Raw genomic sequence first — 111,409 nt, forward strand, 5'->3', positions numbered from 1 at the left:
AGGGCGAGGCGGGCGTCGGCGTCGGTCACGGATTCGGCGATGGCGTTGAAGCGCTGGGCGCCGGTCGAGATGAGTTCGCGGATGAGGGCTTCGCGGTCGTCGAAGTGGCCGTAGAGGGTGCGGCGCGAGAGGCCGGCGCTGCGGGCGATCACGTCGACCGAGGCGTAGGGGTCGACGGAGAGCGCGGAACGGGCGGCGTCGAGGATGCCGGCGCGGTTCTCGACGGCGTCGCGGCGGGGTGCGCGGGTGGTCATGGATTCGAGTGTACTTAATGTGCACAGTTGTGTGCAAGATAACTCGACGGACTCACAGCATCCGCTCGTGCCACGCACTCCGCGGGACCGCACGGAAAAGGGGGCGGATGCCGCAGCATCCGCCCCCTGATCGAAACCCGTGAGGGTCAGTCGGTGCCGGAGTCGAAGGCCGCGCCCTCGGAAGCCGTGTCGACCGCGTCGGCGAGGTTCTCGTCGACCTCTTCGACCGCACCCGTGATCTCGCCCGACTCGCCCGCGGTCACGCGACCGACGAGCTCGCCCGTGGCGCCGCCGACGAGGCCGAGGCCCGCGTACTGCTCGAGGCGGGCACGCGAGTCGGCGATGTCGAGGTTGCGCATGGTGAGTTGGCCGATGCGGTCGACCGGGCCGAAGGCCGCATCGCCGACGCGCTCCATCGACAGCTTCTCGGGGCCGTACGACAGGTTCGGCGAGACGGTGTCGAGGATGGTCCAGTCGTCACCGCGGCGCAGACGGATCGTCACCGATCCGGAGATCGTGAGGCCGACCCAGCGCTGGATCGACTCGCGCAGCATGAGCGACTGCGGCTCGAGCCAGCGACCCTCGTACATGAGGCGACCGAGGCGTCGGCCCTGCTCGTGGTACGTCGCGAGGGTGTCTTCGTTCAGGATGCCGTTGACCAGGCGCTCGTAGGCGATGAACAGCAGGGCCATGCCGGGGGCCTCGTAGATGCCGCGCGACTTCGCCTCGATGATGCGGTTCTCGATCTGGTCGCTCATGCCGAGGCCGTGGCGTCCGCCGATCGTGTTCGCCTCGCGCACGAGCGCGACCGGGTCGGAGAACTCGACGCCGTTGAGGGCGACCGGGCGGCCGGCCTCGAACGTGACGGTGACGTCTTCGCTGTCGATCGCGACCGACGGGTCCCAGAACTTCACACCCATGATCGGGTCGACGGTCTCGAGTGAGACGTTCAGGTGCTCGAGGGTCTTGGCCTCGTGCGTCGCGCCCCAGATATTGGCGTCGGTCGAGTAGGCCTTCTCGGCCGAGTCGCGGTACGGGAAGTCGCGGGCGACGAGCCAGTCGCTCATCTCCTTGCGCCCGCCGAGCTCGGTCACGAAGTCGGCGTCGAGCCACGGCTTGTAGACGCGCAGACGCGGGTTGGCGAGCAGGCCGTAGCGGTAGAACCGCTCGATGTCGTTGCCCTTGTAGGTGGAGCCGTCGCCCCAGATGTCGACGCCGTCCTCCTTCATGGCGCGCACCAGCATCGTGCCGGTCACCGCGCGCCCGAGGGGAGTGGTGTTGAAGTAGGTCTTGCCGCCCGAGCGGATGTGGAACGCACCGCACGAGAGCGCCACGAAGCCCTCTTCGACCAGCGCGGTCTTGGCGTCGACCAGGCGCGATGCCTCGGCGCCGTACTCGAGCGCACGGCCCGGGATCGAGTCGATGTCGTCTTCGTCGTACTGGCCGAGGTCGCCGGTGTACGTGTAGGGCACGGCGCCCTTCTCGCGCATCCACGCGACGGCGACGGAGGTGTCGAGTCCTCCGGAGAAGGCGATGCCGACGCGCTCGCCGACGGGCAGGGACTGGAGGACCTTGGACATACCCTCCAGTCTACGGCGGGCGGCGTGTCGCTCCCGAATGCGTGACGGCATCCGGATGCGGTCCATTCCGGCCTGCTGCCGGCTCCGGCTGCCGGCACCCGGCTGGCGGCTCCGGCGCACGCAGCGGAGGAGATCGCACGCAACGGAGGAGCGAATCCTCGAATCCGTCCTGCGGAGCGAGAGATCTCCTCCGCACGGGAGAGGCGGATGCCGTCGGCGCGCTGTCGTGCCAGAGTGGGCCACGGAGGTGCTCATGGGCGCAGCAGTGCTGTGGGGCGTGGTCGCGGCGGCGCCGCTGTTCATCGGTGCCGTGCTCGCGATGCTGCGGAAATGGCCGCCGCGCTGGCTGGGCTTCGTGCTCGGCTTCGGTGCGGGCGCGCTCATGGCCTCGATCGCCTTCGAGCTCTGGGAGGAGGGCCTCGATCGCGGGGGTCCGTTCCCCCTGGTCATCGGCGTCGCCCTCGGCGCGATCAGTTACTACGTCGCCGCACGCATCCTCGACGCGCGCGCCGCGAAGAAGAAGGGCGACGCGGGCGGCGGACAACTCGCCGTCGGTGCACTGCTCGACGGCATCCCCGAGCAGCTCGTGCTCGGCATCGGCCTCGCGTCCGGCGAACCGGTGAGCATCGCGCTCGTCGTCGCCATCCTCGTCTCCAACCTGCCCGAGTCGATCGGCTCGGCCGCCGACCTGCTCGACGGCGGCATGAAGCGCTCGCGCGTACTGCTGCTGTGGGCCGGCGTCGCCGTGATCTGCGCCGCCGCGACCGTCGCGGGCTTCGGCCTCGCGAGCATCACCGGCGACGCGTTCCGCACCGCGGCCAGCGGTTTCGCGGCCGGGGCGCTGCTCGTGATGCTCGTCGATTCGATGGTGCCCGAGGCCCAGTCCAAGGCCAAGGAGTCGACCGGTCTCGCGACCGTTCTGGGCTTCGCGCTCGCCGCGGGTCTCGCGCTCGCGAGCTGAGCGCCTCGGCGGGCAGCGACCCAGGGAGGCGAGGCTCAGCGACCCAGCGAGGGGCAGCGGCCCCGGGCCTCAGAACCCGGGGTACTCCTGGATCTTCTTCTCGAACTCGTCGCGGTCGTCGTCACTGAGCACGGCGCTCGCGATCACGAACAGCTGCAGTCCCTCGACCGGCTCGCCGGTGCGCGCGTTCTGCGCCTCGCGCTCGGTTCTGAATCCGCCGTCCGCGTCGTTCGACAGGTCGTAGATCGTCGCGTAGAAGCGCAGCGGATCGGGGTAGTTCTCGGTGTACGACTCCCACGTGTGCTGGGTGCGCGGGTCGTCGCTGCCGTAGAGCTTCTCGATCATCGTCGGGTCGATGCCCGATCCGGTCGGGTCGTTGAAGGCATACAGGCCGTACATCCCGTGCTCCTGCACGACCTGATCGATCACGGCCATGACCTGCTGCTTGCGCGCGTAGTCCTGGATCGGTTCGTTGGTCGCCCAGCCCGCCGAGCCGTACTCGTAGAGCATCGACTCCCCGCCGTAGCCGTTGCGCTCGGGCCGCAGGTCTTCGTCGGTGAACTGCGTCCAGGTGTAGCCGAACTCGTCACTGAGGCGCTGGCGCACGTCGGCGAAGAGGCTGTCGGCCTCGGCGCGCACCTCCTCGAGCGACTGCTGGTTCAGCACGTCCTGGTTGTCGGTGCCCTTGATGCCGGGGTAGGCCTCGGCGTGCTTCTGCTCGTCGGACTTCGATCCGTCGTAGTTGCCGCTGGCCGACGATTGCAGGGCGCTGAGCCCGCCGACGGTGGCGACGTTGAACAGCACCGCGATGACGAGGGCGATCGCGCCGAGCATCCGCCCCCGTCTCGTGGCGATCGCCGCGATGATGACCGCGACGAGCACGAGCTGCAGGGCGAGCATCGTGACGCCGTAGAGCAGGTCGGTGCCGCCGGCGAGCATCGTACCCAGCAGCACGATGGCGAACAGGATGCTGGCGAGCAGGGCGATCCATCCGATCGCGTTCGCCGACCGGCGCTCGTCGTCGCCGTCGGCCACCGACACGAACGTCGGGAACGCCGGTGCCTCCTGCGGTCCGGTGCCGCGGCGCGCACCCCGGTAGCCGCCGGGCGGCGGAACGGGTGGCGCACCTTCGGCGCCCGCGAGGTAGCGGGCGCGCTGGCTCTCGTGATCCATCACCATGGCCTGTCCGTTCCCGAGCCGGGCTCGTCGCCGCCCTGCTGCTGGTCGCGCTCCTGCGTGCCCTGGTCGAGCTTGTCCTTGAGGTCGTCGAGCTTCTGCTCGTCGGGCTGCTGCGGCTGCTCCTGCTCCTCCTCGCCCTCCTGCGGGTCGGGCTGCTGCTCCTGCTCCTGCTCCTGCTGCTGCTTCTCCTTCAGCCGCTCCTCGGAGTCGTCGAGGCTCTCGCCCATGTCGCGATCCGGATCGGACGACTGGTTCTCGGCCTCTTCGCTGTTGCACTCCTCGGGCGTCTCGACGACGATCGTCAGCGCCTCGGCGTACAGCTGGGCCGCACCGGCGCCGTCGCCGCCCTCGCGGGCCGCATCGCCCATCCGCTCGATCACGAGCGAGAGGTTGACGCGCACGGCGCAGACCTCCAGGCCCGTCGCCAGGTCGAGGGCCTCTTCGAGCTTCGTGCGTGCCTCGGGCAGTTCCTCGGCGCCCGCGAGCGCGGTGCCGATGTTGAAGGGGGCCTTGTACGGCTCGAACCAGTTGAGGAACTCCTGGCCCTCGGCCGCCGCCTCGGAGCCCGCGTAGTCGTCGACGACGTAGGCGCTGATCGCCTGGTGCGCGAACGCGTACATGCTGAGGATCTTGCCCACGAAGAACAGCGACACCAGCACGAGGGGCAGCGAACCGATCGCGATCCATCGACGGATGCTGCGGCGCCGACGGTTCGAGGCGAGCAGGTGCGCGGCCGCAGCCTGCGGGTCACTCATCGGGCTCCCCCTTTCTGCGGGAAGGGCGCTTCGACAGGCTCAGCGACCCGGTTTCCGAGCCGGCGGAGTCGATCTTCGGGGTGCGGAGGCCGCGCAGGCGGGCGATCAGCATGGCCGCGCGCGCCAATTCGATCCCGAGCAGCACGATGAGCACGAGCGCCGCAATCCAGTAGAGCTCGGTCACGTTGCCGACCTCGCCCGATTCGGCGTAGTTCGTGGTGGTCGTCGGCGCCTCGGGCAGCTGCGGCTCGGTGTCGGCCGTGCGGTGCTCGTACTCGACGCCGAGTTCGGCGGCCAGCGCCTGCAGGTTCTGCTCGTCGACGACCGACAGTGCATCGGAGCCCTGGTACTGGATGTACCCGGCATCCGTTCCGTCGACGCCGCCGCTGGTGATGCGCATGGGCCCGCCCTCGGCGGTGCCGTACCCGAACACCGCGCCGGCGTCGGTGTAGGGCGCGCTCGCGGCGAACGACTCGGGGTCCGACGACACGGTCTGCTCGCCGTCGCCGAAGTAGAACACCATGCGCGAGCGATCGGGCGACGACTCGGCCGCCGACGCGAGCGTCTGCTCGAGCAGGGTCGCGGCGATGCCGATCGAGCTTCCGCGCGACTGGCTCGTGACCTCGGGGCGCAGCACGTCGAGAGACCCGACCAGCGCCGTGGTGTCGGTGGTCAACGGCATCCGCAGTTCGGCGGCGGCATCGAAGGTGAGCAGCGCGAAGCGCGCGCCCGGGTACTCGGCGATGATCGTGCGCACGTCGGCGCGCACGCCGTCGAGGCGTGGCTCTCCGTCGGCCCAGTCCTCGGCGACGATGCTCGCGGTCGTGTCGACCACCAGCACGATGTCGGTGTCGGTCGCCAGGGTCTGCGTGGCGCCGCCGGGGATGCCGGGGCGCAGCAGCATCACGAAGCAGGCGAGCACCGCGGCCAAGCGCAGCGCCCAGAGCAGACGGTGGTTGCGCGTCTGGGCGGTCGAGCGCCCCGCGTCCTTCGGCGCGCGCACGAGCACCCACACCACGAGCGCGGCGATCGGGGCGAACAGCAGCAGGAGCAGGAAGACGTTGATGGCGGGTTGGAAGATCACAGTCGCACCCTCCACAGCAGCACCACGAACGACAGCAGCGCGATCGAGACGACCACGATCCACAGATCGGGGGCGTCGGTCCACACCACCTGCGCCTCGCCGCGGAGCTCGGTCGCGTCCTGCTCGCGCACCTGCTCGACGATGTCGCCGACCGTGGTCGTGTCGCGCAGTCCGTAGGCCTGGCCGCCGGTCGCTTCGGCCGCAGCGGCCAGTTCGGCGCTCACATCCGCGTCCTTGCCCTCGACGGGGTTCAGCGCGAACACGCGCACGCCGTTCGACGCGGCGTAGTTCGCGGCCTCTTCGAGCGTCACGATCGACGCGCCGTTGATCTCGTTGTCGGTCGCGAAGATCACCGAGCGCGAGCGCTCGTCGTCGGGGTGGTCGAAGCCCATCGCGCAGGCGGCGAGCCCGTCGCCGATCAGCGAGGCGCCGTTGCCGTTGAGCGTGCCGACCCAGTGCTCGGGGATCTGATCGACGTAGTCGAAGCTCTCGCGCATGCTCTCGAGGTGCGTGCGGATGAAGTCGTAGTCGTCGGTGAGCGGGAAGATCTGCACCGGCGAGCTGTTGAAGATCGTCAGCCCGATGCGCTCCCCCTCGAAGCCGTCGAGCAGCTCTTCGAACACCGTCAGCACCTCGACGTCGACCTCCGACATCGATCCCGAGACGTCGAGGCAGAGCATGATGTCGCGGCTCGTGTTGACGGGCTGGATCGTCTGGGAGGACATCGGCCGGGCGGCCACGACACCGGCCGTGATGACCGTGAGCGCACCCAGGAGCAGGATGCCGCTCAGGGCGATGATCCGTCGGGAGAGCGCTTCGCGGAACGCGGGCAGCGCGCGCAGACGCTCCGCGCGGGCGATGCGTGCGCGGTCGGTTCCCGTGGACTGCCCGCGGCGGCGCAGTCCGAGCGCGAGACCGATGCCGAGGGCGGCGATCACGACCGCGGCCGCGACGATGATGAGCCAGCCGTTCGCTAGTGCCATGAGCGCACCACCGTCCGCGCCGCCTCGGCGCCGGCGAGAGGATCGATCGGCGGGCCCTGGCGGAAGATGCTCGGATAGTAGTGTCGGCGCATCGCGTCGATCAGGGCGGGGTGCACTCCACGGGAGACGAGGTCATCGAGGGCGAGTACCGGGGCCTCGAGGCCGCTGTACTCGTTGACGAAGGTGCGCACCACGCGGCTCAGTTCGAGGTTGGCGTTGCGGGGCGAGAGCCGCTTCTCGCGGTAGTCGGTCTCGATCTGCTGCACGCGGTCGAGGTACTCCACGCGCAACTGGCTGAGCACGTCGCCCGTGAGCAGCTGCGGCTGCTCGATGCCGAGACGGTCGGCGGAGCGGCGCTGCTTCGTGAGCGCGATCACGAGCCATGCGCCCACGATCAGCAGGGCGAGGATGCCGAACGCGAGCAGCACCCAGCCCCAGCCGTACTGCGCCGGCGGGTAGAGCTCATCAGACCCGGGCATTCGACCTCCCGCCGGATCGGCTGAGCGCCCCGTGGAGCAGGCGCAGCAGCTGGGGGACGGCCGACTCCTGAGCCTCGAGCACGGCGTGGCCGATCTCGAGGCGCTTCAGGGTCTCGGCGAGGTGCGCCTCCTCGGCCTGCGCCTGCGCGGTGAGCTGGCGCACGATCGCCGCGTCACCCTGCACGAAGTCCGGCACGTCCCAACTGCTGTCGACATCGCTGCGGATGCGCCCCGTCGCGTGATCGAGCACCGGATCCGCGTCGCGGAGGGTGAGCCACAGCACGTCGTGCTGCACGCGCAGACGGCGCAGCATCCGCTCGGTCTCGCTCGTGATCGGCGCCTCGTCGGTGATGACGACGACGATCATGCGCCGCGACACCGTGCGGGTGACGTACGAGAGCAGGCCGTCGCGGTCGTTGGGAACCGTGCTCTCGTCGGTCGCCCGGCTGATCGTGCGCAGGGCGTGCTCGAGCGCGCCCTCGCTGCGACCGGGGGGCAGACGACGCGCGCGCGAAGCATCGCCGTACACCGTGGTGAAGTCGTCGCCGTGGCGCAGCGTCAGGATGCCGAGAGCACCGGCCGCCATGATCGCGAGGTCCTTCTTCGGGCGTTCGTCGGCCGCGAGGGCCGTCATCGAGCGCCCGGTGTCGACGACGAACAGCACCGTTTGCATGCGCATCGCCCGCGATCGCTTGACCAGCGGCGTGCCTAGGCGGGCGGTCGCGCGCCAGTCGATGTCGCGCACCTGGTCGCCGTACTCGTACTTGCGCAGGTCTTCGAAGTCCAGGCTGCGCCCGCGCAGCAGCGACGCGTGCGCACCGTCGAGCGCGTGCATCGACTTGCGCGACGAGTGCAGGAAGAGCTTGCTCTTCACCTGCGTGATCAGACTGGGCATGGGCTTCTGTTCCGGTGCGGGGGCGACTGTTCCGGGCTCGGCGACCGGGTCAGGGAGTGGGGACGGCGGCGAAGATCTGGTCGATGATCTCCTCGCTGCGGATGCCCTCGGCGTCGGCCTCGAACGTCAGCAGCACGCGGTGGCGCAGCACGAGGTGGCGCAGCTCGCGGATGTCTTCGGGCAGCACGTGCGAGCGACCCTTGAGCAGGGCGAGGGCGCGCGACGCCTGCAGGAAAGCGATGCTCGCGCGGGGGCTCGCGCCGTACTTGATGAACCGGGCGCGGTCGTCGCCGATGTACGGTGCGGGGTTGCGCGTGACGTACGCGATCGACACGATGTAGTTGCGGATCGCGGGGTCGACGTAGATGCGGCTCGCGACGTCCTGCAGCATGTGGACGTCGTCGAGCGAGATCGCGCTCGAGACGTGCCGGTCGGGGTCGAGCACACCGGAGTCGATGCGGCCGAGGATCTCGAACTCCTCGGCGGGGCTCGGGTACTCGACGATCTCCTTGAGCAGGAAGCGGTCCATCTGCGCCTCGGGCAGCTCATAGGTGCCCTCCTGCTCGATCGGGTTCTGCGTCGCGATCACGAGGAAGGGCTTCGGCAGGTGGTGCACCTCACCGCCGATCGTGGTCTGGTGCTCCTGCATCGCCTCGAGCATGGCGCTCTGGGTCTTGGCGCTCGAGCGGTTGATCTCGTCGAGCAGCACGAAGTTGGCGTGCACGGGGCCGAGCACGGTGCGGAACGAGCCGGTCGCCGCGTCGTAGATCTGGTTGCCCGTGATGTCGCTCGGCAACAGATCGGGCGTGCACTGGATGCGCTTGAACTGCGCCTTGACCGTGTCGGCGAGGGTGCTCGCGGCGGTCGTCTTGGCGAGGCCGGGCACGCTCTCGAGCAGGATGTGGCCGCCGGCGATGAGGGAGATGAGCAGGCTCATGCGCAGGCGCTCCTGGCCCACCATCTTCGCGGAGTAGGCGTCGGAGACGACCTTCAGCACGTCGCTCGCCCGCGAGATCTCCGCGTCGGACGGGGCCGTCCTGGGCGCGGCATCCGCTTTCGGAGCCGGGGCGGATGCCGGGGCCTGTGCAGGTGCGGCGGGGGCGGATGCCGGGAACGTCGGGGGCGCGTCACGCAGTTCGCTGCGCAGTGCCGGCGCCGGTGCGGGAGGCGCGGGCGGGGGCGGAGGGGCCGAATTCGTCGACGGGTCCGGCGCGTAGGGCTCGTTCATCTGCAGTCTCCTCGATCACGCGGGGAAACATCGCGTCCTTCCCCCGCACCAGGGTAACCGCATCCACCGACGCGCCGGCTCGGAGCCGATGGGGAGGAGTCCCCATCGGCCGAGCGACCGTCGGATCAGGGAACGCGGATGCCGCGGCGACGACCCACCCAGACCACACCGGCGGCGACGGCGACGATGCCGATCGCGATCCCGATGATGTAAAAGACGACCGAGCCCCATCCGCCGGGACCGTGCGGGTCGAGGAACGGATAGGGGTACCACCACGGGTTCCCGGTGATCGGGCCCGTGATGAAGTTCGCGCGCACCATCGTGTAGACGGTCCACACCAGCGGGAAGATCACGGCGACGAGGGCCGCGCTCCACGGCAGTGCGCGCCGACGCGGAGCGAAGAGCACATCGAGGAGCATGACGAGCGGCACGATCACGTGCAGCGTCTCGTTGGTCCACACCTCCGAGACGCCGTCGAGGTTGATGTACCGGAGGAGCAGGTTGTAGACGATGCCCGTGACGATCATGTAGGTGCTGGTGCAGACGAGCAGCGTGGCCAACCAGCGGGGTTCGGGGGTGTCGTCGCGTCGCGTGCGGATCATCCAGATCGCGGCGATCGTCAGGGAGACCACTGCGCCGATGTTCGACAGGACGGTGAAGAAGCTGAAGAAGTTCGCCACGACGGTCGGCACGTGCGAACCCCACTCGGTGGTCGACGAATGCGCGTTCGTGATCGACACCGTGATCTGCCGAACGAGCGCCGCCGCGCCGAGAAGGGCTGCGGCGATCCGCAGGTAGGGCCACCAAGTCGTCATCATGCCTCCGCCGCCAATGTATCGGGAGAAGCCCGATGACATCAGTGTGGAGTAGGCGCGAGCTCAGGCGCCACGGTCGGCTCGGGCCCGTACCGTCGTGGAGCGGCCTGATGCAGGCGAACGGCGCGACCTAGTGACGCTTCCGCGCGCCGCGGAGGCGCCCGATCCCGACGACGATGAGCGAGATGACGACGATCGCGGCCGCGATGGCGGCGACGTACAGGCCCACCGAGGCCCAGCTCGAGGTGTTCGGGTTGAGGAACGGGTACGGGTACCAGTAGGGCGTGGCGGTGAACGGGTCGGTGATGAACGGCCCGCGAACCAGTGTGTAACCGCCCCACGCGAGCGGGAAGACCACGGCGAGGAGCGCGGTGCCCCAACCGAGTGAGCGGCGGCGCGGTGCGAAGAGAACGTCGAGCAGCATCACGATCGGGAGCACGACGTGCAGCGTCTCGCTCGTCCACGCCTCGGTCGCGCTGTGCGAGGGGATGTTGCGCAGCAGCAGGTTGTAGACGATGCCGGTCGTGATCATGTAGGTGCTCGCGTAGGCGAGCAGCACGGCGAGCCAGCGGGGTTCCGTGTCGTCGCTGCGGCGGGTGCGCAGCATCCACCCGGCGGCGATCAGCAGGACGATGGCCGCGATGAGACCGGAGAGCGTGGTGAAGAAACTGAAGAAGTTCGAGACTGCGGTGGGGATGTCGCGTCCCCATTCGGTCGTCGCCGCCTGGGCGGTCGCGATCTCGCGTGTGAGCTGCCGCGCGAGTGCCGCGAGCGCGAGTAGGGCGGCGACGATCCGCACGTAGGGCCACACAGTTTTCATCGTTCCTCCGACGTTCCGTGCTCGACACTCTGGCGGTCGAACCGTCGGACACCGTAGCCGTGAAACGGGCGAACTTCGGCATCTCAGGGCGGTTTCCCACTCTGGACGCGGGCTTGTCGGAATATCGCTAAGTGGGGCGCCGGATTCGGGCGAATTCGCTATGGCGATCGGTATATCGATACGCCTGGGTCAGCCCCGCCGCCCCCACCTCAACCGCGTCACGAGCACACCCAGCAGGCAGAGCGCGCCGCCGAGGAACATCAGCGGGGTCGGCACCTCGCCGAGGATCGCCCACGACATCAGGATCGCGACCGCGGGCACGACGTAGGTCGTGGCGGAGGTCTGCCCCGCGGTGCTGCGCTGCAGCACGTAGGCCCAGGTCGTGAAGGCGATCGCCGTGGGGAAGATGCCGAGGTAGACGACCCAGAGGGTCGAGCCGAGGGGAGCGCTCTGCAGCGCGCCGATGAGGCTGCCCGTCCACGGCAGCAGTGCGACGGTGCCCGCCATCGCGCCGAGCCAGGTGAGCGTCGTCGCATCGGACCCGGCGCTCAGCAGATGCTTCTGCAGCAGCGTGCACCCCGCGTACATGACCGCGGCGAGCAGGGCCAGCAGCAGCCCCGTGAGGTCGGGGCCCTCGCCCTCGGCCGCCTGTGAGTTCATGCCGATCAGCACGACGCCGAGGAACGCGATCGGCGCGCCGATGATCAGCGGCTTCGGGAACCCCTCGCGCAGGAAGAGTCCGCTGAACACCACGACCATCAGCGGTGCGAGGTTCACCACCATGGCCGCCGTGCCCGCGTCGAGCGTACGCTCGGCGGCGTTGAGCGCCAGGTTGTAGACGCAGAACCACCCGACGCCCCACACCGCGACCAGCCACCAGTGCCGCCGCGCGGGCAGACGGATGCCGTGGCGCACCGCGATGACCGCGAGAACAAGACTGCCGACCGCCATGCGCAGTAGCGCGAGCGCACCCGGGTCGAAGTGCGGACCCGCACCGCGGATGCCGATGAACGCCGACGCCCAGAGCACGACCGTCACGAGGGCGGCGATCAGCACGAGCGGTCCCTGCCGGGGCTTCGTGCCCTGTAGGTCGCCGGTGAGGGGAGCGGTCTTCGACATCCTCCGATGGTGTCAGGGGTCTCCGACATCCGCGATGCGCGGGAGCGACAGCATCCGCACGTTTCCCGCCAGGACCTCGCCGAAGGCGATGTCGGCCCCTTCGATAGGATGGGGGAGCCCGACAAGGGCCAGCTCATCAGCCGGTGCAAACCCGGCGAAAGCAAGGGGGACACCCATGCCAGGAATCGTTATCGTCGGCGTGCAGTGGGGCGACGAAGGAAAGGGCAAGGCCACCGATCTGCTCGGTGACCGCACCGACTGGGTCGTGAAGTTCAACGGCGGCAACAACGCCGGGCACACCGTCGTGGTGGGCAACGAGAAGTACGCCCTGCACCTGCTGCCCTCCGGCATCCTCTCCCCCGGCGTCACGCCGGTCATCGGCAACGGCGTCGTCGTCGACCTCGAGGTGCTCTTCCACGAGCTCGAGGCGCTCGGCGCCCGCGGCATCGACGTGTCGCGCCTGAAGGTGAGCGCCAACGCGCACATCATCACCCAGTACCACCGCACGCTCGACAAGGTCACCGAGCGTTTCCTCGGCAAGCGCATGATCGGCACCACCGGCCGCGGCATCGGACCGGCCTACGCCGACAAGATCAACCGCGTCGGCATCCGCGTGCAAGACCTGTTCGACGAGAACATCCTGCGCCAGAAGGTCGAGGGTGCGCTCGATCAGAAGAACCACCTGCTGGTGAAGATCTTCAACCGCCGCGCCATCACGGTCGACGAGATCGTCGAAGACCTGCTCTCGTACGCCGAGCGGCTGCGCCCGCTGGTCGCTGACACCGGCTACCTGCTGGCCGAGGCGCTCGACCGCGGCGAGGTCGTCGTGTTCGAGGGCGGCCAGGCCACCATGCTCGACGTCGACCACGGCACCTACCCGTTCGTCACGTCGTCGTCGGCGACCGCGGGTGGCGCGGCCACCGGTTCGGGCGTCGGTCCCGGTGCACTCGACCGCATCGTCGGCATCGTCAAGGCGTACACGACCCGCGTCGGATCGGGTCCGTTCCCGACCGAGCTCTTCGACGAGCAGGGCGAATGGCTGCGCTCGCGCGGCTTCGAGTTCGGCACCACCACCGGCCGTCCGCGCCGCGTCGGCTGGTACGACGCCCCGATCACCCGCTACGCCACGCGCGTCAACGGCATCACCGACCTCGTGCTCACCAAGCTCGACATCCTCACCGGACTCGAGCAGATCCCCGTGTGCGTCGCCTACGACGTCGACGGCGAGCGCTTCGACGAGGTGCCGGTCAACCAGACCGACTTCCACCACGCGACGCCGATCCTCGAGTACTTCCCCGGCTGGAGCGAAGACATCTCGGTGGCCCGCACCTTCGACGACCTGCCCAAGAACGCGCAGGACTACGTGCTCGCGCTCGAGAAGATGAGCAACACGCGCATCTCGGTCATCGGCGTGGGCCCGGAGCGCGACCAGGTGGTCGTGCGCCACGACCTCGTCGACTGACCCCGTGACCCGTTTCTGGCTCGGGGGCTACGGCCCCGAGATGGACGGTTCCGCCGAGGGGATCGGATTCCTCGCCGGAGACGACGGCCGCGAAGCCACGACGCTCGGCTACCGCGACCTCGCGGCGACGGCATCCTCACCGTCGTGGTTGGCGCAGCATCCGTCGCTCGACGTCGTCTACGCGGCGCTCGAGCACGAGGGCGCGGTGCAGGCCTTCGTGCGCTCGGGCGAGGGATCGCTCGCGCCGCTCGGCGGCCCGGTGCCGGCAGGAGAGGCCGTGTGCCACCTGGCCGTCTCGCGCGACGGGGCCACGCTGATCGCCAGTTGCTACGGCGACGGTCGGGTGGTGCGATTCGGCCTCGCGACCGACGGGCGCATCGTGCCGGCGAAGGCGGATGCCGCGGCGGCGCTGCGCGCGGCACTGTTCGGCGAGGACGAAGACCCCGACGCGGTGCGCGAGGAACCGGGCGTGGGTGCGGCGGCATCCGATCCCTACGGTCTGCCCGACCGCGCCTCGCACGCACACTCGGCGGCGTTCCTGCCCGATGGGCGCATCGTCACGACCGACCTCGGCTTCGACCTCGTGCGCTTCTGGCGGCTGTCGGGAACCGGGCTGCGCCTCGACCACGAGGTGATCCTGCCGCTCGGCGTCGGTCCGCGTCACATGGTGGTGCACCCGAGCGGGCACCTGCACATCGTCACGGAGTACTCGTGCGAGGTGTTCACCCTCGCCGAGACCCCGAGCGGGTCGTGGGCCGTCGTGTCGTCGACCCTGTCGAGTCCCATCGCCGAGGTCGGCGTCGACTTCCCCGCCGAGCTCGCCCGCACCCGCGACGGCGCCTTCCTGTACACGGCCCTGCGCGGCAGCAACACGATCGCGGCGCTGCGCGTGCTCGGCGGGGGTGAGCGCCTCGAATCCATCGCGCTCGCCGACTCCGGCGTCGACTGGCCGCGCCATCACCTGGTGTTCGAGGGCAAGCTCGTGGTCGCCGGGCAGCGGTCCGACTCGATCAGTCTGATCGACCTCGACGAGCGCACGGGCGCGCCCCTCGGCATCCGCCACCAGGCCCCCGCCGCGACGCCGACGCACATCCTGCCGGTGCGCTGACCCCTGCCCGCCGGGCTTCGGTCAGGCTCGGCGTGTGTACCCAACTCAGGAAGAACGCTCGGATTTCGCCGGATCCGGCTTGTTTCGGGCGGTTCTGGTTCGGTCCTTCCTGAGTTGGGTACGCCCTCGGCCGGAGAAGCGGTGCACAACTCCGGAGAATCGGTCCCGATCTGGCGGGTTTCGCACCCCAGCGCCGGCGCGGCCCGGTTTCTCCGGAGTTGTGAACCCCACGCGGCGCATACCGTACCCGGCGCGTCGGGGAACAACCACCCCGTGACACGACGTTGCTGTTCAGCGAGACTGTTGCGCGGAGAGGTGCGAAGCGATGACTGCAGACAAGACGAACGAGTACGACCTGATCGTGCTGGGCGGAGGACCGGTCGGCGAGAACGTCGCGGACCGCGCGGTGCAGGGAGGTCTCACGGCGATCATCGTCGAGAGCGAGCTGGTCGGCGGGGAGTGCTCGTACTGGGCGTGCATGCCGTCGAAGGCGCTGTTGCGCTCGGCCCAGGCGCTGCGCGCGGCCCAGCACGTCGCCGGCGCGAAAGAGGCGGTGACCGGTGCTCTCGACGTGCGTGCGGTCTTCGCGCGCCGCGACTCCTTCACGAGCAACTGGTCGGACGACGGCCAGGTGAAGTGGCTCGAGTCGGCGCACATCGATCTGGCCCGCGGGCACGGGCGCCTGACGGGCGAGCGCGAGGTCACGGTGACCGATGCCGACGGCGGCACGCGCGTGCTGCATGCCCGCCACGCGGTCGCGATCAGCACGGGTTCGGATGCCGTCGTGCCGCCGATCCCCGGCCTGCGCGAGGCTTCTCCGTGGACGAGCCGCGAGGCCACGAGCGCCGAGGAGCTTCCGGATTCGCTGGCCGTGATCGGCGGCGGTGTGGTCGCGGTCGAGATGGCGACGGCCTACGCCGCGCTCGGATCGACGGTCACCCTCATCGCACGCAGCGACCTGCTGGGCGGCATGGAGCCGTTCGCGGGCGAGCGCGTCGCGGCGGGGCTGCGCGAGCTCGGCGTCGACGTGCGGCTGAACACGGGCACGTCGGCCGTGCGGCGCGATGACGCCGGCGTCACGATCACCCTCGACGACGACAGCGAGATCACCGCGAGCGAGGTGCTCGTGGCGACGGGGCGTTCGCCGCGCAGCGGCGACATCGGCCTCGAGACGGCGGGTCTCGAGTCCGGCACGTGGATCGAGGTCGACGACACCCTGCGGGTGCCCGGTTCGGACTGGCTGTACGCGGTGGGCGACGTCAACGGCCGGGTGCTGCTCACGCACCAGGGCAAGTACCAGGCGCGCGCGGCGGGCGATGTGATCGCCGCCCGGGCGAAGGACGAGCCGGTGGATGCCGACGAGTGGGGTCGCCACGCCGCGACCGCAGACCACGCCGCGGTTCCGCAGGTGACCTTCTCGATCCCCGAGGTGGGATCGGTCGGGCTCACCGAGAAGGCCGCACGCGATGCGGGCCACGAGGTGAAGGTCGTCGACTACGACCTGGGCTGGGTGGCCGGGGCGAGCCTCTACGAGGACGGGTTCGAGGGGCAGGCCCGGCTCGTCGTCGACACCGCGCGCGACGTCGTGCTCGGTGCGACGTTCGTCGGCCCGGAGGTCGCCGAACTGGTGCAGGCCGCGACGATCGCGGTCGTCGGCGAGGTGCCGATCAAGCGCCTGTGGCACGCCGTGCCCTCGTATCCGACGGTGAGCGAGGTCTGGCTGCGGCTGCTCGAGGGCTGCGGGCGGGCCTCGGCGTGAGCCGCCGGGCCGGGGCGTCGACGGAGGCGCTGCGGCATCCGATCCGAATCGGCCGACGCTCCGAACAGGGAGTGACGGCGGATGCTTCGCTGCGCGCTTTATTTCTCACATTGACGGCCGCGCGCACAACCCCCGCCGCAATGTCGGCGACCTCTTATACGCTCTAACCCACATCCCAGGAGGCAGAACCATGAAGGCTGTACTCGCAGGAACCGTGATCGCCGAGGCCGACGAAGCCGACCTCTTCCGCATCGAGGGCAACTGGTACTTCCCGCCGGCGTCGATCACGCCGGGCGCGCTCGTCGAGAGCCCGACGCCGTACACGTGCCCCTGGAAGGGTGCGGCGCAGTACTTCTCCGTCGAGGTCGACGGAAAGCTGCACAAAGACCTCGCGTGGTCGTACCCGACGCCGTACCCGACCGCTTTCGAGCGCGTCGGCGGCGACTTCTCGGGCTACGTCGCGTTCGACCCGAGCGTCGCGGTCTCGGCCTGATCGGCGACGGCATCCGCTCGTCGTCGTAGAACCCGCCGCACACATGCCCGCCATCGTCGCGCCCTGCATCGATCCCCCGACGGGAGACCACCCATGATCGAATTCCGCAACGTCACCAAGCAGTTCCCCGACGGCACCGTGGCCGTGAACGACTTCAGCCTGGTGCTGCCGTCGCGCAAGACGACGGTGTTCGTGGGCTCGTCGGGCTGCGGCAAGACGACGCTGCTGCGCATGATCAACCGCATGGTCGAGCCGACCTCGGGCGACGTCGAGATCGACGGCGAGAGCGTGCTCGGCGGCGACCCGGTGCAGCTGCGCCGTCGCATCGGCTACGTCATGCAGAACTCGGGACTGATGCCCCACTTCACGGTGATCGACAACGTCTCGACCGTGCTGCGTCTGAACGGCGTGAAGAAGTCCGACGCGTACGCGCGCTCCCGTGAGCTGCTCGACACGGTCGGTCTCGACCAGAAGCTCGCCGAGCGCTACCCCAGCCAGCTCTCGGGCGGTCAGCAGCAGCGCGTGGGTGTGGCCCGCGGTCTCGCCGCCGACCCGAACATCCTGCTCATGGACGAACCGTTCGGCGCCGTCGACCCGATCGTGCGCGCCGATCTGCAGCAGGAGACCCTGCGGCTGCAGCACGAGCTCGACAAGACGGTCGTGTTCGTCACGCACGACATCGACGAGGCGTTCCTGCTCGGCGACCAGGTCGTCATCCTCGACAAGGGCGCGCGGGTCGTGCAGGTGGGCTCGCCGAGCGAGATCATCGAGAACCCGGCCGACGACTTCGTCGCCTCGTTCATCGGCGCGGACCGCGGGCGCCGCGCGCTGCACCTCAAGCAGACGCCGCAGGGCACCGTGGTCGTCGACTCCGAGGGGCGCACCCAGGGGGCGCTCGTCGCCGAGACCGAGCACGTCGACGGTCCGCTGGCGGGGCCGGATGCCGCTGCCCTCGGCGCCGTGCAGGGCGGTCAGCCGTGAACTGGGTCGTCAACAACTTCGGGCTGATCCTCGAGCTCACCGCAGTGCACCTGCGGCAGAGCATCGTGCCGATCGTGCTCGGGTTCGTCCTCTCGCTGCCCCTCGGCTGGGTGGCCTGGCGTTACCGACTCGTACGCGGCCCGATCATCGTCCTGACGGGTCTGCTGTACACGATCCCCTCCCTCGCGCTGCTGATCCTGCTGCCCGCCACGCTCGGCTACTCGGCGATCAGCGAGACGAACCTCGTGATCGCCCTGACGATCTACGCGATCGCGATCCTCGTGCGCGCCGTGTCCGACGGCCTCGACTCGGTCGACGACGATGTGCGCCAGGCGGCGACGGCCACCGGGTTCGCGCCCTTCCGCCGTTTCTGGGCGGTCGAGTTCCCGCTCGCCGGCCCCGTGATCCTCGCCGGACTCCGGGTGACCGCTGTCAGCACGATCTCGCTCGCCACCGTAGGCATCCTGATCGGCGTCACGAACCTCGGCTACCTCTTCACGAACGGCCTCGAACGGCGCATCATCGCCGAGGTCTTCGCCGGGGTGATCGCGGTCGTCGTCATCGCACTCGTGATAGACCTGATACTGCTGCTGGTCGGCCGCGCGCTCATGCCGTGGACCCGGGCGGCCTCGAAGGCCACCGCGAGCCGCGCGATCGCCGTGGGGGCTCCCGCATGAACCTCTTCGTCGAAGCCTTCGCCTGGATCCTCGCCCCCGCCCAGTGGACCGGCACCTACGCGCTGCCCAAACTCCTGGGCGAGCACCTCGCCCTCACCGCGATCTCGGTACTGATCGCCGCGGCGATCGCGATCCCGATCGGGTGGCTGATCGGGCACACGGGCCGCGGCCGCGAGGTGGCGGTCGCCGTCTCGGGTGCCGCCCGCGCCATCCCCTCGTTCGGACTCATGGTGCTGCTCGTGCTCCTGCTCGGAGTGCTCCGCATCCCCGAGGCCGCGATCATCACCTTCGTGCTCCTCGCGATCCCCTCGCTGCTCGCCGGCGCCTACACCGGCCTCGAAGCGATCGATCGGCGCACGCTCGACGCCGCCAAGGCGATGGGTATGACCGGCTGGCAGGTGTTCTGGAAGGTCGAGGTGCCTCTCGGTCTGCCGCTGCTGGTCGGCGGCATCCGCTCGGCGCTCCTGCAGGTCATCGCGACCGTCACGATCGCCGCCTATGTGAACCTCGGCGGTCTCGGTTGGCCGATCATCCAGGGCATCCCGCTGCGCCGGTTCGACCAGGTGCTCGCGGGCGCGATCATCGTCGCGGTGCTCGCCCTGATCGTCGATCTGCTTCTCGCCACCGCCCAGCGCGCCGCTGTTCCCGCCGGGCTCCGTGGCGGTGGGCCGCGCGCCGACGGCAAGCGATCGAGTCGGAACGCGGCTTCCCGCTCCGCCTCGGCCACGGCATCCGCCACCGCCACCGCCTCCGAACCCGCACCCGCCACCGCCTGAGCATCCGCCCGGCGCCATCCACCTGAATCCACAGCACTCGAAGTCCCAGCAGTTTCCAGAGAAGAGGAAATCCATGTTCACAGCACGAGGCAAGCGCTCCGTCCTCGCCGTCGGCCTTGTCGCCGCGGCCGCGCTCACCCTGTCGGCCTGCGGCGGAAGCAACCCGCTCGACGAGCCGTCCGACAGCGCCGGTTCCGGCAGCGGCGACACGATCGTCGTCGGCTCGCAGGCGTACTACTCGAACGAGATCATCGCCGAGATCTACGCCCAGGCCCTCTCGAACGCCGGTTTCGACGTCGAGACGCAGCTCAACATCGGTCAGCGCGACGCGTACATGCCCGAGGTCGAGTCCGGCGCGATCAACGTCTTCCCCGAGTACACGGGCAGCCTGCTCGAGTACCTGTCGAAGGACGGGGTCGACGTCACCAGCCCCGACGACGTCTACGCCGCCCTGCAGGACGCCCTGCCCGACAGCCTGACGGCTCTCGACTTCGCCGAGGCATCCGACCAGGACACGTACACGGTGCTCAAGAGCTTCGCCGACGAGTACGGCATCACCTCGATCGCCGACCTGTCGAAGGCTCCGTCGCCCGTCACCATCGGTGCGGCTCCCGAGTTCGAGCAGCGCCCGTACAGCCCGTCTGCGGCCAAGGACGTCTACGGCGTCGACCTGCAGTTCTCGGCCACCGGCCCGAGCACGCTCGAGTCGCTGCTCGCCGGCGAGATCCAGGTCGCCGACATCTACACCGCCGACCCCGCCTTCGAGACCGAAGACATCGTGGCCCTCGAGGACCCCGAGAACCTGATCATCTCGTCGAACGTCGTGCCGATCGTGTCGAGCGACATCGCCGATGAGGTCTCCGACGTGCTCAACGAGGTCAGCGCCAAGCTCACCGCCGAGGAGCTCGTGTCGCTGAACGTGCTCAGCACGGTCGACCAGCAGTCGTCGAAGGACATCGCCAAGAAGTGGCTCGAGGAGCAGGGTCTGATCTGACCTCCTGACCGCATCACGAGAAGTGCCCGGGCCCGATGGGTCCGGGCACTTCTGCGTGTGCCCGGCATCCCTCTCCGGCATCCATCCCCGGCATCCGGGGACCCGTCGAAACCATCGCCCCCGTCGAGACCCATCGTCACCGACGTGGCTCGTGGTGGGTTTCGACGCGACTCTGAGAGGGGATCTGCGAGAGACGGGCTCCGACGGAGGATCCGCCTCCGTTACACCCGGGCGTCCTGCCTCGGGACCCAGACCTGCTTGATGATGATGAGGATGGATGCCGCCACCGGCACCGCCACGAGAGCCCCGAGCAGACCGAGCAGCGTGCCACCCGCGAGGGCGCCGATCACCACGAGCGAGCCGGGGATCGCGATCGCCTTGTTCATGACGCGCGGAGTGATGACGTACGCCTCGATCTGCATGTAGACGAGGTAGATCGCCGCGAAGATCAGCGCACCGAGCGGGTCGGTGAAGAGCGCGAGGCCCGTGCCGATGATCCAGAACATCACCGATCCGACGAGGGGGATCAGCGTGATGCAGAACGCGACGGTCGCCATGAGCGGCGGGAACGGCAGCCCCAGGAACGTGTAGAGCAACAGTGCGAGGATCGCATTGAAGAACGCGAGCACCACCATGCCCATCACGTATCCACCGACCGAATCGGTGATCTGGTCGGTGATGTCGCCGGCGCGGTCGCGGTCACGGGCGGGGATCAGGCGCAGCATGCTCTGCTTCATTCCGGGCAGAGTCGCCACGAAGTACAGGGTGAGCACGAGCACCACGATCACACCCGAGATCCCGGAGGCGATGGATGCTCCGACCTGCAATGCGCCGCCGCCGATGCTGGCGATGTTGCCGGGATCGGTGAGGAATTTCTGCACGTCGGCCACGAGGCCCTGGAACTGGTCGCCGAACTGGTCGTCGAGCGTGGCGTAGAGATCGCTGCGCTGGAAGTCGGCGATCATCCCGGGGACCGATCGCACGAAGCTCGCGATTTGCTCGATCACGATCGGCAGCACCATCCAGAGGATCAGCGCCACTACGACGATCAGCGACAGGATCACGATCACGACCGAGATCGCCCGGGAGAGCCCGCGGCGCTCGAGGAAGCGCACCGACGGATCGAGTCCGAGAGCGGCGAAGAGGGCGAGAGCGATGTAGATGAGCACGGTCGACAGGCTCGTGACCGCGAGCCCGAGCACGAGTGCGCCGAGACCGCCGAGAGTCACCAGGAAGCCGAAGACGAAGGGGCGGTCGATGCGGGTCCAGAACGAGCGGCTCGGCGTCATCGGCTCGATCACGACGGCCCGCTGCGGGTGCGACGCAGCCGGCCCGCTCGACGCGGTCGCCGGTGCTGCAACCGGTGCCGCGGCCGGCGAGTGCTCGTCCGCCGACGCGTCGTCGTCGGAGGGCCCGGATGCCGGCGGCTTCTCGTTGCTCATGTGCTCACGATAGCGGTGCCCGGCATCCGATCACCGGCGTTGGCTCGCGCTCTAGAGTGGAGGCATGACCGCGCCACAGGATCCGAAGGCCGAACTGCTGCGCCTGCGTGCCAGCATCGACAACATCGACGCCGCGCTGATCTTCATGCTCGCCGAGCGCTTCCGGGCGACTCAGCAGGTCGGTCACCTCAAGGCCGAGTACGACATGCCCGCCTCCGACCCCGGCCGCGAGGAGCAGCAGGTCGCCCGCCTGCGCGCGCTCGCCGAGGAGGCGCACCTCGACCCCGAGTTCGCCGAGAAGTGGTTCAACTTCGTGGTGGCCGAGGTCATCCGTCACCACACCGCGGCAGCCGAGTCACGCTGACCGAGCCAGCCGGCTCGACCGCCCGCCAGGCCGTCGCCCAACCCGTTGGTCAGACCGTGATCGTCCGACCCGTCTCGAGGCCCTCCACCGCGAGGGTGTAGGCGCGACCGATCTCGTCGTCGCCGACCGGGCGGTGACCGGCGAACAGCCGGTGATAGCCGGGGGAGTTCTCGAGCACGTCGGGCGAGACCGCGTTGATGCGGATGCCGCGGGGCGCCTCGGCGGCCGCCGTGATCACGAACGACTCGAGCGCACCGTTGGCCATCGCGGCCGCGGCGCCGGTGGCGATCGGGTCGCGCGACAGCACACCGCTGGTGAGCGTGACCGACCCACCGTCGCGCAGGTGCGTGATCGCCTGACGCACGACCTCGATCTGCGGAAGCGTCTTGCCGAGGAACGCCGCCGTGTAGTCGTCGCGGTCGAGTTCGGTGAGGTGCTTGAACGGCACGGAGCCCGCCGCCACGACCACGGCATCGATGTCGTTCACCTCGACGAACAGGGCGGCGATCGACGCGGCATCCGCCAGATCGACGCGCACCTCGCCGGTGCGCGACGCGCGGATCACCTCGTGCCCGCGGGATTCGAGCGTGTCCGAGACGACGCGGCCGATGCTTCCGGATGCTCCGATGACGACGATCTTCATGACCCCAGTCTTTCACCGGTTTCTCGTGGCCGGACCCTTCGACAGGCTCAGGGACCCAACGGCAAGAACCGCAGACGGACGAAGGGCCCGGCGTTCCCCGTCCGCCGGACCCTTCCGAGGCCATCACGGAGCCGAGCCGCGGTGATCTCTGAGCAGTCGGTGCCGGTCGTCGCCCTCCCGCACTCCCCAGTGCACGGATGAACCCCCCTCGACCGCGTCCTCCCGACTCCGGTGCTCGGAGCCTCCCGCGTTCGACACCTTCCGAAGAACAGGAGCGCCTCGCGCCCCTCGTGATACATCGCGTCGAGAAAAAGTTCGGAGAAAGGTCAGAACCCGGCGCCGTGGCACTGGAACGGCGCCCGATGCCCGGTCTCCTGCGCGGCGACGGCGAGGGCGGGCGCGGGGTCCATGCCGTCGGCGAGGTGCCCGTGCACCGTGGCGAGCAACTCGCACGCGACGTCGTCGGGCACCGTGACGGGGGCGGCGATCACGCAGCGGGTGCCGGCGTGCAGCCACACCCGTGTCATACCGAGCGCCTCCTCGCCCCAGCGCACCGCCGAACGGCCCAGCTCGCACGCCGAGAGGATGACCGTCTCGGGCGCCGTGGGGATCAGGTCGACGTCGTAGCCGAACAGCGTGCCGTCGGCGAGCTCGAAGCCCGAGAACAGGGGGTTGTCGGCGGAGTGCCGCCCGTGCGCGGCGATGTGCAGCAGATCGGATGCCCCGGCCAGCTCGGTCACGGCCGACACCGTCGCCTCGCCTCCGAGGAGCGTTGTGGTCGCGGCATCCGTCGTCGCCCAGGCCGCGCGTGCCCGTTGCACCTCTTCCCCGGCGCGGGGCACGCGCGGACCGGTGGCGAAGCCGATGCGTTCCGGGCGACGACCCGTCGCTCGGCGGGTGCGCACCTCGGCCCAGCGCGACGCCGAGGTCGCGACAGTGAAGGGCACGCCGTGCATGCCGGGCAGCATCGCCCAGGGCACACCGGCCAGTACGCCGGGCAGGGTGATCACGACGCGCTGCGCATCCGCCGGGTTCACCGCGGCGCGCACGGGGGTGAGGAGCTCGTCGTCGAGGGTCTGCAGGCGCACGGCCAGCGAGCGCTCGATCAGCGCGGACAGGGGGCCGCCCCGGGTGAGGGCGGCGACGTCGAGGTCGGCACGGAGCCCGTCCATCGCGGCGCGCACGCGCGGCCACGACAGTTCGACGACCGACGCTCCGGATGCCGTCGTCGCCACGCACAGCAGTTCATCGCCCGTGTAGAGGTACGCGAGCAGCGCCGTGCCGGGGTCGAGGCGCGCGCGGGCGCCGGGGAGATCGAGGCGCCCGCGGGTCTCGCCGGCACCGGTCGCCGCCCACTGCCGCTCGCGCACCCGGTCGCGCAGCACGCGCACGCGGGCGTCGGTCGTCCAGTCGGCACCGGCGAGGTCGGCGCGCAGCATCCGCAGCTCGGCGAGATCGGATGCCTGTGCGTCGTCGACCGGCGGGCGCACCGGCGCGACCTGGTGGCTGAGGTGACGGGCGCGCTCCGCCCACTCGAACAGCACGGCGGGGTCGCGCGTCCTCGCCGCCGCCCGAAGCCCCGCGAACATCAGATCCGTGCCGTGCATCGCGACGGACGCCTGCAGGTCGAGCGCGCCGAACGACTGCTGCCACGAAGTGAGCAGGTCGAGTCCCTCGGTCGCCGCGCGCAGAGCCGCCGTGTGGCGACCGCCCGCCGCCGCCCGGGCTGCTCGCACCTCGTGCGCCCTCAGCCGCAGCGGGGTGGGAGCGCTCGCATCGACGCGCGGCATCCGTCCGCTGCCGTCGCGGCGTGCGTCGAGGCGCAGGGCGGTCGCCTCGGTGCGGAAGCCGCCGTGCGCGAGAGCGGATGCCGTGCGCTCGATGTCATCGTCGATGCGCGCACTGCGGCTCGAGGGCCGTGTGCGCAGCCGCGACTCGAGGCGCACGGCGTCGGCGCGCGCCGCCCAGCCCGCGCTGCCGAGGGCGGCGAAGCGGCGGGCCGCGGTGCGTGCCATGCGCTCGGCCGCCACCGGATCGTGCCGCATCAGGGAACGCGACAGGTGGAACTCCGCCTCGCCCCGGGCCTGCGGCATCCGCTGCGCCCCGAACTGCCCCGCCACCCGGGCGAGGAGGGTCTCGGCCTCGGTCGTCAGCCCGGCATCGCGCAGCACCTCGGCGCGGTCGAGGTCGCTGATCGCCGTCGCGAGGTCGCTGGTCGCCGCGAACACCGGGCGCGAGGCGGTCATGAGCGACAGCGCGGTCACCAGGTCGCCACCGAGCAGCGCCGCATAGCCGAGGTTGTGGCGGGCCTCGGCGAGAGGCTCCTCGTCGCCGTTCTGCTCGTAGACCGCGACGGCCCGGTGCAGGTCGTCGGTCGATGCCGCGAGCTCGTGCCGCTGCATCCGCACCATCGAACGGTTCATGAGGCAGTTCGCGAGCTCGGTGCTCTCGTCGCCGGTCGCCCCGAGTGCGTCGATCGCGCGGCTGAGCATGACCTCGGCCTCGGCGAGGGTGCCGCCGTGCATGAGCAGCGTGCCGAGCTGCCCGCTCAGCAGTGCGACGGTCGCGTCGCTGAGCCCCGCGCGATCGAGCGCCTCGCGGCACAGCTGCTCGGCCTCGGACGGATGCCCGGTCTGCGCCTGCACGTACGCCCGGGTGCCGTCGATCCGTGCCCGCAGGTCGGCGTCGTCGGTGCGGGCCGCGGCGTCGTCGAGGGCGCGACGGGCCGCCGCGAACCGTCGGGCGTTGGCCGCTTCGACCCCGCGCCGGTGCAGTTCGCTCGCGGACAGGGGCATCCCCCCAGAATGCCGGGTCGCGGCACCCGGGGGGAAGTCCTGTCGCCGGCTGGCTGGGACCCGTCGACAGGCTCAGGGCCCCAGCCGATGCTCCAGGGGGCGGCCTAGTCGACGGGTGAGGGGAGGTCGGCGACCACCGAGGTCACGGCGGCGTCGACGGCATCCGCGTCGGCATCCGCCACCGAGACCTCGCCCAGGAGCGCGGCGATCCGGCCCGCGACGTACGGTGCCGCGAACGACGTGCCGCTCCACACCGCGAAGCCGCCGCGGTAGTCGTCGGGATCGATCGTCTCGCGCCGCAGCCCGTCGATGTCGGCCCGCGTCATCGCCTGCTGACCGCCCACGAACGCCGGCGACGTGCTGACGACCGCGGCCCCCGGGGCGTACAGCCGCACCCACGGTCCGACGTTCGAGAACAGCGCCACCGACCGGGCCGAGGGGTTGAGCGCCCCGACCGAGACGAGCGGCGCCCAGCGGTCGCGGGCGATGCCGTTGTCGGCCCCCGGCCACGCCCACAGCGACGCGGGGAACGACGGGCGGTCGATCGCATCGTTGCCGGCCGAGCACACCACCACGCAGCCGAGCTCCCGCGCCTTGGCGAGCAGCGCGTAGAGGGTGCGGCTGTAGAGACCGTCCTCCGGGGTCTCGTGGTAGTACCCGAGCGACAGGTTGAGCACGTCGATCGGATGCCCGGTCTTCGGGTCCTCGCGATACCTCCGCAGCAGCTCGATCACCTGCGCGAGCGTCGTCAGCAGGTCGCTCTCGTCGACCACTCCGAGCGCCCCGGCGACGCGCACCGAGAGGATGTCGGCATCCGGAGCGGTCTGGCGCACGATGCCCGCGATGAACGTGCCGTGCCCCGCGACCGCGTCGATCTCACCGTCGAGCTGCCCGTAGAGGTCGGGGTAGCGCTCGGGATCCGCGTCGTCGGTCAGGCCGATCGGCACCCCGTCGAGCTCGACGTGCCGGGTGACGATGTCATCGGGCAGCCAGTCGTGCACCCCGCAGCCGGTGTCGAGCACCGCCACCACGGGGCGCCGGCCCGTCGTCGGGTCGGGTCCGCGCCGGGGCGCAGGGCCCAGCCAGCTCACCGGCTGCCGCGCGCCGCGACCCGGCTCGAGGTAGTCGTCGCTGCCTCCCGCGCCGGCCCCGCGCACGGGATTCGTGCGGCTGAACGGGTTGGTACGGCTGAAGGGATTTGTGCGGCTGAACGGATTGAGGCCGACCGGATCGATCGACAGCACGTGCTCGAGGCTCGTGCGCGGCATGGTCGAGCGCGACATGCGGCGGGCGCGCTGCAGCACGCGCCAGGCATCCGGAGCGACCGGGGATTCGCCGCCGGTCGGCTCTTCGGGGGTGGTCAGGCGCGCGCGGAGGAAGCCGGGAACGCCGGGCAGCAGCTCGCCGGCGTTCTCACGATCGGATGCCTCGATCTCGAGCGTCCATCCGAAGGAGTCGGCCGCATCGCGCAACGTGCGCAACTCGCGGTCGTACTCCTCCCCGTTCTCGAGGTCCTGCGTGATCAGCAGGCGCGTGGGCAGGTACGCGGTGGGGAACGCGCGGATGCCGTCGACCGGCTCCACACTCGGATCGAGCGCCGTGCCGCGCCTGATCGATCCCTCCGCCCGGTCCTGCCAACTCCACCCTCTCGGCTGCTCCATGCGTCATCCCTTCCTGCGCGGGTCCTTCCCCGCGTTCCATCCCCGGTGCCCGTCGGGTCGGCGGGCACCGCCACAGCTCACAGCGGTTACAGCGATCTACAGCGGTACAGCGGTTACGGCGATACAGCGATTACGGCGATACAGCGGTCACGGCGTCACGGCGTCACGGCGGTCAGAGTTCGAAGCGCGGCGTCGCGAGAGTGCGCGCCTCACCGCCGACCGTGGTGGTCAGGCGCACCGTGGTCATGCCCGCGGGGACCTCGTCGAACACGAAGCGTCCGGTCTCGGCGGGTGCGGTCGTGCGGATCGTCTCGCCCGCCGAGCCCTCCTCGCCCTGTGCGAGCACGATCTCGGCGGCCGCCGTGTCGACCCACCCGTCGACGCGGCGCAGGCCGCCCGCGCTCGCCGTGACGTGCAACAGGATGCTCGTCGTGCCGTCGCTGAACTGCAACGTCAGGGCATCCGTGTCTCCGCGCACCGCACCGAGGTGATCCTCGATGAGCGTGAGCAGCGCGTACTCCTGGTTCAGTCCGTCCGCGGCGACGGCCGCGATCATCCGATCGACGAGGGTGTCGGGCACGGGGTCGGCATCGCGCCACATCGCCCGCAGCTCGGCGAACAGGGCGTCATCGTGGGTGCTCATGCGATCCCCTCCGTCCGCGGGGCGGTGTCGAGAAGCGAGCGCAGTTTCGCCAGGCACCGCTGCCGGGTCGGGCCGATGCTCCCCACCGGCATCGCGAGATCCTGGGCGAGGCGGGCGTAGTCCGGGCGGTCCTCGAATGCGACCACCCGCAGCAGGCGCTGGCACCGTTCGGCCAGTCGACGCACGGCGTTCCAGAGTTGCCGCCGCTCATCCGCGATCGCCGCCCGCTCCTCGGCCGAGTCCTGCACCGGCAGAAGGGCGTCGAGGTCGTCGGCATCCGTCGTGTCGACGCGTCCGTGGGCCTTGCCCACGCGCCAGGCCTCGCGACGGGCGGTCGTCGTGAGCCAGGCCGAGACCGCCTGCGCATCGGAGATCGCCGCGTGACCGCGCACCAAACGCATCCATGTGGTCTGCACCACGTCTTCGGCGAGTGAGCGCTCGAGTCCATACGCCCGGACGACATGCCACAGCACGGGCGTCATCAAGCGGACGAGCCCGTCCATCGCGCGACCGTCGCCCTCGCGCCATGCGTCGAACAGGTTCGCCGCATGCTGCCAGCGAGGGGGACCGTCGTCCGACGCAGGATCGAGCGCGGTGCCGGGAGCACCGTCGATCATGAAAGACATTGTGAGCACACCTACCAGGAGCACGGCAAGAGGTTTCTGATACATGACGTGATTGGTCGGAGTCCAGGAATCCGGGGAGCGGATGCCGTCATGCCGGGCCGATACGGTGGACGGGTGACCCTTCTCGCCGTCATCCTGTTCCTCAACGCCGCCTTCAATGCGATCGCGTGGCCGCAGTTCCTCCGCCGGGTCGCGAAGGACCCCCGTGCCAAGGACGCGAACGGCAAGGCCACGAAGTTCCTGATCGTGCACATCGTGCTGATCTCGATCGCGCTGACCCTCGCCCTGCTCTCACTGCTCGCCGGCATCGCCGCGCTCACGGGCGCGCTGTAACTCGGGCGCCGAGGAATTCGGGCATCCGTTCGTCGAGACCCATCGATCGCGCCGAGACCCATCGTCCGCGACGTCGATAGGGGTGGGTCTCGACGTTTCCGGTGGGTTTCGAGGCGCAGGCGGATGCCGAGGGCTCAGGCCTCGTAGCGGCGGGCGTGCTCGGCCCACCGCGCCTCGACCGGTAGGGCGCGCAGTGCGCGGTTGCCGATCGCCAGCGCGACCGCGACCGCGCAGAGCGCCGCGCACACCAGGATCGTGTTCTGACGGCCGATCCAGGCGAGTCCGAACCCGGCGATCAGCGGTCCGAGCGGCATCGCCCCCATGCCCAGCACCCCGGCGGCGCTGTTCGCGCGCCCGAGCAGGCGGCTCGGGGTCGCGACCATGAAGTAGCCCATCATCCCGGCGTTGAGGGCGGGCACGAGCAGCACCGCCGCGCCGAGCACGGCGATGATCGCCCACGGTTCGACCATCCATGACAGCGCGACGGTGGCGACCGCGACCACCGACAGGGCGGTGATGGTCAGGATGCCGGCGCCGATGCGCGGAACCAGCAGCGGGGCGATCACGGCTCCGACCAGCATCACGGCCCCGACGCCGGCGCTCAGGGCGCCGATCAGCAGTTCGGAGTGCCCGGCCTGCTGCAGCGCGTAGATGGTCGTGGTGATCGCGGCGTTGAACCCGAGGTTCACGATCGTGGTGATCGCGAGCACTCCGCCGAGATCCGGGCGGGAGAACAACCAGCGGAACGCCTCGCCCATTTCACGGACTCCGCTGCGAAAACCCGGACCGCCCGCGGCATCCGCGGCGTGTCCGAGTGCGACGTGCCGAGCATCCGTCCGTTCGTCTCCGTTCTCGCGCGTCGTGCGCGAGCCGCCCCGCACGAGCACCCACGCGGTGCCCGCGGCGATCAGATGGCAGAGCGTCATGACGAGGCCGACCAGCCACCCTCCGACGCCGAGCAGCACACCGCCGAGCGGTCCGCCCGCGAGCTGCAGCGCGGCATCCCGCCCCTGGTTGGCGGCCTGCGCGCGGCCCATGGCGTCATCGGGGACGATCTCTTTCAGCGCGCTCTCGCCGGCCACGTCGAAGAGCCCGCTGCGTGCCGCGAGCAGCAGGTTGATCGCGAACAGTGCGGTGAAGGTGAGCGCCTCGCTCGCCGCGAGCAGGGTGAACGCCGTGGCGAGTGCAATGCCGAACAGCGAGCCGATGAGCATCAGCACGACGCGGCGGTGGCGGTCGGCGAGCACCCCGCCGACCAGGGTCGTGAGCAGGCGGGCGACGAGTCCGGCCCCGGCGATGATGCCGGCCTGCGCGGGGTCGTCGGTGACGATGAGGGCGAGGAGCGGGATCGCGAAGCCCGTCAGTGCGGCGGCGAGGCCCTTGCTCGTGTCGCTCACGAGCCAGGTGAGATAGCGGGTGTTCCGCCACAGGCGGTGCGGGGCGGTCGCGGTGGTCATGGCTCGATGGTAGATCCGCAAGAACAGTTGCGCAACTACTATTGCGCAAATTCGGGTGCGGATAGACTCGACGCATGGCTGACGACGAGACCGCGGCGGATGCCGAGTGGATGACCTCGGCGATGCTCAAGGCGTTCGCGAACCCGCTGCGCCGCCGCATCCTGCGCCTGTTCTCGCGTCATGAGCACCTGCGCGCCGCCGACATCGCCGCCGAGCTCGAGGTGCCGGCCAACAGCGTCAGCTTCCACCTGCGGGCGCTGGCGGATGCCGGGCTCATCGTCGAAGCGCCCGAGCACGCGCGCGACCGCCGCGACCGCGTGTGGACGAGCCGCAAGGGGGCGCTCAACGTCGGCGGCCCCGAGAACCCCGTCGTCGACGAGGCTCTCGGAACCGCCGTGATCTCGGCCATCGCCGAAGAGCATCAGGACCTGTTCCGCCGCGTGATCGCGTGGACTCCCGAGTACGTCGCCGGGCGCACGGCCGAGGTGCACGCGACCTTCTCGCAGCGCACGATCCGGCTCACCGAGGCCGAGTTCGAGAAGGCCATGATCCGTGTGAACGACGTGCTCGATGACGCGCAGAAGGCGCACGACGACGCCGACCCCGCCGGTCGCCACTGGCAGATCGACGTGATCGGCGCCGACGACACGATCTGATCGAAGTTGTGCGGGGTGGGACCCTTCGACAGGCTCAGGGACCCAGTGCGTGTGCGGGGCTACTGGGTTGCTGAGCCTGTCGAAGGATCCCCCAGGCGGGAGGCCCGGCGCTACGGCTTCGCGCGGCGGAAGGCGAGGAACGAGATCGCGGCGAGGATCGCGGCCGCGAGCAGTCCCCACAGTGCGATGCCGAGCGCGCCGGCGTCGAGGAACGCGGCGCCGACCTCCCCCCAGAGCTCGAGCCGAGTGGCCAGGAAGGCCAGGCCGATGAGCACGAGCGCGAGGCCCACGCCCACCACGGTGAGCACCGTCGGTCCCCAGCTCTTGTAGATCGTCGCTCCGGTGAAGCCGATCACGAAGAGGAGCAGGGCCAACGCGAAGTAGACCGTGAACGCTCCGAGCGGGCCGGCCTCCCAGAGCCACGGAAGGTAGAACACGTAGCCGTTGATGCCGTAGCCGTCGGTGAGGGTCTCGATCGCACCACCGATGAGGAAGATGATGCCGAGGAAGGTGCTGCCGAGAACCGCGGTGAGGAGAGTTCCGACGAAGAACTCCCGGCGCGTGACGCTCATCGCCTGGGAGAACGGGAACGTGAGCGTCATGGACGACAGGCCGAGCGCGAAGAAGTACCAGAGCGGAGCCTGCCCGCCTCCGCCGTACTTGGGGCCCGAGGTCGGGATCATCGCGTAGATGAGCACCGAGATCACGACGGCCGATCCGAGGATGATCAGCGGCACCCAGACGAAGGTCTGCCGGTTGATGAGCTGCAGGCGGACGACGTTGAGCGTGCGTCGCATCAGAGTGCCCCTTCCTTCACGGCCGAGGGGTTCTCGGCCTTCTGGGTGAGTCGGACGATCAACTGCTGGAGAGAGACGGGCGCGAGGTCGAGCCCGAGTCCGGAGACCTCGGCGCGCTCTGCGGGAGAGAGGGCGCCGAGCACGGTGACGGACGCCACGCGCCCGAGCGACTCGCGGTGGAGGACTTCCCGGTCGCCGACCCAGGAGTCGACGGCCGCGGCGTCGCCGACGACGGTCACGGCACGGTCGCGCACGGCATCCGTGTCGTCGTTGAGGAGGATGCGTCCCTGGTCGATCACGATGACCTTCTCGATGAGGTTCGACACCTCGTCGATCAGGTGCGACGACAGGATGATGGTGCGCGGGTGTTCGGCGTAGTCCTCGATGAGACGGTCGTAGAAGATCTGCCGGGCGACGGCGTCGAGCCCCAGGTAGGGCTCGTCGAAGAACGTAAGCTCGGCGCGCGAGGCGAGCCCGATGATGACTCCGACCGCCGAGAGCTGGCCGCGCGAGAGCTTCTTGATCGTCTGCTTCATGGGCAGCTGGAACTCGGCGATGAGTTCGTCGGCGAGGGCCTGGTCCCAGTTCGGGAAGAACAGGCGGGCGGCCGTGAAGGCGTGCCGCGGGTACGCGTCGTCGGGGTACTTCTGGCTCTCGCGCACGAAGCAGATGCGACTGAGCACGCGGGAGTTCTCGTACGGGTGCTCGCCGAACACCCGCACCGAGCCCGAGGTCTCGAAGTTCTGGGCGGTGAGGATCGACATGAGCGTCGTCTTGCCGGCGCCGTTGCGACCGAGGAGGCCGTAGATGTGGCCGCCCTCGAGCGTGAGCGACACGTCGTCGAGCGCCCGGGTGTCCTTGTAGCGCTTGGTGAGGTTCTGCACCTCGATGACGGTGGTCATGCGGTGGTCTTCCCTTCTCGTGCGGTGGGGGTTCGTGCCGCGCGCTCGGCGAGCAGCGCGGCGAGGTCGTCGGCGTCGAGACCCAGGGTGCGGGCCTCGGTGATCAGCGGGTCGATGTACCGGTCGGCGAAGGCGGCGCGGCGCTCGCCGAGGAGGCGCTCCCGGGCGCCGTCGGCGACGAACATGCCGATCCCGCGACGCTTGTAGATGACGCCCTTGTCGGTGAGCATCGCGACTCCTTTCGCTGCGGTGGCGGGGTTGATGCGGTAGAACGCGGCGAGCTCGTTGGTCGAGGGTGCCTGGGCTTCCTCGGCGAGCGAACCGTCGACGATCGAGTCCTCGATCTGCTCGGCGATCTGGAGGAAGAGGGGCTTGCCTTCTTCGATCACGCGTCCTCCACGGGTTAGGGGGTTACTTACATGACTAACTAACCCCTTAACCGGGAGTGTTGTCAACCCCTCGGTCGCGTAGATTCGTAAGGACCCCCGACGAACCCCACGCGAAGGACACCCCATGGCACGGCTTCAGGACGGGTGGGGCGACGAGCGCCTCACCGCACGCGACAAGGGAATCCCCGAGCGAGCGATCGGGCTGACCGTCGACGAATTCCTCGCGACCGGGCCCCGGCTGTCGGAGTTCTGGACGCCGATCATCGCGCTCGACGACGCCGCGATGCGCCACAACCTCTCGGTGATGGCCGAGTGGACCTCCGCCCGGGGCCTGCAGCTCATGCCCCACGGCAAGACGACCATGGCCCCCGCGCTCTGGCAGCGTCAGCTCGACATCGGATGCCCCGGCATCACCCTCGCGACCATGGGCCAGGTGCGCACCGCCCGCACCTTCGGCCTCGACAGCGTCATGCTCGCGAACGCCGTCGTCGACGCGCGCTCGCTGCGGTGGCTCGCGGGCGAGCTCGCCGACCCCGACTTCCGCTTCGTGAGCTGGGCCGACTCCCTCGAGACCGTCGACGCGATGGAGCGCACCCTGCGTGAGACGGGTGTGCCGCGCCGGGTCGACGTCTGCGTCGAACTGGGAGCCGAGGGCGGGCGCACCGGCGCCCGGAGCGTCGAGGCGGCGATCGAGATCGGGCGTCGGATCGCGGCATCCGATGTGCTCCGCCTCGCCGGCGTCGGCGGCTACGAGGGTGCCCTCGGGCACGACCGATCGGATGCCGCGCTCGCCGCCGTTCGCGCCTACCTGGCCGACCAGCTCGTCGTGCACGAGGCCCTCGGCGACCTCTATGACGAGGGCGACGTGTTCGTCACGGCAGGCGGCAGTGCGTATTTCGACCTGGTCGCCGAGGTCTACGCGCCCGCGATCGCCCGCGACTCCCGCACGCGGTTCACGCTGCGTTCGGGCGCGTACATCGTGCACGACGACGGCTTCTACCGCGGCATCTCGCCTCTCGACGAGACGTTCCCCGGCACGGAGGCGGGCGGGGTGTTCCGCTCGGCGATGCGCGGCTATGCGCGGGTCGTCTCGCACCCCGAGCCCGCGCTCGCCCTGCTCGACGGCGGCAAGCGCGACTTCCCCTTCGACGAGGGGCTGCCCGTCGTGCACGGGGTCGCCGGAGATCTCGGTGAGGCGCTCGCGCCGCTCGCCGGGGCATCCGTCACCGCGATGAACGACCAGCACACGTTCCTGCGCGGGGCGGACGTCGCGATCGGCGACGTCGTCGCCCTCGGCCTCTCGCACCCGTGCACGGCGTTCGACAAGTGGCACTTCCTGCCCGTCGTCGAGTCGGCCGAGTCGGACCGCGTCGTGGAGCTCGTGCGCACGTTCTTCTGAGGGCTCTCTCGTGGTGGGCCCTTCGACAAGCTCAGGGACCCAGCTGCTGAACCCTGGGGTCGCTGAGCCTGTCGAAGCGTCCCGGACCCCGGTTCCTGAGCGAGGATCCCTTCGTCTCGCTTCGCTCGCTCAGGAACCGCGCAGCGACGAGACGGAGGGCCCCGCGTACAGTGAACAGGTGCCGGAGTTCCCCTACAGCCGCCTGCGTCGCTGGCCCGATGTCGAGGCCGAGAACCTGCAGGCGCACGACGCGACCGACCTGCTCCTCACCGAGCGTGCGCTCGCGCTCGCCGCGGAGCGCGGTGTCGCGGGCCTGGAGATCGCGGTCATCGGCGACGAGTACGGGGCGATCACGCTCGCCTTGACGGATGCCGGGCTGCGCGGCATCCGCGTGCACCAGGATCTGGCGACCGGTCGCCGTGCGCTCGACCGCAACGCCGCCGACCTCGGGATCGACGGCTTCGTCACGCACGAACTCGACAGGTCGCTGCTCGACGGCGCGCGACTCGTGCTGCTACAGCTGCCGAAGGCGCTCGCGGAGCTCGAGGAGATCGCGGATGCCGTGGCCCGCTGGGCCGCCCCCGATGCGGTGCTCGTCGCCGGCGGGCGCGTGAAGCACATGACCATCGCGCAGAACGAGGTGCTCGGGCGCAGCTTCGGCATCGTGCAGGCGCAGCGCGCCGAGCGGAAGTCGCGACTCATCATCGCGTCGGATCCGAAGGAAGTGCCGGTCGCGACGCCTTTCCCGGTGGCGGCCACGCATGACGGGCTGACGCTGGTCGCGCACGGCGGGGCGTTCGCCGGAGCGAAGCTCGACATCGGGACGCGGGTGCTACTCGATGTGCTGCGGCTGTCGCGGGGCAGGGCCCTTCGACAAGCTCAGGGACCCAGTGCGGCTCAGGGGCCCAGTGCCGCTCAGGGACCCAGTAGCGCTCAGGGACCGGGTACCGCTCAGGGACCCAGTGCAGAGAGCTGGGTCGCTGAGCTTGTCGAAGCGTCCCCCACGGGGAACCGCATCCTCGACCTGGGCTGCGGCACCGGAGCCCTCGCCGTCTCGTACGCCCTGGCGCACCCGGATGCCCGCGTGATCGCGACCGATCGCTCGGCCGCCGCCGTCGCCTCCGCCCGTGCGACCGTCGTCGCGAACGGCGTCGCCGACCGGGTCACGGTGACCCACGACGATGCGGCCTCCGAGGTGCCGACGGCATCCGTCGACGTCGTGCTGCTCAACCCGCCGTTCCACCTCGGGGCGAGCGTGCACACGGGTGCGGCGACGCGCCTGTTCGAGGCATCCGCTCGTGTGCTCCGACCCGGCGGAGAGCTCTTCACGGTGTTCAATTCGTCACTCGGATACCGGGCCGAGCTGACCCGTCTGGTCGGCCCGACCGAGCAGCTGCACCGCACGCCGAAGTTCACGGTGACGCGCAGCATCCGTCGCCCGCGCTGAGGGGTCAAAACACGCCGCGATCGGATGCCGCCGCACGGCGTGTCTCGACCCCTCAGCGGGCACGAGAAACGCTTGCGGCACGCCCGCTCGAGATTCGCTAGATGCCCGAGCAATTCCCCGGTCAGCACGCGATTCTATGAGTATGCCGATAGACCGGATTTGCCCCTGACCGGCCATTTCGTTACGTTGGTCTGTGGGCCTGACGGCCCGAAGACCAGTCCGCGACCACGTCCTTCTTTCGATGAGCTGTGCTGCGAAGAGGCGTGGACGTACGGTCGTTGCTCTATCGCGGTGGATCCGAAATCCGCCGTCCGTGCCGCCACAGCAGACATGTCGAACGGCCTCGAGAGCATCACCCGGGCGTAACCGAAGCAGGCTCAGCCACCCGAAGGCGAGCCGCAGGGGAAACGTGTCCGAAACCGTTCTAGAAGCGCGCAATCTTTTCAAGGTGTTCGGGAAGAATCCGAACCAGGCCGTCCGCCGGCTGAAGGCGGGCGAGAGCCGAACACAGGTCGCCGAGGCGGGAACCGCCGCCGTCATCGACGCCAGCTTCACCGTCAACCGCGGTGAGATCTTCGTCATCATGGGGCTCTCCGGCTCCGGCAAGTCCACCATCATCCGCATGCTCAACGGCCTGCACCCCGCCACCGACGGATCCGTCACGGTGAACGGCGATCCGATCACCGGCATCCCGGCGTCGCGTCTGCGCGAGATCCGCCGCGACCGCGTGTCGATGGTCTTCCAGCACTTCGCCCTGCTGCCGCACCGCACGGTCGCCGCGAACGTCGCCTACCCGCTCGAGCTCAAGGGCGTCGCCAAGGCCGAGCGCCTCGCGAAGGCCGAGGAGATCCTGTCGCTCGTGGGCCTCGAGGGCCAGGGCGAGAAGCTGCCCTCCGAGCTCTCGGGCGGAATGCAGCAGCGCGTCGGCATCGCCCGCGCGCTCGCCGCCGACAGCGACATCCTGTTGATGGACGAGGCGTTCAGCGCCCTCGACCCGCTCATCCGCCGCGAGATGCAGGAGCAGCTGCTCGAACTGCAGCAGAAGCTGCACAAGACGATCGTGTTCATCACGCACGACCTCAACGAGGCGATGTTCCTCGGCGACCGGATCGCGGTCATGCGCGACGGACGCATCGTGCAGATCGGCACGCCGGAAGACATCCTCACCGACCCGGCCAACGACTACGTCGAGCAGTTCGTGCAGGACGTCGACCGTGCCCGCGTGCTCACCGCCGGCAATGTGATGGAGCGTCCGCGCCCCGTCGTCGCCGAGGGAGCCGGCCCGCGCACCGCGCTGCGCCAGATGCGCGACGCCTACATGTCGGCGACCTATGTCGTCGGCCGCGACCGTCAGCTCGTCGGCATCGTGACCGACCGGGATGCCGTCAAGCTCGTGCGCAAGGGCACCTCGACCCTGCGCGACATCATCAAGCCCGTGCCGCAGAGCGTGAGCGAGGACGAGGTCCTCATGAATCTGTTCGTGCCCGCGGTCGAGTCGCCGCTGCCCCTCGCGGTGACGGATGCCGCTGGCCGCCTCGCCGGTGTCATCCCGCGCGTGACCCTGCTCGCGGCCCTCGGCCCCGGCCCCGGTGCGACGGGTGAGCTCACGCTGCCCCTGCTGCCGATGCCGCAGGCCGAGATCGACGCCGTGCTCGACGACGGCTGGACGGCGGACCCTTCGACAGGCTCCGGGACCCAGGTCTACGGGGACGCCCCCACGAGTGAGGAGGTGCGCTGATGGACTTCCGCATTCCCCTCGGTGCGTGGGTCGCTGCCGGTGTCGACTGGATCAAGGACAACCTCGACGGTTTCCTCGGTGCGATCTCGTTCGTCGTCTCGTTCCTCGTCGACGGTCTGACGCGCGCGCTGCTCAGCCCGCACTTCATCGTCATCATCGTGATCGCCGCGCTCATCGCGTGGCTGGTGCGTTCGTGGCAGCTCGCGATCGGCACGGTCGTGTCGTTCGGTCTGATCGTCGCGATGAACCTCTGGGTGCCCGCGATGCAGACGCTCGCGCTGGTGCTCGTCGCCGCCGTGATCGCCGTCGTCATCGCGATCCCGCTCGGCATCTGGTCGGCCCGCAACGCCACCGTGCGTGCGATCCTCAAGCCGGTGCTCGACTTCATGCAGACGATGCCCGCCTTCGTCTACCTGATCCCCGCGATCGTGTTCTTCAGCATCGGCGTCGTGCCGGGCCTCGTCGCGACCGTGATCTTCGCACTGCCTCCGGGTGTGCGACTGACCGAGCTCGGCATCCGCGGTGTCGACTCCGAGACGGTCGAGGCCGGGCAGGCGTTCGGCGCCAAGCCGGGGCAGATCCTGCGCGGCATCCAGCTGCCGCTCGCGATGCCGACCATCCTCGCCGGCGTCAACCAGGTCATCATGCTCGCCCTGTCGATGGCGGTCATCGCCGGTATGGCGGGCGCCGACGGCCTCGGAAAGCTCGTCGTCGAAGCGATCTCGACCATCACCATCGCCAAGGGCGTCGAGGCCGGCCTGGGCGTCGTGCTCATCGCCGTCTTCCTCGACCGCGTGACCGCGGCCCTGGGCACGCTGGGGGAGAACCCGTCGTCGCTGCTCGGCATGCTCGCGCGTCGCAAGGCGAAGCAGCGGGGTGCCACGGCATCCGCTTCGTCGTCCGGGTCGACGGATGCGACGGATGCCGCCGACGAGGCCGAGCGCCACGTCGCGTCGCCGCACCGCGCCCCGGTCACCACCGCCTGACGCCTTCCCTTCCGAAGCACCACTGCAGTACCCGCAACACAGCACACATCCATACGTGACGAGAGAGATACACATGAAGAAGAAGCTCCTGACCATCGCGGCGATCGGCGCCGCAGCATCTCTGACCCTCGCCGGTTGCAGCGGCGACGGCATGGGCGGCACCGGAGGCGGCTCCGACAGCGGCGACGCCGGCTCGGGCGACAAGGGCACGATCACGCTCGGCTACCTGCCGTCGTGGACCGACGGCCTGAGCACCGCGTACCTGCTGCAGGACCAGCTCGAGAAGATCGGCTACACGGTCGAGATGAAGACGCTCACCGAGGCCGGCCCGCTGTACACCGGCCTCGCGCAGGGCGACGTCGACATCTACCCGTCGGCCTGGCCCGAGCTCACCCACAAGTCCTACATGGACACCTACGGCGACGACATCGAAGACCTCGGCGCGTACTACGACAACGCCAAGCTCACGATCGCGGTTCCGGAGTACTCCGAGCTGAACTCGATCGAGGACCTCGTCGGCAAGGGCGCGGAGCTCGATGGCAAGATCTACGGCATCGAGCCGGGTGCCGGTCTCACCGCGCAGACCCAGTCGATGCTGCCCGAGTACGGCCTCGACAGCGAGTACGAGCTCGTCACCTCGTCGACGGCCGCGATGCTCACCGAGCTGAAGTCGGCGACCGACAAGCAGGAGGACATCGTCGTGACGCTGTGGCGTCCGTTCTGGGCCAACGACGCCTTCCCCGTGAAGGACCTCGAAGACCCGAAGGGTGCCATGGGCGACCCCGAGGCCCTGCACTTCCTGGGAACGAAGGGCTTTGCCGAGGAGTTCCCCGAGGCCGCGGAGCTGATCGAGCAGATCAAGCTCGACGACGCCCAGTACGGTTCGCTCGAGGACCTCGTCGTGAACGAGTACGGCGAGGGCAAGGAAGCCGAGGCGGTTGACGCGTGGCTCGAGGAGCACGGCGCGGACTTCGACTGGGTCGTCAGCTGATCTGACGCTCTGCCTCGCCCCGCGCTGCAACGCGATGGGCGGATTTCTCGCCGATGGGCGGAGGATTCTTCTCGAATCCTCCGCCCATCGGTGTTTTCTCCGCCGGAACGATGATGCCTCGGGTCACCGCACCTTGCGGCGGTAGGCGAGCATCGCGAAGGCGTAGGCGACGATCAGGATGCCGACGCACCAGGCGAGGGCGACCCAGATCTCGGACCCCACGGGCTCCCCGGTGAACAGCGCCTGGATCGTGTTCACGATCGACGTGACCGGCTGGTTCTCGGCGAACCAGCGCACGGGCCCGGGCATCGTGTCGGTCGGCACGAAGGCCGAGCTGATGAACGGCAGGAAGATCAGCGGGTACGAGAACGCGCTCGCCCCGTCGACCGTCTTGGCGCTGAGTCCGGCGATGATCGCCAGCCAGGTGAGCGCCAGGGTGAACAGCAGCAGGATGCCGATGACCGCGAACCATGCCCCGACGCCGGCCCCGGTGCGGAAGCCCATCAGGAACCCGACGCCGAAGATGATCGCCAGGGTGATGCCGTTCGCGACGAGCGAGGTGAGCACGTGCGCCCACAGCACGCTCGATCGGGCGATCGGCATGGAGTGGAAGCGCTCGAAGATGCCGCTCTGCAGGTCGGTGAACAGACGGAACGCCGTGTAGGCGATGCCCGACGCGATCGCGATGAGCAGGATGCCGGGGAGCAGATAGTTCACGTAGTTCTCCTGGCCGGTGCTCTGACGCAGAGCCCCGCCGAAGACGTACACGAACAGGAGCATCAGGGCGATCGGGGTGACCGCCGTCGTGATGATGGTGTCGGCGCTGCGGAAGATGTGCCGCATCGACCGGCCGGTGAGGGTCGCCGCGTCGGCGACGAAGTGCGTGCTCATGAGCGGTCCTCCTTCGTGGATGCTTCGGGGTGGGACGCTTCGACAGGCTCAGCGACCCAGTCCTTGTGTGTCGGAGGGCCGACCAGCGAGAGGAAGATCTCCTCGAGCGTCGGCTGCTTCTCGACGTACTCGACCTTCGCGGGAGGCAGCAGCGCCTTCAGCTCGGCGAGCGTGCCGTTCGCGATGATGCGGCCCTCGTGCAGGATCGCGATGCGATCGGCGAGCTGCTCGGCCTCGTCGAGGTACTGGGTGGTGAGCAGCACGGTGGTGCCGGTGCGCGCGAGGTCCTTCACGACCTGCCACACCTCGAGGCGGGCCTCGGGGTCGAGACCCGTGGTGGGCTCGTCGAGGTAGATGACCTCGGGGTCGCCGATGAGGCTCATCGCGATGTCGAGGCGGCGGCGCATGCCGCCGGAGTAGGTGCCGACCTTCCGGTCACCGGCATCCGTCAACCGGAAGCGGGCGAGCAGATCGTCGGCGATCCGTCCCGCGCCGGGCAGATGCCGCAGCTTCGCGACGAGCACGAGGTTCTCGCGCCCCGTGAGGATCTCGTCGACGGCGGCGAACTGGCCGGTCAGGCTGATCGTCTCGCGCACCTTCAGCGGGTCGCTCGCGACGTCATGTCCACGCACGGTCGCCGTGCCGGCATCCGCCGTCAGCAGCGTCGAGAGGATGCGCACCATGGTCGTCTTGCCGGCACCGTTCGAGCCGAGCAGGGCGAAGATCGACCCCGCCTCGACCTCGAAGTCGACGCCCTTCAGCACGTGGAGGTCCTTATAGGACTTCTCGATCCCGGTGACGGTGATCGCTGCGGTCATGACTCCTTCTCCTCGTCCCTCGCTTCGTCGACGGCCTTCACCAAACGCGCCCGCTCCTTGTCGATCCACTGCTCTCCGCCGTAGGACTCGGCGTAGGTCTCGGCGAACTCGACGGGGTCGTCGCCCACGATCGCCGAGATCGGAGTGCCGTCGATCGCGGCCCGCTCCCACAGGTCGGCGAGGCCCAGGAAGATCTGCACCAGGGTGTCGCCGTCGGTGATGCCGCCGTAGTACATCGAGTAGCGGTGCTGGGCGTTCGCCACCGAACGGTAGGGCTCGGGGAGGGCGTCGATCCGCTTCTTCGCGTCGCGGTACTGCTTCTTCTGCTCGAGCGATCCGGTGAGCGCTTCGATCCACTTCGCAGCCATGTCAGTTCTCCTCTTTCGTGGTGGGGGTGTCGTTCGTGTCGTTCGGGGTGTTCGTGTCGTTCGTGATCGCGGGGTTCAGGCCGTCGATCCGTCGCGCGAGCAGGTTCCAGGTCTTCCAGAACTCCGCCAGCTCGTGGGTGCCCTGCGCGTTGAGCGTGTACACCTTGCGGGGCGGCCCCTTCTCGCTGGGCACCTTCTCGACGTCGACGAGCCCGCGCTGCTCGATCCGCACCAGCAGCGCGTACACGGTGCCCTCGGCGGTGTCGGTGAAGCCGTGCTCGCGCAGGCGTGCGGTGATGTCGTATCCGTAAGCCGGCTGCTCGGCGAGGAGCGCCAGCACGATGCCCTCCAGGGTTCCCTTGAGCATCTCGGTCATTTGCTTGCCCATCGGGTTCGCCTCCCTCTCATCCGTCGGTACTCAGTGATGCTTGGTACCGGTACAAAGTAACACTAGGTACCGGTACTTAGCAACACCGAATACCGGACACATCGTCAGACACCGGTCCCTGCCTCGTTGTTGATCAACGGGAAGGCGTCGATGGGGCGCCGCTTCCCGTCACAACTCCAGGGGGAGAAATGAAGTTCACGAAGATATCGGCGCTGGCCGGTGCGGCGACGCTGGTGTCGCTGCTGCTCACGGGGGTGGCGGCCGCACCGGCGACCGCGGCGCCCATCGATGCGACATGCGGTTACGCGGAAGAGGGCACCGGCGGCAAGTTCACCGACTCGATCTGCTGGTTCGATTTCGCCGGGTACGACCAGTCCATCGGCCTGACCGCTGAGGGGCAGCGGTTCGAGACCACGCTCGGCGAGTACGACATCGCCTACACGGTCACCCAGCGGCCCACGGGCATGGGGTGGCAGCCGCGCGGCGTCGAGGCGCGACCGTCGACCGACCCGTTCTTCCCGATGGGCAACTGGGACTACTACGACGGCATCCCGGGCCTGCCCTACCTCTACGCCAACCGCGGCGCCTCGTTCGGCTCCGTGCAGATCAACATCGTCGACGTCGAGGTCTCGCTGGGGGGCGTGCCGGTGACCGGCTACGACCTCGTCACGGCCGCACCCGAGACCCCGGATGCCTTCGTCGGGAACTTCGGCGAGCGGATCTACTGGGGCTCCGATCAGCCGCTCACGATGATCGACAGCACGACGCCGATCACCTCGGGCGGGGGATGCACGATCCCGCTCGCCGGCGACGGAACGCACGCCGCGGTGTGCAACCCGGCGAACGCCGGAACCACGAGCGCCTTCGGCACCATCCTCGCCGCTCCGTCGGCCACCTCGATCTCCGGCACGCTCTTCATGAACTCGGCCGGTGAGCGCGAAGCGCTCGCCTTCGGCATCCGCACCTCCACCCTCACGCTCGAGAAGAGTGTCGACAGTCGCGTCGACCCGCTCGACTCGTTCGACGTGCAGGTCACCTCGCCGGAGGGCGTCGCCCTCGCGACCGCCACGACCGGCGCCGATGACACCGCCGCCACCTCCACGACCACCGTGATCCCGAGCGGGGCGTTCACGCTCTCCGAGGCGGCCACCGCCGGAGCGCCGAGCCCGCTGGACTACTACGACGCGGCGTGGACGTGCACCAACAACACCGAGGGCAGCACCACCGTGCTCCCGAACGGCACCGATCCGGCGCAGCAGCTCACGCTCGCCGCGGGCGACTCGGTCGACTGCGTCGTGACGAACACCGCCAAGCAGGCGTCGCTCGGCCTCGTCAAGTCGGTGTCGCCCGCCACGGCATCCGTCGGCGACACGGTCGTCTACGACTTCGCCGTCACCAACGACGGCGCACTGCCCGTCGAGAACCTCGTGATCGATGAGACGACGTTCACGGGCACGGGCGAGCTGGGCGACATCGCCTGCCCGGTCTCCACGCTCGCGGTCGGCGAGTCGACCACGTGCCAGGCCCCGTACGTCGTGACCCAGGCCGACATCGATGAGGGCCTGGTCTCGAACGAGGCGACCGCCTCGGCCGGCGTCGTCGGCACTTCGGTGACCGTCGATGCGAACTCCTCGACCGCGCTGCTCGACACCCCGGGCACCGGACTGCTCGACGTCGTGAAGACGGTCGACAGCCCGACCGCGGCCGTCGGCGACACCGTGCTGTACACGCTGACCGCCACGAACGCGGGCACCCTGACGCTGTCGGACGTGGAACTCTCGGACGTCGACTTCACGGGCGCGACGCCGCTCGACGAGCTGACCTGCGACAAGAGCGCACCGGTCACGCTCGCCCCCGGTGAGACGCTCACCTGCACGGTCGAGTACGAGGCTGCGGTCGCCGACATCGGCACCGTCACCAACGACGCGAGCGGCACGGCGACCGACCCGCACGGCGAGCCCATCGCCGGGAGCGACTCGGCTTCGCTCTCGGTCGTCGCGGCGCCGGTGCTGCCCGAGACGCCGGATGCACCCGTCGCGCAGACCGGCGCGACCCTCGCCATCACCGGCGGCGACGCCCCGTGGCTCGTCGGCGGCGTGGGCGCGATCCTGCTCCTCGTGGGAGCATCCGTGCTGGCCTTCCGTCGCGCGCTCCGGAGCTGATCCGCGCGCGACACCGGAGCGCCTCGGACCTTCGGGTCCGGGGCGCTCCGTGCGTCGGGGCCGTACCCGGTCCTCCTCCGCTGCCGAGTCGTCGGGGCCCGCCCCGGCACGACTTCGGAGATTCGAGGAGACACGCCGGGTCGACGGCATCCGCTCTCGGGGTGTCGGGTCAAATCTCCGAAGTCGTGCGGGCAGCCGGAGGTGAGGTGGTGGTGAGGTGGTGGTGCCGCCCGGCCGGACGGGCCAGAGTGGGGGACATGGCGTCGGCGGTCGCGTGGTCGTGGCGGAACGCCCTGCACGGGGCGGTGCTCGGAGTGCCCGCCGGGATCGCGATGCTCGCCGACCCCGTCGACGGCTTCACGACCGGGCTCACGCTCGCGGTCGGCGTGCTCCCGGCGGCCGGACTGGGAGTGGCGGCGACCCGGCCGCAGCGGGCGCGCGGCCTCGTGATCGGCGCCATCGCGGCGGCGGCCATCTTCGTCGGATCGGTGATCGGACGGATGCCGGCACTCGCCGTCTGCGTGATCTTCGTGCTCTGCGTGGCCGTGGCGCTGCTCGCGGCCAACCGCTCCCGTCGCCTCGCGACCCCCGTGCTCGTGCTCGGCCTGCCCTTAATCGGTGTCGGGCTCTCGTTCGCCTCGATCGGCGAGGGGGCGGGTGCCGCGCTGCTGATCCTCGCGGGCACCGTCTACGCGTTCCTCGTCTCGCTGCTCTGGCCGGCTCGGGAGTCCGCCGTGCGTCCCGTCGCCCCGCCCGCCACCCGCGGGGCGATGCTCGTGTACGGCATCCAGATCGGGATCGCGGGTGCGCTCGCCGCGGCGTGCGGCTTCGCCCTCGGTGTCGACCATCCGGGGTGGGCGTGCGTCGCGGCGCTCATGGTGAGCCGACCGGCGCACGCCGCGCTGGTGTCGCGGGGGTGGGGGCGCGCACTCTCGGTGCTCATCGGGGCGGTGCTGGCCCTCGCGGTCGCCGCCCTCTCGCCGCCGCCGGCCGTGTTCGCCGTGATCCTGGTCGTCGTGCTGACGGCGGCGACGGGCACCGCGGGCAGTCGCTGGTACGTGTTCCCGCTGTTCTCCACGGTGATCGTGCTGTCGCTCCTCATGGGTCCTGAGGGTGAGGCGCCCGCGCACTGGTTCCTCGAGCGCCTGGGGATGACCCTTCTCGGCATCGCCCTGGCCCTCGCCGCGGCGGCAGTGGTGCCGCGCGTGGCCGCACGACTTCGGAGATCGTGACGGATCGCTAGCGCCGCCGCCAGGGCAGCAGCCGGTCCCACACGCCACGCGGGGCCTCGGCGACGACCGTCGGCGGCGGCACCACGAACTGCACGATCTCCTCGGCCCTGTGGTGCACGACCCGATACAGCGCGGTGCCGATCAGCACGCCCAGCGCGATCGACATGACCGAGACGAGAGCGGCCAGGAAGTCGGCGAGTCCGCTGTCGGTGGCGACTGCCTCGGTGAGCCCGACGAGCCCCGCGGCACCCGGAACGAGCAGCCAGAACGCGGGCAGGAACGTGATCTGCGCCGGGGCGCCGTGGCGCAGCGAGGCGATCCAGAACACGACGAGCGTCATGGCGACCGCACCGATGAATCCGCCCATCGTCGCGCCGAGCAGCACCGACCCCGCCCACTGGCCGCTGTAGGCGGCGATCAGAGCGAGCAGCACCCATCGGAACGTCGAGGCGGGTGCCGAGAAATGCAGGTAGTTGCCGAGGGCGAAGACCAGGATGCCGATGAGCGCCACCCACCACGGCAGGAAGGCGCTCGCGGCCAGGGGCTCGTAGGAGCGGGATTCGACGCCGATCACCGTGCCGGCGGCGAGGATGCCGAAGGCCAGCAGTGCGAGTTGCACGAACCCGTAGACCAGTCTCGACGCCCCCGAGATCATCTGCCCCGCGGCGAGCTCCACGGTCGCGGTGGTGAGCACCCCGCCGGGCAGGAAGGTCACCAGCGGCGCGATGAGCAGCCGGATCGGGTCTCCGATCTCGATCACCTCCGCGAGCAGGAACACCGCCGTCGCGCACACGAACGCGGCGGCGATCGGCAGCACGAGCTGCAGGGTGGGCGAGCGCACGAGCTTGAGCAGCCCGATCCCCGCACCCAGCACGAACGCGACGATCGCGCCCTGCCAGGTGGGGGTGAGCAGCAGTGCGAGGCCCGTGGTGAGCACGGCGTGGCCGAACGTGCGGGTGACCCAGCCGAGGCGCGGGCGCATCGCGCCGATCTCGTTCAGGCGACGGATGCCGTCGAGCGGCGGTACCTCGCCGGCCCTGGCCCGCGCGATCAGCTCGTACAGCGCGGCGATCTGATCGAAGCGGAACGAGGCGTTCGTCGCCGAGCGGATCGCGACCCGCGACTCCTCGTCGTCGCCCGTCTCGACGAGGATGATCGTCGGCAGCACCACGAAGTCGGTGTCGTCGCCCCCGTAGGCGTCGGCCACCTCGGTCATGGTGTCGCGGATGCGGTCGACCGATTCGGCCGAGGCGTTCATCCCCTGCGCCAACCCGAGCAGGAATTGGCGCAGGGCCGAGCGGTCGACGGCATCCGTCATACCGCCGACCCGCCCTGCGCGTGCGCCGTCATGTCACGAGAACAGGAACGACAGCGTGACTCCGACGATGATCGCGACGCCGACGTACACGAGGTTCGGCAGCTGGAACGAGTGGTCGAAGACGTACTTTCCCATCTTCGTCGTGCCGGTCTGGTCGAACGCGACGGTCGCGACCTGGCTGCCGTTGGCCGGCAGCGTGTAGATGCCCATGGTCGACGGCCAGAGCCCCACCAGCAGAGGTGCGGGCAGGCCGATCGTGATGCCGATCGGCACGATCGCGTTGGTCGCACTCGACTGGCTGGTGGTGAGCATCGCGACAGCGAACAGGGCCAGCGCGAACAGCAGCGCCCCGAGGAACGCCGACGACCCCGAGACCACCGAGCCGAGCCCGTCGACGATGAGGGTCTGGTTCGCGGCGACGAAGGTGTTGGCGAGCCAGGCGATTCCGAAGAGGGCGATCGCACCGACGAGACCGGCGGGGAACGTCGGCTGCTTCGGCACATCGGATGCCTTGACCTTGCAGAACACGAAGATCAGCGCCGCGATCACACCCATCACGACCTCGATGATCACGGTGACGCTGAGCCGCACCGGGTCGCCGGAGTCGTCGGTGCCGATCACCGGACGAAGACCTTCGAAGAGTCCGAAGAACACGATCACGCCGACGCCGATGAGGAACAGCGCGGCGGAGAGCACCGCGGTCGGGGCGAGCTTGTTCTCGTGGGCATCCACCGTCGGCGGCTTGATCTGCTTGTCGGCCAGACGGCGCTGGAACTCGGGGTCGTCTTCGAGGTCCTTGCCGTGGCGCATCATGACGAGCGCGGCGACGAACAGGCCCGCGATGGATGCCGGCCACATGATGAGCAGCAGCCCACCGAGGTCGACGCCCTGAGGGGCGAGCAGCACCACCATCGACGCGGTGGCGGCCGAGACGGGCGAGCAGAGGATGCCGACCTGCGAGGCGACCGCCGAGACCGACAGCGCCCGTTCGGGGCGGATCTTCTGCTGGTACGACACGTCGTAGATCACGGGCAGCAGCGGGTAGAAGATGTTGCCGGTGCCCGCGCCGACCGTGAAGAGGAACGACATGGCGGGGGCGAGGAACACCACCGACTTCGGCTTGCGCCGGATCACCTTCGCCGCGACCGACACCATCCAGTCGATGCCTCCGGCCGCCTGCATCGTGGATGCCGCGGTGATGACCGTGATGACGATGAAGACGGCATCCACCGGGGCGTTGCCGGGTGCTTCGCCGAAGACGAAGATCAGCACGGCGACGCCGACGAGTCCCCAGACGCCCAGGCCGATCCCGCTCGTGCGGGTGCCCATGTAGATCGCGAGGATGACGACGATCAGCTGTGCGACGAGGATCCACACGTTGTCGTTCATGACGACGGCCCCCGCGTGATGGGGCCGGTGCCCGTGAGGATCTCGGTCGCGAGCTCGGTCTCGACGATGCGTCCGTCGATGGCCTCGACCCGCAGGGCCAGGGGGTTCTCGACCGGGCTGATCGCGGTGACGAAGTCGGCGTTCTCGAAGTGCAGCGACTGCAGGTTGCCGACCGCGTAGCCCGTCGCGAGCTCACCGCTCAGCAGCGAGTCGTGGAAGAGCGGGCGCCGCTGGTCCTCGGCGTCGTAGTGCGGGCAGAAGCTGCCGTGCAGGAACCCGAGTCCTTCGGGGAGCACCTGGAGGGTCGGACCGTAGCTGTCGGTGGTTCCGCCCTCGAACCAGCAGATGCCGCCGGCGCTGCCGCCCGTGAACACGACGTTCGAGTCGGGGTCCTCCCACATCTCGCGCATGATCTCGTCGAGGCCCTGCCGCTTCCACACGTCGAGCATGTTGGCGGTGTTGCCGCCGCCGACGTGGATCACGTCGAAGCCCTTCACGAAGCCGGCGAGATCGTCGACCGCGCGGTGGAAGAGCGGAAGGTGGTGCGGCGCGCACCGGTCGGAGTCGTACGTCGAGTAGAAGCTCACGATGTACGCGGCGTCGTCTCCGGTCGCCGTGCCCACGAAGAGGACCCTCGGTCTCTTCTTGCGCGTGAGGCCGAGGATGTAGTCGTGCGTCGGATCATTCCGACGCTCCATCATCGCCTTGCCCGCTCCGGTTGCCACCACATGAGACATGAGCCACCCCGCTCTCGACTGCAGATGCGGCCAAGATATCGGTGTGCCGGGGGTCCCGCTAGCCCATTCTTGAAAAGGCTGTGGGCGGGGTCAGCGGGGCAGGATCGCCGAGACCTGCGTGCGGACGCCCTCGACGATCTGCGCGATGTCGACCTCGGCATCGCTGGACGCCATGGTGAGGAACATGATCGACGAGACCACGCGCGCCAGGGCGGAGGCCTCGGCGGCGGGGATGCTTGCGAGGCGGGAGAGGGTCTCGGCGAGAGCCTGCTCGGTCTCCCCGACGATGGCGAGCGCCGCGGCGTGATGCGGTTCGGTCGGGTCGCCGAAGACCATCTCGCGCAGGTAGGTGCGTCCGTTCTCGACCTGCACCCGATTGCACTCGATGATGGGCGTCGCCAGCGCCATCACGCCGTCGAGGGGCGTGCGGGCATCGGCGGATGCCGCGCGGCCGCGCTCGAGCGCGTCGGCGTAGTGCGAGTTCTGCACGAGCAGCAGGAGCTCGCCCTTGGTCTTGGCGTACAGGAACAGTGTGCCGGTGCCGATGTCCGCCGCATCGGCGATCTGCTGCGTCGTCACCTCGTCGACGCCGCGCTCGGAGAAGAGCTCGGCGGCCGCGGTAACGATGCGCTCGAGCTTCTGCTGCTTGTTCCGTTCGCGTCTTCCGACGGGTGCGCTCTCTGCGGGCACGAGACTCCCCTCGGAATAGATTCTGACCAGGCTCAGTTATGAGTGTAGTCGCGACCGTGCGGGTCACGAGCGACAGGAATCATTGTTCCACGAGCCGAAAGAAGTCCTCATGACCTCCCTCACCCACGCCGTCGTCCTCGTCACCGGAGCGAACGGAGGCATCGGAACGCATCTCGTCGAGCAGGCACTCGCCCGGGGCGCCGCGAAGGTCTATGCGACCGCTCGCCAGCCCCGCGAGTGGGCGGACCCGCGCGTCGTTCCGCTCACTCTCGACGTCACGGACCCGGCGTCGATCGCGGCCGTCGTCGCCGCGGCATCCGACGTCACCGTGCTCGTGAACAACGCCGGTGCCTCGACGCCCACCCCCGGCATCCTCACCCACACCGACGAGGAGATCCGCCACAACGTCGAGACGAACTTCCTCGGACCGCTGTTCCTCGCTCGGGCCTTCGCCCCGCTGCTCTCGGCCCACGGCGGGGAGACCGCCATCATCGATATCCACTCGGCCCTGTCGTGGTACGCCGTCGCCGGCATCTACTCGGCGACGAAGGCGGCCCTCTGGTCGGCCACGAACTCGCTGCGGCTCGAGCTGCAGCCCGCCGGGGTGCAGGTCGTCGGCGTGCACGTCGGCTACGTCGACACCGCGATGGCGGCGCACGCCACCAGCCCGAAGCTCGACCCCGCCGACCTCGTCACCCAGATCTTCGACACGCTCGAGGCCGGCGGCTACGAGGTTCTCGCCGACCAGACCTCGGTGCAGGCCAAGGCCGGACTCTCGGCTCCGCTCGAGGTGGTCTACCCGCAGCTCGCGCAGGGCTGAGGGCGAGTGCGGGGGCGGGTCAGGCGACCGCCCCCGCCCCCGTGACGACGACCTTGCCGCGCAGGCCGCCGCGCGTGAGCGCGGCCAGGGCCTGCGGGGTCTCGTCGAACGGGAACGCCGCGCCCACGACGGGGCGGATGCTGCCGCTGTCGACGAGCGCGGCGATCTCCCGCAGCTGCGAGCCGTCGGCCCTCATCCACAGGAACTCGTAGCCGACGCCGAGCTTCTTCGCCCGCGCGCGGACCTTGCGGCTCAGCGCCGCGATCGCGAGGCGGAGGAGGGGGTTGAGTCCCGCCGCGCGAGCGAAGGCGGGGTCGGGAGGCCCCGCGATCCCGATCGCCTTTCCGCCGGGGCGCAGGACGCGCAGCGACTTGTCGAGGTTCTCACCGCCGAGGCTGTCGAGTACGAGGTCGTAACCCGAGAGTTCTTTCTCGAAGTCCTGGGTACGGTAGTCGATCACCACGTCGGCCCCGAGTTCGCGCACGAAGTCCGCGTTCTTCACGGATGCTGTGGTGGCCACGTGCGCGCCGAGATGCTTCGCGAGCTGGATCGCGATCGAGCCGACTCCGCCGGCGCCGGCGTGGATGAGTACCTTCTGACCGGCCTGCACGTTCGCCCTCTCGACGAGTGCCTGCCATGCCGTCAGCGCCACGAGCGGCAGTGATGCGGCCTCGACGATGCCGATCGACGTGGGCGCGGGGGCGAGGTCGGCCTGGTCGATCGCGATGCGCTCGGCGAACGTTCCGATCCGCTGGTCGCGGGGACGGGCGAACACGTGGTCGCCCACGGCGAATCCCCTGACCTCCGACCCCACGCGCAGCACGGTGCCGGCGACGTCGTGACCGAGGACGAGGGGCAGCGGGGAGGGCAGGATCGCCTTGAATTCGCCCGCGCGGATCTTCTCGTCCAACTGGTTGACGCCGGCCGCCTCGACGCGCACGAGCACGTCGCGCACGCCGAGTTCGGGCTCGGGCGCTGCGACTTCGTGCAGCGGCTGTGAGTAGGTGTCGAACGCGAACGCGCGCATGTAGCGTCTCCCAAGGTCGAGTTGACTCAATTATGAGTCAACTCAGTTTCCTTGTCAACGCAGATGCATCCGAGATCGCCCGGACGCCGCGGGTCAGACGGCCGTGAAGTGCAGGAGCAGTGCGTTACCGGGGTTCAGCACCGGCAGGGGGAGGCCCTGCGCGAGCACCGCGCCCGTGACGGTGAGGTCGGATGCTGCGAGCCACGCCGGGTCGGCGACCTGGTGGCGGTGCGCTCCGCCGATCTCGTCGCGCACGCGCACGCGGTACGTCGTCGCGGGGTCGAGGCCGGGGATCGGCACACGCGGCGACTGCGCGGTCGCGCTGGTCTCGGTGCGCACCCACGCGAACACGGCCTCCTCGCGGTCGGCGCTCACGACGCCGTGCAGAAGGCTGCCGGGGTCGACGTCGTCGCCGCGCACCGTGACGCCCGAGTGCAGCAGTCCCCGCAGCTCGCGGTACAGGGCGGTCCAGGCGGCGATCGCAGTGCGGTCGTCATCGGATGCCGTCGTCAGGTCCCACTCGAGGCCGGCGTGGCCGAACAGGGCGGTCGCGGCGCGGAACGAGAACGACGCGTGCCGACCGGTGGTGTGCGAGACCGTCGGGCCGACGTGCGCGCCGATCAGCTCGGGCGGCAGCAGCGTCTGCGTACCGCGCTGGATGCTCTGGCGCTCGATCGGGTCGTTGCAGTCCGACGCCCAGACACGGTCGGTGCGGGCGAGGGTGCCGAGGTCGGTGCGGCCTCCGCCCGAGGCGCACGATTCGATCTCGAGACGCGGATGCCGGCGACGGATCTCGTCGAGCACGCGGTACACCCCGAGCGTGTGGGCGTGCACGCGGCGGCGGCCGCGCGCGTCGAGCGAGGCGTGCAGGTCGCGGTTGTGGTCCCACTTGACGAAGTCCACGCGGGCGCGTGTGATCACGTCGTCGAGTCGCTCGACGATGTAGTCGACGACGTCGTCGCGCGAGAAGTCGAGCACGAACTGGTGGCGCGAGGCGAGCAGCGGGTTCTCGCCGAGCAACCAGTCCGGATGCTGTCGCGCCAGGTCGGAGTCGGGGTTCACCATCTCGGGCTCGAACCACAGGCCGAACTCGAGGCCGAGGTCGTGCACGCGCGCCGAGAGCGGTGCGAGCCCCTCGGGCCACACGTCGTCGTCGATGAACCAGTCACCGAGGCCCGCATGGTCGTCGCGGCGCCCGCGGAACCAGCCGTCGTCGAGCACGAACCGCTCCACGCCCAGCTCGGCGGCGGTCGTCGCGAGCGCGGTGAGGGTGTCGAGGTCGTGGTCGAAGTACACCGCCTCCCACGTGTTGAGCAGCAGCGGCCGCGGCGTCTTCGGGTGGCTCGGGCGCGACCGGATCGACGCGTGGAACCGGGCGGTCACGCCGTCGATCCCCTCGTCGCTCCAGGTCGAGAGCAGCTCGGGCGAGCCGTACGTCTCGCCGGGCTGCAGGCGCACCTCGCCCGCATCGACGAGTTCGCCGCCGCCGAGCACCGAGCGGTGGGCTCCGGCGCCCTCGGGCAGACGCTCGACCAGCATCTCCTGGTTGCCGCCCCACGCGAGGTGCGCGGCCCAGACCTCGCCCGAGCGGAAGCGGAAGCCCTCGGTGCCGGTCAGGGTCAGGAACGAGGAGTCGTGGCCGGGGCGTCCGCGACGCGACGATCGCAGCCAGGTGCCGTCGTGGATCGCCGCGCGCTGCGACACCTTCTCGTTCGTCCAGCGGCCCGTGAAATCGACGACCTCGGCGGCGCGGGCGGGCAGCGGTAGCAGCGAGCGCACGGCGGCGACGTCGACCGGATGCTCGGCGCCGATGTTCTCGAGGACCACGGAGGAGTGCAGCACGCCGGCCTCGTCGAGCGCGAACGTGAACGTCGCCTCGACGGTGGCGCGGGCATCCACCAGCACGAAGCTCGCGCTCGCGGCATCCGTCTGCACCGTCCGCGTCCGCGCGAACCCGTCGATCACGGCGTCCGCTGCGGTCGCCTCGATCGCCGGGGTGCCCGACCATCCGTGCGCGCGGCCGGGCGCGATCGAGAACGAGCGGGCCACGTCGAGGGAGCTGTTCATCACGGCCGGGGTGGCGGTCGCGAGGAGGCCGGGGATGTCGGCATCCGTCAGCGGTGCACCCCAGTGCGCGATGGTCGGGGCGCCGAACAGGTCGGTCGTGACGACGAGGCTCACGCCTCCGTTGCGCAGGTGCGTGGCTTCCGGAACGGCGCTGTCCGGAACGGGGTTACTTGACAACATGAATTAATCATAGCCAGACCGGAGCGAGGAGTTGTCGGCAAGGATGGGAACATGACCACTGCACTCGACGAACTCCTGGCCGCCGTCATCGAGAGCGGCCACCTCGACGAACCGGTCGCCGAGGACGGCATCGTGCACGGCCGCGCCCACCTCGAGGCCGCCGGCACCGACGTCACCGTCAACATCGACCCCGAGATCGCAGACGGCGATGCGGATGCCGAGGCCGACGTCGAGGAGCTGGTCTCGGGAGTCGAGCGCATCCTCTCGATCACCGAGAAGCGCTGGCGCGCGATCGTCGACGAGGCCGCGTCCGACATCGAGGAGGCCGTCGGCGAGTCCGAGGTCAGCGAGCGCATCGACCTGCGCGACGACATGGAGGCCGCGTCGGTCGTCGTCTTCGCGGATGCCGTGCTCGTGTCGTTCGACGCCCCGCGGCAGTTCCCCGACTCGCGCATCCTCGTGCAGCTCGACGAGGAACTCGAGGTCGACGGGGTCGAGGTCGCCGAAGACGACGGGGTCGAGACGATCTCCTTCGCCTCGGGCGACGCGCTGCTCGACCACATCAGCCGCGACGACGCCTGAGGTTCTTGCCGCGGGACGCTTCGACAGGCTCAGCGACCCAGTCTCTTCCGCCCCACGGGGTCCCTGAACCTGTCGAAGGGGCGCCCCGCGCGACCGATCAGCTGTAGATGCGCGCCGCGCCGACCTGCGCCTCGAGCAGCGGCAGCGTGCGTGAGCGCTCCGGTTTCGGGCGGATGCCGAGCACCGTCGCGATCTCGAGCGCGAGGGCGGCGTGCCCGGCCGCGTTCGGGTGGAACGGGTCGCCCATCAGCCCCCACGGGATGCCGCCGGCGCCCAGCTCGATGAGCCGGGCGTACTGATCGACGAGGATGACGTCCTCGCTCGCGGCGACCTGCCGCACGGCATCCGCGAACTCGGCGACACGGGCCCGCTCCGGAGCGTTGGCGACGTCGATCGGCGGCGGGGTCTGCAGCACCGCGATCGCGCCGAGCGCCCGCACCCGTGCGACGAACTCGCGCAGCGAGGCGGCGTACTCCTCGGGCGAGACGACCGGCTGCGGTCCACCGGTCGAGAGATCGTTCGTGCCGATCATCAGCGTCACGACGTCGGGCCGCCACGACGACACCCGGCGCTCGAAGTCTCCGAGGATGTCGACGATCCGGTGCCCGCTGATCGCCGAGTTCACGACGATGTCGCGCACCCGCTCGAGCTCGCCGCGAACGAGTTCGTGCAGGTGCTCGGCGTAGCTGCGGCCGCCCTGCGTGAAGACGAGGCCGTGGGTGATCGAGTCTCCGGTGATCACCCAGGTCAGCGGGTCGCCGCCCGCGAGCAGGTCGGCGAGGCGGGCGAGATCGGACGCGGCGGTGGGGGCGGTGGTGTCGGACACGCCTCCGACCCTATCCACAGCATCCGACGTCGTGCATGCCGCCGCGCAACGGGAGGAGATCTCACGCTCCGCAGGATCGAAACAGCGGATGCCTCCTGCGGAAGCCGAGTTCTCCTCCCGGGGCGCGCGGCGCCGCGCTCAGAGCCAGCGCTTGTACTTGAAGATCCCGAAGAGACCGATCGCGAACGCCGCCATCGCACCGAGAGCCAGCGGGTAGCCGAACGCCCAGTGCAGCTCGGGCATGACCTCGAAGTTCATGCCGTAGACGGTGCCGACGAGGGTGGGGGCGAAGATGATCGCCGCCCACGAGGAGATCTTCTTGATCTCGTCGTTCTGCGCGATGCTCGTGTCGGTCTGACGGCGGGCGACGAGGGCGGAGTGCACGCGCAGCGCGTTCTCGAGGATCGCGCGGAACGAGTCGACCCGCTCGTTCACGCGGATCGTGTGGTCGAGCACGTCGCGCAGCGACCGCTGCAGCTCCTCGTCGATGCGGTACTTGTCGGACCCTCGGCGCAGCCACTCGAGCATGCCGGTGAGCGGGTGCACCGCCCGCTGGAAGTTGATGACCTCGCGCGAGAGCTCGTAGATGCGCCGGGAGAGGGCGTCGTCGTCGCTGTCGCCGAAGAGCTGGTCCTCGATCTCGTCGATGTCGTTCTCGAGCCCCGCGACGATCGGCTCGTACTCGTCGACGACCTCGTCGAGGATCGCGTAGAGCACGGCTTCGGGTCCCATCGCGAGCAGCTCGGGGTGCGCCTCCATCCGCCGCCGCACGGCCGCGAGGTTCGGCGACTCGGCGTGCCGGATCGTCACCACGAAGTCGGGGCCGACGAACAGGTGCAGCTCGCCGAACTCGACGGACTCCTGCTCGTCGCGGTAGCGCGCCGGCCGCAGCACCGCGAAGAGCGTGTCGCCGTAGCGCTCGACCTTGGAGCGCTGGTGGCCCGAGAGCGCGTCTTCGACGGCGAGCGGATGCAGATCGAACTCGCGTGCGACCGAGGCGACCTCTTCGGGGCTCGGTCGATAGAGGCCGATCCACGCGATGCCGCCGACGGAGTCGAGGATGCGGTAGGTCTCGTCGAGGTTCTGGGGGGTCTCCACGCGACGTCCGTGGACGTACACGCCGTTGTCGATCAGGGCCATGGGAGTGCTTCTTCTCTCGCAGGCGCGCACCGACCGGGGGCGGGCGCGCAGTTTCGTCAGGATGCGGAGGACGCCACCCGGGACTGCGGAGATCGACGTGCGAACGCGGAGCGGATGCTCAACGCGCGAGCGCAGGGAGTCGCGACGCAGCGAGGGCGGCGTCGTTACTATCGTCGGACATCGCCATCACCGCCTTTCGGGACTCATCGGGTCACTCGACCCAAGGGGAGAGCATACTCCTCGGTTCTGGCAGGTTTCTGCGTGCTGAGACCCTTCGACAGGCTCAGGGACCCAGTTCGGCGCAGGGGCGCTGCGGGTCTCGGAACTGGGTTGCTGAGCCTGCCGAAGCATCCCCGCCCGCGCGCTCGGGAGGAGTTCTCGCGCAACGGAGGAGTGTGTGCGGCATCCGCTCCTGTGCTGCGGGAGAACTCCTGCGTTGGGCGCGGGGAGCGGGGGCCCTTCGACAGGCTCAGGGACCCAGTTCAGCGAAGGGCCAGCCGGGCTACAGGGTGACGACCTCGCCCGCGCGAGCGGCGGAGGCCTGAGCGGCCGTCACGATCTCGACGGTGCGGATGCCGACACCGGCGTCGGGTTGCGGCTGACGCCCGGCGCGCACGGACGCGACGAACTCCTCGAGCAGCAGGGCGTCGAGATCGGCGCCGATCGGGTCCCAGGTCTCGCCCGCGGCGTCGTGACCGGCCACACCCTTCGCGAACGGGCTGACGGTGACGGTGCCGCGCTCGGCGACGACCTGCAGGGTGAGTCCGCCCCAGGTCGCCGAACTCATCGGCCAGCTCCACGAGCAGTCGATCGTGGCGATGACGCCGCTCGGGTACTGCAGGGTCACGAGCCCTCCGGTCTCGACGGCGAGGTCGCGCTGGCCGTGCAGGATGCCGTTCGACACGGCCCTCACCGACGCGGCGCGCTCACCCAGGAGGTCGTCGAGCAGATCGGCGCAGTGCACGACGTGGTCGACGAGAGCCCCGCCGCCCGCCAGCGACGGGTCGGTGAACCACGCGCGATCCTGCGGCAGCTTGCCGTTGTTGATGCCGGTGACACCGAGCACCCGGCCGAGGCGTCCGCTGCGCAGCTCGGCGATCGCGTCGCGCACGGCGGGCGCGAAGCGCACGGGGTAGGCGACCATCAGGATCACTCCGGCGTCGTCGCAGGCGGTGCGCATCGCGACGGCATCCTCGACCGTCGTCGCGAGCGGCTTCTCGCACAGCACGTGCACTCCTTCGGCGGCGGCGCGCTCGACCAGCGCCCGGTGCCGGGAGTTCTCGGCCGCGACGACGACGGCATCCGGCTTCCAGGCGAACGCCTCGTCGTAGGTCTCGACGTACGCGACGCCGAGCTCGGCGGCCAGCGCGGCCCCGCGCGGCGCGTCATCCGGCGCCGATGCCCCGTCGGGGTCGGTCGCGATCAGCTCGATGCCGGGCATCGCCGACAGGGCGTGCACGTAGCTGAGGGCGTGCGTATGCGCGAACGACAGCACGGCGATCCGCAGGGGCATGGTCATCGGACGACCTCCTCGGTCGGCGAGGGAACAGGGGAGACGGGCGTCCCGGCGGCGATCGACGCGATCGCCGCCTCGGCGACGGCGACCGCGCGGATGCCGTCGGCCGGTGTCACTCGCGCCTCCCGCCCCTCGCGCAGCGCTGCCACGAAATCGGCGATCTCGGCGTAGTACGGGCTGTCCTGCGGTGACATCGGCGGCAGGTAGTCGGTGGCACCGGGGAGGGCTGCGGCATCCGTGCGCAGCGTGCGGTCCTCGGCGCTGTCGTATCGCAGGCGTCCTTCGGAGCCCGCGACCTCGACGCTCGTACGGAACGGGATGCCGGGCGCGACCCAGCTGCCGTGGATGTGGCTGATGACCCCGTTCGCGTGCGTCAGCACGATGTGCGAGGTGACGGGAGCGGGCACGCGGTCGTCGATCGTCGGCGGGTTCTGCACCGCGAACACCTGCGACACCTCTCCCGCGAACCACAGAGCCTGGTCGATGTCGTGGATCATGAGGTCGCGGATCAACCCGCCTCCCGCGCTCTCGGAGAAGAACCACGGCGACTGCGGTGCGGCACCGGCCCGGCTGAACCGCTGCACGGCGAGAGTTCCGATGCGCCCCGCGTCGACGGCGGCCTTGATCTGCGCGTACTCGCCCATGTAACGCACGACGTGCGCGGGGAAGAGGCGCACACCCGCGGCGGCCGCGGCATCCGTCACCCGTGCGGCGTCGATCGACGTCGCCGCCAGCGGCTTCTCGCAGACGACGTCGCGGCCGGCGGCGATGGCGCGCAGCGCGAAGTCGGCGTGCGTGCTGCTGGGAGTCACGATGTCGACGAGGTCGACCAGGTCGATCAGCGCGTCGACATCGGCGACGAGCTCGAACCCGTACTCCTCGGCGATCTCCTCCGCACCCGCCAGCGAGGTCACGTAGCCCTGTGCGCCCAGCGCCCTCCAGGCGTCGGCGTGCACGCGCGAGATGCCGCCGGCTCCGATGAGTCCGACCTTCAGGGTGCTCACTTCGTCTCCTCGGGGATGGGGGATGCCGTGTCGTGCGGCAGCGGGGTGATGGGCGGCACCGGCATGTCGTCGATGCCGTAGATGTCGGCGGCGTGCCGCTGGAAGGCGTGCACGACCGCGCCGTGCGCCGCGGCCTCGCCGCCGAGGCGCGCTTCGGCGAGGGGCACCTGGAACGGCAGTCCGAGATGCCGGGGGAGCGCCTGGCGCAGTGGATCGAGCAGCTGCTCGTGCGCCGCCGACAGACCGCCGCCGATCACGATCATGGCGGGGTCGACGGTCATCGTGAGGGTCGCGATGCCGTGCGCGAGTTCCTCGATGAAGTCGTCCAGCTCGTCCTGCGCGGCACGGTCCCCGGCCCGCGCGGCGGCGAACACCTCCGCGGCCGTCGGGGCGGTGCGCCACGAGATCTGCCCGGTCTCGGTGTTGAGGCCGCGGAAGGCGAGGCGGCCGATGTCGCCGGCGGCGTTGTGGATGCCGCGCCGCGGGCGCCCGCCGAGGATGAGTCCCATCGAGATGCGGTTACCCACCGAGAGGTAGATGACGTCGTCGACGAGCTGTGCCACCCCGAGGTGGTGCTCGGCGACCGCGGCGAGTCGCACGCCGTTGTCGACCGAGACGGGGCAGCCGAACGCCTGGCGCAGCTGCGCACCGATGTCGGCTCCCGACCACTCGGGGATCACGACCGAGAGCACCACGCGGCCGGTGTCGTCGACCAGACCGGGGAGCGAGACGCCGATGGCCCGCACGCGGGACGAGGCGACGGATGCTCCGCCCAGTGTCTGCCGCACGTCGTCGATCACGGCCGCGAGCTTGGCGGCGCCGTCGGGGTGCGCTTCGACCCCGGGGAAGCTGCGCTGGGCGATCACGCGGCCGGCGAGGTCGGAGAGGAGCACGCGCACGCTCGCGACGCCGATGTCGACTCCGACGACGGTGCCCGCCTCGGCGTGGAACGAGTAGTGCCGCGCGGGGCGGCCGGCTCCGCCGACGCTCGCGACGGGGGCGTCGACGATCAGCCCCGAATCGCTCAGAACCGACACGGCGTTCTCGACCGAGGTGCGCGAGATCTCGAGCGACCGGGAGAGGTCGTTGACCGTCGAGGGCCCGCCATCGCGGAGCTGCAGCGCGGATCGCGCGACGATCGACAGCTGGCCTGACACGCCCATGTGCGGTCCTCTCTTCATCGACGTGGTCGGTGTGCGAACAAGTTAGCACACCGGATTCTCAGATCAGGCTCGGACGTTCTCGAGCCGGAAACACGGCGGAAACAACCGTCTGAGAACTTGTCCTTGACGAATTATCCCATCTCGATGTCATAATGAACCGTACTCAGCACGGTTCAAGCAAAGGAGCACCATGCGCGTCAGCAAGATCACCGGCGTCGTCGCGGGAGTCGCGACCGCCACCCTGTTGGCCGGATGTTCGGCCGGCGGAGGAAGCACCGCTGAAGGAGACCAGAGCATCACGGTCTGGCTCTACCCGGTCATCGCCGACGAGGCGGTGCACAAGGACTTCTGGGACTCGACGATCGAGGCCTTCGAGGCCGAGAACGACGGCATCGACGTGAACTACGAGATCTTCCCGTGGGCCAACCGCGACGAGTCCCTGCAGACGGCGATCGCCGCGGGCAAGGGTCCGGACGTCGTCTACCTCATCCCCGACCAGCTGTCGGCGTACCAGTCGTCGATCGCCCCGCTCAACGACCTGCTCAGCGAGCAGCGGCAGGACGACCTGCTCCCCAACGTCAAGGAGTCCGTCACGATCGACGGCGACATCCTCGGGGCGCCGATCCTGACCAGCGCCCAGCCGCTCATCTGCAACGCCGCCGCCTTCGAGGCCGCGGGCGTGACCGAGTACCCCGAGACCTGGGACGACATCATCGACATCGCGCCGGAGTTCACGGCGGCCGACATGTACGTGCTGAACTACCCGGCGTCGGCCGAGAACACCCTCAACCTCACCTTCTACCCGCTGCTCTGGCAGGCCGGGGGACAGGTCTACGACGACGGCGAGGTCGGCTTCGACAGCAAGGCCGGCGAAGAGGCGCTCACCTTCATCACCGATCTGGCCGAGGCGGGGGCCCTCGACCCCGAGGCGCTCACCACCAACGTGCCGCTCGAGCAGACCGCGATCGCTCAGGGCAAGGTCGCCTGCACCTGGAACAACGGCGTGACCGAAGTCGCTCCGTTCTGGGGCGAGGAGAACGTCAAGGTGCTCGCTCCGCTCACCGATGAGAAGTCGGTGGCCTACGGCACGGTCGGCTCGCTCTCGGTGCTCAAGGGATCGAAGGCGCAGGATGCCGCGGCGAAGTTCGCCGAGTACGCCACCAGCGCCGAGGTCGTCGAGCCCTACCTCACCGCCGCCGGGTACTTCTCGGCGCTCAGCACCACCGAGCCGCTCTACGCCGACGACCCGCTCCTCGGCGAGGTCGAGAAGTACGTGCCCGACACGACGGTGGGCGAGCTGAACGAGAGCTCGCGTGCGCTCATGGGCGTGCTCGCCCCCGAGATCCAGGCGGCGCTGCTGGGTCAGAAGTCCCCGGCCGACGCGCTGAAGGATGCCGCGACCGCCGCGGCCCCGCTCATCAAGTAGTGACCACGGGGGTGCGCCGCGGCATCCGCTGCGCACCCCCGTCCCTTCCCGACCCGACGTGAGGTTCTCATGACGACGGCAACCATGCCGAAGAAGCCGCAGGGCACGGTGACCCGCCTGCTCGCCCGGCGCGAGGCGCGGGTGGCGTTCCTCTTCGTGCTCCCCGCCTTCCTGCTCTTCATCGCGTTCCGCTTCGGCCCCAGCATCGCCGGCGTCGCTCTGAGCTTCTTCGACTACGACATCTCCGGTGAGATCGCCTGGCGGGGACTCGACCACTTCCAGCGACTCGTCGCCGATCCGCTCTTCTGGCGGGCGATGGGCACGACGCTCGTCTACACCGTCTTCGCCGTGCCGATCTCCCTGGCGCTCTCGACGATCATGGCGCTGGGGGTGCGACGCGCGTTCCGCGGTGCGCGGTTCTTCCGGTCGATCTTCTTCCTCCCCGTCATCACCTCGCTCGTGCTCGCGGGCAGCATCTTCGTCTGGATCTTCTCGAGCAACGGGCCCTGGTCGCAGCTCATGGCTCCGCTCGGGCTCGGCGGCTCGTGGCTCGGCAGCACCGTGCTCGTCATCCCGGCGATCGTCGTCGTGGGGGTCTGGTCGCGGTTCGGCTACGGGATGATGATCATCATCGCGGCCCTGCAGGACGTCCCTCGCGAGCTCGAGGAGGCGGCGCTGGTCGACGGGGCAGGGGCGTGGAAACGCTTCCGCTACATCGTGCTGCCGTACCTGCGCCCCACGTTCTTCTTCCTCGCGGTGATCGAGACGACCGCCGCCTTCCAGGTCTTCGACGTCATCTACGTGATGACCCAGGGTGGGCCGGCGAACGCCAGCTACTCGCTCGTCTACCTGCTCTACGACCAGGGCTTCCGGTACTTCGACTACGGCTACGCGGCCGCGGTCGGTGTCGCCCTCTTCGTCATGACCCTCGTGGTCGCCCTCATCCAGCGCCTCGTGATCGGAAAGCAGAAATGACCGCCCTGATCCAGCCGCCCACGCAGACGCCGGTCTCGGCGCCGCCGCAGAAACCGGCCGCCCCGCGCCGCCATCGCTCGTTCCGCGCCCTCGAACCCACACGCATGGGCGTGGTGGTGCGGTGGATCTGGCTGAGCCTCGCCGGAATCCTGAGCTTCTTCCCCTTCTACGCGATGGTCGTGCTGAGCCTCAAGCCCGGCATGGTGGTCGACCTTCCCGGATCGCTGATCCCCTGGACCGACATCTCCTTCGAGTCCTACGAGCAGGTGCTGGGCGGGCAGAACATCCTCGGCTGGCTGTTCAACACGCTCGTCTACTCGCTCGTCTCGGTCGTCGCCGTGCTGTTCCTGTCGGCGCTCGCCGGGTACGCGTTCGCCAAGAAGCGCTTCCGCGGCAAGGAGGTGATGTTCTGGTCGTTCCTCGCGATGGTGATGGTGCCGTTCCACGTCACCCTCATCCCGACGTTCATCCTGATGGCGAACCTCGGCGGCATCGACACCTACTGGGGCCTCATCCTGCCGACGCTCGCGAACGCGCAGGCCGTGTTCCTCATGCGCCAGTTCATCCAGGGGCTGCCCGACGAACTGTTCGAGGCCGCGCGGATCGACGGAGCGGGCGAGTTCCGCATCTTCCTGCGCATCGTCCTGCCGCTGTGCAAGCCGATCCTCGCGACCCTCGGCATCTTCGTGTTCCTGTGGCACTGGAACGACTTCCTGTGGCCGCTCATCATCGCCAAGTCGAACTCGATGTTCACCCTCACCGTCGGCATCTCGTCGCTGCAGCAGCAGAACGTCCCGTTGAGCACGATGCTCGCGGGGTCGGTCGTCGCGCTGCTGCCCATCTTCCTCGCGTACCTGATCGCTCAGCGCTACGTGCAGGAGGGCGTCACGGGCACCGGCATCAAGGGCTAGAGACACCAGCTGAGAAGAAGGGAAAGCACCACATGCCTCAGCGCCACTTCACCTCCGAGGCCGATCTCGAGGAGGCCCTCGCGACACCGAGCGACGCGCTCGTCGACGACCTCGCGAGCGGTTCGGGCGACCTCGTCATCCTCGGGGCCGGCGGAAAGATGGGCCCGACCCTCGCGATGCTGGCCCGTCGGGGAATGGATGCCGCGGGCCGTGAGGCCGATGCGGTCTACGCCGTCTCGCGGTTCGGCGACGCCGAGATCCGTGCGCGCCTCGAGAGGGCCGGCGTGCGCGTCGTGCCGTTCGATCTCATCGAGAACGACGACTTCTCGTCGCTGCCGGATGCCCCGAACGTGGTGTTCATGGTGGGGGCGAAGTTCGGGGCCGCGACCAACGCCTCGTGGGCGTGGGAGGTCAACGCGGCGCTGCCCGACCGGGTCGCCCGCCGCTACCGCGACAGCGCGATCTCGGTGCTGTCGACCGGGAACGTCTACCCCTTCGTGCCGGCATCGTCGGGCGGAGCATCGGAAGAGCTCGCTCCCGCACCGATCGGCGAGTACGCGCAGTCGTGCCTCGGACGCGAGCGGGTGTTCGAGTTCGGTGCGCAGGAGCGCGGGACGAAGGTCGCGATCATCCGCCTCAACTACGCCGTCGATCTGCGCTACGGCGTGCTCGCCGACATCGGCAGCGCGGTGAACGCGGGTGAGCCGGTGTCGGTCGCCACCGCCAACGTCAACGTGATCTGGCAGGGGTACGCGAACGAGGTGGTGCTGCGCAGTCTGAACCACGCCTCCACCGACCCGTTCACGATCAACCTCACCGGCCCCGAGCTGCTGAGCGTCGAGTCGATCGCCCGCCGCTTCGGAGCGCTGTTCGACCGCGAGGTCGACCTCGTCGACGAGCCCCAGCCGACCGCGCTGCTCAGCGATGCGCGTCGGTGCATGGCGCTGTTCGGCTACCCGTCGGTGTCGGCCGAGACGCTCATCGCGATGCAGGCCGACTGGATCGCGGGCGGCCTGCCCATGATCGCCAAGCCCACCAAGTGGGCCGTGCGGGATGGGAAGTTCTGATGGGGACCTCCGCCGCGCGTACCGCGACCGTGCCGTCGCTGCGTCCCGAAGCCGCGGCCACTCTGGCCCGCGGCGCGGTGATCCCCGCGCATCCGCTCGCACTGACCGCCGATCGCGCACTCGACGAGCGTCGCCAGCGCGCCCTGTCGCGCTACTACCTCGACGCCGGGGCCGGGGGCCTCGCCATCGGCGTGCACACCACGCAGTTCGAGATCCGCGACCCCGAGCACGCCCTCTTCGAGCCGGTGCTCGCGCTCGCGGCCGAGGAGATGGATGCCCGCTCCGATCCCGCTCTCGTGCGCATCGCGGGGGTGGCCGGAGACACCGCGCAGGCGGTCGCCGAAGCCGAGCTCGCACGCTCGCTCGGCTACGACGCGGTGCTCATCAGCCCGCGCGTCGCGGGTGCCGACGAGCGCGCGCTGCTCGACCGCGCCCGCGCCGTCGGCGAGGTGCTGCCGCTCGTGGGCTTCTACCTGCAGACCGCGATCGGCGGACCGGTTCTCGACCGCGACTTCTGGCGCGAGTTCGCGGCGATCCCCGCGGTCGTGGCCGTGAAGGCGGCGCCCTTCGACCGCTACCGCACCCTCGAACTGGTGCGCGGGGTCGCGGCATCCGGCCGTGCCGACGAGATCGCGCTGTACACCGGCAACGACGATGCGATCGTCGCCGACCTGCTCGCCGAATTCCACGTCGAGTCGCCCGACGGGCCGCGCACGCTGCGCTTCGTCGGCGGACTGCTGGGCCAGTGGGCCGTCGGCACGCGCGCCGCGGTCGCGCTGCTCGAGAAGGCGCACCGCGCGATGGCGGGGGATGCCACGGCCTATCGCGAGCTGAGCCTCCTCGCCTCCGACATGGTCGACGTCAACCAGGCGGTGTTCGACCCGGGCAACGACTTCCACGGCGTGATCGCGGGAGTGCACGAGATGCTGCGACAGCAGGGTCTGCTCGAGGGCACCTGGTGCCTCGACCCCGCCGAGGGCCTCTCCCCCGGGCAGGCCGAGGAGATCACCCGTGTGCGCCGGGCCTACCCCGCGCTGAACGACGACGCGTTCATCGCCGCACACCGCGAGGACTGGTTGCGATGAGCGCCCTCCCCGTCGTGGTCGCAGTGGTGCCCGAGGCGCTGTACGCGGAGTTCTTCTCACCCGACGATGCCGATCGCCTCGAGGGGGTCGCCGGGCGGCTGGGGGGATCGTTCGTGCGGGTGGACCGGCTGACGGATGCGCCGCTCGACGAGGTGCGCGTCGTGATCACGAGCTGGGGCATCGATCCGTTCGACGCCGCCGTGCTCGACCGGATGCCCCGACTCGAGCTCGTCGCGCACACGGGTGCCTCGATCAAGGCGTTCGCGACCGCGGAGCTGTTCGACCGGGGCGTCGTCGTCACGCAGGCGGGGGCGGGCATGGCGCGATCGGTCGCGGAGGTGTCGCTCGCCTTCACGCTCGCGCTTCTGCATCGCGTGCCCGAGATGCACAACGGGCTGCGCGGCGGCGGCTGGGACGCGGGCGTCCCGGCGCAGCACGAGATCCTCGACGCCCCGATCGCGGTGATCGGGGCATCGCGCACGGGTCGCGCCTACCTCGAACTCATCCGGCTGCTGGGGGCGCGTCCGCTGCTCGTCGACCCGACGCTCGATCGGGCCGCGGCATCCGCTCTGGGTGCCGAACTCGTCACGCTCGACGACGCCATGGAGCGGGCGCGGATCGTCGCCGTGCACGCGCCGACGCTGCCCGAGACGCACCATCTCATCGGAGGCCGGGAACTGGCGCTGATGCCCGACGGCGCCGGTCTCGTGAACACCGCGCGCTCCTGGCTCGTCGATGAGGAGGCGCTCGTCGTCGAGGTGCGAGCGGGGCGTCTCAGCGCCGCGATCGACGTGTTCGACGAGGAGCCCCTCAGAGCGGAGCATCCGCTGCGCACGCTGACCGGTGCGCTGCTCACGCCGCACCGGGCGGCCGGCACGACCGAGGGTCGGCTGCGCCAGGGGCGCATCGTGGCCGACGAGCTCGATCGCTTCGCTTCGGGTCGACCGCTCGCCCATGCCGTCGATCGCGCGCACTTGGCGTCGATGGCATGAAACCGAAGACCTCTGGGGGCTCTGGGGACTGAACCGGATGTTGCGTGACGACCGCGAGGCCGCACGCCCGACCGCGGCCACGCTGCCGCAAGGAGGTACGACATGACGATCACGCACGACACCGACAGCACCACCTCGACCGCCGCGCTGCGCAGCAGACGCATGCTGCTCGCCGGGTTCGGCGCCGCCGCCCTCGGCGGTGTGGCGGCGGTCGCGGTGCAGACACCCGCGCAGGCCGCCGGCCCGGTGGCGCCGATGAGCTCTTCGGGCTCGAAGGACGTCGGCAACGCCGGTCTCGCGACCGACCTGCCCTCGCTCAAGGGCAAGGCGGGCGACCTCGTACGCACGAGCGGTTACGCGGCGCCGGGTGACGGTGGCCACGGCCTCTACCGCTTCATGAAGAAGGACGCCCCGGCCGTGAACGGCGGCACTGTCATCGCCGCGCGGAAGGAGGGCGCGTGGGTGCTCGTGCATCACGGCGTCGTCGACTTCCGCGCGTTCGGGATCATGGACGCGAGCGTGAACGCCGATGATGCGCTCGATGCGATGGTGAACGATCCGAGCGTCCACCGCGTCGAGGCGCACAGCGACCTCAATTTCGTGCGTCGGCACATCTTCCGCCGCTCGGGCATCGCCTTCGATTTCGGCAACCACCTGATGACGACCGTCGGCATCGAGAACGCCGGCAAGGACGACCCGTTCGCCGCCGTGATGTTCTTCCAGGGCGAGGTGACGGGTGCGGCGCAGGAGGCGCGCCTGAACGAGGTCGTCCCCGACCTCGGCGACGTCTTCCCGGTCGCCGATTCGTCGTTCTTCACGGTCGGCGACTGGTACGCGGCCGAGGTGAACGCGCTCGCCGGCCGCTGGGAGCGCGAGCTGCAGAGACTGGTGCAGGTGACGCAGATCGTCGACGGCACGCACATCCGCATCAACTACAAGAACGGCTGGCCGCTCGCCGCCGACCGCACGATGACCTGGCGTCACGTGCTGCCCGTGCAGGACGTGACGGTCTCGAACCTGAAGTTCCTCGGTACCGGGACCGACGAGTACACCGGGTCGCACCCCCTCGCCTTCGAGTACGCGGTGCGCTGCGACGTCGACCACATCGACGGAACCGGCACCTTCTGGCCGCTGATCCAGCGCCGCTGGAACACCTACTACTCGACTGTGAGCTGCACGCTCAAGAACCCCACCTCGGTGACCTGGGGCGGTGCGGGGTACCTGACGCAGCAGATCTACTGCCTCTACGGCTACGTCGCGAACTGCCACACGGCCAACGCGCGCCACCTCAACGACTTCACCGCGAGCGCCTACTGCCTCGTCGAGAACTGCCACGGCGACGGTGACGACCAGGGACCGTTCGTCACCCACGGGCAGTACGAGCACGACCTCACCTACACCGGCAACTCGGGGCTCATGACCTTCGCGAACTCCGGCGCGGCCTGGGGCTCGGCGGCCAAGCGCATCACGGTGCGCAAGCACGTGTGCTCGTGGTTCGTCGCCCGCGTGCGCATCACCGACCTCACGCTCGAAGACGTGCAGGTCATCGGCAAGCCGTCGCTCGCGGGCTCCGGCATGCTGTGGATCAACGCCGACGGTGCGCAGCTGCGCGGGTGCACGGCATCCGACACGCTCATCATCACCCAGCAGTCGGATGCCTCGTCGCGGCCGAACCTCATCGAGGGCTCGCACGTCACCTTCGTCGCGGCCGGCGGCGAGCTGACGAGTGCGGCCGTCACCACCCCGGTCACCTTCGTCGACACGGTGCTCAACGGCGTGGGCGGACTGAAGATCACGGGCCCGGGTGCCGTGACGTTCCGGGGGTCGACGCTCGTGGGAGCGGACGACGCCGCACCGATCGTGTCGCAGTCGGAGCGGCTGCGGTTCGAGGGCTCGACCCTGCGCAACGCCCGTGTGGCGGCGGCGCGGGGGGAGCGCCAGACCATCGAGGTCGCGGGGTCGGACGTCGTGAACGTCGGCGGCACGGGCCTGGCGCGCACTGGAGCGGGCGAGCTGCACGTGGCGCTGTCCGACAGCACGTTCCGCGCCGAGGGGGCGGCGACGCACGTGTCGATCACGACCGGCGCCACGCACTACCGCGCGGTCGGCAACCGCTTCGAGGGCGGCGCGATCGAACTCGGCGACGGGGCTTTCGGGTCGTCGTCGACGCTCGTGCACACCGCCAACGTCGAGTCCGGCGTGACGCGCACGGCCTTCCCCGCCGCGGGCGACCGCGTCATCGACACCGCTAACGTCACGGTCTGAGGTGCTCATGCGTGGGGGGCGCTTCGACAGGCTCAGCGACCCAGTTTCTTGCGACTGGGTCCCTGAGCTCGTCGAAGGGCCCCGCCGCGCGCAGACCTGGGTCCCTGAGCCTGTCGAAGGGCCCCGCCGCGCGCAGACCTGGGTCCCTGAGCTTGTCGAAGGGCCCCGCCGCGCGGCATCCGCGTCAGTAGCGGGCCGAGAAGCCGCCGTCGGTGTGCAGGAGCTGGCCGGAGATCCACCGACCCTCGGGCGAGAGCAGGAAGGCGGTGATGCCGGCGATGTCTCGCGGCGTGCCTGCACGGCCGAGCGGGTGCATCGGGGTCAGCGCATCGCGGATCTCGTCGTCCATCCATCCGGTGTCGATCGGCCCCGGGTTGACGACGTTCGCCGAAATGCCCTGCGGGCCCAGCTCGCGGGCGGCCGAGATGACGATCCGGTCGAGTGCGCCCTTCGACGCCCCGTAGGGGAGGTTGCCGGTGGTGTGGTCGCTGGTGAAGGCCACGACCGCACCGCCGTCGGGCCCGACCTGACGCGCGAAGGCGGCGATGAGCAGCAGACTCGCGCGCGCATTGACCGCGACGTGCCGGTCGAAGCTCTCCGCGGTCGTGTCGAGGATGCCCGACTCCACGTCGTGGGCATGGCTCAGGACCAGGGCCGAGAGCTCGCCGTGGTCGCGACGCACACGGTCGATCAGGGCTTCGGGCGCGGCCGGGTCGGAGAGGTCGGCGGGCTGGTCGCCGCTGTCGAGGTCGCTGGTCACGACGGTCCAGCCGTCGGTGCGCAGACGGGGCACGATTCCCGCGGCGATGCTGTTCGACCGTGCGGCTCCGGTGACGAGTGCGAGAGGCATTCCCGAAGGGTATCGAAGGGTGACGGCGGAGGACGCTTCGACAGGCTCAGCGACCCAGTTTCTCGGCTCAGCCACTGGGTCCCTGAGCTTGTCGAAGGGCCCCGCCGCCCGGATCCCCTACAGCCCGACGAGCTCGGCGCTGCGCTGCCAGAGGGCCTCGGCGAGGGCGGGGTCGTCGACCTGCGGGTTGGTCTTCGACGACAGCGTGCGCTCGTCGTAGTACGCCCCCGAGAACCACGTCTCATCGGGCGTGCCCTCGATGAACCAGCGCAGGATCGCGCCGCCCTCCTCGGTGCTCGTGAGCAGCAGCCTGCCGAGGAAACTCCGGTAGACGAGCCGCATCAGGCTCGACGAGTCCGAGGCGAAGTTCGTCTGCACGGTGCCGGGGTGGAAGGCGACCGAGCTCAAGCCGTCGGGGTGGAACTTCGTGTGCAGGCTCTTCGTGAAGAGCACGTTCGCGAGCTTCGCGTCGCCGTAGGCCTTGTTGGCGCTGAACTTCTTCGAGTTGTCGAGGTCGTCGACGTCGATGTGCCCGAAGAGCCGGTGCCCGACGCTCGACGTGTTGATCACCGCCGCCTTCGACGCCAGCAGCGTCGGCATCAGCAGGTTCGTCAGCAGGAACGGCGCGAGGTGGTTGACCTGGATGGTCTTCTCGAAACCGTCGACCGTGGGCGTGCGGTCACCGAAGATGCCGCCGGCGTTGTTCGCCAGCACGTGGATGCCGTCGGCGCCCACGGCATCCGTCAGCTTCGCGGCCAGCTCGCGCACGTCGTCGAGGCGGGCGAAGTCGGCGAAGAAGTACTCGGCGCCGGTGTCGTCGGCCACGGCCTTCGTCTTCTCGGGCGAGCGCCCGACGAGGATCAGCCGGTGGTCGGTCGCGGCGAGCTGGCGGGCCGCGGCCGCGCCGATGCCGTCGGATGCTCCGGTGAGGACGATCGTTCTGGCGGTCATGCGTCTGCTCCTGTCGTCGGGATGATGCGTTCGACCGCTCGGGTGATGTGCGCGGCGACGACGGCGCGTACGCGGTCGGGGTCGCCGCTCGCGAGCGCGTCGACGATCACCTGGTGGCTGCGCACGTGCTCCTCCTGCTCGTCGACGTCGAGGGCGGCGTTCGCGGCGCGGATGAACCCGGCGATGCGTCCGCGCAGCTGCGCGCTGACCTCGTCGAGGAAGCGGTGCTCCGCCAGTTCCGCGAGCGTCTCGTGGAACAGCCGGTCCTGTCGCAGCACCTCGTCGACGTCGCCGGGGGCGGCGGCGCCCATCGCGGTGACGATCGTCTCGAGGCGCGCCGCGGCATCCGCGTTCCATCGCTCCTGCACCCGGATCGCCATGAACTGCTCGAGCACGATGCGCAGGCTCGAGATGTCGTCGAGATCGGATGCCGTCAACTCCGCGACCCGTGCACCCCGGCGGGGTTCGCGCACGATGAGCCGCTCCTCGGCGAGCCGCGTGAGGGCTTCGCGCACCGGGATGTGGCTGACGCCGAGGCGGTCGGCGAGCTTGCGCTCGACCAGGCGCTCGCCGGGGGCGAGCTCGCCGGAGTGGATCGCGGCGCGCAGCTCGTCGGCGACCTGCTCGGCGATGTTCTGGTCTGACACGGTGCGCATCGGGGGAGTCCTTCCGAACGGGCGGCGATCGGCGGAGCTCGGGGTTCCGAGGTCGCACGCTCGCACCGATGCTATGGCATCGGTCGATGAGACGGCCGAACGACGGGAGCAGCGACGATGAACCCCGCTCTGGGCGATCGCATCCGCATTCCGCGCAGCGCGCTGCGGGTCGGGGTGGCGCGTCGAGACATCACGCCGCCCACCGGCATCCGCGCCAAGAACTGGGGGCCCGCCGACTGGGAGCGCTCCGAGGGCGCGCATCGGCCGTTCGAGCTGACGGCCCTCGCCATGATCGGCGACGACGACCGTCCGCGTGTTCTGCTCGCGGTCGACGGCACCTGGTGGCGACGGGTCGCCGACGAGCAGGGGGTGCGCGGGTCGATCCTCGCGGGCCTCGGGCTCGCTCCCGACCAGCTCATGCTCTCGCTCTCGCACACGCACGCGGGCGCCGTGCTCTGCGCCGCCGACGCGCATCTGCCCGGCGGTGAGCTCATCCCCGGGTACCTCGATGCGCTCGCCGCCGCGGGCATCGCGGCCGGACGCGAGGCGCTGAGCACCGCCGAGGTCGGCCTGATCGAATGGACGACCGGACGCTGCACCCTCGCCGCCGACCGCGAACTCGATCTCGACGGGCGTGCGCTCGTGGGCTTCCACCCCGATGCCGTCGCCGACGACACCGTCGTGATCGGTCGGGTGAGCGTCGCAGGTCGCGTGCGCGCCACGCTCGTGAACTACGCCTGCCACCCGACGACGCTCGCGTGGCAGAGTCGCGCGGTGTCGCCCGACTACGTGGGCGCGATGCGCGAGGTCGTGGAGGCGGCGACCGGTGCCGCGTGCCTGTTCGTGCAGGGCGCGTCGGGCGAACTCGCCCCGCGCGAGCAGTACACGGGAGATGTGACGGTGGCCGATCGTCACGGCCGCTCGCTCGGGCACGCCGTGCTCGCGGCGGTGGACGCGCTGCCGGTTCCGGGCGAGGAACTCACGCTCGATCGCATCGTCGAGTCGGGTGCGCCGCTGGCGGTGTGGGCGGGGCGCAAACCGGTCCCTGAGCGAGGAGCGGAACGACGAGACGAAGGGCGCTCGGCCGGCGTCACGGCATCCGTCTCCCTCCCCCTGCGCGACCTGCCGACGCTCGACGATCTGGCGCGCGAGTGGGCCGACATCAATCCGCGCTCCCGCGAGGAGCGCCTCGGGCGCGCGCGCAACCTGCGCGAGGGGTACATCGACGGTCCGACCGTCGCGCACCCCGTGTGGGCGTGGCGTCTCGGCGATGCGGTGATCGTCGGGCACCCGGGCGAGGCGTACTCGCGGTTGCAGACGACCCTGCGCGCGAGGTTCCCCGAGACCCCGATCGTCGTGATGAACCTCACGAACGGACCCGGCTTCGTGTACCTCCCCACGCGCGACGCCTACGACCGCGGCGCCTACCAGGCCTGGCAGACCCCGCTCGCCCCCGGCGCTCTCGAGCTTCTCGAGAAGCACGCCGCCGACCTCGTCGCCGCGCTTCTGGCGACCACGACCCCAGGAGAGAAATGACCCGTCTCGTCGCCATCGTCACCGGAGGTTCCGCCGGCATCGGCTGGGAGATCGGCCAGCGTCTCGCGGCCGACGGCTACCTCGTCGTCGCCGCCGATCGCGTGCCCGGACTCACCGCCGGTGAGAACCCCGCCGGTATCCTCTGGCGCGAGCTCGACGTCACCGATCACGACGGCGTCGATCGCGTGTTCGGCGACATCGAAGCCGAGCTCGGGCCCATCGAAGTGCTCGTGAACAACGCCGGGATCCAGCGGCATCGCGGGATCGAAGACCTCACGTGGAGCGAATGGCAGGCGGTGGTCGACGTGAACCTGCACGGCGTCTTCTCGGCGCTGCAGGCGGCCGGACGGCGGATGCTCGAGCGCGGGGACGGCCGCATCGTGAACATCTCGTCGATCTCGTCGCGCGGCTCGGCCGGACGCGCGCCGTACGCCACGACCAAGGCCGCCGTGATCGGTCTCACCGCGACCGCCGGTGCCGAGTGGGCCGCGCGCGGCGTGCGGGTCAACGCGGTCGCCCCGGGTTACGTCGACACCGGGGTGTTCCGTCAGGGCGTCGAGGCGGGCACGCTCAGCCTCGACACGATCCTGTCGCGCATCCCGGCCCGGCGGTTGGCCGAGGCGAGCGAGATCGCGGCGGCCGTGAGCTTCCTCGTGTCCGACGAATCGCGTTACATGAACGGGCAGACGCTGTACGTCGACGGCGGATTCCTCGTCGACTACGGTGTGCCGCTCGCGAAGAAGCCCGCATGACCGGCATCGCGCGTATCGAGACGGCGACGGCGGTGCTGCCCCTTCCGGCGCCCCTGCACCTCGGGGCGATGACGGTGACCCGGCGCGAGTACAGCGCGGTGCGGGCATCCGACGCCGATGGTTTCTCGGGCGTCGCCTACTGCCTGTCGCGCGAGGCGCCGATGGCCGAGATCGTCGAGCGGCTCGTGGCGGGGCACGCGATCGGGGCGAATGCCGACGATCCGGCCGCGACATGGGACCGGATGCTGCGCGGCAGCGCGATCGTCGGGCGCGTCGGCCTCGTGCGCCGAGCGATCGGACTGGTCGACATCGCGCTGTGGGATGTCGCCGCGCGGCGGGCGGAGATGCCCCTGTGGCGGATGCTCGGCACAGGGAACGCCCCGCGTGACGCGATGCTCGTGGCCGCCTACCCGTCGGCGGCGCGTACCCCGCGAGAGGTCGCCGACGAGGTGCTCGCCCAGGCGGACGGGTGGTCGCAGGTGAAGATCTCGCGTATGCCCGATCCGGCATACATGCGCGAACTGTTGGCCCTGCTCGGCGATGATCTGCCCTCGGGGACCGGTCTCGTCGTCGACGTCGGCTTCGGCTGGCGCGATGCCGACGAGGCGCTGGCCGAGATCGCGCAGTGGGGAGACCCGCGCCTCGCCTGGCTCGAGGACCCGCTGCTCCCGGAGGACGCCGCGGGGTGCGCGCGCATCCGCCGCGAGAGCGGGCTGCGCGTGTCCGTCGGCGACGAGGTGACCGACCCCGCCGTGCTGCGCGCACTGGTCGAGGCCGAGGCCGTCGACGTGCTGCGCCTCGACGTGGTGGCGATCGGAGGAGTGACGCCGGCCCGCGAACTCATCGCCTGGGCGTCGGATCGTGGCGTTCCGGTGTCGGGTCACGTGTATCCCGAGGTCACGGCGCATCTCGGCATCGGCGTCGAGACCTTCGCGCGCGGCACGAACCCTTACGACCCGGCGCCGTCGTTCATCGTCGGAGGGCCGGTGTTCGCCGGCACGGTCAGGCCGACGGATGCCGCGGGCCTCGGGTTCACCCTCGATCCAGGGGTCTTCGATCTCAGTGCGTTCTCGGGAGGAAGGCGATGACTGATGCGATGCGCAGTGTCGTGGTGACCGGGAGCGGAAAGGGCATCGGCCGCGCGGTCGCCGAGCGGCTGACGGCCGACGGCTGGGTCGTGGTCGGGCTCGAGCGCACGCCCGGCTCGGGGACGATCGAGGCGGGTGTCGTGGCCGAGGTGGTGCTCGGCGATGCGTCGGATCGCGCGGCGCACGAGCGGGCCGCATCCGTCGCGCGGGGCCTGGCGCCGCTGGCGGGATGGGTGAACAACGCCGGGATCACGAAGCGCACACCGCTGCACGAGCTCGACGAACGCGTCGTGCGCGAGATCCTCGACATCAACGGCTTCGGCTACCTCTGGGGGTGTTCCGCCGCGGTCTCGGCCTTCGTGGATCAGGGCATCGCCGGGGCGATCGTGAACATCGGCTCGATCCATGGGCGGGCGTCGTTCGTCGACCACGCCGCCTACGAGTTCACGAAGGGCGGCATCGATGCGCTCAGCCGCAGTGTGGCGGTGACCTATGGAGCACTCGGCATCCGTGCGAACACGGTCGCACCGGGCGGGGTGCGCACTCCGCACCTCGAGGCGCAGATCGCGGCATCCGTCGACCCGATAGCCGCCGAGCGCGCGCTGTCCGAGGGGCCGCCCATGGGGCGCATCGCGCGAGCCGAGGAGGTCGCAGCGGTCACCGCGTTCCTGCTGTCGGACGCGGCCCCGTACCTCTCGGGGCAGTCGATCGCGGTCGACGGGGCGTGGACGGCATCCTTCGGCGACGTCGCCGTCGACCCCGCGCTGCGCGAGCGCTTCTCGGGTTCCGGCTCCTGAGCGAGCGAAGCGAGACGAAGGGCCGCCCCGTGATGCTTCGACGGGCTCAGCGCCCAGGGCTGGGTGTCTTGCCTCCACGGGTTCCTGAGTCCAACGGGGTCCCTGAGTCCCACTGGGTCCCTGAGTCCAACTGGGTCCCTGAGCTTGTCGAAGGGTCCCGCCCCGTGATGCTTCGACGGGCTCAGCAACCCAGGGCTGGGTGTCTTGCCTCCACGGGGTTCCTGAGTCCAACGGGATCCCTGAGTACACCTGGGTCCCTGAGCTTGTCGAAGGGCCCCGCCCCGTGATGCTTCGACGGGCTCAGCGACCCAGGTCGGGGAGGCTGGTCCTGCCTACGCCTTGAGCATCGAGGCCCGTGCGATGAGCCCGTCGACGACGTCGAAGGTCGCGATGGTCTCGGTCGCGACACCCGCGTTGACGACCTGCTCCTGTGCGACGACCCACCGGTCGCCGAAGAGCACGGTCTGCTCGATCACGCACGACAGCTCGGGGTTCTGCAGCCGCGGCTCGTAGAAGGCGCGGATCGCGGCGCCGCCGACGATCGGCTCGGGTGCGACGCCGGTGATGATGGCATCCGGCGCGTACGTCGCGACGAAGGCGTCGAGGTCGTGCGCGTTGAACGCGTCGAGCTGGTCCTGCACGGTCTGCTCTGCGGACCGGGAGTGGATGCTGTCAGTCAATGCGAACACCCCCGTTGACGTCGTACGTGGCCCCGGTGATGAAACCCGCCCGCGGCGAGGCGAGTGAGGCGATGATCCAGGCGACGTCGGCCGGCTGTCCGAACGCCCCGAGCGGGATCGATGCCTCGAGCTTCGCGCGTCTCTCGCCCTGCAGCTGATCGGTGATCGCACTGGACACGGGCCCCGGGGTGACGGCGTTGACGCGAATCCCCTCCGGCGCCAGGTGGCGGGCGAAGCTGCGGGTCAACGCCAGGATCGCGCCCTTGCTCGCGGCGTAGTGCAGTCCGGTCTGCAGGGCGCCCACCTGTCCGGCGATCGACGACAGGTTGATGACGCTGCGATCGCCCGCGGCGGCGCGCAGCAGCGGTAGCGATCCACGCGTCAGCAGGAACGTGCCGCGCACGTTCGTCTCGAGCACGCCGTCCCACTCCTCGATGTCGATCTCGTCATAGGGCGTGTAGGGGCACACGCCGCCGTTGTTCACGAGCACGTGCAGTTCGCCCCAGGCATCCGCGATCTCCGCGACCAATGCATCGATCGAGGCGGGGTCGCGCAGGTCGAGTCGCGAGACCCGCACATCGGACGCGCCGGCCGCGCGGCAGTCCTCGGCGACACGGGCGGCCTCGGCCTCGCGCCCGGTGTAGGTGAGCCAGACGTCGAGCCCCTCGCGGGCGAGTTCGAGGGCGGCGGCCGTCCCGATGCCGGAGCTGGCCCCGGTGATGAGTGCGCGGCGAGTGTCCATCCCTAAACGCTATAGCAAATAACGGGGCCCGCCAACCATCCCGAGCATCCCCTCGTCCCCTCGCGCACTCGCCCACTCGCGCACACGTCCACTCACGCACTGATCGGTGCGAAATGCCGGTTCTGAGCGCTCAGAACCGGCATTTGGCACCGATCGATGCACTCTGGACGGATGCCGCGCCCGACGGATGCCGCGCCCGACGGATGCCGCACCCGACGGATGCCGCGCCCTCAGCGCTCGAAGACGACCTCGCCGCCCACGACGGTCGTGGTCACGTACTGCTCGGCGATGCGCTCGGGTTCGATCTCGTACAGGTCGTCGCTGAGGGCGATGAAGTCGGCCAGCATCCCGATCTTCAGCGTGCCGGTCGCATGCTCCTGGCCGACCGCGTACGCCGACCCGTACGTGTAGGCGCGAACGGCCTCGTCGACCGTCACGCGCTCGCGCTCGCCCAGCACCTCGCCGCCGCTCGTGCGCCGCAGCACCATGTCGCGGATCGACACGAGAGGGTTGGCGTCGGAGATGGGCGAATCGGTCGAACCGTTCAGCACGATGCCGGCATCCGCCAGCGACTTCACGCGGTAGATGTCGTCTCGCCGGTCGGCGGCCACCGCCGCGGCCATGCCGTCACCGAAGTCCGACACGAACACGCCCTGCGGCACGGGGATGACACCCAGTCGCGCAGCGCGGGCGATGTCGTCGTCGCTCGCGAGGGCGAAGTGCTCGATGCGGTGCCGTACGTCGGGGCGCGGAGCGATGCTCTGCGCGTGCTCGATCGCGTCGAGCACGTGCGTGATCGCCCGGTCGCCGATCGCGTGGGTCGCGACCGTCCACCCGGCCCGGTGCGCGCCGACGATGTAGTCGCGCAGCGCCTCGGGCTCGTGCAGCAGCACGCCGAAGTTGTCGGCCTCGCCGTGGAAGCAGGCGTGCATGGCGGCCGAGCGTCCGATGAACGATCCGTCGGCGACGATCTTCACCGGTCCGACGCGCAGCATGTCGTCGCCGAGACCGGTGCGGATGCCGAGGTCGAGGCCGAGCACGTCCTTGTCGGGGAGGTCGGCGAAGGGGTGCAGCACCGTGATGTACGGCATGAGCGTGGTGCGTACCCGCAGCTGCCGCTGCTCGACCGCCGACTGGTAGGCGTGGTAGTCGAGCGGACTGTTGCCCACCATTCGGATCTCGCCGATCCCCGGCTCGGTGACCGAGGTGAGTCCGTAGCTCAGGGCCTGATCGCTCGCGAGCCCCAGGTTGCGCTGCACCTCGTCGAGGCTCATCGGCCGTACGAGCGCGAAGATCGGGGCCATCGCCGACTCCTGCAGCAGGCCCTGCGGCCGCCCGTCGGCGTCGCGGGGGATGCCGCCGCCCGCGATCTCGGGGAACCCCTCGCGTCCGGTGTACCCCGCGAGCTCGAAAGCCTTCGTGTTCGCGACCATCATGTGCCCCGAGACGTGCTCGAGGATCACGGGCCGCCCGCCCGCGACCCGGTCGAGCCCCTCGGCCGTCGGATGCGCCTCGAGGAAGTTCTGATCGTAGCCGGAACCCCGCACCCAGGCATCCGACGCCAGCCCCTCGGCGTGCACGCGCACCGCCTCGTACAGCTCGTCGAGCGAGTTCACCGCGCCGGGGCGCAGGTTCAGCGACGCGAGACGGAAGCCCGTGAGCGAGAGGTGGTGGTGCGCGTCGTGGAACCCGGGCAGCACGGGCTGACCGCCGAGGTCGACCACCTGGTCCGCTTCGACGCCGTGCAGGTCGTCGTCGAAGCCGACGATGCGGCCGCCCAGCACGCCGATGCTGTGCGCCGCGGGACGGTCGGCATCGAGCGTGCGGATGCGGGCGTTGGTGAAGATGGTGTCGACGCGCATGGTCTCTCTCGGTTCTCGGGGGTCGCTCGGGGGGTTGCTCGGCCGGCGGGACGGATGCCGGTCGGGCCGGGGCTGCCCTCAGGCCACGGATGCCGTGGCCGTGGCCGCGGTCTCGGCCTCGACCGATCGGGCGATGCGTCGCTGGAGTCCCCAGACACCGGCGATCGTGATGAGGATCATCACCGCGTAGAACACGGCCACACCCCACACGCTGCCGCCGGTCGAGTTGAGGATCCACTGGGCCACCAGCGGGGTCGATCCGCCGAAGACGGTCGCGCACAGCTGGTAGGCCAGCGAGACGCCGGAGTAGCGGATGCGGGCCGGGAACGCCGAGGCGAGCAGCGTCGCGAGCAATGCGTAATACGCGGTGCTGCCGATGATCGTGGCGTAGAGGGTGACCGTGATCCACAGAGGGGAGGCGGCCTGGATGGCGAGGAAGTACGGCACCGTGAGCACGACGCTGAGGATGAGGCCCGCGAGCATCACCCGGGCGATGCCGAACCTCTCGGCGATCTTGGCGGCGATCGGCTGCCAGATGAACTGCAGGATCGCCATGCCGAGCAGGATGTTGAGCATGAGCTGCCGCTCGATGCCCAGGGATCCGGTGGTCCAGGCGAGCAGGAACGTGTTCGAGAAGTAGGCGTTCGAGATGCCCATGACCGACGCGAGCACGCCGAGCCCGATCAGCAGCGGTGCGGTGCGGATCGCCACGAGCACCGGGGCGCTCACGACCTCCTTCGACTGCTTCGCCGCCTCGAAGTCGGGCGACTCCTCGACCTTCACGCGGATGACGAGGCCGACGATCACGAGGATCGCCGACACGAGGAACGGGATGCGCCAGCCCCAGGTGATGAACTGCTCGTCGGGCAGCAGGCCCACGATGAGGAACATCACGGTCGCGAGGATGGATCCGGCGGGCGAGCCCTGCTGCACCCAGGCTCCGGCGAGGCCCTTCTTCTTGGCCGTGGCGTTCTCGGTCGACAGCAGCACGGCGCCGCCCCACTCGCCGCCGACCGCGAAGCCCTGCAGGCCGCGCAGCACGACGAGCAGGATCGGCGCGAGGATGCCGATCTGGGCGTAGGTGGGCAGGAGGCCGATCAGCGTGGTGGCGGAGCCCATCAGGATGAGGGTGAGCACGAGCACGTTCTTGCGCCCGAACTTGTCGCCGAAGTGGCCGAAGACGAGTCCGCCGACCGGGCGCATCAGGAAGCCGACCCAGAAGGTGGCGAACGAGGCGAGCAGCGCGGCGCCGGGTGCGACGTCGGGGTAGAAGACGCGGCCGAACACGAGGGCGGCGGCCGTGCCGAAGATGTAGAAGTCGTACCACTCGATCGCGGTGCCGACGAAGGCACCCACCATCGAGCGTCGTTGCCGGGCAGAACTGATATCAGTGCGGGAAGCAGCCATCGGGAGGGCTCTCTGTCTCGGGGAAGGAGGGGGAAGTTCGGGTTCTGCCCATCCTGCGGTGATCACCCCATGCTCGTCCAATGAAGAAAACGGGGTGAGGTAAACGGTTTACGTATGTACGGGGAACGCGAACTCGAGGCATTCGTCGCGGTGCTCGACACCGGGTCGGTCAGTCTCGCGGCAGAACGCCTGATCAGGACGCAACCGACGGTATCGCGGCAGATCGCCTCGCTCGAGCGCCAGGTGGGAGCATCCCTGTTCCGACGGATGCCGCAGGGCATGGTCGCGACCTACGCGGGCGACCGTCTCGAACCGATGGCGCGCGACCTCGTGCGCCGGGGCCGGAGAGCGCGCGAGGTGATGAGCGGCATCGTGCTCAAGGAGCGCTCGTTCGTCGCCGCAGCCCCCGAGATGACGAGCGTGCTCGTGCTCGCGCCGTTCATCGCGGGCGGCGGACCCATCTCCGACGTCGTGGTCGCGACGCCGGTCGAGACCTACGACCGGCTGCGCTCCGGGGCGGATCTCGCGGTGACGACGAGTCCGCCGGACTCGCGGCTCAGCAGCATCCGCATCATGAACCTGCCCCTTTACTGCCAGCTGCCGGCGTCGCATCCGCTCGCTGCCGGGGACCGCCTGGAACTGGAGGATCTGCTGGCCGGACCCTTCCTCACCTCGGGCACCGGATCGGCCGCGTGGACGCAGATCCAGCGCGCGGCCGAGAGCGAGGCGTGGTCGGTCGAGATGGCGAGTTTCGGAGCGGATGCCCCGATCATCCAGGCCCGGTCGGCCGCCGGCCACGGGCCATGCGTGGTCGTCGAGCCGCCGCGCTTCGGGTTGATCTCGAAGCCGCTGCACCACCGCGGCATCCCGATGCAGTGCGCGCTGTACGCGAGTTGGGAGCGCACGCACTACGCGCGCGACGACATCCGCGGGGTGGCCGAGCAGCTCAGCGCCTTCGCCGCCGACCACGTGCTGAGCCTGTACGACGCGGAGGACTGAGTGCTAGATGCTATAGCATCGCTCTCATGACAACGCCGTTCATCCTCGTCAGCGACTGCGACCTCCCCGGAACCGTCATCGAAGACACGCTCCGATCCGCCGGGCTCCATGCCGAACGGGCAGCGTCCCCGGCGTCCGACGACCTCGCAACTCTCGGGGCGGATGCCACAGGGCTCGTCGTGCAGTGGGCCCCGATCACGGCCGAGGTACTCGATCGGATGCCGAACCTGCGCATCATCAGCCGCGTCGGCATCGGTTACGACATGATCGACGTCGAAGCGGCCACCGCTCGCGGCATCGCGGTCGCGAACACCCCGAGCTACTGCATCGAGGAGGTCGCCGCGCACACCATCGCGATGATCATGACCCAGGCGCGCGGCCTGCCGGCCTACGACCGCGCGGTGCGCGCCGGCACCTGGAAGGCTGTGGACGCCCGGCCCCTCGCCGTGCGTCCGTCGACGACCACGGTGTCGGTGCTCGGCTTCGGCCGCATCGGATCGATCGTGGCTCGCGGGTGCCGGGCGCTCGGTTTCCGGGTGCTCGTCGCCGACCCGTACGCGCCCGCCGACGGCATCCGCTCGGCCGGGTGCGAGCCCGTCGAGATCCCGGATGCCGTGGCGCAGGCCGACATCCTCACCCTGCACGTGCCGCTCACCGAGGCGACCCGGCACCTGATCGACGCCGAGTCGATCGCGACGATGAAGCCCGGAGCCGTGGTCGTGAACACGTGTCGCGGACCGCTCGTCGACGAGCGAGCGCTGGCCGATGCGCTGCGCTCCGGGCACTTGGGCGCGGCCGCGCTCGACGTCTTCGACGGTGAGCCGCTGGCCGACGGCTCCCCGTTGCGCGACCTCGATCAGGTGCTGCTCAGCCCGCACGCGGCGTGGTTCTCGCCCGAGGCGCTCGCCGACCTGCCCGTGCACGCCGCCGAGAACGTGATCCGCTTCCTCGCCGGGGAATCGGTGCCGATCGTGAACCCGGCGTACGCCGGCTGAGCCTCGGGCCAGTTCCTCACGCGACCCCCGGGTCGCCGCGCACGTTCGGGAGGAGATCTCCGCGTTGGGCGGAGGAATCCGCTGTTTTTCTCCTCCCTTGGGCGAGTTCTCCTCCCGAACGGGTGCCGAGCGGATGCCGCGCACAACGACGGGGTCGCTGGGTCAGGGGACCTTCGACAGGCTCAGGAACCCAGCCTCTGACTGAGTCGCTGAGCCAGCTTCTGACTGACTCGCTGAGCCAGCTTCTGACTGGGGCGCTGAGCCTGTCGAAGCGTCCCGTCCCGAGAAACCCGGTCCCGACAGACCCGGTCAGCCGGCGAACGCCGCCACGGGCATACCGCTCGCGCCGGGCTGGACGGCGAAGAGTGAGCCCGCCTCGGTGCCGTGATCGGCCCCCAGCCCCTGGGCCGAGGTCGTGATGAAGAGCGTGCCGAGGTCGTCGCCGCCGAACGTGCAGGCACTGACCTGGGGGACGGGCAACTCGATCCGAGCGATCAGGGAACCGTCGGGCGCGTAGCCGTGCACCGCCGAACCACCCCAGAGCGCGACCCACACCGACCCATCGGCGGCGACGGTCAACCCGTCGGGCGACCCCTGCTCCTCGGGGATCATCGCGAATCCGCGGCGTCCGCGCAGCTCGCCCTCAGTCACGTCGAACACGTCGACCCGTTGCGTGACCGTGTCGACGTAGTAGGCCCGGGATCCGCCAGGTGCGAATGCCACGCCGTTCGAGACGGTCACGCTCGACAGCACCGTGGTGGAGGCGAGGTCGCCGCCGATCCGCAGCATCCGCCCCACGGCTCCGGCATCGCCGAGAGCCATCGACCCGGCGAGCAGCCGCCCGAGCGGGTCGACCGTGCCGTCGTTGAAGCGCGCGTCGCCGAGGTCGAAGGTCGCGGCGACGCGCGCCGGTCCCTCTGGCGAATCCGAGAGGTGCAGCGAGCGCGCACCGAGGGCGACGAATCCGCCGCCGACGCGCGGGCGCACGAACGCCGCATACGTGTCATCGAGGTGCAGGCGATGGATGCCGTCGTCGCGCAGCGTCACGAGGTCGGCGGCGTCGCCGTCGACCCAGCGGACGCCGCCCCACGATGTCGACCAGACGGGCGCCTCGGCGTGCACGCAGATCGGACCGGTAAGGTTCTCGGCCTTCACGACTGCTCGTCGGTGCGCCGCAGCGGCATCCGCTCGGGCTCGGGAGTGGAAGCCGTCTCCGGGTTCGACGCCGCACTCGGCGCAGATGCAGGTGCGGTGGGAGCCGCGATCTCGCGCGCGACCTGCTTCTCGAGCACCTGCACGGCGTCGTCCGACAGCAGGATGAGACCGTCGAGCTCTTCGCGCACGCGCTTGTAGGCGACGTTGCGCTCGGCCTGCGTGGCCGACTCGTCGACCGCGACCTTGAGCAGCTGCTGCGCGCGATCGAGGCGCTTCCGCTCGGCGTCGGTGAAGGTCGAATCGCGCAGACGCCGGGCATCCTTCTCGGCGATCTCGAACGCGACGGCGTACGCCCCCACTGCGTCGAGGTACTCCGACACCTGCTGCTCGGTGACCTTGGCCTCGGCCGACGCCGGGCGTAGCGCGTCGGCGGTGCGCTTCGCGCGCAGGAACGCGGCCGTGAGGGGCTGGCGCCCATCGCTCATGGCGGGGAAGGCGATGAGCTTCGCGACGTCGAGCTCGTAGTCGAGCCAGCGCGCGGTGATCTCGTCGTGCTCGGCGAACAGGCGCGCGAGCAGATCGTTCGGAACGGGGGATGCCGTGGTGTCGACGACCGTCGTGCCGCGGTTTTTCGGCGGGTGGGCCAGTGCTCGCGCCTCGATCTGCGCGGTCTTGAGCTGCGCCTTCATGCGGAGGGTCTCGATCCGGCGTTCATGGCGGCGCTTGGCCGAACGCTCCCACGCTTTCGCAGCGCCTCCGGCCATGCCCATGATCGGGAAGATGAGCCACCAGTAATGACCGGCCCACTGCAAGATCTGATCCATGATGTGCCCAGCCTACTGGCGAGCGGCGACACCGCCGAGGCCCGTCTTCGAGAGGATGGAGGCATGGCAGCGCACCGCATCGGCATCGTCGGCATCGAGAACACGCACGTCGACGGGATCGTGCGCGCGCTCAACGTCGACGGCGTCGAGGATGCCCGGATCACGGCCCTCGTCGCCGGTGCCGCCGACCGCACGGAGCGGCTCGCCGAGCTCGGGGGGATCGAACGGATCGCGTCGGAATCCACCGACCTGATCGGCGAGGTCGACGCCCTGATCGTGGCCACTCGCGACGGGGCGACGCATCGTTCGCTCGCCGTGCCCTTCCTCGAGGCGGGCGTGCCGGTGTGGGTCGACAAGCCGCTCGCGCTCTCGGTCGCCGATGCCGACGCGATCCTCGCCGCCGCCGGATCGACGCCCGTCACGTCGTCGTCGACGCTGCGCTGGCTGCCCGACACGGATGCCGTCGCCGCCGCGCTCTCCTCGATCGGGGAGGTGCAGAGCCTCGCGATCACCGGACCGGCCGATCCCGACGGACCCTACGGCGGCCTCTTCTTCTACGGCATCCATCTCGCCGATCTCGCCCAGCGCCTGGTTCCCGGGGTGCCCGAAGAGGTCGAGGTGGAGCACTCCCCGGGACGCGTGCGCGCCCGATACGCCGTCGGCGGGGTGGGGGTGACGCTCGATTTCGTGCGCCCGGAGGGTGAGGTGTCGGTGCCGTTCCGCGTGACCGCCGTCGGCAGCGGCGGCACGGAGAGTCGTGAGATCGTCGTCGGGTCCGACTACGTGCGTCCCGGTGTCGAGGCCTTCGTGCGCATGCTCGACACCGGTGAGCTCCCGGTACCGCCCGAGCAGATGACCGCGACGGTCGCCGTGCTGGCCGCGGTCGTGGCCGAGAGGTCGTGAGGCGCCCTCTTCGATGACGGCAGGCGCAGGAAATCGGTTTCTCGGTGGCATTCGAATCTAGAATGTGCGCATGGTGGCGCGGGGAAGGTACGCGAAGGGTGTGGCGAAGCGGGAGGAGATCCTGCAGGTGGCGCTCGACGTGGTGGCGGAAGTCGGTTATCGCAAGGCGTCGAATCGAGAGATCGCCGCACGGGTCGGTCTGACCCAGCCCGGGCTCATGCACTACTTCGGCTCGCGCGAAGAGCTCTACATGGAGGTTCTGCGCGCCCGCGACGAGCGCGACCTCGGCGAGTTCATGGACCCCGACCCCTCGTTCGCCGGGTTCCTGTCGATCATCGAGCACAACGTCTCGGTTCCCGGTCTCGTGCGGCTCTTCGTCGAGTTCTCGGCCGAGGCCACGATGGTGGGGCATCCCGCACACGAGTACTTCGTCGAACGCTACGCGTGGGCGCGCGGCGTGCTCACGGGCGTGATCGACCGCGCCCAGAAGTCCGGGGAGCTCGGGGCGACGCTCGACCCGAAGATCGCGGTCGACATCGTGCTCGCCGCCGCCGACGGGCTTCAGGTGCAGTGGCTCCTCGACCCCGAGGTCGACATGGTCGAGCGTCTCTCGCGGCTGTGGGACGGCATCCGCCTGGCTTCCCGCCGCGACTGACGCGCTGCTCTCGCTCGGGATCAGCCGCGAGTGAGGTCCTGCGCGAGCATCACGATGATGCCGCTCGGGCCGCGCACGTAGGCGAGGCGATAGATGTCCTGGTAGTTCGCGACCCCGCGCAGCGGGTGGCAGCCGTGACGGGCGGCGATCTCGAGGGATGCGTCGATGTCGTCGACCGAGAAGGCGACCCGGTGCATCCCGATCTCGTTCGGGAGGGTCGGCTCGGTCTCGATCGCATCGGGATGGATGTACTCGAACAGCTCGAGTCGGCCGTGGCCGTCGGGCGTCTGCAGCATCGCGATGCGCGCATGGTTGCCGTCGAGCCCCACCGCCGTGTCGGCCCAGTCGCCGCTGACGGTGTCGCGGCCGACGACCTCCAGGCCGAGGTCGGTGAAGAAGGCGATGGTGGCGTCGATGTCGCGCACGGCGATGCCGACGTTCTCGAGTGCGATGGGCATGCTCGGAATGCTAGCCCCGGGCGGCGACGTTGTCAGTGCCCGAGCTTCTCGGCGCAGGCGACGCAGTACTCGGCGAACGGACGCACCTCGAGCCGGGCGGCCGGGATCGGTCGGCCGCAGTTCAGGCACACGCCGTAGGTGCCGGCATCCATGCGGGCGAGCGCGTCGTCGACCTGCTGGAGTTCGGATGCCGCGGCCTCCGCGAGCCCGGTCAGCCGCGACCACTCCGACGACAGCGTGACCCCCTCGGGGTCGTGCTCGTCGTCGTCGTTCGAGCCCTCGCGGTCGTGGGTGAGTTCGGTGAGGATCGCCGCGGTCGCCCGGACACGGGCATCCGCCTGCGCACGCATGGCCGTGAGCAGCGCGCGCAGCCGACCGTCGTCCTCCTCCATGCGGCCACCCTACTGTGCGGCCCATCGTCTCGTCGCTGCGCTCCTCGCTCAGGAACCGGGTTACTCGGTCCCTGAGCGAGCGGAGCGAGACGAAGGGCTCAGCCCCGCCGCTTGCGCTCGGCGCGCGTCTTCGGCTCGGGCGTCTCGACCGTCGGGATGCTGTCGGTGTGCACGGCGGGGTGGTCGCGCTCGAGCGCGGCACCCTCCATGTCGACGTTCGGCAGCAGGCGGTCGAGCCAGCGCGGCAGCCACCACGCCGACTTCCCGAGCAGGTGCATGAGCGCGGGCATGAGCAGCATCCGCACGACGAACGCGTCGAGCAGCACACCGAACGCGAGGCCGAAGCCGATCGAGCGGATGATCGTCGACTCAGAGAAGATGAACCCGCCGAACACCGACACCATGATGAGGGCGGCGGCGATCACGACCGAGCGGCCGGCGCGGAAGCCCTGCGCCACGGCATCCCGGGCCGACGCCCCGTGCACGTACGCCTCGCGCATGCCGGAGGCGAGGAAGAGTTGATAGTCCATCGCGAGTCCGAACAGGATGCCGACGAGGATCACCGGCAGGAAGCTGAGGATCGGTCCGGTGCTGTGCAGCCCGATGATCTCGGCACCCCAGCCGAACTGGAACACCGCCACGATCAGGCCGTATGTCGCGAAGAGCGACAGCACGAAGCCTCCGGTGGCGATGACCGGCACGAGCAGCGAGCGGAACACGACGATCATGATCAGCAGCGAGAGCCCGACGACGACCACGAGGTACAGCGGCAGGACTCCGGCGAGCGCCTCGGAGATGTCGATGTTGACGGCCGCCTGACCGGCGACGCCGAGCGTGATGCCGCCGTCGAGTTCGGGCAGCGAACGGATGCTCTGCACGAGCTGTTCCGTCGACGCGCTGTTGGGGCCTTCGGCCGGCAGCACCTGGAAGGCGAGGAGTGTGTTGTCGTCGGAGGTCGCGACGGGCGCGACGGCGACCACGTCGTCCTGATCGGCGAGCTTCTGCGCGACCTCGACCTGGGTGGCGAGCAGGTCGTCGTCGCTGACCGCCTCGTCGAGGGTGGCCGTGACGAGGAGCGGGCCGTTGGCGCCCTCGCCGAACTGCTCGTTCACGGCGTGGAAGGCGCGGTAACTGGTGGAGTCGCTGGGCTCGCTGCCGCCGTCGGGCAGGCCGAGGCGCATCGACATCGACGGGATCGCGATGATGAGCAGGCCCACGATGCTGACGAGCACGGTGACGACGGCGCGCAGCGTCGACATGCGCTTCACGGGCTTGCCGGTGGCGTGCGGCTTGCCGACGGTCGCGCGGGCCTTCTTGCCGAGCAGACGGTCGCCGATGAGGCCGAGGATCGCGGGGGCAAGGGTGATCGCGACGAGCACGGCGACGGCGACGCACACGGCGCCGACGGTGCCCATGAGGCCGAGGAACGGCACGCCGGTGACGTTGAGGGCGAGCAGCGCGACGATCACGGTCGCGCCGGCGAAGACGACCGCGGTGCCCGAGGTTCCGGTGGCGAGCCCGATCGACTCGCGCACGGGGGATCCGGCGAGCAGCTGCTTGCGGTGGCGGTTGACGATGAAGAGCGAGTAGTCGATGCCGACGGCAAGGCCCAGCATCACACCCAGCACGGGGGTGACGGATGCCATGTCGACGACGCCCGAGAAGGCCAGCGACGAGGTCACGCCGACGCCGACGCCGACGATCGCGGTGATGATGGGGAGTGCCGCGCCGATCAGCGAGCCGAGCATGACGATGAGCACGACCGCCGCGAAGGCGAGTCCGATCGCCTCGCCGATGCCGAAGATCTCGGGAACGCCCTGGGCGATGTCGGTGCCGAAGTCGACCGTGGTGCCTTCGACGGCGGTGTCGTCGAAGTGCGAGATCGTTCCCTGCTTGACCTCTTCGGAGAGCTCGAGGCGCGGGTCGACGAACGAGACGTTGACGATGGCGGTCGAGCCGTCATCCGAGACGACGCCGATGCCGTCCGTGAGGTCGAGGAGAGTCGTGCCGAGGTCGAGCTGCTCGGCGTTGGCGTCGAGGTCGTCACGGTTCTGGTCGATCGTCTGCTGCTGGGCATCGAGGGCGGCGAGCTGAGAGGTGAGCGCGGCCTTCTGCCCCTCGAGCACGGTGATCTGCTGTGCCGGGGCTCCGGCCGCCTGGGCCTGGGCGATGCCGGCGTCGATCTGCGCGATGCCGTCTTCGAGCTGGGTGCGTCCGCTGTCGAGCTGGGCCTGACCGGCATCCAGCTGCGCGCGGCCGTCGGCGATCTGCGCGGCGCCGTCGGTGAGTTCCTGCTCCTGGTCGGCCTGCTGCTGCTGGGCGTCGAAGGGGTCGATGACCCGGGCGACGCCGTCGAGGTCTTCGGCACTCGCCGCGAGCGCCGAGATCTCCTTCTTCTGCTCGTCGGTGAAGGGCTCGCCGTTCTCGGTCTGGTAGACCACGGTGCCCGTGCCTCCGGCGGTGTCGGGCAGCTTGTCGGCGAGCTCGTCGATGACCTCGCCCGAGGCGGTGCCGGGGATGTCGAAGCTGTTGCTGAGTGTGCCGCCGAGCGCGAGGAACGCGCCGACCCCGAGGCCGAGGATCACGACCCACGAGATGACCACCGTCCACGCCTTGCGCGCAGCGAAAGAACCCAGACGGAAAAGCAGTGAAGCCAAGACGATCTCCTTCAGACTCGTTGAGCATACGGCACGTCTCGTCTAGAGATCTGTGGCTATCCTGAATGGATGGTGAACGAGCATCGAAGCGGACCCGTGCGCAGCACCGCCGCGCGCGAGGCGATCCTCGACGCCACCGCCCGGCTGTTCCACAATCAGGGCTACGACCGGCTGACGATCGAGGGCATCGCGAAAGAGGCCGGGGTCGGCAAGCAGACCATCTACCGGTGGTGGCCGTCGCGCGGAGCTCTGATCGGGGAGTGCCTCGCCGAGGGGCGGCTCATCCCCGTCGACTTCGTCGTGCCGTACACGGGCGACCTCTCCGGCGACGTCGAGGCGTGGTTGCGCAGCGTGCTCGCGATCCTCGACGAACCCCAGGGCGGCGCTTTGCTGCGCTCGCTGGTCGCGGCGGCGACCGAGGATGCCGGAGTCGGCCAGCACCTCGGCGAGAGTCTGGGCGTCGAGGAGCATCTCGGCTCGCGGCTGCGCGCCGGCATCCGCGACGGCCAGCTGGCCGAGGATGCCCCCGTCGCGCAGATCGGCCGAGCGATCCTCGGCGCCATCATCGTCGAGTCGCTGGGGCGCGAGAAGCGCGACTCCGAGGGCGTCGTTCGGTTGGCGCGGTTCCTGTTCGCGCGCTGAGCGCCCTTCGTCTCGCTGCGCTCGCTCAGGGACCGCGCTCCTTGCGCCGGTCTGCTACTGGGTCGCTGAGCTTGTCGAAGCGTCCCCCACGCAGAACGGGAGGAGATCTCGCGTATCGCAGGAGCATCCGCGGTATTCGATCCTGCAGAAGGCGAGATCTCCTGCGTTGCGGTGCGCGGGGTCGGGCCCTTCGACAGGCTCAGGGACCCAGTTTCAACGCTGGGTCTCAGGGGCCCAGTTTCAACGCTGGGTCGCTGAGCCGACCGCCCTGGGTCGCTGAGCCTGTCGAAGCGTCGCAGGCCCGGAAAGCGGATGCCTCAGAAACCGGGGAGCAGGGTGAACAGCGTCGCGCCGCCACCACCGAGGATCAGCGCGATGATGACCGTCCACGCGATCACCCGGATGCGCCGGTTGCGGCGCTCGCCGAGGTCGCCGTAGTCCTCGCTGAGCTCGGGACGGACGCTCTCGCGCCGGGCCGGCTCGTTCGGCTCGCGCCGGCTGAGGTCGCTCATCAGGAAACCTGTTCGGTGACGGTCGGACCGAAGTACGACGGCAGCGTGGCGGCCGAGCGCTCGCGCAGCTCGGCGACGGGGATCGTGAAGACGTCCTGCACCTCGAGCTGCGGCTCGCTGTCGGTCACGCCGATGCGCATGACCGGGTAACCGCGTCCCTCGCAGAGGCCGCGGAACTTCACGTCGTCCTCGCGCGGCACGGTCACGATGACGCGACCGGTCGACTCGGAGAACAGGGCGGATGCCGCATCCACACCGTCGCGGTCGATGATCTCGGTGAGCCACACGCGGGCGCCGACGCCGAAGCGCATGACTCCCTCGGCGAGGGCCTGGCCGAGGCCGCCCTCGGAGACGTCGTGCGCCGACGAGATCAGCCACTCGTCGCGCGCGGCGGCGAGCAGGCCCGCGAGGCGCTTCTCGCCCGCGAGGTCGACCTTCGGGGGGAGCCCGCCGAGGTGCTGGTGCACGACCTCGGCCCACGCCGAACCCGAGAGCTCGGTCGAGGTGGTGCCGAGCAGGTAGATGTTCTGGCCCTCGTCCTGCCATCCCGAGGGGATGCGGCGCGAGACGTCGTCGATGATGCCGAGCACGCCCACGAGCGGGGTCGGGTGGATCGGCACGTCGCCGGTCTGGTTGTAGAACGAGACGTTGCCGCCTGTGACCGGGGTGCCCAGTTCGAAGCATCCGTCGGCGAGGCCGTCGACCGTTTGGCCGAACTGCCACATGACCTCGGGGTTCTCGGGAGAACCGAAGTTGAGGCAGTCGGTGATCGCGGTGGGCACGGCGCCGGTGACGGCGACGTTGCGGTACGCCTCGGCCAGGGCCAGCTGCGCACCCGCGTAGGGGTCGAGCTGGCAGTAGCGGCCGTTGGCGTCGGTGGAGATCGAGAAGCCGAGTCCCGACTCCTCGTCGACGCGGATCATGCCGGCGTCGTCGGGGAAGCTCAGGGCCGTGTTGCCGAGCACGTAGTAGTCGTACTGGTTGGTGATCCAGCTCGTGTCGGCCAGGTTCGGCGAGCCGACCAGCGCGAGGAACTGCTCGCGCAGGGTGTCGGCGTCGTTCGCGCGGGGCAGCAGCTCGGCGGCATCCGCCTGCAGCGCGTCGATCCACGTCGGGTAGGCGACCGGGCGGTCGTAGACCGGGCCGTCGACCGCGACCGTCGAGGGGTCGACGTCGACGATGCGCTCGCCCTGCCAGTCGATGACGAGGCGTCCGTCGCCGGTGACCTCGCCCAGCACGGAGGTCTCGACCTCCCACTTGTTCACCACGGCGAGGAACGCGTCGAGCTTCTCGGGCGCGACGATCGCCATCATGCGCTCCTGCGACTCCGACATGAGAATCTCTTCGGCGGTCAGCGAGGGGTCGCGCAGCAGCACGTTGTCGAGCGACACCTTCATGCCGCTGTTGCCGTTGGCGGCGAGCTCACTGGTCGCGCACGAGATGCCCGCGGCGCCGAGGTCCTGGATCGCCTCGACGAGCTCGTCGCGGTAGAGCTCGAGGCAGCACTCGATGAGCACCTTCTCGGCGAAGGGGTCGCCGACCTGCACCGCGGGGCGCTTGGTCGGGCCGCCGTCGGCGAACGTGTCGGAGGCGAGGATGCTCGCGCCGCCGATGCCGTCGCCACCCGTGCGGGCGCCGAACAGCACGACCTTGTTGCCGACGCCGGTCGCGTTGGCGAGCTTGAGGTCCTCGTGGCGCAGCACGCCCACCGCGAGCGCGTTGACGAGCGGGTTCGCCTGGTAGACCGAGTCGAAGACCGTCTCGCCGCCGATGTTCGGCAGGCCGAGGCAGTTGCCGTAGAAGCTGATGCCGCTGGTCACGCCGTGCACGACGCGGGCGGTGTCGGGGTGGTCGATCGCACCGAAGCGCAGGGCGTCCATGACCGCGACCGGGCGGGCGCCCATCGAGATGATGTCGCGCACGATGCCGCCGACGCCGGTCGCCGCGCCCTGGAAGGGCTCGATGAAGCTCGGGTGGTTGTGGCTCTCGGCCTTGAAGGTGACGGCCCAGCCCTCGCCGACGTCGATGACGCCCGCGTTCTGGCCCATGCCCACCATGAGGCGTTCCTTCATCTCGTCGGAGACCTTCTGGCCGAAGCGGCGCAGGTAGTTCTTGCTGCTCTTGTACGAGCAGTGCTCCGACCACATGACCGAGTACATCGCCAGCTCGCCCGAGGTGGGGCGGCGTCCGAGGATCTCGCGGATCTTCGCGTACTCGTCGGGCTTGAGTCCGAGCGCCGCGTAGGGCTGCTCCTTCTCGGGCGTCGCGATCGCGTTCGAGACGGAGTCGGGGACGTGCTTGCGGGCAGGTGCAGGGGCGGTGGTCACGCACACTCCAAGAGGAAGGGGCCGGCGGGGCAGTGCCAGTCTACCGGGGCGCGGTCGGGTGGCCGGCCGGGTGTGGTGGGGGTAGTGGATCGGTGGTTCGGGTGCGTGGATCGGTGGATCGTGTTGCACCGATCGGTGCGAAATGCCGGTTCTGGGACCGCATTCCCGACGTTTCGCACCGATCCGTGCAGTCGTGCGCGTTTCGCACCGATCCGTGCAGGCGCGCGCTTCAGGGGGCGGATGCCGCGGCCAGGCGTGCCGAGAGAGCGGCGGATGCCTCGGCGAACGCCGCGGGTCCCTCGATCGTGAATGGCGCGTCGAAGCGGGCGATCGCGGCGACCAGACCGGTCCACGACCAGGAGCCGAGTGTGAGGCGGCAACGTCCGTCGGGGAGCTGCTCGAGATCGCCGTCGTCGAGGTACGGGGTGATCTCGCGGGCGGGCAGGTCGATCACGACGGTGCCGACGCAGGGCCAGCGGTCGGCGGCATCCGATCCCTTCGACCGCGCTGCGAGGAAGGCGCGGGCGTCGACGCCGCCGGGCAGCGGGCGCGGGGTGAAGGCCGGACCGGTCGGGATGCGCGGGTGCAGGCGGTCGAGGCGGAAGATGCGCCAGTCGTCGCGCTCGAGATCCCACGCGATCAGGTACCAGCGGCCCTGGCGCGACACGACATCATGCGGCTCGACGCGGCGGCGCGGGGCATCCGCCTCGGTCGCTCCGTAGTCGAAGCGCACCACGTGCCGGTCGCGCACTGCGGCCGTCACCGCTTCGAGGGTGGCGGGGTCGACGCGCTCGGCGGCCGTCGATCCCTGGAAGCGGATGCCGTCGATCCGATGCCGCAAGCGCGAGGGCATGACCTGACGCACCGTCGCGAGCGCCCGCTCGGCTCCCTCGTCGATGTCGATCCCGCTCGCCGGGATGCTCTGCAGGGCGACCGCGACGGCGACCGCCTGCTCGTCGTCGAAGAGGAGGGGTGGGAGCTCCGACCCGGCGGCGAGTCGGTACCCACCGTCGGGTCCCTTGATCGCGCCGATCCGGTAACCGAGATCGCGGAGCCGGTCGACGTCGCGGCGCACCGTGCGCGGGCTCACCTCGAGACGCTCGGCGAGCACGGCACCGGGCCAATCGCGCTGCGTCTGCAGAAGAGAGAGGAGCGCGAGCATCCGTGACGAGCTTCCGGCCATGTCTCTTATTGTGCTCCGAGAAGCGGACCGAAACTGACCTCTTCTGTCGAGAGAGTGGGCGCACGGGCATCCGCTCGGCTCATCTCACAGGAGGAATCATGACCGTCACCACCACGACCCACCTCAACTTCGCCGGCACCGCACGCGCGGCGCTCGACTTCTACGCCGAGGTCTTCGGCGGCACCGTCACGGCCGCGACCTACGGGGACTTCGGCATGCCGGCCGATGCGCCCGGTGCCGACAAGGTCGTCTTCGGGCAGATCGCCGGCGGCGCGATCGCACTGATGGCCTATGACATCCCCGGAGCGACGGATGCTTCGGCCGGGGTCACCCGTCGAGAGAACGGTGTCACGATCACCGACCGTCCGTTCTTCCAGTCGCTGCGGGCCTCGTCGCTCGACGAGCTCACCGGGTACTGGGAGGCGCTCGCCGTGGGCGCGACCGTCGTCGAGCCGCTCGCCGCCTCGGCCTGGTCGGCCGGGTTCGGCATGCTCACCGACCGGTTCGGGGTGACCTGGGTGCTCGACGTGGCGTGAGGCCGGGCGGCGCTGTACCCAACTCAGGAAGAATTGGCCGAATCGGGCCGGAATGGGGGTTCTGGGGCCGATTCGGCCGACTTTTCCTGAGTTGGGTACGGGGTACGGGGTGCGGGCGAGTCGGCGTGCGTAACTCCGGACTTTCGACGCCGATGGGCCCCGAATCGGTGGATTCGGGGCCCTTCGTGCACGTTTTTCCGGAGTCATGAACCGCCGGCGTGCGTCACTCGGGCCGCTGCAGGCGCTGCGCCCGCAACGCGAAGTCGAGGTGCTGCTGCGCGATCGAGCGGATGCCGACGAGCAGCAGGCCGATGAACAGCGACATCGCTCCGAACCAGAAGATGACGGTGCCGAGCTGTGTCTGGAAGATCGCCCAGTCGGCGTCGCGATCCGCGTTGATCGTGCCGAGGAACGCGCCGATCGGCAGGAACAGCGCGGCGACGACGAACAGCGTCGGCGCGAGCGCGGGCAGGGTGATTCGGTTCGGACGCACGTGGGGTGCGGGGGAGTTCGTCATGCCGCCGAGTCTAGGAGTCACCACCGCATCGATCGGTGCGAAATGTCGGTTATCCGGCGGCAGAACCGACATCCTGCACCGATCGATGCACGTGCAGGGGCGACTCAGTCGCGGCGGGTGCGATCGATCAGGCGCCAGGTGGCGGGGAGGAGTCCGGCCATCGCGACGATCTTGATCGCGTCTCCGATGAGGAACGGCACGACGCCGAGGCCGATCGCGGTGGGGATGTCGACCCCGGCGAAGGCCGCGAGCCACGGCACGCCGCACGCGTAGATCGCGAGCGAGCCGAGGCCGGCGAGGCCGAGCGTCGAGAGCACGGAACGGTCGGCTCGGCGGCGTGCCAGAGTGCCGACAAGCAGGGCGGCGACCACGTAGCCGACGATGTATCCGAACGACGAGAACGCCCAGCCCGCATTGCCGCCGGCGAACAGCGGCACGCCGATCACGCCGAGAGCCAGGTAGAGGAGCGCGCTCGCGCTTCCGCGCAGGGGTCCGAGCGAGGCGCCCGTCAGCAACACGGCGAAGGTCGCGAGCGACAGCGGCACCGGCGTGAACGGAAGCGGAATGGCGATGTATCCGGCAATCGTGATGAACGCGGTGCCGGCGAGCGTGAGTGCGATATCCCGCACCCGTGCGCCGGGAACGAGGTCGGCGAGCACCAGAGCGGAGCGCGGGGAGACGGCGGATGCTGACATGGGAAGTTCCTCCTGAACACTGTTCACCTGAACACTGTTCGGTAGAGTAGCACCATGAACGCGGCATCCGCAGATCAGCCCGCCCCGAGGCGCAGCAAGCCCGACGTCGTCGACGCGGCCATGAGCGTGCTCGCCGAGAACGGCATCGCCGGGCTCTCGATGCGCCGCATCGCCGACGAACTCGACGTGCAGGTGAGCGCGCTGTACTGGCACTTCCCGAACAAGCAGGCGCTTCTGGCCGCGGTCAGCGCCCGCATGGTCGCGGGCGAATCGGATGCCGAATCGGATGCCCCCGACCTCACCGCCACGGCCACCGCGCTGCGCGACCGTCTCCTCGCCCACCGCGACGGCGCCGAGGTCGTGTCGAGCTCGCTCGCGCTCGGCCTGCTTGACCTTCCCGCTCGGCAGCGGCTCGTCGACGCGGCGCTCGCCGCGGGGCTTACGGATGCCGCGGCCGAGGTCGCCGCCGACACCCTGGTGCACTACGTGATCGGGTTCACGTTCCACGAGCAGCAGCGGATGCACGCGGCTGTCATCGGGGCCGCGGATGCCTCCGTCGACCTCTCGCCCGCGCGGCTCGCCTCCCCGGGCGCCAGCCCGGACGACGACTTCGCCGCGGGGCTCGCGCTCATCGTCTCCGGCATCCGCTCTGCCGCCGTCGCGGGGCGCTGATCTCTCGCGGGGCGGGACGCTTCGACAGGCTCAGCGACCCGGGTTCCGCGGCCGCACCTGCAACTGGGTTCCTGAGCTTGTCGAAGGGCCCCGTCCAAGACGCCGAGGGGGCAGAACACGCCGTGCCGCGGCATCCGTCTGCGGCGTGTCTTGACCCCTCACCACCGCGCGACCGCCGCCCGACCCTCACCGCCCGCCGACCGCACGCGAAAGCGCCCGCCCCCGGAATCCCGGGGACGGGCGCTCGCGTGTGTCAGCCGATCAGACCTCGATCAGACCTCGAGCTTGCGGCGTCGAGCGGCGACGAACATGCCTCCGCCGACGAGCAGCACGAGGGCCAGCAGGCCGAGTGCCGTGGGCAGTTCGCCCCCGGTCTGGCTGAGCTCGCCCGAGCCGTCCGGGTCGCCGGGGGTGACGGCTCCGCCACCACCCGTGCCGCCGTCGGTGCCCCCGCCGTTGTCGGGGTCTTCGCCTCCGCCGGGAACCTCGGCCGCGGCGACCGCGACGGTCGCCTCGCTCGTGACCGATCCGGTGCGGAAGCCCTCGAGGGTTCCCGTGACCGTGACCGTGATGCGGGCGCCGAGAGCGGATGCCGGGATCACGAAGCTCGGTCCGGCATCGACGGCGCGAGCGGCCATCAGCCCGGCGGGCTCGTCGACCGGCTCTTCCTCGTCCTCCGCGGGAACCTCGACCGGAACACCGTCGATCGCCCACTCGTAGGTGAGCGCGGTGCCCTCGGGCCAGCCCTCGGAGGTCGCGGTCAGTGTCTCGCCGACGACGGCCTCACCCGTGATGGTGGGCAGCTCGGTCGGGGCGACGATCTCGACGACCGAGGTGTCGACCGCGCACGTCTCGGTGCAGCTTCCACCGAGGGTGAGGGGCTTCACGGCCAGCGCGAACGAGCCGCCGGCCGATTTCTCGCTGATCGTCGCGTCGATGGTCAGCGACGCGCTCGTGCCGACCGCCGTGCCGACCGGGATCGGCCAGCTGAGCGTGGTGCCGTCGAGCGTGGCGCCCTCGGGCACGACCAGGTCGGCGTTCGCGAGCAGCGCGCTCACGTCGACCGACACGACCGACGAGGCCAGCGGCACGCGACCGGTGTTGAGCGCCGTGACGGTGTACGACACGGTCTCGCCCGGGTAGAGCGCGACCTCGGGGCTGCCGCCGCTGAGTGCGACCGAGTACTTGTCGGGCCAGGCGGGCTTGCCGGGCTCGAGGATCCAGTCGGTCCAGAAGGCGGTGAGGTCGAAGCCCGAGAGCTCCTCGGCCAGGGCCTTCAGGTCGGCGCCGGCGAGGCTCTTGCCCGCGTTGTCGACCTGCCACTGCTTGATCAGGGTGAAGTACGGCTCATCGCCGATCGCGACCCGCAGCGCCGCCCAGAACTGCGCGCTGCGCGTGTAGGTCTGGTAGCCGTAGAGGTTGGCCGAGTCGGTCTGACCGCCCGGTGCGATGTTCCAGTTGGCGCTGGTCGGAGCGGTGTTGTTCCACGAGTTGAAGTACGTCTGCTCCGAGGGTGTCGTGCCTGCGCCGAAGCCCTCGAGCGTGTTGTAGTACGTCGGACCCCAGGTCGCCATGCCCTCGCCCATCCAGATGTCGGTCCACGTCGACGGGGCGACGTTGTTGCCGTACCACTGGTGCACGAGTTCGTGGATGAGCGTGTTGCCGTTGACCGAGTTCACGCTCGGGAAGAACGAGCGGTCCTGTGTCTCGAGTGCGTAGTTGATCGCGCTCGGAACGGTCTTCACGATCACGCCGGTGCTGTTGCCCGGGTAGGGACCGTAGATGCGCTCGAGGTTCTGCGTGATGGTCTGCAGCTGCGTGATGCGGTTGCGCACCGTGGTCTTGTTCGCGTCGCTGAGACCGAAGTCGATGAACGACCACGACGGGATCGTGCGACCGTCGAGCAGCGTGATGCTGCCCTCGACGACCTCGTAGCGGCCGATGCCGATGACGACGAGCTCCGACGCCATCTGCTTCTGCTGGCGCCAGGTCCACGTGGTGCGCTCGCCGGACTGGCTGACGACCTTCGACTGCAGCTCGCCGTTGCTCGCGACAGCGCCCGGGGCGCTCACGCCCGCGGTGTTGGTGAGGGTCGACGGGGCATCCACCGTGATCGTGTAGGTGGCCTTGTCGCCGGGGGTGTTGTTGTGCGGGAAGCCGGTCATCATGCCGATGGGCTGGCCCAGCAGCATCGCGCCGTCGTTCGTGCCGCTCCAGCCTTCCTGGCTGTCGTCGGCGTCGGTGTGGAACACCGGAACGCCGCTGTAGTTCACGGTGACGGTGAACTCGCCGGTGACGGGGGTCGCCGGGGTCACGATGAGCTTGTACTTGATGGCTGCCGCGTCGATGTCACGGGTCCAGGTGGCGGGCTGGCCGTTCACGAACACGCTGTCGACGGTCAGACCCTCGAAGTCGAGCGAGAACGAGCGCAGCGGCGCGAGGGCCCGGGCCGTCATGGTGGTGGATGCCGAGTCGAACTTGCCCGTGACGACGGCGGTGCTGCCCGTGCCGGCGACGCCGGTCGGGCTCCACGCGATGTCGATGTCGTAGTCGAGGGCGTCGTATCCGCCGTTGCCGACGTTGGGGAACATGGCGTCGCCCGAGGTGCGGGCTCCGTCGATCGGGTCGTCGGCGGCGGATGCCGGAACGGCGGTGGCGAGGAGGGAGCCGGCGAACAGCGCGGTGACCATGGTGGTCGCGAGCAGCCGCCGACGTCGGAGAGGAGTCAGTCGGGTCATGAGTGCTTTCGGGTAGGCAGGAACGAAAGGCGACCGGTCACGTCGTCGTGGTTCAGGGGTGGCTTGTGGCCGGGGTCGCGAATGCGGGTTGATCGCAACCTAGGGAAGTCCTATGTCGGCAATATATCGCCATTGTGTCCGGCAGATTGCAGGAATTTTTCCTGTCCCGTTACCTGTCGTCGAAGGATCCGGCAAGGGGGTTCTGCGGGGCGTTGTCGTCGCGTAGACAGGGGGCAGATCGAAGGAGAGATAGGCATGGCTGCCGGCGACATAGTGACGTTTCACCGCAACGGAATCTGGTTCAACCGCATCGAAGGAGAGGCGGGGGTGATCGGATCGGGATATCTCACCGAAGCGGATGCCGTCGTCGCGGGCCGCGGTTCGGCCGCTGCGCGCCAGGTCGAGCACCTCATCCACGACGAGGAGCCTCCCGCCGACGCCGATGACCCGTACGCGCGGCATCCGCGCGATCGCGTCGGGGTGTCGATGCAGGGCTGAGCCTCGGCATCCGAAGCTTCCGGTCGCGTCCGCGCGCCCGGGCAAGGATCGAGAGCGCACCGTCACCACCCCTGGGCGGTGCGTTCTCGTGTGTGCGGGTGACGTCTCGTCGCCGCAGTGGCCACCGACCGGTCGGAAATGACGGTTCTGAGCGTCGATAGCCAGCATTTCGCACCGATCGGGTGCGGCACGCCGCCCCACTCTGGCCGCGGCCCTAGCGTGGGGGCATGTTCGCTCCGACCTTCGTCATCGGCCTGCTCATCTACGTCGCGATCGTGCTGATCGGGCTGCTCGTGCTGTGGTTCGTGATCTACACGGCCGTGCGCGCGGCGCTGACCTCGCACCGCCAGGCGCTTGCGGAGGAGCGACTCGGGCGCTCGTGATCTCCGACTACGTCCGTGCGATGCGCGACCGCATCGGACACGACCTGCTGATGCTCCCGGGCGTCACCGCTGTGATCCGTGACGGCGAGCGCTTCCTGCTCTCGCGCAGCGCCGGATCGGATGTATGGAGCCTGATCGGCGGCGGAGTCGAACCCGGCGAGGAACCCGCGGATGCCGTTGCGCGAGAGGTGCGTGAAGAGCTCGGCGCCGGCATTCGAATCACCGGGATCGTCGGTGCCTACGGGGGTGAGTCGCTCGTCGTCGACTACCCGAACGGTGATCGGGTCGCTTACGTAACGACTGCCTACGCGTGTGAGGCGGTCGACAAGATCGAGCCCGACGGCGAGGAGATCGTCGAGGTCGGGTGGTTCACGGCATCCGAGATCGCGGGCCTCGATCGCGAGCCGTGGATCGATCGCGTGCTGGCGGATGCCGCCGCCTAGTGCACTGATCGGTCACAAATGCCGGTTCTCCGGGCCGAGAACCGACATTCTTGACCGATCGGTGCACTCCGGCGCGCGGCGAGAGGCCTACTGCACCGACCAGCCACCGTCGGAGGCGAGGATCGCGCCGTTGATGTTCACGCCGTCGTCCGACAGCAGGAAGGTGATCGAGGCGGCGAGCTGCTCGGCGGTCGCCACGGTCGGGATCGCCTGCTGGAACGGGGAGAGGCGGGCCGAGCCGTACTCCGACATGTGCGCGGGCATCGGGATGCCGGTGGCCACCCCGCCGGGAGCGACCGAGTTCACGCGAATGCCCTTCGGGCCGTACATGAACGCCGCCGACTTCGTGACGCCGATGATGCCGTGCTTGCTGGCGGTGTAGGCGTTGCCCGAGGCGTTTCCGCGCAGACCCGCCTCGCTCGAGACGTTGAGGATCGACCCGCGGCCGGCCTTCTCCATGATCGGCAGCACCGCACGCATGAGCTTGAAGGGGGCGGTGAGATTGATCGCGATGACGCGGTCCCACACGGCATCCGGAGTCTCGCCCGCGGGCGAGAAGTCGTCGTTGATGCCGGCGACGTTCGCGAGCCCGTCGATCGTGTCGCCCGCGGCGGCGATGACGGCGTCGATCGCGTCCTGCTTCGTGAGGTCGCCGGCGACGGTGACGATGTCGGCATCCGGGTTGTCGGCCTTGAGGGCGTCGAGCTTCTCGGCGGCGATGTCGCTGGCGATCACGCGACCGCCTTCGCGGGCGATGCGCTCGGCGGTCGCGCGCCCGATGCCGGATGCCGCACCCGTGACGATCACGGTCTTGCCGGCGAACCGGGCGCCGGCCTCGACGACCGGCTCGGCCTCCTCGACCGGCACGACGCCGCCGTTGGCCGCGCGCACGAGGTCGTCGACGACCGACTGCGGCATCGCGCCCTGGCTCATCGCGACGAGCTGCTGCAGCGGCAGGCCGAGCACGGGGGTGAGGAGCGACGGGTCGGCACCGGTCTGCTCGAAGAGTCCGCGGATGAGTGGGCCGCCGGTCGGGTCGTCGAGCCATTCGCCGATGGTGGAGTGGGCGGTGAGGGCCATGTCGTGCTCCTTGTTCGGGTTCCTGCGAGTTTCGCAACGGTGCGTCTACTTATGGATCAGTGTACGCCCGAGTAGCCTCTGATGGTGCCCCGTCCTCGCAGTGAGAAAGCGCGCCGGTCCGTTCTGGACGCGATGCGCGCCGCGGTGTCGTCGGGCGCCTACGAATCGGTGACGATCGAGGGGCTCGCCGACGCCGCCGAGGTCTCGAAGCAGACCATCTACCGGTGGTGGCCGTCCAAGGCCGCGATCCTCGGCGAGGCGCTGCTCGAGGGGTCGGTGCCCGGCGCCGCGGTCTCGGTGCCGTTCACTTCTGATCTGGGGGCGGATCTGCGGGCCTGGTTCTCGGCCATGAGTCTGTCGCTGGGTGACGCCGAGGGCGTCGCGATCGCGCGGGCGCTGATCGTCGTGACGGCGTCGGATGCCGCGCTCGGGCTCGCGTTGAACGAACGGCTGGCCGCGCCGATCCGCCAGTGGGTGCGCGAGCGGTTGGCGCTCGCGGTCGCCGACGGTGAGGTGCGATCGGATGCCGACGCCGAGGTCATCGCGGATCAGTTCGTCGCGATGGCGAGCTACGCCGCGTTGCTGGGCCGGCCGCTCAGCGACGAGCGGGTCGAGGCGACGGTGCGGGTGCTGCTGCGGGGGATCGGCGCCTCGGGGCGGGATGCTTCGACAAGCTCAGCAACCCAGTAGTGCAGGCTCAGCAACCCAGTAGTCGGAAGTGGGTCCCTGAGCCTGTCGAAGGGCCATACCCCGAGAGACTGGGTCCCTGAGCCTGTCGAAGGGCCCACCCCGCAACACCTGCAGGGAGATGTCACATCTGCAGGGAGCATCCGCCCGTTTCTCCGTGCAGATGTGATTCGTCCGTGCGGATGAGCGGGCAGATGGGCGGACAGGCGAGCGGATGCCGAACACCCCTTGACCCCGCACTTGCATTTTGCAAGTATCAACGCATGAGCCTCTTCATCACCTGTCCCGTGGCTGACGTCGAACGAGCCACCGCCTTCTACACCGCCCTCGGGTGGACCCTCAACGCCGAGATGTCGGACCACAACGTGTCGTGCTTCCAGATCGCGCCCGAGCAGTACGTGATGCTCGGCAGCCGCGAGATGTACGCGAGCGTCGGCGGCACCGAAGACCTGATCGGCGGCCCCGACACCCCGTCGAAGGTCACGGTCTCGTTCGACCTCGACAGCCGCGAGGCGGTCGACGAACTCGTCGCGCGCGCCGAAGCCGCGGGCGGTCGCGTCGGTGACATCGACGACTACCCCTTCATGTATCAGCGCCAGTTCGACGACCCCGATGGCTACCACTACTCGCCGTTCTGGATGAAGCCGGCGACCGACCAGACCGCGTGAGCGATCTTTCCGCCGCCCTCGACATCGTCGGTGCGCGCTGGGCGCTGCTCATCGTGGAGCAGCTGCTCGCCGGCCCGCAACGCTACGGCGATCTGCAGCGCGAGCTCGGGGCGCCGACGAACATGCTCGCGACCCGCTTGCGCGAGTTGGAAGAAGCCGGCGTGCTGAGGCGATTGCCGCTGACGCACAACACCCGCGCGTACGCGCTGACCGAGCGCGGAGAGGCGCTGGGGGACGCGATCGATGCGTTGGGCGTGTGGGGCCGTGCGGGGAGGGATGCTTCGACAGGCTCAGCAACCCAGTAACGAGGTAACCCAGTAACGAGGTAACCCAGTAACGAGGCAACCCAGGAGCGAGGGACTGGGTCCCTGAGCCTGTCGAAGGGCACCCAAACGCCTCACCCCATTAACTTTTCGTTCACTCCCGCGCCGCCTGCCGGCATCCGCGATCCCTAGGTTCGGAGTCGGCGCGGCGAGACCCCTGCTCGTGCGCGCTCCGAAAGGACCCCCCGCATGAGAACCCTCTCTCGTCGTGCCCGTCGGCGTGCCCTCGCGACCCTGAGCGTGGCCGCCCTCACCTCCCTCGCCCTTCTGCCCTCGATCGCGGTCGCCGAGGCCGATCCCGATCCCGCGCTGCTCGGTGAGCCGACCCCGTTCCTGATCGAGAGCCTCAGCGCTCCCGGCAAGGTGATCGAGATCGGAAACCCGAACGCGCAGACCACCGTGCCCGACAGCACGCGTGCGGCCGCGGCGGTGTTCCCGTTCGCGAAGACCCCGGCCGAGCTCAGCGCCCAGGCCGTGCTCGCCTACCCGGTCGAGGGCGCGAGCAACACCTTCGTGCTCGCGAACGACGATGGCCAGGTGCTCGCCCGCCGCGCGAACGACGACCCGAACTTCCGCTACCTCACGCTCCCCGGCGTGACGCTCGACGAGGCCGCCGCGAACCCGCTCGCGCAGTGGACCGTGAGCGACGCCGGCAACGGCTACAGCTACCTGCGCGGCGTGCAGGCGTACGGCAACGGCGCGATCGCCGGCCTCGACATGTACAACTGGGCGACGGCGGCGGGCAGCGAGGTGCAGACCTACGACGCCGGCGGCGCGAACGTGCAGAAGTGGCGGATGCATCCGCTCACCGCCACCGTCGAGACCCACCAGCAGCGCGTCGACACGGGCACGACGCCCGCGTTCCCGACGGCGCTGACCGGGAAGTACTCGTGGGGTCTCACCGCCCCGCTCGCGAACATCGCGTGGAACGCGCCGGCATCCGACGTCTGGAACACCGACGGCACGGTGACCGTCGAGGGCACCGGCACCGGATACTTCGGCGAGACCGTGCCCGTGACGGCGGAGTACCTCGTCGGTTCGCTGGGCGGCGCGGCCGACGCGACCATGTCGGGCTACGTGGGCCAGACGCTCAAGGAGCTGCAGATGCACGCGCCGACGCACGTCGAGCGCACGATCTCGGGCTCGACGACGACGGTGCGCGCGAAGGTCACGTGGGACTGGGCATCCGTCGCCGCCGATGCGACGGCATCCGCCGGCACCATCGAGGTCCCCGCCACCGCGGCCACCGGCTTCGACGCCCGCCTCGTCATCACGATCGCGCCCGCCGAGAGCGTGAACATCCTGCGCGGCGCCGGCATCCACTACGGCTACACGCACATGAACGGCACGAACTTCCGCCTGACCGACGGCAATCGCACGGTCACCGGGTTCGACGACTGGCGCAGCGGCGGGGCCGCGAACCGCGTCAACCCGAACACGGTGAGCTTCTACTTCGACCAGCCGCGCCAGCTCACGGGCGCCGGGGTCTTCGACCTCAACGGCCTGAAGAACGTCGGCGGGGTGACGGTGCAGTACCGCGATCTCATCGGCGGCTGGATCGACATGCCCACGGATGCCGTCGCCTGGCCGTACGTGAACCAGACGCCCGACCTGAGCCTCGAGTTCGAGAGCACCCCCGTGCTCGCCACCGGCCTGCGCGTGATCATCACGAACAAGGCGAGCAGCAACTGGATGAGCCTGTCCGAGATCGAGGCCTACGGCCCCGCGCTCGTCGGCTGACCCCCTCTCCCTTCTTTCCCTTCTCCCTGAGGAAGACCATGACCTCCCCCACTTCGCGCCGCCCGTGGCGCGCCCTCTCCGCCGCGGTCATCACCGCCGGCCTTCTCGCCGCGCCCGTCGTTCCGGCGGCTGCGGCCGATTCGACCGATTCGATCGGGGATGCGCTGGCGCAGGCATCCGCTGTCATCGCCGATGAGATGCGCTCGAGCTTCGTGCTGCCGGTGCTGCCCGATACGCAGTTCTATTCGCGGTACAGCGCCTCGCAGTTCTACCCGAAGTACGACACGAACCCGTTCGAGGTGCAGACCGACTGGATCGTTGAGCACCAGGATGACCTCAACGTGCCGTTCGTTGTGCACGTCGGCGACGTCGTCGACCAGCAGTGGGTGACGGGCGAGTGGGATGCCGCGGCCAAGGCCATGCAGAAGCTCACCGACGGGGGTGTGCCGTACTCGGTCGTTCCCGGCAACCACGACGTCGCCGACATGAACGCACGGTCGTCGGAGGCGAACTCGTGGCAGTACCTGCAGCGGTTCGACGCGGGGCGCATGGCCGCGCAGGGCGGTGAGACGTTCGTCGACAGCTTCCAGAACGGGCTCTCGACGGCGTACATCTTCGAGGCCGAGGGGCACGAGTGGATGTCGCTCGCGCTCGCGTGGAACGCCTCGGCCGACACGTTCGCGTGGGCGCAGCGCGTGCTCGACGCGAACCCGGGTATTCCGGTGATCCTGTCGTCGCACGCGGTGATCAACATCGCGCTCGACCAGACGTCGCCGGCGGACTGGTGGTGGGGCGAGGAGCTGTGGAACCAGCTGATCCGCTCGAATGACGAGATCATCATGACGGTCAACGGGCACTTCCACGGCACCACGATGCGCGAGCGCACGAACGACTTCGGTCACCCGGTGTACCAGGTGCTCACCGACTACCAGATGGCGGCCGACGGCGGCAACGGATACATGACGCTGTTCGAGTTCGACCTCACCAACGACCGCATCGACGTCGAGTCGGTGTCGCCGTGGGTGACGGTGAAGGACAAGGAGTCGCTGACCGCGAACGACACTCCGGTGCTGGATGGGAAGTGGCAGTCGTTCTCTCTGGCTCTCGATTTCGAATCGCGGTTCGGATACTCGCCGGTTGCCGGTTCGGAGACGAAGGGCGACCTGTCGGAGCGGGCCAAGGAGATCGTCCTGGAGGGCTGGGACGGCACCGGCGTCGGCGAGCAGTGGGCCGCGGCGGGTCGGGCGGATGACTACGTCGCCGTCGACGGCACGGTGGCGCACTGGCGGTTCGGGTCGGTGGCGGAAGGTGTGGTGGATTCGTCCACTGAGATCCCGGATGTGGCCGGCGACAGCCCGATGTATCGCAGCGCGATCGAGAACACGGATGCTCCCGAGAAGCTCGAAGACGTGCAGGTATCCCACTCGAACGTGCCGTTCTACTCCTCGGATCGCGGAGCGGTGTGCTTCGCGGACGTGCACCGCAACGCGAGTGGTCCCGACAACATGTCGTACATCTCGACCGAGTACGGGGCGCCGGCGACGTTCGCGGATCTCTCGTCGTCTTCCGGATACACGGTCGAGGCGTTCCTGCAGCTCGACGAGGAGTGGACCGAGGCCGCCAACCGCTGGAGCGCCGCGCTGACGCGTGGCGGCGCACGCCAGTGGATCGGGATCAACGACTCGTCCGACCCGGGTGCCGGCGCCGCATGGCTCGGCATCTCGAGCCTGCGCGAGTACCAGTTCTCGGCGGGAGACAGTGACTCGCGCAACTCGTACACGCTGTGGTCGGGCGAGATCATGCAGGGGTCGTGGCACCACGTCGCGATCGTGAACGACCCTCGCGCGGACACCGCGATCATGTACGTCGATGGCGTGCCGGTGCTGCGCAACGCGTCGAACGTCGGCGGCATGATGGCCGCGGACTTCATGCCGTGGATCATCGGCGCCTCGACCTGGAACACCGAGGTCGAGCACGGCTGGCACGGGTGTGTGGGCGAGGTGCGCGTGGTGGACCACGCGCTGAGTTCGCGTGAGTTCCTGTATCAGCGGGCTGATCTTAGTTCTGTTTTCTCCGTTTCTGGTGACTTCGATGCGGTGCTGCCGTCGGATGCTGTCGTGTCGTCGTTCTCCGGGCGTGGGTTTGCCGGGTCTTCGGTGAATGTGGTGGTTGACGGGGTTTCGGTCGGGTCTACGGATGTTGCGGCCGACGGGTCGTGGACCGTTGCGCTGTCGTTGCCGATCTCGGGGTCTGGCGCGCACGCGGTGTCGTTCGTTCCGTCGATCGGGACGCGGAATGCGGCGGCTGTCTCTGTGTCCGTGGTGATCGGTGAAGGTGCGTCGCCGTGGGCTCCGGTGGAGTCGGATCTGACGGATGCGCTGGAAGGCGTGATCTCGGTCGACCCGTCGCGTTTCGCGCCGGGGTCTACGGTTTCGGTTTCGCTGCCTGCCGGGTTCGAGGGGGCGACGGTTTATGGGTATCTGTTCTCAACGCCGGTGCCGGCTGGGTCGGGGGTTGTGGCCGGGTCTTCGGTTGAGCTGACCGTGCCGGAGTCGGTGCCGTTCGGTGAGCACCGGTTCGCGCTGTACGCCGCGGATGGGGCGGTGATCGGGTGGGATTCGGTGACGGTCGTGGATCCGGCCGGTGGTGGCGATTTTGGCTCGGGTGGTGGATCTGCCGGTGGTGGAGCGGGTGCCGGGGCTGGTGCGTCGGATGGCTCGCTCGCGACGACCGGGGTCGATGGGTCGTGGATGCTGCTGTGGATCGCGCTCGGCGCGGGCGCGCTCGCCGCGGGCATCACGCTGGCTCTCCGCCTGCGGCGGTCCTAGCCCTCGTAGTATAGGAAGGGTCCGTTGTGCTGCTAACGCACTCGGCCTCGAGCTAAGGGCTCTCTGCCTACACTCGCCGGGGTCCATGACGTCGGCGGTCAGCACGCGACCAACGGCAGCATCTGAGGGGGCGCCGAGAACGAACTACCTGATCAATACCATCACGAACGCACAACCGATACGAACGCAGTGTGCGCTCTAGGTCTTAGCGCGCACACTGCATGAAGGCGTCGAGGTTTGAAGCATCGAGCCGGTTGAGGGCAGGTGGACGTCACTGAAACGACTGAAGCGATGTTGGCGAGCTGATCGGGACCGAAGACCGTTAGCCGGAGGTCCAGCCAACGGACCAACTCGCGCGCCCGCAGCGCGACGCGGTCGTTCACGGCTCGCTCGCGATGGTCAGTTGACAGATGCCGACGAAGGCGCTGAACCCGTCACGGGACGGGCTGGTCGAGCAGGTGCTCGGAGTCGTGGAGCCCAGGAGGCAGAACGCGCATGAAGCCTCATCGCTTCCCGATTCGCTGGCGATCCGCGGGCAGCAAGCTCTGCTAAAGACCTTGTGTCTACGGCATTCCAGCGAAGTTCGCACCATATGTTGCTAGGCCGAACAAGTCCGGATAAATCGAACCGTGTGTGAGACCGAACTTCGATGACAGCCTCTCTCGAATCTCGGGCTTCGCTGAAGCCTTGATCCTCAGAGTGTAGGAAGCCTCGGACCCTTCGTTAGTGCGACGACTGAGGCTCTTCAGGAACATCGAGACAGATGTCACTTCCCTGACGTCCTTGACGGGCATCGTTTTCATATCTCCCTTCTGCCACGCGCCGGGCATGCGATATCGCGAATTTTGTCCATGGGGAAGTGAGGGGACCCCTCCCACTAGAAAGGCCCCTTGCTGAGCGGTTATTCTCTCGTTGAGAGCCTTCGGCGGGGTCCACACAAATGGGAGGTCGGTCTCCCAGCCTGGAATTGCGGCTTCCCCTGCCACCCAGGGGAGATCGCGTGTCCCCCACACGCTGTCAAGATCCACCAGTTTGTTATCCGCCTCGAATGCAAATAGCCGCCCGTCGGCGTCCGCCACCGGATGATGAGTCGTTGCATGAAACTTCTGCTCCGATGCAAAGAACGCTGCGACCATTTCGGAATGGCTGACGTCGATCAAGCGGGTTGGGCCACCGTAATGCTGAATGTGGGCCAATGCTTCGAGCGCGCTCCCTCCTCGATCGGGCCACGCGGTGCGCGCTTGCGACAGGAGACGGGTTTCGAACTCCACCATGCGGCGTTCCGTGGGGACAGCGTTGTCTTGGTCGCGAAGTCTCCGGTAGGCCGAGCTCAACAAGCCGTAGGAGTCCTTATGTACGCCCCGCCAAACGAGTTTGCGGTTGCCGGAGATCTCGCGAACCCGCGCGAGCTCGGCTTCCAGACTGGCCCAGCTGTCGATTGTCCGCTCCCATGCTCGGAAGTAGGACTGGGGGTTCCATGGGGGTGACTCATCCGTCATATCGGAATACTAGTTGACGGGGGCGCTGCACCCAAGGGAGCGATCGAGTGCGAGCGATGCGATACTCGATGGGTGACCCACGAGTTTCGCGAAACACCCGCATCGACGAGCGACCTTCGTGAGGAGCTGAGGGCCCGGCTTGCGGATGTGGTTCCAGAGGTGATGACCGACGGGCAACTGGACATCGAGCGACTACAGGACTTGCTCGGTGATGCGACCGAGAGCGGAGTTGAACGGTTTGGGCTCTCATGGCCAGGCAAGCGACGGGCGCTCCGGGCTGCGCAGGAGCCGACTGCCGCGACGTTGCGGCCAGATTTCGCCAATTCACTCAACTGGGAATCAACGGGAAACGTCTTCATCGAAGGTGACAATCTGGAAGTCCTGAAGATCCTTCAGCGACACTACCATGCCAAAGTCAAACTCATATATATCGACCCGCCTTATAACACCGGAAAAGACTTCATTTATACCGACAATTATAGGGAAGGGCTCCAAGCCTACCTCGCTTATACTGGCCAGGTTGACGCAGATGGCAAATTAAAGAGCTCCACCGCGCGGAACTCGTCGGACAATCCTCACTATCACTCAGCGTGGTTGAATATGATGTACCCGAGACTGAAGCTCGCTCGAAATCTCCTCGCGGAAGATGGGGTGATCCTGATCTCTATTAATGACGCGGAGCAGGCGCAACTCCGTCGCGTCTGCGACGAGATCTACGGAGAGAGTAACTTCCTCTCACAATTCATTTGGCTGAACGATGGCAACGTCGATCAACAGAGCAAGATTAAAGGCGTGCACGAGTACATACTCGCATACGCGCGAGACGCGAAGAAGTTCGCTCGTCCGGTGGTGATAGATCCGAACGTGAGCGATGGTAGCAAGCTCTATCGCGATCGGATCGAGAATTCGATTACGAAGAATGGGCCGGCAAATCCTTCTTCGGAAGTTGAACTCCCAGTTGGTTTTCCCGCCAACTTTGACTCGGGGCGGATACAAACGCGACGCAACGCTTACCCGCATGTGCTCGACGAGATTTCAGTGATCGGCGGCAGGGTATCGTCCGCCGCGAGGCTGCGAAGCGGCTGGAGTTCTCGTAACCTGCTGGATCTCTTCATTCGTAACGGGTGTTCACCTATCGAGGACGCAGATGGGCGCAGCACCTGGTTCGAGCTCAGAGAGAGCGGCGCAATTTACATGATCAAGCAACGCGCACAAAATCAGGGCCATGTGTTGTCGGTGCTTCGTAACATGGGCACGACTAAACAGAACAGTTCACTTCTCTCTTCCTGGGGGCTCGAGTTCTCCTATCCGAAGCCGGTTGGTCTGATCGAATATTTGGTGACAGTGTTCACGCGAGCAGACGAAGATGCGCTCGTTCTCGACTTCTTCTCCGGATCTGCGACGACGGCTCATGCTGTAATGTCGGCGAATCAACGCGATGGCGGCCGGCGCCGCCACATGCAAGTCCAGCTTCCGGAGCCTCTTCAGAATTCGGGGGACGCGACTATTGCGGACCTGTCCCGAACTCGCATCATTCGAGCGGGGGAAACCCTTGCAGCCTTGTGGAAAAATCAGCTTCGGTATGATGGAGAGGCTGAGCTAGACGTCGGTTTCCGTGCCTACAAGCTCTCTGAAACAAACTTCTCGAAGTGGTCGATTTCGAGCGACATCGAAGTCGATACGCTCCAGCGTCACCTCCTCAGTCTTCGGAAAGGCGCGGCCGGCGGGGCCACTATCGACGATTTACTGACCGAGATTCTCCTGAAGCAAGGCTACTCATTAACAGAGGCGGTCTCTTCGACTGAGATCGCCGGTCTCGATGTGCGACTTGTTCGAGACCAGGAGGGCGGTATAGCCCTCCTGGCGTACCTCGACGAAGGGGTTAAGCCGGCTATCGAGCAGCTACGTGCGCTGGTTGAAGAGGCGCCGCGGCGGATCGTAGTGCTCGAAGACGCGTTCCGGGGTGACGACGAACTCAAGACCAACCTGATTCAGATCGCAAAGAGTCAAGGTATCGAGGTCTGGACGGCGTGATGAACGGATCGGGATTCCAGTTCGATGCTAATCAGTCGTACCAGTTGGACGCGATCGCGTCGATAGTCGATCTGTTCGACGGGCAGCCGAAGCATGCGAATCAGATGGTTACGACGCTGCGCGGTTCGGTGGAGCTCGCCCAGCCTGATCATTCCACGCTCGATATCGATCTCACGCAGGAAGTCGGTGCGATAGGGAACAGACTTGTGCTAGATCGAGATCTGCTCCTCGCTAACCTGCAGCGCGTGCAGGATCGGAACGGTCTTGAGGTCGCTCCGTCGCTCGCGGGCGATGCGCTCGACTTCGATGTTGAGATGGAGACCGGAACGGGTAAG

106 protein-coding genes (2 of these 106 cut by a window edge) are annotated in these 111,409 nt (G+C 69.3%); 49 read left to right on the plus strand and 57 right to left on the minus strand.

The window, feature by feature from the left end:
* Both KV396_RS07115 and argG read right to left on the minus strand, forming a co-directional pair.
* Positions 1-254: the beginning of a TetR/AcrR family transcriptional regulator gene (locus KV396_RS07115; protein ID WP_247957336.1), read on the minus strand. Its footprint begins 373 nt before the window's first position; 254 of the gene's 627 nt are visible here — the first part of the coding sequence; it begins with the start codon at positions 252-254; its stop codon lies off the left edge, out of view.
* A 146-nt stretch (positions 255-400) separates the two neighbouring features.
* Positions 401-1,834: an argininosuccinate synthase gene (gene argG, locus KV396_RS07120; protein ID WP_247633329.1), complete on the minus strand. Its 1,434-nt coding sequence runs from the start codon at positions 1,832-1,834 to the stop codon at positions 401-403.
* Positions 1,835-2,087: 253 nt separating this feature from the next.
* On the opposite strand from argG, the gene KV396_RS07125 reads away from it, so the two are divergent.
* Positions 2,088-2,795 carry a ZIP family metal transporter gene (locus tag KV396_RS07125; RefSeq protein WP_247957337.1) on the plus strand — a complete coding sequence of 236 codons (708 nt, stop codon included), beginning with the start codon at positions 2,088-2,090 and terminating at the stop codon, positions 2,793-2,795.
* A 69-nt stretch (positions 2,796-2,864) separates the two neighbouring features.
* Here the strand turns inward: KV396_RS07125 and KV396_RS07130 are convergent, their stop codons facing one another.
* The 10 genes from KV396_RS07130 to KV396_RS07175 form a co-directional block, all read right to left on the minus strand.
* The gene (locus KV396_RS07130) at positions 2,865-3,968 is read right to left on the minus strand and encodes a DUF4064 domain-containing protein (RefSeq protein WP_247957338.1); all 1,104 of its coding nucleotides are present in this window, start codon (positions 3,966-3,968) and stop codon (positions 2,865-2,867) included.
* Positions 3,968-4,729 carry a hypothetical protein gene (locus KV396_RS07135; protein ID WP_247957339.1) on the minus strand — a complete coding sequence of 254 codons (762 nt, stop codon included), beginning with the start codon at positions 4,727-4,729 and terminating at the stop codon, positions 3,968-3,970. Before KV396_RS07135 ends, KV396_RS07130 begins: the two co-directional genes overlap by 1 nt.
* The gene (locus tag KV396_RS07140) at positions 4,722-5,813 is read right to left on the minus strand and encodes a vWA domain-containing protein (RefSeq protein ID WP_247957340.1); all 1,092 of its coding nucleotides are present in this window, start codon (positions 5,811-5,813) and stop codon (positions 4,722-4,724) included. Before KV396_RS07140 ends, KV396_RS07135 begins: the two co-directional genes overlap by 8 nt.
* The gene (locus KV396_RS07145; protein ID WP_247957341.1) at positions 5,810-6,796 is read right to left on the minus strand and encodes a VWA domain-containing protein; all 987 of its coding nucleotides are present in this window, start codon (positions 6,794-6,796) and stop codon (positions 5,810-5,812) included. Before KV396_RS07145 ends, KV396_RS07140 begins: the two co-directional genes overlap by 4 nt.
* Entirely contained in the window at positions 6,787-7,275 is a 489-nt protein-coding gene (locus KV396_RS07150; RefSeq protein ID WP_247957342.1) for a hypothetical protein, read from the minus strand. Before KV396_RS07150 ends, KV396_RS07145 begins: the two co-directional genes overlap by 10 nt.
* Entirely contained in the window at positions 7,262-8,170 is a 909-nt protein-coding gene (locus KV396_RS07155; RefSeq protein WP_247957343.1) for a DUF58 domain-containing protein, read from the minus strand. Before KV396_RS07155 ends, KV396_RS07150 begins: the two co-directional genes overlap by 14 nt.
* A gap of 49 nt (positions 8,171-8,219) precedes the next feature.
* The gene (locus KV396_RS07160; protein ID WP_247633321.1) at positions 8,220-9,398 is read right to left on the minus strand and encodes an AAA family ATPase; all 1,179 of its coding nucleotides are present in this window, start codon (positions 9,396-9,398) and stop codon (positions 8,220-8,222) included.
* 125 nt (positions 9,399-9,523) lie between these two features.
* Positions 9,524-10,213: a Pr6Pr family membrane protein gene (locus KV396_RS07165; RefSeq protein ID WP_247957344.1), complete on the minus strand. Its 690-nt coding sequence runs from the start codon at positions 10,211-10,213 to the stop codon at positions 9,524-9,526.
* Positions 10,214-10,343: 130 nt separating this feature from the next.
* Positions 10,344-11,033, minus strand: coding sequence for a Pr6Pr family membrane protein (locus KV396_RS07170; RefSeq protein WP_247633319.1), 690 nt, complete (start codon positions 11,031-11,033; stop codon positions 10,344-10,346).
* A 189-nt stretch (positions 11,034-11,222) separates the two neighbouring features.
* Entirely contained in the window at positions 11,223-12,152 is a 930-nt protein-coding gene (locus KV396_RS07175) for a DMT family transporter (RefSeq protein WP_247957345.1), read from the minus strand.
* 175 nt (positions 12,153-12,327) lie between these two features.
* On the opposite strand from KV396_RS07175, the gene KV396_RS07180 reads away from it, so the two are divergent.
* The 8 genes from KV396_RS07180 (at position 12,328) to KV396_RS07215 (ending at position 20,402) form a co-directional block, all read left to right on the plus strand.
* On the plus strand, positions 12,328-13,614 hold the full coding sequence (locus KV396_RS07180) for an adenylosuccinate synthase (RefSeq protein WP_247623921.1): 1,287 nt from the start codon (positions 12,328-12,330) through the stop codon (positions 13,612-13,614).
* Between the two features lie 4 nt (positions 13,615-13,618).
* Positions 13,619-14,722 carry a lactonase family protein gene (locus KV396_RS07185; RefSeq protein ID WP_247633316.1) on the plus strand — a complete coding sequence of 368 codons (1,104 nt, stop codon included), beginning with the start codon at positions 13,619-13,621 and terminating at the stop codon, positions 14,720-14,722.
* Between the two features lie 325 nt (positions 14,723-15,047).
* A complete protein-coding gene (locus KV396_RS07190; RefSeq protein ID WP_247957346.1) occupies positions 15,048-16,481 on the plus strand; it encodes a dihydrolipoyl dehydrogenase family protein in 1,434 nt (477 codons plus the stop codon).
* Between the two features lie 190 nt (positions 16,482-16,671).
* Positions 16,672-16,974, plus strand: a complete 303-nt coding sequence (locus KV396_RS07195) for a DUF427 domain-containing protein (RefSeq protein ID WP_247633314.1) — start codon at positions 16,672-16,674, stop codon at positions 16,972-16,974.
* 93 nt (positions 16,975-17,067) lie between these two features.
* Positions 17,068-17,955: an ABC transporter ATP-binding protein gene (locus KV396_RS07200; protein WP_247633313.1), complete on the plus strand. Its 888-nt coding sequence runs from the start codon at positions 17,068-17,070 to the stop codon at positions 17,953-17,955.
* Complete coding sequence (locus KV396_RS07205) at positions 17,952-18,632, plus strand: ABC transporter permease (RefSeq protein WP_247633312.1); 681 nt, start codon at positions 17,952-17,954, stop codon at positions 18,630-18,632. The genes KV396_RS07200 and KV396_RS07205 overlap by 4 nt, the downstream gene beginning before the upstream one ends.
* Positions 18,629-19,408: an ABC transporter permease gene (locus KV396_RS07210; RefSeq protein ID WP_247957347.1), complete on the plus strand. Its 780-nt coding sequence runs from the start codon at positions 18,629-18,631 to the stop codon at positions 19,406-19,408. The genes KV396_RS07205 and KV396_RS07210 overlap by 4 nt, the downstream gene beginning before the upstream one ends.
* A gap of 73 nt (positions 19,409-19,481) precedes the next feature.
* Complete coding sequence (locus KV396_RS07215) at positions 19,482-20,402, plus strand: ABC transporter substrate-binding protein (protein WP_247957348.1); 921 nt, start codon at positions 19,482-19,484, stop codon at positions 20,400-20,402.
* Between the two features lie 221 nt (positions 20,403-20,623).
* On the opposite strand, the gene KV396_RS07220 is transcribed toward KV396_RS07215, so the two are convergent.
* The gene (locus KV396_RS07220) at positions 20,624-21,844 is read right to left on the minus strand and encodes an AI-2E family transporter (protein WP_247957349.1); all 1,221 of its coding nucleotides are present in this window, start codon (positions 21,842-21,844) and stop codon (positions 20,624-20,626) included.
* 64 nt (positions 21,845-21,908) lie between these two features.
* Here KV396_RS07220 and KV396_RS07225 point away from each other — a divergent pair, with 64 nt between their 5' ends.
* Positions 21,909-22,208 (plus strand): chorismate mutase, encoded by a 300-nt coding sequence (locus KV396_RS07225; RefSeq protein ID WP_247623912.1) that lies wholly within the window; start codon positions 21,909-21,911, stop codon positions 22,206-22,208.
* A 49-nt stretch (positions 22,209-22,257) separates the two neighbouring features.
* On the opposite strand, the gene KV396_RS07230 is transcribed toward KV396_RS07225, so the two are convergent.
* The 5 genes from KV396_RS07230 to KV396_RS07250 all read right to left on the minus strand — a co-directional run bounded on the left by KV396_RS07230 (position 22,258) and on the right by KV396_RS07250 (position 28,567).
* The gene (locus tag KV396_RS07230) at positions 22,258-22,851 is read right to left on the minus strand and encodes a short chain dehydrogenase (RefSeq protein ID WP_247957350.1); all 594 of its coding nucleotides are present in this window, start codon (positions 22,849-22,851) and stop codon (positions 22,258-22,260) included.
* Positions 22,852-23,177: 326 nt separating this feature from the next.
* Complete coding sequence (locus tag KV396_RS07235; RefSeq protein ID WP_247957351.1) at positions 23,178-25,646, minus strand: CHAT domain-containing protein; 2,469 nt, start codon at positions 25,644-25,646, stop codon at positions 23,178-23,180.
* A 104-nt stretch (positions 25,647-25,750) separates the two neighbouring features.
* On the minus strand, positions 25,751-27,307 hold the full coding sequence (locus tag KV396_RS07240; RefSeq protein ID WP_247957352.1) for a S8 family peptidase: 1,557 nt from the start codon (positions 27,305-27,307) through the stop codon (positions 25,751-25,753).
* A 172-nt stretch (positions 27,308-27,479) separates the two neighbouring features.
* Entirely contained in the window at positions 27,480-27,950 is a 471-nt protein-coding gene (locus KV396_RS07245; protein ID WP_247957353.1) for a hypothetical protein, read from the minus strand.
* Entirely contained in the window at positions 27,947-28,567 is a 621-nt protein-coding gene (locus tag KV396_RS07250) for an RNA polymerase sigma factor (RefSeq protein WP_247957354.1), read from the minus strand. The genes KV396_RS07245 and KV396_RS07250 overlap by 4 nt, the downstream gene beginning before the upstream one ends.
* A gap of 99 nt (positions 28,568-28,666) precedes the next feature.
* Between KV396_RS07250 and KV396_RS07255 the strand changes: the two genes are divergently transcribed.
* Positions 28,667-28,909 (plus strand): SCO4848 family membrane protein, encoded by a 243-nt coding sequence (locus KV396_RS07255; protein WP_247957355.1) that lies wholly within the window; start codon positions 28,667-28,669, stop codon positions 28,907-28,909.
* Between the two features lie 134 nt (positions 28,910-29,043).
* On the opposite strand, the gene KV396_RS07260 is transcribed toward KV396_RS07255, so the two are convergent.
* A complete protein-coding gene (locus KV396_RS07260) occupies positions 29,044-30,366 on the minus strand; it encodes an MFS transporter (RefSeq protein WP_247957356.1) in 1,323 nt (440 codons plus the stop codon).
* Between the two features lie 74 nt (positions 30,367-30,440).
* Here KV396_RS07260 and KV396_RS07265 point away from each other — a divergent pair, with 74 nt between their 5' ends.
* Positions 30,441-31,022 (plus strand): ArsR/SmtB family transcription factor, encoded by a 582-nt coding sequence (locus KV396_RS07265; protein ID WP_247633302.1) that lies wholly within the window; start codon positions 30,441-30,443, stop codon positions 31,020-31,022.
* Positions 31,023-31,132: 110 nt separating this feature from the next.
* Here KV396_RS07265 and KV396_RS07270 read toward each other — a convergent pair whose 3' ends face one another.
* From KV396_RS07270 to KV396_RS07280, 3 genes are read right to left on the minus strand one after another with little or no spacing between them, the layout of a single operon-like run.
* On the minus strand, positions 31,133-31,819 hold the full coding sequence (locus tag KV396_RS07270) for a hypothetical protein (protein ID WP_247957357.1): 687 nt from the start codon (positions 31,817-31,819) through the stop codon (positions 31,133-31,135).
* Positions 31,819-32,721, minus strand: a complete 903-nt coding sequence (locus KV396_RS07275) for an ABC transporter ATP-binding protein (protein ID WP_247633300.1) — start codon at positions 32,719-32,721, stop codon at positions 31,819-31,821. The genes KV396_RS07270 and KV396_RS07275 overlap by 1 nt, the downstream gene beginning before the upstream one ends.
* Complete coding sequence (locus tag KV396_RS07280; RefSeq protein WP_247633299.1) at positions 32,718-33,110, minus strand: GntR family transcriptional regulator; 393 nt, start codon at positions 33,108-33,110, stop codon at positions 32,718-32,720. The genes KV396_RS07275 and KV396_RS07280 overlap by 4 nt, the downstream gene beginning before the upstream one ends.
* A gap of 124 nt (positions 33,111-33,234) precedes the next feature.
* Here KV396_RS07280 and KV396_RS07285 point away from each other — a divergent pair, with 124 nt between their 5' ends.
* The 5 genes from KV396_RS07285 (at position 33,235) to KV396_RS07305 (ending at position 39,671) form a co-directional block, all read left to right on the plus strand.
* Positions 33,235-34,509 carry a type III PLP-dependent enzyme domain-containing protein gene (locus tag KV396_RS07285; protein ID WP_247957358.1) on the plus strand — a complete coding sequence of 425 codons (1,275 nt, stop codon included), beginning with the start codon at positions 33,235-33,237 and terminating at the stop codon, positions 34,507-34,509.
* A gap of 178 nt (positions 34,510-34,687) precedes the next feature.
* Entirely contained in the window at positions 34,688-35,956 is a 1,269-nt protein-coding gene (locus KV396_RS07290) for a class I SAM-dependent methyltransferase (RefSeq protein WP_247957359.1), read from the plus strand.
* Positions 35,957-36,365: 409 nt separating this feature from the next.
* Complete coding sequence (locus tag KV396_RS07295; protein ID WP_247957360.1) at positions 36,366-37,694, plus strand: quaternary amine ABC transporter ATP-binding protein; 1,329 nt, start codon at positions 36,366-36,368, stop codon at positions 37,692-37,694.
* Entirely contained in the window at positions 37,691-38,680 is a 990-nt protein-coding gene (locus KV396_RS07300; RefSeq protein ID WP_247957568.1) for an ABC transporter permease, read from the plus strand. Before KV396_RS07295 ends, KV396_RS07300 begins: the two co-directional genes overlap by 4 nt.
* A 73-nt stretch (positions 38,681-38,753) precedes the next feature.
* On the plus strand, positions 38,754-39,671 hold the full coding sequence (locus KV396_RS07305; protein WP_247957361.1) for a glycine betaine ABC transporter substrate-binding protein: 918 nt from the start codon (positions 38,754-38,756) through the stop codon (positions 39,669-39,671).
* Positions 39,672-39,794: 123 nt separating this feature from the next.
* Here the strand turns inward: KV396_RS07305 and KV396_RS07310 are convergent, their stop codons facing one another.
* Genes KV396_RS07310 through KV396_RS07325 form a run of 4 tightly spaced genes read right to left on the minus strand, consistent with a single transcriptional unit; the run spans position 39,795 to position 42,136 of the window.
* Entirely contained in the window at positions 39,795-40,562 is a 768-nt protein-coding gene (locus tag KV396_RS07310) for an ABC transporter permease (RefSeq protein ID WP_247957362.1), read from the minus strand.
* A complete protein-coding gene (locus KV396_RS07315) occupies positions 40,559-41,380 on the minus strand; it encodes an ABC transporter ATP-binding protein (protein ID WP_247957363.1) in 822 nt (273 codons plus the stop codon). The genes KV396_RS07310 and KV396_RS07315 overlap by 4 nt, the downstream gene beginning before the upstream one ends.
* Positions 41,377-41,748: a DUF1048 domain-containing protein gene (locus tag KV396_RS07320; protein WP_247633291.1), complete on the minus strand. Its 372-nt coding sequence runs from the start codon at positions 41,746-41,748 to the stop codon at positions 41,377-41,379. Before KV396_RS07320 ends, KV396_RS07315 begins: the two co-directional genes overlap by 4 nt.
* A 1-nt stretch (position 41,749) precedes the next feature.
* Positions 41,750-42,136 carry a PadR family transcriptional regulator gene (locus KV396_RS07325; RefSeq protein WP_247957364.1) on the minus strand — a complete coding sequence of 129 codons (387 nt, stop codon included), beginning with the start codon at positions 42,134-42,136 and terminating at the stop codon, positions 41,750-41,752.
* A 188-nt stretch (positions 42,137-42,324) separates the two neighbouring features.
* Here KV396_RS07325 and KV396_RS07330 point away from each other — a divergent pair, with 188 nt between their 5' ends.
* Together KV396_RS07330 and KV396_RS07335 are read left to right on the plus strand one after the other, a co-directional pair.
* A complete protein-coding gene (locus tag KV396_RS07330) occupies positions 42,325-44,298 on the plus strand; it encodes a DUF7507 domain-containing protein (protein ID WP_247957365.1) in 1,974 nt (657 codons plus the stop codon).
* Positions 44,299-44,555: 257 nt separating this feature from the next.
* Entirely contained in the window at positions 44,556-45,530 is a 975-nt protein-coding gene (locus tag KV396_RS07335) for an FUSC family protein (RefSeq protein ID WP_247957366.1), read from the plus strand.
* Positions 45,531-45,537: 7 nt separating this feature from the next.
* Here KV396_RS07335 and KV396_RS07340 read toward each other — a convergent pair whose 3' ends face one another.
* The 4 genes from KV396_RS07340 to KV396_RS07355 all read right to left on the minus strand — a co-directional run bounded on the left by KV396_RS07340 (position 45,538) and on the right by KV396_RS07355 (position 49,664).
* Entirely contained in the window at positions 45,538-46,848 is a 1,311-nt protein-coding gene (locus KV396_RS07340) for a threonine/serine exporter family protein (RefSeq protein WP_247957367.1), read from the minus strand.
* Positions 46,849-46,881: 33 nt separating this feature from the next.
* Complete coding sequence (locus tag KV396_RS07345; RefSeq protein ID WP_247633286.1) at positions 46,882-48,237, minus strand: anaerobic C4-dicarboxylate transporter family protein; 1,356 nt, start codon at positions 48,235-48,237, stop codon at positions 46,882-46,884.
* Entirely contained in the window at positions 48,234-48,962 is a 729-nt protein-coding gene (locus tag KV396_RS07350) for a Type 1 glutamine amidotransferase-like domain-containing protein (protein WP_247957368.1), read from the minus strand. Before KV396_RS07350 ends, KV396_RS07345 begins: the two co-directional genes overlap by 4 nt.
* 102 nt (positions 48,963-49,064) lie before the next feature.
* A complete protein-coding gene (locus KV396_RS07355) occupies positions 49,065-49,664 on the minus strand; it encodes a TetR/AcrR family transcriptional regulator (protein WP_247957369.1) in 600 nt (199 codons plus the stop codon).
* A gap of 109 nt (positions 49,665-49,773) precedes the next feature.
* Between KV396_RS07355 and KV396_RS07360 the strand changes: the two genes are divergently transcribed.
* Positions 49,774-50,484 carry an SDR family oxidoreductase gene (locus KV396_RS07360; RefSeq protein WP_247623886.1) on the plus strand — a complete coding sequence of 237 codons (711 nt, stop codon included), beginning with the start codon at positions 49,774-49,776 and terminating at the stop codon, positions 50,482-50,484.
* A 19-nt stretch (positions 50,485-50,503) separates the two neighbouring features.
* Here KV396_RS07360 and KV396_RS07365 read toward each other — a convergent pair whose 3' ends face one another.
* Both KV396_RS07365 and KV396_RS07370 read right to left on the minus strand, forming a co-directional pair.
* The gene (locus KV396_RS07365; RefSeq protein WP_247957370.1) at positions 50,504-51,511 is read right to left on the minus strand and encodes an NADP-dependent oxidoreductase; all 1,008 of its coding nucleotides are present in this window, start codon (positions 51,509-51,511) and stop codon (positions 50,504-50,506) included.
* Positions 51,512-51,604: 93 nt separating this feature from the next.
* On the minus strand, positions 51,605-53,758 hold the full coding sequence (locus KV396_RS07370) for an alpha-galactosidase (protein WP_247957371.1): 2,154 nt from the start codon (positions 53,756-53,758) through the stop codon (positions 51,605-51,607).
* 51 nt (positions 53,759-53,809) lie between these two features.
* Here KV396_RS07370 and KV396_RS07375 point away from each other — a divergent pair, with 51 nt between their 5' ends.
* Positions 53,810-54,340: a cytochrome C5 gene (locus KV396_RS07375; RefSeq protein WP_247957372.1), complete on the plus strand. Its 531-nt coding sequence runs from the start codon at positions 53,810-53,812 to the stop codon at positions 54,338-54,340.
* A 97-nt stretch (positions 54,341-54,437) separates the two neighbouring features.
* Here the strand turns inward: KV396_RS07375 and KV396_RS07380 are convergent, their stop codons facing one another.
* From KV396_RS07380 to KV396_RS07400, 5 genes are all read right to left on the minus strand, one after another.
* The gene (locus KV396_RS07380; protein WP_247957373.1) at positions 54,438-55,166 is read right to left on the minus strand and encodes an SGNH/GDSL hydrolase family protein; all 729 of its coding nucleotides are present in this window, start codon (positions 55,164-55,166) and stop codon (positions 54,438-54,440) included.
* A gap of 138 nt (positions 55,167-55,304) precedes the next feature.
* On the minus strand, positions 55,305-56,306 hold the full coding sequence (gene corA, locus KV396_RS07385; RefSeq protein ID WP_247633280.1) for a magnesium/cobalt transporter CorA: 1,002 nt from the start codon (positions 56,304-56,306) through the stop codon (positions 55,305-55,307).
* Positions 56,307-56,808: 502 nt separating this feature from the next.
* The gene (locus tag KV396_RS07390; protein ID WP_247957374.1) at positions 56,809-57,825 is read right to left on the minus strand and encodes a Gfo/Idh/MocA family protein; all 1,017 of its coding nucleotides are present in this window, start codon (positions 57,823-57,825) and stop codon (positions 56,809-56,811) included.
* Positions 57,822-58,826 carry a Gfo/Idh/MocA family protein gene (locus KV396_RS07395; RefSeq protein ID WP_247957375.1) on the minus strand — a complete coding sequence of 335 codons (1,005 nt, stop codon included), beginning with the start codon at positions 58,824-58,826 and terminating at the stop codon, positions 57,822-57,824. The genes KV396_RS07390 and KV396_RS07395 overlap by 4 nt, the downstream gene beginning before the upstream one ends.
* Positions 58,823-59,989: an ROK family transcriptional regulator gene (locus KV396_RS07400; RefSeq protein WP_247957376.1), complete on the minus strand. Its 1,167-nt coding sequence runs from the start codon at positions 59,987-59,989 to the stop codon at positions 58,823-58,825. Before KV396_RS07400 ends, KV396_RS07395 begins: the two co-directional genes overlap by 4 nt.
* 190 nt (positions 59,990-60,179) lie before the next feature.
* Here KV396_RS07400 and KV396_RS07405 point away from each other — a divergent pair, with 190 nt between their 5' ends.
* The 7 genes from KV396_RS07405 (at position 60,180) to KV396_RS07435 (ending at position 68,710) form a co-directional block, all read left to right on the plus strand.
* Positions 60,180-61,415, plus strand: a complete 1,236-nt coding sequence (locus KV396_RS07405) for an ABC transporter substrate-binding protein (RefSeq protein ID WP_247633276.1) — start codon at positions 60,180-60,182, stop codon at positions 61,413-61,415.
* A gap of 69 nt (positions 61,416-61,484) precedes the next feature.
* Positions 61,485-62,390 carry a carbohydrate ABC transporter permease gene (locus KV396_RS07410; RefSeq protein WP_247633275.1) on the plus strand — a complete coding sequence of 302 codons (906 nt, stop codon included), beginning with the start codon at positions 61,485-61,487 and terminating at the stop codon, positions 62,388-62,390.
* A complete protein-coding gene (locus KV396_RS07415) occupies positions 62,387-63,301 on the plus strand; it encodes a carbohydrate ABC transporter permease (RefSeq protein WP_247623874.1) in 915 nt (304 codons plus the stop codon). Before KV396_RS07410 ends, KV396_RS07415 begins: the two co-directional genes overlap by 4 nt.
* 32 nt (positions 63,302-63,333) lie before the next feature.
* Positions 63,334-64,368, plus strand: a complete 1,035-nt coding sequence (locus KV396_RS07420; protein WP_247633273.1) for an NAD-dependent epimerase/dehydratase family protein — start codon at positions 63,334-63,336, stop codon at positions 64,366-64,368.
* Positions 64,368-65,453 (plus strand): dihydrodipicolinate synthase family protein, encoded by a 1,086-nt coding sequence (locus tag KV396_RS07425; protein ID WP_247957377.1) that lies wholly within the window; start codon positions 64,368-64,370, stop codon positions 65,451-65,453. The genes KV396_RS07420 and KV396_RS07425 overlap by 1 nt, the downstream gene beginning before the upstream one ends.
* Positions 65,450-66,445, plus strand: a complete 996-nt coding sequence (locus tag KV396_RS07430) for a hydroxyacid dehydrogenase (protein ID WP_247957378.1) — start codon at positions 65,450-65,452, stop codon at positions 66,443-66,445. The genes KV396_RS07425 and KV396_RS07430 overlap by 4 nt, the downstream gene beginning before the upstream one ends.
* A gap of 102 nt (positions 66,446-66,547) precedes the next feature.
* Complete coding sequence (locus KV396_RS07435; protein ID WP_247957379.1) at positions 66,548-68,710, plus strand: peptidase C14; 2,163 nt, start codon at positions 66,548-66,550, stop codon at positions 68,708-68,710.
* Between the two features lie 184 nt (positions 68,711-68,894).
* Here the strand turns inward: KV396_RS07435 and KV396_RS07440 are convergent, their stop codons facing one another.
* From KV396_RS07440 to KV396_RS07450, 3 genes are all read right to left on the minus strand, one after another.
* The gene (locus tag KV396_RS07440; RefSeq protein WP_247957380.1) at positions 68,895-69,560 is read right to left on the minus strand and encodes an SDR family oxidoreductase; all 666 of its coding nucleotides are present in this window, start codon (positions 69,558-69,560) and stop codon (positions 68,895-68,897) included.
* A gap of 117 nt (positions 69,561-69,677) precedes the next feature.
* On the minus strand, positions 69,678-70,511 hold the full coding sequence (locus KV396_RS07445; RefSeq protein WP_247623868.1) for an SDR family NAD(P)-dependent oxidoreductase: 834 nt from the start codon (positions 70,509-70,511) through the stop codon (positions 69,678-69,680).
* The gene (locus tag KV396_RS07450) at positions 70,508-71,167 is read right to left on the minus strand and encodes a GntR family transcriptional regulator (RefSeq protein ID WP_247957381.1); all 660 of its coding nucleotides are present in this window, start codon (positions 71,165-71,167) and stop codon (positions 70,508-70,510) included. The genes KV396_RS07445 and KV396_RS07450 overlap by 4 nt, the downstream gene beginning before the upstream one ends.
* A 117-nt stretch (positions 71,168-71,284) precedes the next feature.
* Between KV396_RS07450 and KV396_RS07455 the strand changes: the two genes are divergently transcribed.
* Genes KV396_RS07455 through KV396_RS07470 form a run of 4 tightly spaced genes read left to right on the plus strand, consistent with a single transcriptional unit; the run spans position 71,285 to position 75,340 of the window.
* Positions 71,285-72,703 (plus strand): hypothetical protein, encoded by a 1,419-nt coding sequence (locus tag KV396_RS07455; RefSeq protein ID WP_247957382.1) that lies wholly within the window; start codon positions 71,285-71,287, stop codon positions 72,701-72,703.
* On the plus strand, positions 72,700-73,455 hold the full coding sequence (locus KV396_RS07460) for an SDR family NAD(P)-dependent oxidoreductase (RefSeq protein WP_247623865.1): 756 nt from the start codon (positions 72,700-72,702) through the stop codon (positions 73,453-73,455). The genes KV396_RS07455 and KV396_RS07460 overlap by 4 nt, the downstream gene beginning before the upstream one ends.
* Positions 73,452-74,543, plus strand: coding sequence for a mandelate racemase/muconate lactonizing enzyme family protein (locus KV396_RS07465; RefSeq protein ID WP_247957383.1), 1,092 nt, complete (start codon positions 73,452-73,454; stop codon positions 74,541-74,543). The genes KV396_RS07460 and KV396_RS07465 overlap by 4 nt, the downstream gene beginning before the upstream one ends.
* A complete protein-coding gene (locus KV396_RS07470) occupies positions 74,540-75,340 on the plus strand; it encodes an SDR family NAD(P)-dependent oxidoreductase (protein WP_247957384.1) in 801 nt (266 codons plus the stop codon). The genes KV396_RS07465 and KV396_RS07470 overlap by 4 nt, the downstream gene beginning before the upstream one ends.
* A 332-nt stretch (positions 75,341-75,672) precedes the next feature.
* Here KV396_RS07470 and KV396_RS07475 read toward each other — a convergent pair whose 3' ends face one another.
* The 4 genes from KV396_RS07475 to KV396_RS07490 all read right to left on the minus strand — a co-directional run bounded on the left by KV396_RS07475 (position 75,673) and on the right by KV396_RS07490 (position 79,983).
* Entirely contained in the window at positions 75,673-76,020 is a 348-nt protein-coding gene (locus KV396_RS07475; protein ID WP_247957385.1) for a nuclear transport factor 2 family protein, read from the minus strand.
* Positions 76,013-76,762 (minus strand): SDR family NAD(P)-dependent oxidoreductase, encoded by a 750-nt coding sequence (locus KV396_RS07480; protein WP_247957386.1) that lies wholly within the window; start codon positions 76,760-76,762, stop codon positions 76,013-76,015. Before KV396_RS07480 ends, KV396_RS07475 begins: the two co-directional genes overlap by 8 nt.
* A 230-nt stretch (positions 76,763-76,992) precedes the next feature.
* Positions 76,993-78,624, minus strand: coding sequence for an amidohydrolase (locus KV396_RS07485; protein WP_247957387.1), 1,632 nt, complete (start codon positions 78,622-78,624; stop codon positions 76,993-76,995).
* 78 nt (positions 78,625-78,702) lie between these two features.
* A complete protein-coding gene (locus tag KV396_RS07490; protein WP_247957388.1) occupies positions 78,703-79,983 on the minus strand; it encodes an MFS transporter in 1,281 nt (426 codons plus the stop codon).
* Between the two features lie 162 nt (positions 79,984-80,145).
* On the opposite strand from KV396_RS07490, the gene KV396_RS07495 reads away from it, so the two are divergent.
* Positions 80,146-81,030 carry a LysR family transcriptional regulator gene (locus KV396_RS07495; RefSeq protein ID WP_247957389.1) on the plus strand — a complete coding sequence of 295 codons (885 nt, stop codon included), beginning with the start codon at positions 80,146-80,148 and terminating at the stop codon, positions 81,028-81,030.
* A 26-nt stretch (positions 81,031-81,056) separates the two neighbouring features.
* Positions 81,057-82,025 (plus strand): C-terminal binding protein, encoded by a 969-nt coding sequence (locus tag KV396_RS07500; RefSeq protein ID WP_247957390.1) that lies wholly within the window; start codon positions 81,057-81,059, stop codon positions 82,023-82,025.
* A gap of 309 nt (positions 82,026-82,334) precedes the next feature.
* Here KV396_RS07500 and KV396_RS07505 read toward each other — a convergent pair whose 3' ends face one another.
* Together KV396_RS07505 and KV396_RS07510 are read right to left on the minus strand one after the other, a co-directional pair.
* Positions 82,335-83,180 (minus strand): SMP-30/gluconolactonase/LRE family protein, encoded by an 846-nt coding sequence (locus tag KV396_RS07505; RefSeq protein ID WP_247957391.1) that lies wholly within the window; start codon positions 83,178-83,180, stop codon positions 82,335-82,337.
* A complete protein-coding gene (locus KV396_RS07510) occupies positions 83,177-84,004 on the minus strand; it encodes a hypothetical protein (RefSeq protein ID WP_247957392.1) in 828 nt (275 codons plus the stop codon). The genes KV396_RS07505 and KV396_RS07510 overlap by 4 nt, the downstream gene beginning before the upstream one ends.
* Positions 84,005-84,067: 63 nt before the next feature.
* On the opposite strand from KV396_RS07510, the gene KV396_RS07515 reads away from it, so the two are divergent.
* Together KV396_RS07515 and KV396_RS07520 are read left to right on the plus strand one after the other, a co-directional pair.
* Positions 84,068-84,907, plus strand: a complete 840-nt coding sequence (locus tag KV396_RS07515) for a Gfo/Idh/MocA family oxidoreductase (RefSeq protein WP_247633253.1) — start codon at positions 84,068-84,070, stop codon at positions 84,905-84,907.
* Between the two features lie 70 nt (positions 84,908-84,977).
* Complete coding sequence (locus KV396_RS07520) at positions 84,978-85,562, plus strand: TetR/AcrR family transcriptional regulator (protein WP_247957393.1); 585 nt, start codon at positions 84,978-84,980, stop codon at positions 85,560-85,562.
* A 20-nt stretch (positions 85,563-85,582) separates the two neighbouring features.
* On the opposite strand, the gene KV396_RS07525 is transcribed toward KV396_RS07520, so the two are convergent.
* The 3 genes from KV396_RS07525 to KV396_RS07535 form a co-directional block, all read right to left on the minus strand.
* A complete protein-coding gene (locus KV396_RS07525; protein ID WP_247957394.1) occupies positions 85,583-86,020 on the minus strand; it encodes a VOC family protein in 438 nt (145 codons plus the stop codon).
* 32 nt (positions 86,021-86,052) lie between these two features.
* The gene (locus tag KV396_RS07530) at positions 86,053-86,412 is read right to left on the minus strand and encodes a TraR/DksA family transcriptional regulator (protein ID WP_247623846.1); all 360 of its coding nucleotides are present in this window, start codon (positions 86,410-86,412) and stop codon (positions 86,053-86,055) included.
* A gap of 98 nt (positions 86,413-86,510) precedes the next feature.
* Complete coding sequence (locus KV396_RS07535) at positions 86,511-89,069, minus strand: MMPL family transporter (RefSeq protein ID WP_247957395.1); 2,559 nt, start codon at positions 89,067-89,069, stop codon at positions 86,511-86,513.
* 69 nt (positions 89,070-89,138) lie between these two features.
* Between KV396_RS07535 and KV396_RS07540 the strand changes: the two genes are divergently transcribed.
* Complete coding sequence (locus KV396_RS07540; protein ID WP_247957396.1) at positions 89,139-89,711, plus strand: TetR/AcrR family transcriptional regulator; 573 nt, start codon at positions 89,139-89,141, stop codon at positions 89,709-89,711.
* Positions 89,712-90,028: 317 nt separating this feature from the next.
* On the opposite strand, the gene KV396_RS07545 is transcribed toward KV396_RS07540, so the two are convergent.
* From KV396_RS07545 to KV396_RS07555, 3 genes are all read right to left on the minus strand, one after another.
* A complete protein-coding gene (locus KV396_RS07545; protein WP_247623843.1) occupies positions 90,029-90,223 on the minus strand; it encodes a hypothetical protein in 195 nt (64 codons plus the stop codon).
* On the minus strand, positions 90,223-92,550 hold the full coding sequence (gene purL / locus KV396_RS07550) for a phosphoribosylformylglycinamidine synthase subunit PurL (protein ID WP_247633250.1): 2,328 nt from the start codon (positions 92,548-92,550) through the stop codon (positions 90,223-90,225). The genes KV396_RS07545 and purL overlap by 1 nt, the downstream gene beginning before the upstream one ends.
* 229 nt (positions 92,551-92,779) lie before the next feature.
* The gene (locus KV396_RS07555; protein ID WP_247957397.1) at positions 92,780-93,733 is read right to left on the minus strand and encodes a helix-turn-helix transcriptional regulator; all 954 of its coding nucleotides are present in this window, start codon (positions 93,731-93,733) and stop codon (positions 92,780-92,782) included.
* A gap of 98 nt (positions 93,734-93,831) precedes the next feature.
* On the opposite strand from KV396_RS07555, the gene KV396_RS07560 reads away from it, so the two are divergent.
* Positions 93,832-94,269 carry a VOC family protein gene (locus KV396_RS07560; RefSeq protein WP_247957398.1) on the plus strand — a complete coding sequence of 146 codons (438 nt, stop codon included), beginning with the start codon at positions 93,832-93,834 and terminating at the stop codon, positions 94,267-94,269.
* 223 nt (positions 94,270-94,492) lie between these two features.
* Here the strand turns inward: KV396_RS07560 and KV396_RS07565 are convergent, their stop codons facing one another.
* Both KV396_RS07565 and KV396_RS07570 read right to left on the minus strand, forming a co-directional pair.
* A complete protein-coding gene (locus KV396_RS07565; protein ID WP_247957399.1) occupies positions 94,493-94,786 on the minus strand; it encodes a hypothetical protein in 294 nt (97 codons plus the stop codon).
* Positions 94,787-94,890: 104 nt separating this feature from the next.
* The gene (locus KV396_RS07570; RefSeq protein WP_247957400.1) at positions 94,891-95,481 is read right to left on the minus strand and encodes a biotin transporter BioY; all 591 of its coding nucleotides are present in this window, start codon (positions 95,479-95,481) and stop codon (positions 94,891-94,893) included.
* A gap of 54 nt (positions 95,482-95,535) precedes the next feature.
* Here KV396_RS07570 and KV396_RS07575 point away from each other — a divergent pair, with 54 nt between their 5' ends.
* Positions 95,536-96,153, plus strand: coding sequence for a TetR family transcriptional regulator (locus KV396_RS07575; protein ID WP_247957401.1), 618 nt, complete (start codon positions 95,536-95,538; stop codon positions 96,151-96,153).
* 272 nt (positions 96,154-96,425) lie between these two features.
* Here the strand turns inward: KV396_RS07575 and KV396_RS07580 are convergent, their stop codons facing one another.
* Complete coding sequence (locus KV396_RS07580; protein WP_247957402.1) at positions 96,426-98,891, minus strand: M1 family metallopeptidase; 2,466 nt, start codon at positions 98,889-98,891, stop codon at positions 96,426-96,428.
* 255 nt (positions 98,892-99,146) lie between these two features.
* Between KV396_RS07580 and KV396_RS07585 the strand changes: the two genes are divergently transcribed.
* The 3 genes from KV396_RS07585 to KV396_RS07595 all read left to right on the plus strand — a co-directional run bounded on the left by KV396_RS07585 (position 99,147) and on the right by KV396_RS07595 (position 100,215).
* Positions 99,147-99,389: a hypothetical protein gene (locus KV396_RS07585; protein WP_247633243.1), complete on the plus strand. Its 243-nt coding sequence runs from the start codon at positions 99,147-99,149 to the stop codon at positions 99,387-99,389.
* Positions 99,390-99,616: 227 nt separating this feature from the next.
* On the plus strand, positions 99,617-99,772 hold the full coding sequence (locus KV396_RS07590; protein ID WP_247623834.1) for a hypothetical protein: 156 nt from the start codon (positions 99,617-99,619) through the stop codon (positions 99,770-99,772).
* Positions 99,769-100,215, plus strand: a complete 447-nt coding sequence (locus tag KV396_RS07595; protein ID WP_247957403.1) for an NUDIX domain-containing protein — start codon at positions 99,769-99,771, stop codon at positions 100,213-100,215. The genes KV396_RS07590 and KV396_RS07595 overlap by 4 nt, the downstream gene beginning before the upstream one ends.
* Positions 100,216-100,302: 87 nt before the next feature.
* Here the strand turns inward: KV396_RS07595 and KV396_RS07600 are convergent, their stop codons facing one another.
* Positions 100,303-101,295, minus strand: coding sequence for an SDR family NAD(P)-dependent oxidoreductase (locus KV396_RS07600; protein ID WP_247957404.1), 993 nt, complete (start codon positions 101,293-101,295; stop codon positions 100,303-100,305).
* 84 nt (positions 101,296-101,379) lie between these two features.
* On the opposite strand from KV396_RS07600, the gene KV396_RS07605 reads away from it, so the two are divergent.
* The 5 genes from KV396_RS07605 (at position 101,380) to KV396_RS07625 (ending at position 107,541) form a co-directional block, all read left to right on the plus strand.
* Positions 101,380-101,985: a TetR/AcrR family transcriptional regulator gene (locus KV396_RS07605; RefSeq protein WP_247957405.1), complete on the plus strand. Its 606-nt coding sequence runs from the start codon at positions 101,380-101,382 to the stop codon at positions 101,983-101,985.
* Positions 101,986-102,245: 260 nt separating this feature from the next.
* On the plus strand, positions 102,246-102,650 hold the full coding sequence (locus KV396_RS07610) for a VOC family protein (RefSeq protein WP_247623829.1): 405 nt from the start codon (positions 102,246-102,248) through the stop codon (positions 102,648-102,650).
* A complete protein-coding gene (locus KV396_RS07615) occupies positions 102,647-102,955 on the plus strand; it encodes a winged helix-turn-helix transcriptional regulator (RefSeq protein ID WP_247957406.1) in 309 nt (102 codons plus the stop codon). The genes KV396_RS07610 and KV396_RS07615 overlap by 4 nt, the downstream gene beginning before the upstream one ends.
* A gap of 207 nt (positions 102,956-103,162) precedes the next feature.
* Positions 103,163-104,713, plus strand: coding sequence for an Ig-like domain-containing protein (locus tag KV396_RS07620; protein ID WP_247957407.1), 1,551 nt, complete (start codon positions 103,163-103,165; stop codon positions 104,711-104,713).
* A 38-nt stretch (positions 104,714-104,751) separates the two neighbouring features.
* The gene (locus tag KV396_RS07625) at positions 104,752-107,541 is read left to right on the plus strand and encodes a LamG-like jellyroll fold domain-containing protein (RefSeq protein WP_247957408.1); all 2,790 of its coding nucleotides are present in this window, start codon (positions 104,752-104,754) and stop codon (positions 107,539-107,541) included.
* Between the two features lie 563 nt (positions 107,542-108,104).
* On the opposite strand, the gene KV396_RS07630 is transcribed toward KV396_RS07625, so the two are convergent.
* Positions 108,105-109,040, minus strand: a complete 936-nt coding sequence (locus KV396_RS07630) for an FRG domain-containing protein (protein ID WP_247957409.1) — start codon at positions 109,038-109,040, stop codon at positions 108,105-108,107.
* A 72-nt stretch (positions 109,041-109,112) separates the two neighbouring features.
* On the opposite strand from KV396_RS07630, the gene KV396_RS07635 reads away from it, so the two are divergent.
* Together KV396_RS07635 and KV396_RS07640 are read left to right on the plus strand one after the other, a co-directional pair.
* A complete protein-coding gene (locus tag KV396_RS07635) occupies positions 109,113-111,074 on the plus strand; it encodes a site-specific DNA-methyltransferase (RefSeq protein WP_247957410.1) in 1,962 nt (653 codons plus the stop codon).
* A protein-coding gene (locus tag KV396_RS07640) for a restriction endonuclease (protein WP_247957411.1) crosses the window boundary here: on the plus strand, positions 111,074-111,409 show its 5' end (the start). The gene runs 2,646 nt beyond the window's last position; the window shows 336 of its 2,982 coding nt (coding positions 1-336); its start codon is at positions 111,074-111,076; its stop codon lies beyond the right edge, outside the window. The genes KV396_RS07635 and KV396_RS07640 overlap by 1 nt, the downstream gene beginning before the upstream one ends.

The sequence above is a fragment of the Microbacterium galbinum genome (genome assembly GCF_023101185.1).
In the GTDB taxonomy this organism is placed as follows: Bacteria; Actinomycetota; Actinomycetes; order Actinomycetales; family Microbacteriaceae; genus Microbacterium; species Microbacterium galbinum.

What these genes read in the sequence shown, in the direction of transcription:
- KV396_RS07255 (WP_247957355.1), top strand. Translation starts at nt 28,667, where the DNA reads ATGCCGGGCCGATACGGTGGACGGGTGACCCTTCTCGCCGTCATCCTG.
- KV396_RS07440 (WP_247957380.1), bottom strand. Translation starts at nt 69,560, where the DNA reads ATGCCTCTCGCACTCGTCACCGGAGCCGCACGGTCGAACAGCATCGCC.
- KV396_RS07540 (WP_247957396.1), top strand. Translation starts at nt 89,139, where the DNA reads ATGGTGAACGAGCATCGAAGCGGACCCGTGCGCAGCACCGCCGCGCGC.
- KV396_RS07285 (WP_247957358.1), top strand. Translation starts at nt 33,235, where the DNA reads ATGGCACGGCTTCAGGACGGGTGGGGCGACGAGCGCCTCACCGCACGC.
- KV396_RS07415 (WP_247623874.1), top strand. Translation starts at nt 62,387, where the DNA reads ATGACCGCCCTGATCCAGCCGCCCACGCAGACGCCGGTCTCGGCGCCG.
- KV396_RS07470 (WP_247957384.1), top strand. Translation starts at nt 74,540, where the DNA reads ATGACTGATGCGATGCGCAGTGTCGTGGTGACCGGGAGCGGAAAGGGC.
- KV396_RS07325 (WP_247957364.1), bottom strand. Translation starts at nt 42,136, where the DNA reads ATGGGCAAGCAAATGACCGAGATGCTCAAGGGAACCCTGGAGGGCATC.
- KV396_RS07175 (WP_247957345.1), bottom strand. Translation starts at nt 12,152, where the DNA reads ATGTCGAAGACCGCTCCCCTCACCGGCGACCTACAGGGCACGAAGCCC.
- KV396_RS07170 (WP_247633319.1), bottom strand. Translation starts at nt 11,033, where the DNA reads ATGAAAACTGTGTGGCCCTACGTGCGGATCGTCGCCGCCCTACTCGCG.
- corA (WP_247633280.1), bottom strand. Translation starts at nt 56,306, where the DNA reads ATGGCCCTGATCGACAACGGCGTGTACGTCCACGGACGTCGCGTGGAG.
- argG (WP_247633329.1), bottom strand. Translation starts at nt 1,834, where the DNA reads ATGTCCAAGGTCCTCCAGTCCCTGCCCGTCGGCGAGCGCGTCGGCATC.
- KV396_RS07435 (WP_247957379.1), top strand. Translation starts at nt 66,548, where the DNA reads ATGACGATCACGCACGACACCGACAGCACCACCTCGACCGCCGCGCTG.
- KV396_RS07345 (WP_247633286.1), bottom strand. Translation starts at nt 48,237, where the DNA reads ATGAACGACAACGTGTGGATCCTCGTCGCACAGCTGATCGTCGTCATC.
- KV396_RS07420 (WP_247633273.1), top strand. Translation starts at nt 63,334, where the DNA reads ATGCCTCAGCGCCACTTCACCTCCGAGGCCGATCTCGAGGAGGCCCTC.
- KV396_RS07565 (WP_247957399.1), bottom strand. Translation starts at nt 94,786, where the DNA reads ATGACGAACTCCCCCGCACCCCACGTGCGTCCGAACCGAATCACCCTG.
- KV396_RS07450 (WP_247957381.1), bottom strand. Translation starts at nt 71,167, where the DNA reads ATGCGCACCGTGTCAGACCAGAACATCGCCGAGCAGGTCGCCGACGAG.
- KV396_RS07555 (WP_247957397.1), bottom strand. Translation starts at nt 93,733, where the DNA reads ATGGCCGGAAGCTCGTCACGGATGCTCGCGCTCCTCTCTCTTCTGCAG.
- KV396_RS07275 (WP_247633300.1), bottom strand. Translation starts at nt 32,721, where the DNA reads ATGACCACCGTCATCGAGGTGCAGAACCTCACCAAGCGCTACAAGGAC.
- KV396_RS07500 (WP_247957390.1), top strand. Translation starts at nt 81,057, where the DNA reads ATGACAACGCCGTTCATCCTCGTCAGCGACTGCGACCTCCCCGGAACC.
- KV396_RS07600 (WP_247957404.1), bottom strand. Translation starts at nt 101,295, where the DNA reads ATGGCCCTCACCGCCCACTCCACCATCGGCGAATGGCTCGACGACCCG.
- KV396_RS07340 (WP_247957367.1), bottom strand. Translation starts at nt 46,848, where the DNA reads ATGACGGATGCCGTCGACCGCTCGGCCCTGCGCCAATTCCTGCTCGGG.
- KV396_RS07515 (WP_247633253.1), top strand. Translation starts at nt 84,068, where the DNA reads ATGGCAGCGCACCGCATCGGCATCGTCGGCATCGAGAACACGCACGTC.
- KV396_RS07240 (WP_247957352.1), bottom strand. Translation starts at nt 27,307, where the DNA reads ATGGAGCAGCCGAGAGGGTGGAGTTGGCAGGACCGGGCGGAGGGATCG.
- KV396_RS07465 (WP_247957383.1), top strand. Translation starts at nt 73,452, where the DNA reads ATGACCGGCATCGCGCGTATCGAGACGGCGACGGCGGTGCTGCCCCTT.
- KV396_RS07410 (WP_247633275.1), top strand. Translation starts at nt 61,485, where the DNA reads ATGACGACGGCAACCATGCCGAAGAAGCCGCAGGGCACGGTGACCCGC.
- KV396_RS07570 (WP_247957400.1), bottom strand. Translation starts at nt 95,481, where the DNA reads ATGTCAGCATCCGCCGTCTCCCCGCGCTCCGCTCTGGTGCTCGCCGAC.
- KV396_RS07265 (WP_247633302.1), top strand. Translation starts at nt 30,441, where the DNA reads ATGGCTGACGACGAGACCGCGGCGGATGCCGAGTGGATGACCTCGGCG.
- KV396_RS07480 (WP_247957386.1), bottom strand. Translation starts at nt 76,762, where the DNA reads ATGGACACTCGCCGCGCACTCATCACCGGGGCCAGCTCCGGCATCGGG.
- KV396_RS07365 (WP_247957370.1), bottom strand. Translation starts at nt 51,511, where the DNA reads ATGCGCGCGTTCGCGTTCGACACCTACTCACAGCCGCTGCACGAAGTC.
- KV396_RS07425 (WP_247957377.1), top strand. Translation starts at nt 64,368, where the DNA reads ATGGGGACCTCCGCCGCGCGTACCGCGACCGTGCCGTCGCTGCGTCCC.
- KV396_RS07630 (WP_247957409.1), bottom strand. Translation starts at nt 109,040, where the DNA reads ATGACGGATGAGTCACCCCCATGGAACCCCCAGTCCTACTTCCGAGCA.
- KV396_RS07165 (WP_247957344.1), bottom strand. Translation starts at nt 10,213, where the DNA reads ATGACGACTTGGTGGCCCTACCTGCGGATCGCCGCAGCCCTTCTCGGC.
- KV396_RS07235 (WP_247957351.1), bottom strand. Translation starts at nt 25,646, where the DNA reads ATGCCCCTGTCCGCGAGCGAACTGCACCGGCGCGGGGTCGAAGCGGCC.
- KV396_RS07360 (WP_247623886.1), top strand. Translation starts at nt 49,774, where the DNA reads ATGACCTCCCTCACCCACGCCGTCGTCCTCGTCACCGGAGCGAACGGA.
- KV396_RS07335 (WP_247957366.1), top strand. Translation starts at nt 44,556, where the DNA reads ATGGCGTCGGCGGTCGCGTGGTCGTGGCGGAACGCCCTGCACGGGGCG.
- KV396_RS07130 (WP_247957338.1), bottom strand. Translation starts at nt 3,968, where the DNA reads ATGGATCACGAGAGCCAGCGCGCCCGCTACCTCGCGGGCGCCGAAGGT.
- KV396_RS07495 (WP_247957389.1), top strand. Translation starts at nt 80,146, where the DNA reads ATGTACGGGGAACGCGAACTCGAGGCATTCGTCGCGGTGCTCGACACC.
- KV396_RS07620 (WP_247957407.1), top strand. Translation starts at nt 103,163, where the DNA reads ATGAGAACCCTCTCTCGTCGTGCCCGTCGGCGTGCCCTCGCGACCCTG.
- KV396_RS07580 (WP_247957402.1), bottom strand. Translation starts at nt 98,891, where the DNA reads ATGACCCGACTGACTCCTCTCCGACGTCGGCGGCTGCTCGCGACCACC.
- KV396_RS07125 (WP_247957337.1), top strand. Translation starts at nt 2,088, where the DNA reads ATGGGCGCAGCAGTGCTGTGGGGCGTGGTCGCGGCGGCGCCGCTGTTC.
- KV396_RS07310 (WP_247957362.1), bottom strand. Translation starts at nt 40,562, where the DNA reads ATGAGCACGCACTTCGTCGCCGACGCGGCGACCCTCACCGGCCGGTCG.
- KV396_RS07250 (WP_247957354.1), bottom strand. Translation starts at nt 28,567, where the DNA reads ATGATCGACGGTGCTCCCGGCACCGCGCTCGATCCTGCGTCGGACGAC.
- KV396_RS07430 (WP_247957378.1), top strand. Translation starts at nt 65,450, where the DNA reads ATGAGCGCCCTCCCCGTCGTGGTCGCAGTGGTGCCCGAGGCGCTGTAC.
- KV396_RS07270 (WP_247957357.1), bottom strand. Translation starts at nt 31,819, where the DNA reads ATGCGACGCACGCTCAACGTCGTCCGCCTGCAGCTCATCAACCGGCAG.
- KV396_RS07375 (WP_247957372.1), top strand. Translation starts at nt 53,810, where the DNA reads ATGACCACTGCACTCGACGAACTCCTGGCCGCCGTCATCGAGAGCGGC.
- KV396_RS07135 (WP_247957339.1), bottom strand. Translation starts at nt 4,729, where the DNA reads ATGAGTGACCCGCAGGCTGCGGCCGCGCACCTGCTCGCCTCGAACCGT.
- KV396_RS07485 (WP_247957387.1), bottom strand. Translation starts at nt 78,624, where the DNA reads ATGCGCGTCGACACCATCTTCACCAACGCCCGCATCCGCACGCTCGAT.
- KV396_RS07585 (WP_247633243.1), top strand. Translation starts at nt 99,147, where the DNA reads ATGGCTGCCGGCGACATAGTGACGTTTCACCGCAACGGAATCTGGTTC.
- KV396_RS07460 (WP_247623865.1), top strand. Translation starts at nt 72,700, where the DNA reads ATGACCCGTCTCGTCGCCATCGTCACCGGAGGTTCCGCCGGCATCGGC.
- KV396_RS07200 (WP_247633313.1), top strand. Translation starts at nt 17,068, where the DNA reads ATGATCGAATTCCGCAACGTCACCAAGCAGTTCCCCGACGGCACCGTG.
- KV396_RS07225 (WP_247623912.1), top strand. Translation starts at nt 21,909, where the DNA reads ATGACCGCGCCACAGGATCCGAAGGCCGAACTGCTGCGCCTGCGTGCC.
- KV396_RS07525 (WP_247957394.1), bottom strand. Translation starts at nt 86,020, where the DNA reads ATGCCCATCGCACTCGAGAACGTCGGCATCGCCGTGCGCGACATCGAC.
- KV396_RS07590 (WP_247623834.1), top strand. Translation starts at nt 99,617, where the DNA reads ATGTTCGCTCCGACCTTCGTCATCGGCCTGCTCATCTACGTCGCGATC.
- KV396_RS07490 (WP_247957388.1), bottom strand. Translation starts at nt 79,983, where the DNA reads ATGGTGGGTGCCTTCGTCGGCACCGCGATCGAGTGGTACGACTTCTAC.
- KV396_RS07520 (WP_247957393.1), top strand. Translation starts at nt 84,978, where the DNA reads ATGGTGGCGCGGGGAAGGTACGCGAAGGGTGTGGCGAAGCGGGAGGAG.
- KV396_RS07545 (WP_247623843.1), bottom strand. Translation starts at nt 90,223, where the DNA reads ATGAGCGACCTCAGCCGGCGCGAGCCGAACGAGCCGGCCCGGCGCGAG.
- KV396_RS07530 (WP_247623846.1), bottom strand. Translation starts at nt 86,412, where the DNA reads ATGGAGGAGGACGACGGTCGGCTGCGCGCGCTGCTCACGGCCATGCGT.
- KV396_RS07220 (WP_247957349.1), bottom strand. Translation starts at nt 21,844, where the DNA reads ATGAGCAACGAGAAGCCGCCGGCATCCGGGCCCTCCGACGACGACGCG.
- KV396_RS07160 (WP_247633321.1), bottom strand. Translation starts at nt 9,398, where the DNA reads ATGAACGAGCCCTACGCGCCGGACCCGTCGACGAATTCGGCCCCTCCG.
- KV396_RS07510 (WP_247957392.1), bottom strand. Translation starts at nt 84,004, where the DNA reads ATGGATCAGATCTTGCAGTGGGCCGGTCATTACTGGTGGCTCATCTTC.
- KV396_RS07190 (WP_247957346.1), top strand. Translation starts at nt 15,048, where the DNA reads ATGACTGCAGACAAGACGAACGAGTACGACCTGATCGTGCTGGGCGGA.
- KV396_RS07625 (WP_247957408.1), top strand. Translation starts at nt 104,752, where the DNA reads ATGACCTCCCCCACTTCGCGCCGCCCGTGGCGCGCCCTCTCCGCCGCG.
- KV396_RS07305 (WP_247957361.1), top strand. Translation starts at nt 38,754, where the DNA reads ATGAAGAAGAAGCTCCTGACCATCGCGGCGATCGGCGCCGCAGCATCT.
- KV396_RS07455 (WP_247957382.1), top strand. Translation starts at nt 71,285, where the DNA reads ATGAACCCCGCTCTGGGCGATCGCATCCGCATTCCGCGCAGCGCGCTG.
- KV396_RS07315 (WP_247957363.1), bottom strand. Translation starts at nt 41,380, where the DNA reads ATGACCGCAGCGATCACCGTCACCGGGATCGAGAAGTCCTATAAGGAC.
- KV396_RS07330 (WP_247957365.1), top strand. Translation starts at nt 42,325, where the DNA reads ATGAAGTTCACGAAGATATCGGCGCTGGCCGGTGCGGCGACGCTGGTG.
- KV396_RS07195 (WP_247633314.1), top strand. Translation starts at nt 16,672, where the DNA reads ATGAAGGCTGTACTCGCAGGAACCGTGATCGCCGAGGCCGACGAAGCC.
- KV396_RS07245 (WP_247957353.1), bottom strand. Translation starts at nt 27,950, where the DNA reads ATGAGCACCCACGATGACGCCCTGTTCGCCGAGCTGCGGGCGATGTGG.
- KV396_RS07230 (WP_247957350.1), bottom strand. Translation starts at nt 22,851, where the DNA reads ATGAAGATCGTCGTCATCGGAGCATCCGGAAGCATCGGCCGCGTCGTC.
- KV396_RS07145 (WP_247957341.1), bottom strand. Translation starts at nt 6,796, where the DNA reads ATGGCACTAGCGAACGGCTGGCTCATCATCGTCGCGGCCGCGGTCGTG.
- KV396_RS07575 (WP_247957401.1), top strand. Translation starts at nt 95,536, where the DNA reads ATGAACGCGGCATCCGCAGATCAGCCCGCCCCGAGGCGCAGCAAGCCC.
- KV396_RS07150 (WP_247957342.1), bottom strand. Translation starts at nt 7,275, where the DNA reads ATGCCCGGGTCTGATGAGCTCTACCCGCCGGCGCAGTACGGCTGGGGC.
- KV396_RS07560 (WP_247957398.1), top strand. Translation starts at nt 93,832, where the DNA reads ATGACCGTCACCACCACGACCCACCTCAACTTCGCCGGCACCGCACGC.
- KV396_RS07210 (WP_247957347.1), top strand. Translation starts at nt 18,629, where the DNA reads ATGAACCTCTTCGTCGAAGCCTTCGCCTGGATCCTCGCCCCCGCCCAG.
- KV396_RS07260 (WP_247957356.1), bottom strand. Translation starts at nt 30,366, where the DNA reads ATGACCACCGCGACCGCCCCGCACCGCCTGTGGCGGAACACCCGCTAT.
- KV396_RS07400 (WP_247957376.1), bottom strand. Translation starts at nt 59,989, where the DNA reads ATGGGCGTGTCAGGCCAGCTGTCGATCGTCGCGCGATCCGCGCTGCAG.
- KV396_RS07610 (WP_247623829.1), top strand. Translation starts at nt 102,246, where the DNA reads ATGAGCCTCTTCATCACCTGTCCCGTGGCTGACGTCGAACGAGCCACC.
- KV396_RS07155 (WP_247957343.1), bottom strand. Translation starts at nt 8,170, where the DNA reads ATGCCCAGTCTGATCACGCAGGTGAAGAGCAAGCTCTTCCTGCACTCG.
- KV396_RS07180 (WP_247623921.1), top strand. Translation starts at nt 12,328, where the DNA reads ATGCCAGGAATCGTTATCGTCGGCGTGCAGTGGGGCGACGAAGGAAAG.
- KV396_RS07320 (WP_247633291.1), bottom strand. Translation starts at nt 41,748, where the DNA reads ATGGCTGCGAAGTGGATCGAAGCGCTCACCGGATCGCTCGAGCAGAAG.
- KV396_RS07445 (WP_247623868.1), bottom strand. Translation starts at nt 70,511, where the DNA reads ATGACCGCCAGAACGATCGTCCTCACCGGAGCATCCGACGGCATCGGC.
- KV396_RS07405 (WP_247633276.1), top strand. Translation starts at nt 60,180, where the DNA reads ATGCGCGTCAGCAAGATCACCGGCGTCGTCGCGGGAGTCGCGACCGCC.
- KV396_RS07390 (WP_247957374.1), bottom strand. Translation starts at nt 57,825, where the DNA reads ATGACCATGCCCCTGCGGATCGCCGTGCTGTCGTTCGCGCATACGCAC.
- KV396_RS07215 (WP_247957348.1), top strand. Translation starts at nt 19,482, where the DNA reads ATGTTCACAGCACGAGGCAAGCGCTCCGTCCTCGCCGTCGGCCTTGTC.
- KV396_RS07370 (WP_247957371.1), bottom strand. Translation starts at nt 53,758, where the DNA reads ATGTTGTCAAGTAACCCCGTTCCGGACAGCGCCGTTCCGGAAGCCACG.